The sequence below is a fragment of the Oerskovia turbata genome (assembly GCF_000718325.1).
Lineage (GTDB): Bacteria > Actinomycetota > Actinomycetes > Actinomycetales > Cellulomonadaceae > Oerskovia > Oerskovia turbata.
The window spans coordinates 1-92,000 of record NZ_JOFV01000014.1; the positions used below are offsets into that span (position 1 = coordinate 1).

A 92,000-nucleotide genomic window follows, 5' to 3' on the forward strand; every position below is an offset into this window, starting at 1 on the left:
CTACTACCGGGCGAACGTGGAGTTCTTCGATGATCTGGGGTCGCCGGGTGGTGCGGCGAAGATGGGCATGATCGACAAGGACGACCCGATGATCGCGGCACTGGCCCCGCAGGCCTGAGAGCGGCCGTTCTCGACAGGTGTCAGCCCTGCGGCTCGACCGGCCCGCCCGGGTCCGCGCCGCCCGCGACGAGGTCGCCGCAGCTCGTCTCCTGCGCGGTGACGACGACGGGATCGGTCGCCGCAGCGCCTTCGGCGACGGTCTCCGCCTGACCGTTCGTGGCGTTCCGTGCTTCCGCGTCGAGGTCGACGAACGTCCGCTCGACGGTGTAGGTCGAGCCGTCGGCCGAGGTCGCGTTCAGCCCGGCCAGGCGCAGGACGCCGTCCGCGGACGTGCAGCCGACTCCTGTACCGAAGCCGCTGAACCCCTTGTCGAACGTGTACGGCTGGCCCTGGGCGTTCTGCGTCACGGTCACGGCGCAGTCCGCGACGGAGAACAGCAGGACCTCGCGTCCCACGTCGACGAGCGCGATCGGCGCCTCGCTGTCACCCGCCGCGACGAGGTTGACGATCGCGCTCGCCGGGACGGGGCTCGCGGACGCGACGGGAGCGGAGAACGTCGCTCCCGACGCGGTGGTGATGCCGAACGTCCGGTCGGCGCCTCCGGTGAGCCAGGCGGTGTCGGGGCGCCCGTCGCCGTCGACGTCGAGGATCTGGTGCGTGCTCGCGCCCGCGGGCGTGCCGGCGTCGGTCGCGGTGCAGCCCGCGGCGGGCGGGGGCGTGGTGGTCGTGGGCTCGGGGGTCGGCTCGTCGGACGGGCTCGGTGAGCTCACGGTGGCCGACGGCGTCGGGGCGGGCGAGGCGGCGGCGTCACCGTCCGCGTCACCGCGGGTCGCGAGCCAGATGCCGACCGCCACGATCCCGAGGAGAACCAGGCCGCCCAGCGCCCACCACCACGCGCGGTTGCTCGGCGGCTCGGCCGGGCCCCCTGGTGGTGGCTCGCCGGGCCCGCCGGGCGGCGTCGAGGCTCCCGTCGCGGAGAACGGGTCCGCCGCGTTCGGGATGGGCTCGGCGGGCGGGACGCTCCCCCCGGTGATGCCGCCTGGCGCCGGGAAGTCGGGCCGGATCGGTTCCGTGGGGTCCTGGTCGCCGGACGGGCCTGGTCGCTCCTTGTCGTCGGTCATGCCTCCAGCGAAACATCTCGTGACGGACGGGGCATCCCGGACGTCACGAGCCCTGTCCCAGGCCAGGTTCAGCGCAGGGCGCGCCCGAGTGCGCGAGCGAGCGCCCCGCCGTCGGGCCCGCCTGCCGTGGGGACGCCGTGTGCCGGGCGCCGGGTGCGGCGCGACCCCGGTGCGGCGACCGTCCCGAGGAAGGTCCCGCCGTTCTTGCCCGACGACGGCGCGGGAGGTTCGTGGGCGAGGATTCTCTGCGCGGGACTGAGCTGGCGGATGCCGATCGCGGCGACGTGCGTCGGGTGGCGTGTCGCGGCGGCGGCGTAGATCGCGGGGTCGTGCTGACCGTCGTCGCCGAGGAGCAGCCAGCCGACGTCGGGCAGCTCGCGCACGAGCCGGTCGATCGCGTTGCCCTTGTGCTCCTGCCCGCTGCGGAACCAGCCCGTGGCGGTGGGCCCCCAGTCGGTCAGGAGGAGGGCGCCGGGCGGGAAGCCGTTGTGGTCGAGGAATCGCTCCAGGTTGCCCGCAGAGTTCCACGCGCCGTTGGAAAGGTACACGAAGGGTGCGTCCGGATGTACAGAGGCGATGCCCTGGTAGAGGTCGGCCATGCCGGGCACCGGGCGACGCTCGCTCGCGTGCAGCCCGAACGTGTTCCACACCGCACGCAGCAGGCTGGGGACCATCGTGATCATGACGGTGTCGTCGATGTCGCTGATGACGCCCAGGCGCCGCCCCGGCCCGACCACGAAGACCCGCGCCGTCGCGACCGCGCCGCTCGCCGTGGCGAGCTGGACGTCGTGCCACCCCGGGGCGAGCGCGACGTCCAGCATCCCGTCCACGTACCCGTCGCGGTCGGCGGGCAGGTCCGTCACCAGGCGCTCCTCCTGGCCCGACCCGTCGGTCCGCGTGACCGACGCGCGCACCACCTCGCCCGGCGCGGAGACCGTGAGGTAGTTGCGCCACCCACGTCGGTTCCAGACCAGGTCGGACCGGCGGTGCGGGCGGCTCAGCAGCACCCGTGCCAGCACGCGCACCGACCCCTCGTTGCCGTACCCGACGTACGCCTCGATGCGCGGGGTCCAGCCCCGCGACCGCAGGAACCTCACCGCAGCCGCACGGACACGGTCCTCGAGGCGGGCCGAGAGGTGCAGCCGCTGCACGGGAGGAGTCGGGGACGGGAGATGCGTCTGGTGCATGGGATCCGCTCGTCGAAGGTGCTGGTCTCCCACCTTGGCACACGGACACGTCGTTCATCGGCTGAACCAGGGAGAGCCCGCCGGTCAGGACGTGCGGCGGCCGCAGACGCAGATCCCCCGGCTGCTCTCAGCACTCGATGACGTTGACCGCGAGGCCACCCGTCGACGTCTCCTTGTACTTGGTCGACATGTCGAGGCCCGTCTGGCGCATCGTCTCGATCACGGTGTCGAGCGAGACGACGTGCGCGCCGTCGCCCTGGAGGGCGAGCTTGGCGGCCGAGACCGCGGTGCACGCCGCGATCGCGTTGCGCTCGATGCAGGGGACCTGGACCAGACCGCCGACCGGGTCGCACGTGAGCCCGAGGTTGTGCTCCATCGCGATCTCCGCGGCGTTCTCGACCTGCGCCGGGGTGCCGCCGAGCACCGCGCAGATGGCGCCCGCGGCCATGGAGCACGCCGAGCCGACCTCCCCCTGGCACCCGGCCTCCGCGCCGGAGATCGAGGCGTTGCGCTTGTACAGCGCACCGATCGCGCCCGCGGTGAGCAGGTAGGTGCGCATGGCCTGGCGCGTGGCTTCCTCGTCGGCCGCGAGGTCCGGGTGGATGCGCAGGAAGTGCCGACCGACGGCCGGGATGATCCCGGCCGCCCCGTTGGTGGGGGCCGTGACGACGCGGCGGGCGTCGGCGTTCTCCTCGTTGACCGCCATGGCGTACGCCTGGAGCCACTCGATCGAGAGGTCGGAGGCACCGTCTGCTTCTGCCGCCTCGAGCCTCTCGCGCTGCGCGCTCGCCCGGCGCCGGACCTTGAGCCGTCCCGGAAGCATGCCCTGGCGTTCGAGGCCCGCATCGACGCACTCGCTCATGGTGCGCCAGATCCGGTCGAGCCCCGCCCCGACCTGCGCGGCAGGGCGCAGCGACACCTCGTTCTCCCACGCGGTCTCGGCGATGCTCCGGCCGTCGAGCGTGCACGACGCGAGGAGCTCGGCCGCGTTGGCGAACGGGTGCGGGACGTCCGAGGGCTCGGTCGCTGGGTCGATCGGTGCACCCGCGAGCTCGGCGGCGTGCTGGGCCTCCTCGTTCGCGGCGGCGGCCTCGAGCTCCTGCTCGGTGAGGACGAAGCCCCCGCCGACCGAGTAGTACACCTGCTCGGCGACCACGTCACCGGCCGCGTCGAAGGCCGTGAAACGCATTCCGTTGGGGTGGCCGGGCAACCGGGTGAGCGGTGCGAGGCGGACGTCGGCGGTCGCCATGGTCACGACCCGGCGGCCGAGCAGCCGGACCTCGTGGCCGTCGCCCAGGCGCTCCCAGCTCCCCGGGACGTCGTCGGGGTCGCACGTCTCCGGGTCGAGTCCGCGCAGGCCTGCGACGACCGCGTCCGGTGTCCCGTGCCCGATCCCCGTCGCGCCGAGCGAGCCGCACAGCACGACCTTGACCGCCGTGACCTGGTCGAGGGCCCCCTGCTCGTCGAGCGAGCGCGCGAACGTGGTGCCCGCTCGCATGGGGCCGACGGTGTGGGAGCTCGAGGGTCCGATGCCGACCGAGAAGAGGTCGAGGACGCTGACGTACGAGGACATGGTCCTCATGATCGCATCCTGTCTCAGAAGATGGAACCGTTCTGCTATAGCAAATGCTCGTCGGTCACGACCGGGCACGTCGCCAGGTGGTCGTCCACGAGCCCGCACGCCTGCATCGCCGCGTAGGCCGTCGTCGGGCCGATGAAGCGGAAACCCTCCTTCTTGAGCGCCTTGGCCAGGGCGACCGACTCGGGAGTGCTGGCCGCGAGGTCCGCGAAGGTCGCGGGACGTGGGCGACCGAGGGGAGTGCCGCCGTCGGGCGCGCGCGAACCGCCCGGGGCGAACGACCAGACGAGCTCGTCGAGCGTCCTGCCCTGCTCGTGCAGCGCCAGCAGGGCGCGCGCGTTGGAGACGGTCGCCTCGATCTTCATCCGGTTGCGGATGATCGAGGCGTCCTGGAGCAGGCGCTCGACGTCCTCCTCGGAGAACTGCGCGACGACCTCCGGGTCGAAGCCCGCGAACGCTTCGCGGAACGCGGGGCGCTTGCGCAGCACCGTGATCCACGCGAGGCCGGACTGGAAGGCCTCGAGCGCCAGCCGCTCGAACAGAGCCTCGTCCCCGTGGACGGGGAGCCCCCACTCGGTGTCGTGGTACGCCTCGTAGAGCGGATCACCGTCGCCGAAGCAGCGGGCGCCAGCGGGAGGACTCGCGGGGGCGTCGGCCGGCGCGGCGAGCGGCGCGGTGGGCTCGGGGACGTGCTGGCCGGTGGCCTCGGTCGTGGTCATGGCTCCCACTCTTCCGCACGGCACCCACGCATGACCCGCCGCGCGGTCGTCCTGTGGGGGCGGGTCCCGGTGGACCGCCTGTGCACGGCTCGCATCCACAGCCTCCTGGCCCGGCGGAGCCCGGCGCCGAGCCGCGTCGCGGCAAGGCGGCCGCAGAGCGAGGGCGGCGGGAGCCGCGTCCAGGTCATGGACGCGGCCCCGCCACCCTCGAGAAGCGCGGCGTCACCGTCGACTGTGAGGCGCCGCGCGGGATCACGCAGGTCAGCCGGTCAGATGGTGAGCCGGCGGCGCAACCCCAGTCCGACCCCGACGACACCGGCGAGCAGGCTCCCGCCCGCGATCGCCGACATGCCGAGCGAGAGCTTTCCGGCCGGGCTGTTCTCGACGTCCGACCTCATCTTGGTCGTACCGTCCGAGATCTCGACCGTGCCGTCCGCGAGCGTGCCCGCACCGTCGGCGAGCGTCGAGCTGCCCTCCGCGAGCTCGCCCGCGCCGTCCGCGAGGGTCGTCGTGCCGGCGTGCAGGGTGCCCGCCCCCTCGGCGAGTGCGGTGTTGCCCGCGGCGAGCGTCGCCGCACCGCTCGACAGGGCGTTGATGCCCGTGTGGAGGTCGAGCGACCCGTCCTCGAGCTTCGTGGTGCCCGCGAACAGGTCCTTGGCGCCCGTGGCGAGCTGGGCGTTGCCCGCGGCGAGGTCCTTGGCGCCCGTCGAGAGGGTTCCCGAACCCTCCGCCGCCGCCAGCGCACCGACCGAGACCTTCGCCGCGCCGGGGGCGAGCTCGCCGAGCTTGACGTTGAGGGTGGTGGCGCCGGTGGCTGCGGCGGCTGCGCCGTCGGAGACCCGCTGCGATCCCGCGTTCACCCGCGCTGCCCCGCTCGAGAGGTCGCTCAACCCGGTGGACAGCAGAGCGGAGCCGTCCGCGACCTGCTGGGCTCCGACCTTGAGCGACTGGGCTCCCTCGTCCAGGTCCGCGCTCCCCGACCGCAGCCCGGCAGCACCTGTGCTCAGTGCGCGAGCGCTGTTCACGAGCCCCTTCTCGGCCGTGAACCCGCCGTGGAGGTCAGCAGTTCCCTGGGCCACTGCCGCCGCCCCGCCCTTCAGCGTCGACGTCCCTGCGGAGAGGTCTCCTGCGGCGCCGACGAGGCGGTCGAGCTGAGCCTTGAGGGGCGAGTCGGCGGGCACCGATGCGGCGAGAGCCGTCAGGTTCTCTGCGAGCGACGCGGCCCCGGCCTGGACGCCGTCGGCCCCCGCGGAGACACCAGCGGCCCCGGCCCGCAGGGACTCTGCGGCGCCCGCAGCCTTGTCGATCCCCGCCGACAGTGCGCCGGCACCGGCCTGAACCTGCGATGCCCCGGCAGCGACCGCAGCCGATCCGGTCGCGAGGGCGGTTGCGCCGTCCGAGACGTCACGTGCTCCGGAGGCGAGCGCTCCGCTCTTCGTGGACGCGGCGGCCGCACCGGCAGAGACGTTCGACGCGCCCTGTGCGAGGTCCGCTGCGCCGGGTGCGAGCTCGGTCGCGAGCTTGCCGCTGAGCTCGCCGGAACCGGCATGGAGCTGGGCTGCGCCGTCGGCGACCTTGGCCGCACCGGGTGCGAGCTCCGCGGCCAGCTTGCCGTTGAGCGTCCGTGCGCCGGCGGCCAGCTTGTTCGCGCCGGTCGAGGCGTCGGCCGCCCCCGGTGCGAGCCTGGCCGCTCCGGCGTTGAGCTCGTCGGCCCCGGCAGCGAGCTGGGCGGCGCCGTCGAGCGCAGTCATGCTGCCTGTGGCGAGCTGGGTCGCTCCGGTGGACGCCTGGGTCGCTCCGGCCGAGAGGGTCTCGGCACCGTCCTCGAGGTCCTTCGAGCCGTCGGCGAGCCTGCCTGCGCCCTCCTGGGCGCGTGCGGCGCCGTCGGCGAGCTCGGCCGCGCCCGCTTCGAGACGGGTGGCTCCGTCGTCGAGGCGCGTGGCGCCGTCGGCGACCTTGCCGTTGAAGATCAACAGGTAGGCGACGAGCGCGACGACGGCGAGCGTCAGCACGACGAGGGCGCCGATGGTCAGGGCTGAGTGCGCGCGCGAAGGGCGCGGGAAGGCGTGGTTCGTCATGTGCGAGGGTCCTCTCGTGGCCGGCGTCGTTGCCGGTCTGACCCCGGAGCGCCCATCACCTTGGTGCAACTCCGAGTATCAGATAAATCACCGTCGACGCTAGCAACGGCCGCGAGGGGGAGGAAAGCAAGTATCTGATACTTCGAAAATCACAAGTTGGTAAAGACCCGCCGCGGCTCGCGGCTCGTGGCACGCAGAAGGCGGCCCGACGACGTCACGCGCGTGACGCCGTCGGGCCGCCTCCTCGAGGTGAGCCGGTCAGGTCACCAGACCTTGTCGCCCCGGATGACCACGTCCGAACCGCCGTCTACGAAGACGACCTGTCCGCACATGTGGCTGTTCTCCGGGGAGACGAGGAAACGCAGGAGGTTCGCGGGAACCTCGGGACCCATGATCCCGCCGAGCGGCATGGGGACGTGGGACTCGACGGCCTTGGTCGACTCCTCGGTCGCGAGCATCTCGGCCGTCATGCCGGTCTGGACGATGCCCGGGCCGATCGCGTTGAGGGGGATGCCGGCCCCGGCCCAGTCCGCGCTCGGCGCGACGCGGCGCAGCCAGTGCGCGACCGCGGCCTTGCTGCTGCCGTAGATGATGTCGCCCGTCCCGGCCGCAGCGAGCTCGGCCGCGCGTGCCAGTGCCGCGGCCTCGTCGCCCGCGACGGTCAGCTCGACGAGCTGGTCGTCGACGGGCAGGAGGCTCGCCATGGAGCACGTCACGGCGGCGCGCGGGGCGTCCGAGCCCGCGAGCAGCGGGCGCAGGCCCTCAAGCGTCGCGAGGGCGCCGAAGTAGTTGACCGCGAGCGTCGCCGGGCTGCCGTTCGACAGGCCCGCGTTGGCGACGACCGCGTCGATCGTGCCGCCGCTGAGTGCGGTGACCTGGTCGACGAGCGCGGCGCGACCCGCAGCGGTCGTGAGGTCGACCGTGACGTCGGCGTCACGCAGGTCGACGCCGATGACACGCTGGCCGTCGGCCTCCAGCATCCCCTTGAGGGCCTTGCCGATGCCCGAGGCGGTTCCGGTGACGACGACGGTGCGCATGATGCCCTCCAGAGCAACAGGTGCGGCCAGCGATCCCTGGCCGTCCCCTTCAGGTTAGGTGGCAGAACCGCGGAAAACGGGCACCTGGGACCTCCGCCGCGGGGATCGTGACGAAGGTCCCGCGCTCGGCCCGGCGCGGTCCACCTGCCGGGCGACCGCCTACCAGCCGCCCGGCGCGAGCACCTTCCGGATGCGCTTCTCGCTCACGGGCCCATCGGTCCCGAGCTGCTGCGCGAACAGCGACACCCGGAGCTCCTCGATGAGCCACCGGGCCTCGTCGAGCTCGGCGAGGCGAGCCGGGTCTGCGGGGCCGGCCGCGTAGGACGCACGTGCCTTGGCGTACGCCTCCTCGACGTCGTGCACGCGCCACGCGAGCTCGGCGTCGCGGTGCGGGTTGGTCGCGGCCTTCTCGATCCGGTACGACGCGGCTCGCAGGTAGCGGGTCAGGTGCGGCAGCCTGTGGGCCGGGGTGCGGGACACGAAGCCCACGCCCACGAGCCCGGCGACCTGGTCGCGCACGTCCTGGAGCGTGTTGAGCAGCGCGAGGCTGTTGGCCGACCGGATCTCGCCGTCCAGGTTCCGTGCGGCCGTGAGCGCGGCGACGACGTGCCCGACGATCTGGTGCACCTCGCTCTCGAGGTGCCGCTTCACGAGGTCCCGCGTAGCGACGTACGAATCGGCGCTCCGGATCTGTACAGCATCAGGCAGCGGCCCGTACTGCGAGGCCTTGGCCCCCGACGTGAGTGCGATGATGGCCGCGAGCTGCAGGTCGGCGACCAGCGCCTCGGTGTTCCGGTACGGGCTCGCGGCCATGGTCAGGGACTGCGTCCCGGTCCAGCGGCTCGTGACCCGCGCGCTCTGCAGGGCCGTCTCGCCGAGCAGCAGCCGCCGGACGCCGCGCGCGTGCTCACGGTCCTGCGTCGAGCGGTCGGCGAGCACCCGTAACGCGACCGACGGCTTGCCCTTGGCGTCGACCTCCTCGACGAGCGCGGGGTACCCGCGCACGACCATGCCGGCCCCGGCGGGCGTCGACACGACCTCGGGCAGCACCCCGTCGGGGAGCCCCGTGGGCCATGTGGTGAGCCCGGTCGCCTCGGCGACGACCACGGACGGCGCGCCGCCGTCGGGCGCCCGCGACGCACCAGCACCCCCTGAGCCACCACCGGGTCGCCCTGCGGACGGCGAGCCGGAAGCGGACGCGGGGAGGGGGGCGGCGGCGCCGGAGGGCGTGGCGGGGCTGGCGGGAGCGTCGCGAGGAACGAGCGACGCGGATGGTAGACCTCGAGCCGGCGCCCCCCTCCCCGCGTCCCCCGACCCAGCCCCAGCCTCAGCAGCCTCAGCAGCCACAGCAGCCTCACGCAACGCCGCACCGACCGCCCCCTTGACCGCCGCCCGCACCGCGGCCTGCGCCTGGGGCGCGAGGCGTCGTTGGAGCGAGACGAGGTCCTTGGACTCGTCGAGCACGACCTCGCCGCCGCGGCGTTCCTCGATGACGCGGAACGTCATGCGCAGGTGGGCGGGGAGGCGTTCGGTACGGGCGTCGTCCCAGGCGTCGTCGGGGATGATCACGTCGCGCAGGGCGCGGACGGCGCGCGTGAACGCGACGTGGAAGGGCTCTGCCATGTCGCCCGCGCGGGTGACGTCCTCCCAGGCGGGCGTGTTGTCGCGGAGCCAGCCGACGACGTCGCGCGCGACGTCGGGGGCGGGGACGAGCTGGACGCGCACGGGCTTGGGCAGCGAGCGGATGGTCGCGGTCGCGAGCTCGTCGAGGAGCCCGGGGACCATCCAGTCGAAGCCGTCGGGGACGACGCGGTTCAGCACGCTGATGGGTATGTGTACGGTCACGCCATCGGCATCTGTACCGGGCTGGAACTGGTAGGTCAGGGGGAGTGTGAGGTCGCCCTGGGCCCACGTCTCGGGGAACAGCGAGGTGTCGACGGACTCGGCGTCGGGCACGAGCTGTTCGAGCGTGAACGTGAGCAGGTCGGGGTCGCGGCGCTTGGCGGACTTCCACCAGGTGTCGAAGTGGCGGGCCGAGACGACGTCCTCGGGGATGCGCTCGTCGTAGAACGCGAACAGCACGTCGTCGTCGACCACGAGGCCGCGCTGTCGGGAGCGCGCCTCGAGCTCCTCGGCCTCTTCGAGCAGGCGACGGTTCTCGTGGAAGAACTGGTGGTGAGTGGTCCACTCGCCCTGGACGAGGGCGTGGCGGACGAACATCTCGCGCGCGGCCTCGGGATCGACCTTGCCGTAGAGCACGGTGCGGTCGGCCACGATGGGCACGCCGTAGAGCAGGACCTTCTCCTTGGCCTGCGCGGCGCCCTGCTTGGTGGACCAGTGCGGCTCGGAGTAGGTGCGCTTGACGAGGTGCCCGGCGAGCTCCTCGGCCCACTCGGGCTGGATCTTCGCGACGTCACGGCCCCACAGGCGGCTGGTCTCGACGAGCTCGCCCGCCATGACCCATACGGGGGGCTTCTTGGACAGGGGAGAGCCGGGGAAGATCGCGAAGCGTGCGCCGCGCGCGCCGAGGTACTCGTTGCGGGCCTGCTTCTTGGCCCGCTTCATGGCGAGCTCCTTCTGCGGGCCGCGCAGGTGCGCGACGGACGACGCCTTGACCTCGGTCGCCTCCTGCATGCCGATCTGCGACAGCAGCCCGGCGAGGAGCGACTGGTGGATGGTGTCGTCGTCCCAGGTGAGGCGGCGCTCGACGGGCTGGTCGGTCGCCTCGGCGATCGTGGTGCCCGACGGCGTCGCTCCCCTCCCGGAGGTCGCGTCGCCGCGGGTGCGGGGCGTGTACGACATGTCGATGCCGAGGGGCTTGCTCATCTCACGGAGCTGCGCGACGACGTCCTGCCACTCGCGCACGCGCAGGAAGTTGATGTACTCGGCCTTGCACTGGCGCCGGAACGCCGACGACGACAGCTCGTGCTGCTGCTCGCGCACGTACTCCCACAGGTTGAGGTACGTGAGGAAGTCGGAGCGGGGGTCGGCGAAGCGGGCGTGGAGCTGGTCCGCCTGGGCGCGATACTCGGCGGGGCGCTCGCGTGGGTCCTGGATGGACATGACGGCCGCGATGATCGCGACCTCGCGCGCGACGCCACGGCGCGAGCCCTCCCAGATCATGCGGGCCAGGCGCGGGTCCATGGGCAGCTGGGCAAGAACCCGACCGACCTCGGTGAGCCGCGTCGTCGACGTGTCAGAACGAGCGTGGTCTCCAGACCTCGCTCGTTCTGACACGTCGCCGGTCACGGTCTCGAGCGCACCGAGCTCGGTCAGGAGCTGCACGCCGTCCCGGATCGAGCGCGTGTCCGGGGGCTCGACGAACGGGAAGCGCGCGACGTCGTCGGGCGAGGAGACCACGCCCACCGAGATCATCTGCAGCAGGACCGACGCGAGCGACGTGCGCAGGATCTCCGGCTCGGTGAACTCCGGGCGGGAGAGGAAGTCCTCCTCGGAGTACAGGCGGATCGCGATGCCGTCCGCGACACGGCCCGAGCGCCCCGAGCGCTGGTTGGCGCTGGCCTGCGCGATGGGCTCGATCGGCAGGCGCTGCACCTTGGTCGCCTTGGAGTAGCGCGAGATGCGGGCCGTGCCCGGGTCGACGACGTAGTGGATGCCCGGGACCGTCAGCGACGTCTCGGCGACGTTGGTCGCGAGCACCACGCGGCGCGAGGAGTGCGCCTGGAACACGCGGTGCTGCTCGGCCGAGGACAGGCGCGCGTAGAGCGGCAGGATCTCGACGAAGTCGGGGCGCTTGGCGTCGCGTGTGCGCTCGCCCAGGCGGGACTCGAGGGCGTCGGCCGCGTCGTGGATCTCGCGCTCGCCCGACAGGAACACCAGGACGTCGCCCGGGCCCTCGGCCATGAGCTCGGTGACCGCGTCGACGATGCCCGTGACGAGGTCCTTCTCCTGGGTGCCCTTCGCGGGGGCGCGCTTGGCCTTGCCCGACTCCGGGTCGACGTCGGGCGACAGCGGTCGGTACCGGATCTCGACGGGGAACGTACGACCCGTGACCTCGATGACGGGCGCCGTCGGCGGAAGGTGCGTGGCGTCGTCGGGCCCCACGGTGGTGTCAGAACCAGCGTGGGCCATGGCGCTCGCTGGTTCTGACAGCTCAGCCGCGGCCAGCTCGTCGGCCGTGAGCGGCGGCAGGGGACCGCCCGGCGCGAAGTGCCGCGCGAACCGCTGCGAGTCGATCGTCGCCGACGTGATGACGACCTTGAGGTCGGGACGCTGCGGCAGGAGCCGCGTGAGATACCCGAGCAGGAAGTCGATGTTGAGCGAGCGCTCGTGCGCCTCGTCGATGATGAGCGTGTCGTACGCGAGGAGCTGCGGGTCGCGCTGGATCTGCGCGAGCAGGATCCCGTCGGTCATGACCTTGACGAGCGTCTGGTCGCTCGACTGGTCCGTGAAGCGCACCTGGTAGCCGACGATCTCACCCAGCGGCGTCCCAATTTCTTCGGCGATGCGCTCCGCGACCGTGCGCGCCGCGATCCGGCGCGGCTGCGTGTGCCCGATCTGGCCCTTGCGGCCACGCCCCAGCTCCAGCGCGATCTTGGGGAGCTGCGTCGTCTTGCCCGAGCCCGTCTCGCCCGCGACGATCACGACCTGGTTCTCCGCGATGGCCCTCGCGATGTCCTCGCGCCGCGCCGAGACGGGCAGCTGCTCGGGATAGGTGATGGGCGGCACGACGACCTGCGCGCGCCGCTCGGCGGCCTTCGTGAGCTGGGCGAGGCTCACCTGCTGGCGGCGGGCGCCGCGCTGGTTGCCACGCTTCGAGGTGCCCGACGTCGGACGCTCGCCCCGGTCTCTCTTCTCACCTTCGGGAGTTCTCTCACCGCGGGCCCGGTCGGTCCTGCTGCGGCGGGCCGAGTCCTGGCCGCCGGCGGCCTGCTCGGGGGAGGGGTTCTGCTCGCTGACCTGGGGCTTCGCCCGTCCGCGTCCTCCGCGTCGGCGGCGTGGGCTCGCGCCCGTGCGCGGCTCGCGTCCCGCCTCGCCCGTGGGGGCGCTCGCAGGGCTGTCCACGGCGGGCCGTGCGGGGCCGTGCGGTTCGGTGCTCACGACCAACCATTCTCTCAAGCGGTCGCAACTTCAATTGCCCGGACATGACACGGCTGCGCGAAACGTGGGAGCGGGCGGCAGCGCGGCGGTCTACGGTGACGATGTGAACTCCATGGCCGAGGTCGTCGGCGCAGCACTTCCCCTCGCAGTGGCTGTCGCGCTGAGCCCGCTGCCGATCATCGCCCTCGCGCTGCTCCTGACCTCGGACCGGGGGCGCGCCTCGGGCGTGACCTTCGTCGTGGGCCGGCTGCTCGCGCTCGCGGCCCTGCTCGGCGTCGTCGTCGCGGCGTCGGACGTCGTCGAGCATCTCCTGGGGTCGAGCGAGCTCCCGGTCTGGGTACGGATCGTCCTGGGAGCCGCGCTCATGCTGCTCGGTCTCACGCAGTGGCGCCCCAAGCCCGAGGACGAGTCGGCGAGCCTCCCCGGCTGGTTGGCCTCGATCGCGGACGCGTCACCTGCGCGCGGTCTCGTCCTCGGTGCGTTGATCACGGTCGCCAACCCCAAGGAGCTCGCGTTCGTGGTCGCCGCGGGCGTCTCGGTGGGTGGCGCGGCGCTCGGGTTCGTGCAGGAGGTCGTGGTCGTGCTGGCGTTCGTACTGGTGGGCGGGCTGTCGGTCCTGGTTCCCCTCGTCGCGACGCTCGTGGCCCCCGCCCGCGTCGCGCCGTGGCTCGACCGCCTGCGGGAGTGGCTGACGGCCAACACGTCGCTCGTCATGGGCGTACTGCTGCTCGTGATCGGGGCGACGGTCCTGGGGAACGCGATCGGAGAGCTGTAGGGCCTGGTTTGGGGTTGCGTGCCCCTAGGGGCCTCGAGCGCCGTTCCCGTGCCTGGTGTCTCACAGACCTTCATGTACTGAACGAAGCCCACGCTGAAACGGCGACCTGACAGTGCGACGTGGGCCCTGCGCCGAGAGTGCAAGGGCACATCGGACATGGCGAGTGAAGCAAGCAACAAGCAATCTGAGTCGCCTTGGTGGTGCATTAGTGCAGGTCAGGGCCCTGCGCCGCGGCCCAAGTTGCGACGAAGGGAGCTGTGAGTGAAGCAACGGTCAAACAACGGCGTCGTCGGCTGCCCAGAGGGGGATGTAGCGGCGAGCCCGGTACCCGGCACTGGGGTCGAAGACCGCGATGAGCCCGTCTGAGACGGCGTCGTTGAGGAGCTTGGACGCCTGCGCTGAACTCTGGTCAGGGATGCTGAACCGCTCGCGAACGCTGGCGTTGGTAGTGCTTTCGTCCGAGACCTGGCGGAGACAGGCATGGAGATAGACCGCGCGGGTCTTGTCCTCGCGGTCCCGGGGACCGAGATGTGGTTCGAGGGCACGGAAAGGCGCCGAGGACGGCGCGACCGCCCCGTTCTTCCGAGCCGACGACGAGGACCTCGCCGGCTACGTCGCCGTCGACTTCCAGGCATTCGACTGGTTCGCCGAGGAGCAACCTCTGGCCGCTCACCCGCGTGACCCCTTCAAACGGGTCGACGTCGTGCCCAGCGCGCGCCACGTCGTCGTCTCCCTGGGCGGCGTGGTGCTCGCCGACAGCGACCGGGCCATGGCGCTCACCGAGACGTACCTGCCGCTGCGCTGGTACGTCCCCCCCGAGGACGTGCGCTGGGAGGTCCTGACGCCGAGCCCGACGACGAGCGACTGCGCCTACAAGGGGCAGGCGCGCTACTGGTCGCTCGCGTCGGGCGACCCCGACGGCGCCGACATCGGCTGGAGCTACGAGGACCCGCTGTCGGACGGCGAGAGGGTGCGCGGGTACGTCGCGTTCTGGTGCGAGCGGACCGACCTCATGCTCGACGGCGCCCGGATGCCGCGTCCCGAGAGCCTGTTCTTCCCCCGCGGACGCCGCTGACCAGCGTCCGCCCGGTACCTCCCAGCCCGGTACCTCCCAGCCCGGTACTTCCCCGCCTGGTGCCGAGCATGCGGTTGCCGTCGCAGATACCCCGGATACGGACGCCAACCGCATGCTCGGCGGACGCCAACCGCATGTTCGGCGAGCCGTGGTCGCGGGCGGGCCGGTGGGGCCCGCCCGACCTCAGCCGACCCGGACGCTCAGGACGAGCTGCTCGCCGACGTCGAGCCGGACGTCCGAGAGCGTCACGCCGGGCGGCAGCGACGACGCGAGGTCGATGCGCTTGCCGTCGACCTCCTCGAGCTTTCCGCGCACGGCCAGCAGGAGGGCGGCGACGACGGGGTTGCGGCTCGAAGCCCCCACGTCGCTCAGCGTGAGGACCATGGCCTGGTCGATCGACGCGGTCGCGTTGATCTGGGCGCTCGCTGACAGGAAGCCCTTGCGGATCTTCGCCGAGGCCACGATCGACGCGGCGCGCGGGCCGCGGGACGCGATGTCCACATCGAGGGCCGTGAGCGTGAAGCCCTGGTCGGCGAGGGCCTGGGTCGCGAGCTCGCGGACGGTGCTGACGAGGGCGTCGCGGCTCGCTGCGGCGCGCAGGTGACCGCTCACAGGGTGCTCGGTGCTCTGGCCGGACTCCTCGATCGAGAGGGACCCGTCGGTTCCTTCGACCCAGGTGAAGCGCAGGTCGCGGATCTCGGCATCGAGGTCGACGGCGACACCGGCGAGCGTGACCGGGTGCCCCTGGGCGCGGATGGTCCGGGCCACCGCGGGTTCGCGGCCGGTGACGTGCTCGACGTTCTCGGCCGGGTCGGGGGCGTCGGCGGCACCCATGGCGCGGACGACGAGCCCGGTCACGTCGACGTCGAGGCTCTGGACGTCCGGGCTGTCGGGGACGGTCGCGGCGTCGATGCGAGCACGGTCGAGGCCCGTGGCGTGGTCGCCCAGGTTCCTGGTCATGACCTCGCGCAGCCGGTCGGCGAGCGCGGGGCCGGTGTCCGGGCGCGGGGCACGGCCGAACGGGAGGACGTCGTGGGCGGGGCTCAGGTCGGCGGACATGCGCCGAGCCTACGACGAGGGTGACGGACCGGACCGCCGAGGGTGACCATGTCGGATGCCGAGGGTGACGCCATCCCCCGTCGAGGGTGACCGTGCGGTCACCGTCGGCGGGCAACCCCGTCACCGTCGGCCTGCCAGTCGGTCACCCTCGGCATCCGACGTGGTCACCTTCGGCGGGCAGCACCGTCACCCTCGGCAGCGGGCCCCGGGAAGACGCAGCGAGGCCGCCGCCCGGGAAGGGCGACGGCCTCGTGGGAGACCGGGGGTCAGTACGAGCTGAGCTCGCCCGACGCGGCCAGCGCGACGATCAGGACGAAGTAGAGGATCGCGCCGACGAAGCCGATCACCGTGAAGACGATGCTCAGGACGAGGCCCCACTTGGCGAGCTGGTTGTCGAAGCCGGCCTCGCGAGACTTCTTCTTCGCGATGGCGCTGACGACGATGCCCGCGACCGCGCACACGAACGCCAGGATGAAGCCGACGATGCCGAGCGTCTTGCCCGGGTCCTCGACGGGGGCGCCGTAGTACTGCGGTGCGGGAGCGGACTGCGGGGCCTGCGGGGCGCCGTAGGGGGTGGTCATGGGGGTTTCTCGTTTCTGTCGCGCACCCGATCCTTGTCGGGTGCGTGGAGGCCGTGACGCTGGGCGCCACGAAGTGCGGTGCTCATTCTGAAGGAGAACGGCACCGCTGCACAGGGGGATTTCTCCCCATGCGGGTGAAAAACGAGAGAGAGGCCCCCACCGGGCCCGGAGAGCCGGGGCTGGGGCGGGCGGTCAGGACGCCGCGCGGCTCGTCTCGCCGCGCAGGTGGTCGATGGTGTTCTGCACGTCGCGCAGCGTGGATCCGACGTCGGCTCCCTGGGCCACGGTCTTGTCGGCGACGTACCGGAGCTGGGCGGAGGCGGCGTCGAGCGCGACCTGGGCGTCGGTGAGTGCGAGGACTGCGCGGCCGTCGCCGAACGGGTCGGCGGCCGCCTGGGCGAGCGCGGCGTTGGCCTCGTCGGTCGCGGCCTGGGCGTTCCCGACGGCGTCCTCGACCTCGCTGCGCAGGTCGGCCGGGAGGGTGGAGAGCTGGGTCGTGGCCTTCTCGAGGTCTTCGCCGATCGAGTCGACCTGGCACTGGGTGTCCTCGAGGAACTGGGTGACCTCGGCGGCCGATGCGGTCGCGCTCAGCGGCAGCATCATCGCGAGGGCGAGGAAGCTGGCGGCGGCGAGCCGGGCGGCTGGTCCTGATGTCTTCGGCGACGTCATGTGGAGAAGTGTGCACGGCGAACCTGGGAAAAGACAGGGAGGACATGGACAGGTGGTGGAGATTTCGCCCACAGTCGTGGGTGAGGGGCGCACGGGGCGCGTCGGCCGTGGTGGCCCGCCCGCGCGGGTAGCGTTGCCGTCGTGCCCCGCCTCGTAGCTCTCGCCCCGCCCGGCCTTGCCGGCGTCCCCGCCCGATGATCCGCCGCGCCCTGGCGCGCGCCTACTGGGCCGTGAGCAGGTGGACGCTGCGCACCGAGCAGCCTCCGACGGACCGGCCGGGCATCCTCATCGGGGCCCCGCACACGTCCAACTGGGACTTCGTGCTCATGCTCGCGATCTCGACGAGCGTGGGCGTCAGGGTCCGCTGGCTCGGCAAGCACACCTTGTTCAAGGGCGTCATGGGGCCGTTCGCGCGGGCGCTCGGCGGGATTCCCGTGGACCGGACGGACCCGAGCGGCGTCGTCGACGACATCGTGTCGCGTGTGCGCAGGGGTGAGGTGTTCTCGCTCGTCATCACGCCCGAGGGCACGCGCAGCAAGGGCGAGTACTGGAAGTCGGGCTTCTACCGGATCGCGCGCGAGACGGGCATGCCAGTGACGCTCGGCTACGTGGACCGCACGACCATGACCGCGGGCCTCGGCCCCACGCTCGAGCTCACGGGTCACGTGCGCGCCGACATGGACCTGGTGCGTGCGTTCTACGCGGACAAGGCCGGGTTCGACCCGTCGCGTCGCACGGAGCCGCGCCTGCGCGAGGAGGACCGGCCGGCGCCGGACGCGGCCACGGGCGAGGCTGCGCCGACGGTCTGAGGTGGGCGACGCCGTCGGGCGTGCTGGTCGCCTGCCCGACGGCGCAGCGCACGTCTCGCGGCCCGGCACCCTCGTTCTGACGCAACTCCGATAAGTTCTCCCTATGGGCACCACCCCCGACCCGATCCGGGTCTTCCTGCTCGACGACCACGAGGTCGTCCGCCGCGGCGTCGCCGCCCTCCTCGAGGCCGAGGACGACATCACGGTCGTCGGCGAGGCCGGCACCGCCGCCTCAGCGCTGACGCGCATCCGCGCCGTCCGGCCGGACGTGGCCGTGCTCGACGTGCGCCTGCCCGACGGCTCGGGCGTCGAGGTCTGCCGCGACGTGCGTTCCGAGATGCCGGAGATCGGCTGCCTCATGCTCACGTCCTTCGCGGACGACGAGGCGCTGTTCCAGGCCGTCCTCGCGGGCGCCTCGGGCTACGTCCTCAAGCAGATCCACGGCTCGGACCTCGTGGGTGCCGTGCGGACCATCGCGGGCGGCGGTTCGCTGCTCGACCCGGTCAGCACCGCTCGCATCCTCGACCGGCTGCGCACGCCGCAGGCCCAGGAGGTCGACCGCCTCGAGGGGCTGTCGCCGCAGGAGCGTCAGATCGTCGACCTGATCGGCGAGGGCATGACGAACCGGCAGATCGGCGAGCGCCTGTTCCTCGCGGAGAAGACCGTCAAGAACTACGTGTCGCACATCCTCGCGACGCTCGGGCTGCAGCGTCGCACGCAGGTCGCGGTCCTCGCGACCGAGCTGCGCACGGAGGACCGCCCGCGCGGCTGAGCGGTGTGATGTCCGACGGCGGAGCGCACGGGGGTGCGTCGGTCGCGCAGTGCTTGTGGGTGTTCGACAGATGTTCAACACGCCCCTAGGGTGGGAACATGTCGCAGAGCACCGTCGGCTTCCGACCGACCGCCGAGGAACGCCGGCTCCTGGAGGAGATCGCACGCAAGGGCATGTCCACGAGCGATGCCCTGCGCCGCGGCCTGCACCTCGTGGCCCACGAGCAGTGGCTCGACCAGGCGCGTGCCGATGCCGAGATGCTGCGTGAGGAGAACCTGAACGACGAGCCGGACGCCTGGTGATCCGCGGCGCCGTCTACCGGGTCGACCTCGGTGCCCCGCGGGGGCACGAACAGGGCGGGCGTCGGTACGGGCTCGTCCTCTCGCCCTCGGAGATGAACTGGTCGGTGGCGACCGTCGTGCCCACCTCGACCAGCGCCCGACCGGCGACGTTCAGGCCCGAGCTGGTGATCGACGGGCAGCAGACCGTGCTGCTGGTCGACCAGATCCGGACCGTGGACACCGCCTACCTCGTGGGAGACCCCGTCGACTACCTCAACCACGACGAGCTCACCACGGTGGAGCAGGCCGTCATCCACTACCTCGGGCTGGTGTGATCGAGCTCCGCAGCCGGGCGGGCGCTCCTGGCTGACCGTCAGGCGTTCGGGATCCGCCACACGAGCGCGGTACCGCGGCCCGTGGGGACGACACCCGTCGACCCGTCCGCCCTCGACGCGTCCCCCGGCCCGCCGGCGGCGCCCGCGAGCTCGCGCGCCGCAGCCTCGGCCGGTCCGACGGACAGGGTCCCGCGCAGCGCCTCGGCGCGCGTCGCGAGGTTGTGCAGGCCGCCGCGGTGGTCGCCCGCGTCGACGCCGGTGCAGCCGATCCCGTCGTCGACCACGGACAGCGTGATGGCGTCGTCGGTCACGCGCAGCCGCACGTCGACCCGCGACGCGCGCGCGTGGCGGGCCACGTTGGTCAGGGCCTCTCCGACGACGACCACGAGCTGGTCCGCGACCTCGGCGGGCACGAGCGAGGAGTCGTCGCTCTCGATGATGATCGAGGGAGCGAACCCGAGCGCGGACGTCACGGCGCCGGCCGCCGCGGTGAGCCGCTCCTGGAGGCTCGCCTCGGGGGGAGTGGTGGCCTGGAGCGCGAAGATCGTGGAGCGGATCTCGCGGATCGTGTCGTCGAGGTCGTTGACCGCTTCCTCGACGCGCGAGCGCACGAGCTCGTTCTCGATGTGCTTGGTCGTGCTCATGAGGGTCATCGCGGACGCGAAGATGCGCTGGATGACGACGTCGTGCAGGTCGCGTGCGATGCGCTCGCGGTCCTCGAGCACGGCGACGCGGCGCCCGTCCTCGTACAGGCGCGCGTTGTCGACGGCCACGCCCGCGGCGGCGGCCAGGGCCCGGACGGCGGCCTCGTCGTCGCGCGTGAAGGGCGACCCGTCGCGCTTGTCGGTCAGGTACAGGTTGCCGTAGACGGAGTCGCGGACCTGGATGGGGACCCCGAGGAACGTGTGCATGGGCGGGTGCCCGGCGGGGTAGCCGGATGCGGCCGGGTAGCCCTCGATCTTGTCGACGCGCAGCGGGTGCGGGTTGCGGATGACCTCGCCCAGCAGGCCGTGCCCGTGGGGCCAGTGGCTGATCGCCTCGACCTCGGAGTCGTTCATGCCGACGGGCACGAACCGGCCGAGGCGCTCGCCGTCGCGGACGCCGAGCGCCCCGTACCGTGCTCCGGTGAGGTCCATCGCTGCTTCGACGATGCGGCGCAGCACCGTGTCGAGGTCGAGGTTGCTCGTGATGGCGACGACGGCGTCGAGCACGCGGTGCGCGACGGCAGAAGGAAGAGACTCGGTCACCCACGTGAGTCTGTCAGACGTTCGGACCGGAACCGGCCTCGGCAGGACCGGGACGGCGCTCTGGTGTGCGTGGTAGGTCTTCAGGTAATCCATCACTACCCCCTCGTCTCTCCGTGAGCCCCGACGGTGTGTCCCCGGCCGGTCGGCGGGTGGCCGGCCGGCCGGGGAAAGAGCGACGGCCCTCCGGGAGGTGACCGGGAGGGCCGTCGGGCGGGGCAGGGTCTCGCGTTCCCTGGTGTTCCCCGCGTCTTCCTGGGTGTATCGCCGTGGCGAGCGGATCGCGTCGCCGAACCGGGGATCAGACCAACCAGGAGTTCTTGCGGACGAGCGGCAGGCTCTTCCACTGTCGGCCGAGGCCGAGGGTGTCACCGGCGCCGATCATGGCCAGCGAGATGATCGCGAGGGCCTCGACGACGTGGCTGTCGATGATCGGGTTGGTGGTCAGGGGCAGGGACGCCAGGTACATGAAGCCGAGGAGGACGGTCCCGGCGATGGCCGCGATCCGCATCCCGATCCCGAGCGTCAGGGCGAGCCCGATGCCGAGGAGGCCTGCCATGAAGAGCCAGTCGGCCCAGGCAGCACCGGCCATCCCGTTGAAGAAGCTCGCGAACGGACCCTGGACGCCTCCGAGGAAGCCGGACGTGGGGCTGCCTCCGTTGATCCAGGCACGCTCCGCGGGGGTCGAGAACCCGAGCCCGAACGTCTTGTCGAGGAATGCCCACACGAAGTAGAAGCCCATGACGATCCGGAAGATCCCCAGGACGACCTGCGTCGGGAGGGTTCCGCGGACCGCGAGGCTCGCGGTCGTGGTGGCCCCCGAGACCTCGTGAGGGACGGCACGTACTGCTCGGGCCGAGCGGGCCGAGCCGGCCTGACGTTCGATCGTTGCACTCATGTCGTCTGTCTTCCTCTCCAGGACCGGATCCCCATCCGGTGCGTTGACTCCATTCCACCGGAGCGGGAGGGGCCGGACCTGGGGCGAAGGTCGAGGAACGTCGGGGACCTAGGTCCTCTCGTGCCGGGACCAGCGGTGCGTCAGGAGAACGCGGGATACCCGCCCGACGGCGTGGGGCCCCACTCGCGCTCGGCCCACGCGACGGCGTCGGACAGGACGGTCGCGATGCTCGGGGTGACGTCGCGCAGGTGCTCGGCCCCCCAGCGCCAGCGGGACGTCATGAGCTGCCGGTACGACGGCGACCTCCCCTCGGGTCCGACGCTCGGGCGGTCCTCGACCGCGCCGTCGAGGAGCCAGCCCGTCATGGCGAGTATCCAGCCGGCGCATGCGAGCAGGACGTCGCGGGTCCAGGCGGGCTCGACGACGGCGTCGGGCCGGTGCCTGCCCAGGCCCGTGGTGAACGCGGCGAGGAGGCTGTCGGTCAGGCCGGGCGGCGGGTCGAACACGCACCAGCAGGTGGAGAACGGCATGAGCGTGTACGCGGCGTCGAGCGCGGGGTGGTGGACGTTCGTGTCCTCCAGGTCGAGGAACACCCACCCGGTGGGGGTGCGGACGGCGTTGTCGGGGCACGTGTCGCCGGGGGAGACGACGGCGGAGCTCGCCGCGGCGCGCAGGCTCGCGACCGCCTCGAGGTCGTCGTGCACGAACGCGAGCATCGCGTCGAGCGGTTCGCGCGTGAGGTCCGTCGGGGTGGGCAGGGCCTCGACGAGCCGGTGCACCCCGGCGCGGGCGTCCGCGTCGAGGTCCCACCCCTTGACGATGCCGCGCGCCGCGAGCTCGGCCGAGAACCGTTCGACGTGCCGCCCGGAGGCGCCCGCGAGCTCGCCGAGGGCGCTCGCCCAGTCGTGCGCGCCCTGCCAGGCGGCGTCGCGGTCGGTGCCGAGCAGGAGGTCGGCGAGCGTGGGGCCGTCGCCGACGTCGCTCATGACGACGAGGCGGTGCGCCTCGTCGACGGCCAGCAGGACAGGGGTGTGGTCGAGGGTCACGAGCCCCGCGACCTCGTGCTCGAACGGCAGGCCGTGCACGCCCGGACGGTCCAGGAAGCGCTTGACCACGACCGTGCTGCCCGGTGCGTGCGCGACGGCGCGGGTCGTGTCGAGGCGGTCGTCCGTGAACCCGGCGACGACGCGGGCGCGGACGACCAGCGACCGCGTCGACCCGCCGAGCGCCTCGGGTTCGGCGAGCGCGGCGCCGAGGGCGATGCCGGCGAGCGCGAGGGTCTCGTCGAGGTCGGGTACCGGTGTCCTGGCGGGCTCTGGCGTCGGAGCGGCGGAAGGCATGGCCCAGTGTGGCGGGGGCGCGTCGGACGGTCAACGGGGACGTGCCCGCGTGCCCGCGTGGCCGGGGCCGGGGCCGGGGCCGGGGCCGGTACCGGGGCCCGTGACGCGCCGGACGTTCCTCGTTCGTCACGCGCGGAGCCGCTAGGTTCGGCGGATGAGCATCGACAGGTTGTCGGAGGCGTACGTCCGGTGGGCGGACCTCGAGGTGCGCGCGTCCTCCCCTCTGTACACCGAATGGGCGCTGTCGATCGCGGCCGACGAGGAGGTCCTCGGGCTCGTGCTGCGCCTGCCGGAGCTCAAGCGGCAGCCGAACCTCGTGTTCGCAGCGGCACGGGCGGCCGGTGCGCCTCTCGGCGCGTTCGAGGGGGTGCGGCCGTGGCTGCTCGGGCACTGGCCCGAGGTCGAGGCGGTCGCGCTGGCCCGTTCGACGCAGACGAACGAGGCGGCGCGCTGCGCGGTGCTGCTGCCCGTGCTTTCACGGCTCGACGGGCCGCTCGCGCTCCTGGAGGTCGGGGCGTCCGCGGGGCTGTGCCTGTACCCCGACCGGTACTCGTACCGCTACGCGACGCCCGACGGCCCCGTCGTGCTGGACCCTGTGGACGGTCCGTCGTCGGTCCTGATCGACTGCGCGGTCGACGACTCGGCGCTGGTCCCGTCGTCGCTGCCTCAGGTGGCGTGGCGCGCGGGGATCGACCTCAACCCGCTCGACGTGACCGATCCCGACGACGTCGCGTGGTTGCGCACGCTCGTCTGGCCCGAGCACGACGAGCGCCGCGCACGCCTCGACGCCGCGTGCGCCCTGGTCGCGGAGGACCCGCCGCACGTCGTCCGGGGCGACCTCCTCGACGACCTCGACGACCTGGTCAGTCAGGCACCCCGCGACGCGCACCTCGTGGTCCTCCACGGACACGTCCTGGTCTATCTCGACCCGGCGGACCGGCAGCGGTTCGTCGACCGCATGGGCGCGCTCGACGGCACGTGGGTCGCCAACGAGGGAGTCCGCGTCCTGCAGTCCTCGACCGGCCTGCCCGACGACGGGCGGACCGTCCTCAGTGTGGACGGCGTGCCCGTCGCCAGGACGCACCCGCACGGCGCGGCGATCATGCGCCTGTAGCGCACCTGGCGCTCAGGGCACGGGCCCCGGCGCCTGTGACGACGCGGGACGTCGTCAGGACGTCGCGCCCTCGACGTCCTGCGAGAACTTCTCGACCTCGCCGCGCAGGTCGTCGAGCGAGCTGCTCACGGCCTCGTCGGCCGACCTCACGGCCTCGGATGCCGACTGGAGCTGCGCAGACGCCTCGTCGAGCCTCGCGCGGGCGTCCGCGACGCGCTGCTCGGCCTGCGCCTTGGTGTCCTCGGTCGCGGTGGCCGCCTCGTCGAGGGCCGTCTGGAGGTCCTCCGACGCGGTCCTGGCCGCGGTCACGGCCTCCTCGACCTGCGCTCGCTGGTCTGCGGGCAGCGAGCCGAGCGAGTCGACGAGCGACTGGACGTCGCCGCCGATGGTCTCGGCCTGCGCCTTGGCGTCGTCGAGGAGCTGGTCGAGCTGGTCGCTCGAGATGGTGATCTCGGGGATCGTGATGCTGCCGTCCTCGCCGCACGCGCCCAGCACGGACGTGGACAGGACGAGCGCGAGCCCGACGGCGACGCTCCGGCGGGTGCGCCGGGTGCCGGTGGTGTGCTGCGTTGCGTGGGTGTCCATCCCTCCATTGTGCAGTCACCGGACGAGAAGTCACCCATGGAGTTCCCAGGCAAGGGGTGGCGCGCACGCCCAAACTCCCTCAGGCTGGAGTCTGGTCGTGTTCGCGGATACTCTCGCACGGTCGAACGTCGCAGAACGGACATGGGAGTCTCGTGGTGACCTTGCCGACGCACCGGGTGCGTTCCAGCGGCCCAGGGGGCCGGCCTGGCGCGTCTCGCGCCGAGCCCGCCGCCAGCGCGCCTGCCGCCGTCCGTGCCGACGTCGCCGTCGCGCCCACCGGGCCGGACCGGCCGCACCCTCCCGTCCACGTCCGTCAGTCGCGACGCCCCGCGCGGGCCGTCCCCCTGATCCTCTCGTCGACCCTCGTCCTCGGATCGGCCATGACGGTCGGGTTCGTCGGGTCCTCGATCACGCACCGGGAGCCGTGGTCGGTGCAGTACGCGGCCGACGAGCCAGCCTCGGGTGCCGCGTTCGGCGTGCAGCCGGCGGCCTACGAGCCGCCCAGCGAGGACGTCCAGCTCGACCGCGTGGTCAAGATGCTCGACCGGTCGGACGAGGCGCTCGGTGCCGACGCCGTCGTCTCGGAGACCGTCCTGCAGGCGCGCTCGGAGCTCGGGATGCTGCTCGCGACCTACCAGGCCCAGCAGGCTGCTTCCGGCGGGGGCCCGCGGGGTTCGGTCGACGCCCCCGGGCCCGTCGCGCCCGGAGCCCTGCCCGGCGAGGGGCTCGCGACGCCGCCCGCTGCCCCGGCCCCCCTCACCCCGACGACGCCCGACGCCCCCGACACCTCGGGCGGCCCCGGCGTTCCGGGAGCCGTCGAGGGGCAGACGCCGACCGAGCCGCCGACGGCCGGTACGCCGTCGACCGTCGTGCCGGCCGGGGCCGCGGCCGCCGCGAACCCGGTGGCCCCGCCCCAGACCACGCCCGACGAGGGGGCCGGGGCCGCGGACTCCCTGGCGACCGATGGTGAACCTGGCAGCGCCGCGGAGGGGACGACGACCGTACCCACGGTGCCTGCCGCTCCGGCGGGCGAGGCAGCCGACGGTGTCGACCCTGAGACGGGCCTTCCGGCGGAGCCGGCGCCCGACCCGGTGGACCCGCTGGACGACGAGTCGCCGTCGCACGAGGGACTGGTGACGATCGACGACGTCGTCGCCGCTGCGACCCAGCTCGCCGAGCTCATGGGCCCCGCGTACGCGCTCGCGGCGGTGGGCGTCGTCCCGGCGGACGGCGCGGCTCCCGCCGGCGGCACCCTGGCGGACCAGCTCGCCGCCGCCGTCGCGAAGTACGCAGACAGCACGTCCCAGTACGCCAACGGACAGCTTCCGGACTCGGTGCTGTGCCCGCTCGCCTTCGCGCCCGGGCAGAGCCTGCGCTGCGACGCCGCCGAGCAGCTCGAGGCGCTCGCTGCCGAGTACCAGAAGGCGTTCGGCAAGCCGCTGCGGATCACCGACTCGTACCGCAGCTACGAGGACCAGGTCGCCGTCAAGGCCGCGAAGCCGTTCCTGGCAGCCGTCCCCGGTACCTCTCAGCACGGGTGGGGCCTCGCGATCGACGTCGGCTCCCCGGTCTCGACCGGGGCGAGCGCCGAGTACCGGTGGATGCGCCTGCACGCCCCGGACTACGGCTGGGACAACCCCACGTGGGCACGTCCTGACGGGCGCAAGCCCGAGCCGTGGCACTTCGAGTTCTACGCGGCCGGGGCCATGCCTGACCGGTACACGCCGGGCGCCGAGGGGACGCCGACGGGGCCTCCCTCGCCGACGGCCCCCACCTCGCCGACGACTCCTCCGCCATCGCCTGCGCCGACGACCCCGGTCCCGACGCCGACCCCGACCACTCCCGTCCCGACGGAACCGGTGCCGACCCCGACGCCGACGGAACCGGTGCCGACCCCGACGCCGACGCCGACGGAACCGGTACCGACCCCGACCCCGACGCCGACGGAACCTACGCCGTCGCCGACCGAACCGACCCCGACGCCGACGCCGACGGACCCGCCGACCACCCCGGCTCCGTCGCCGACGCCCCCGGAGCCGACCGAGTCGGTGGCCCCGTCGACCTCACCGACGAACATCCCGGCGCCGACCGAGGAGTCCTAGACCGGTGACCGTCCCGCCCCTCGAACCTCCTCGACCCCGCGACCAGGTGTTCCTGCGGGTGTGCGTCGACCTCGCACGGGAGGCGCTCGATGTGGGCGACGAGCCATTCGGCTCGGTGCTCGTCGATGCCGCGGGGGAGATCCTGCGTCGGGGGCGCAACGGGGTCGGGGGCGGCGACGCGACCCAGCACCCAGAGCTCGCTCTCGCCCGCTGGGCTTCCGAGAGCCTCGACGTCGAGCAGCGTCGCACGAGCACGGTCTACACGTCGGGAGAGCACTGCCCGATGTGCAGCGCGGCTCATGCGTGGGTCGGGCGGGGGCGGATCGTGTACGCCGCGTAGACCGCCGACCGGGATCGTGGCGTCCGGGGGGCAATCGGCTCGCGGCCCGTCGGCGCGACCCCGTAGGGTGGCTCTCATGTGGATCTGAGCCTGCCCGCGAGACCCCCTTCCTCTCGCGCCCCGACGTCGCCCCGCGACACGACGTTCCCGTCGTGCCCCGGTCGGGTTCGACGTCGGCAGGCAGCCTCCGTGCCGCCGCGGCGCCCTCTTCGTCAGGTGATTCCGTGCCTCAGCCCTCTTCTGCTCTTCTCACTGCCGTCGACCTCACCCGGTCCTACGGCGACCGCACCGTCCTCGCGGGGGTGAGCCTCGCCGTCGACCCGGGTCACCGGACCGGGCTGGTGGGTGAGAACGGCGTCGGCAAGTCGACGCTCCTGCGCCTGCTCGCGGGGGTCGAGGACCCCGACTCGGGCACGGTCACGCGGCCGCCGGACCTCGGCTACCTGCACCAGGAGCTCCCGTACGGCCCGACGACGTCGGTCGGCCAGGTCGTCGAGGAGGCTCTCGCGGGGGTCCGGGAGGTCGAGCGTGACCTCGAGGCGGCGGCGCTGGCCCTCGCCGGCCCCTCCTCCGCCGACGTGTCAGAACGAGCGAGCGCCATAGGTCACGCTCGTTCTGACAACCCGCACGACGTCGACGCTCTCACCGCGGCCTACGACCTGGCCCTCGCGCGCGCCGAGCAGTCGGACGTGTGGGGGGCCGACGCCCGTGCAGCCCGTGCCCTCGCAGGCCTGGGCCTCGACGTGATCCACCGCGACCGCCTGGTCTCGCGGCTCTCGGGCGGGCAGCGCACGCGGCTGGGCCTCGCGGCGCTCCTCATCCGCCAGCCGGGCGCGCTCCTGCTCGACGAGCCGACCAACCACCTGGACGACGAGGCCGCGGAGTTCCTCGCCTCGGCCCTGCGCGCCCTGCCCGGGGCCGTGCTGCTCGCGAGCCACGACCGCGTGTTCCTCGACGAGGTCTGCACCGAGATCCTCGACCTCGACCCGTCGCAGGAGGCCAGCTCGGCGGGCCGTTCGGGCGGCACCCTGTACGCGGGCAGCTACCGCGACTACCTGCGGGCCAAGCGCGTCGAGCGCGCCCGGTGGGAGCAGCGGTTCGCGGCCGAGCAGGACGAGCTCAAGGCGCTGCGCCGGTCGGTCGCGACGACGGCCCGCAACGTCTCGCACGACCGTGAGCGCGGCAACCAGTCGAAGCTGCTCTACGACGCCAAGGGTGAGCGCGTGCAGTCGCAGGTCTCTCGGCGCGTGCGCAACGCGCAGCAGCGCCTCGACACGCTCCAGGCCGAGCAGGTGCGCAGGCCGCCCGAGCCCCTGCGGTTCGCGCCGCCGCACCTCGTGCGTGAGCGTGCGACGGGCTCGTCGCCGGGTCGCTCGGGCGGCCGGCGCGGCTCCCAGGGTGCGTCGAACGGGACCGGCGGCCTGGTGCTGTGGGCGCGTGACGTCGTCGTGCAGGGTGGGGCGACCGAGCCGGGTCCCGCCGCCCCTGGGCGCCCCCGGCTCGACCTGCGGGCGGCCGGTGTGCCGTCGATCGATCTCGCGCCGGGCGCCAAGCTGCTCGTGACGGGCGCCAACGGGTCCGGGAAGTCGACGCTGCTGCACGTGCTCGCGGGCGACCTCGCGCCGTCGTCGGGCACGGTGGGGCGCGCGCGAGGCGTCGAGGTCGCGCTGCTGGAGCAGGACGTCCGCCTGCACGACGACGCGCGCACCCCGCGCGACCTGCTCGCCCTCGTCACGGGGCAGGACCCGGCGGACCGCCCGCACGTGAACGCCCACGGCCTCGTGGCGCCCCGGGACCTGGACCGGCCGCTCGGGGTGCTGAGCGTCGGCCAGCGGCGACGGGTCGTCCTCGCGATGCTCGTGACGCAGGCCCCCGACGTGCTGCTGCTCGACGAACCGACCAACCACGTGTCGCTCACGCTCGCGGAGGAGCTCATGGCCGCGGTCGAGACGTGGCCTGGCGCCGTGGTCGTCGCCTCGCACGACCGGTGGCTGCGGCGGACCTGGAAGGGCGACGTGGTGCACCTCGGCTGAGGCGACGCGGGGTCGGTCGGCGGCGCCGTCGGCGCCCCTCAGACGGGCAGGGTGAGCTGCGCGCGGATCTCCCGCACGACCTCCTTCTGGACCTCCACGGGGGGAGCCCCGTCGGGATGCAGTCCCAGAAGCGTCGCGAGCCGGAGCTGGGCCTCCTGCAGGTCGGCCAGCCGTCGGCTCTCCGCGCGCCCGCCCGCGCGCCGGGCCGCCTTGCGCGCTGCACGGCGTCCGTGGACGGTCCGCAGGGCCTCCCTCTCGCCAGGGGTCACGACGTCGTCGGGCTGGTCGGCGAGCGCCGCCTCGAACCAGCGGTGGTCGACGTGCCGCGCGTACCGGACCACGAGCACGAACGCGAGGATCAGGACGACGTACTTGAGGACGACCGACGCGAACGCGCCGGCCTCCGACGACGGGAAGAAGACCTCGGGGGCGTTCCACGCGAAGTGCAGCACCCAGGCGAGCGCGTAGGCCACGACGGCCACGGTGACGCGCCGCACCGTGGAGACGTGGAACGCCACGAGGGCGTAGGCGATGCCGAAGCCCGCGATCGCGGTGAACATCGCGTGCCCGCCCAGGCCGACGAGCACGCGGCTCAGGCCGACCTGGAGAGCCCCCACGGCGTCGGCGTTCGGGTCCGTGATCGCGCCCTGCACGATGTAGCTGATGTTCTCGCTGACCTCGAACCCCAGGCCGACCATCGCCCCGTAGACCAGGCCGTTGAGCGGGCGGGTCACGTGCGCGCGGCCCGCGTACAGGACCAGGACCACGCCGAGGAGCTTGATGAGCTCCTCGTCGGTCGGCCCGACGACGGCGGCGGCCCAGGAGGCGAGGCCCACCCGCTCGAACACGGAGATGAGGTGGTCGTTCGCGACCACGACGAGCGTCGGCGCGACGACGAAGCCCCACGCGTAGGCCGCGACGAGCATGCCGCCCGGCTCGTCCTCGAACAGGTCGAGCCGCCGGATGATCGCCGTGAGGAGCAGCGTGACGACGGCCGCGAGCAGGATCCCGATCCCCAGGCCCTCGGGCGTGAGGAACACGTCCTGGACGGCGACCCGGAGCATCCCGACGCCGGCGACGACGAGGCACACCCCGTACAGCCACGTCGCCCACTGGTAGGGGGGGAAGAGGCCGCGCCGCCGCCGCCCGGGGGCCCTCGTGGGGAGGACCACGGGGACGTTGCGCGGGCCCTGCTCGGTCATGAGATCGTCACCGCCTCCACCAGGTCCGCCACGGCCCCGGCCTGCGCCTGGAGGTCCGACGCCGTCCCGTACGCCAGGATCGACACCCCGCCCTGGGCGTGCTGCGCCGTGACCTTGACCGAGAGCGTGGCAGCCTCGGGGCCGCCCGACCGGAAGACGCCCGAGACCTCGGCCGGGTCGCCCTCGGACACGATCTGCGCGTCGTACAGGGTCGTGCCTGTCGCCAGCTCGGCGAGCCGGGCCCGCCGCGTGAAGAACACGTTCGGGTTCTCGACGCCGGAGACGACCTCGATCTGGACCTCGACGCCCCGGCGGTCGACCGTGAGGCTGCCGCCCTCGAACGTCGACTCGCTCGCGTCGCCGGACGCGCTGATGTCGGCCGTGGTGGACCATCCCGCGGGGAACCGGATCGTCGCGGTCGAGACGCCGTCGGACACCGTGACGACCCTGCCCGCGGGGATCTCCGTCTCGGTGGGCGGGGTGCCTTCGTCGACCGCGGTCGGGACGAGCCACAGGGCGATCATCGCGAGCAGCACGACGGCCGTCGCGACGGACCCCACGCGGTCCATGCCGAAGCGCCCGCGGCGCTCGGGCCGCAGCAGCGGGGGAGGTTCGGGGCGCATCTGCTCTCCTTCGGCTCGTCCGGGTCGGACGTCACCTGATGCAAGCATCGGGACGTCAGGTCCGCGACCGGGGCGCCCGCGGACGCCGCGGGGAGGTGACGTGGACGACACGTGCTGATCCGCCCCTCACGTGGTGGGTGTGGGCGGCGATGCCTAGGGTCGAGGCATGAGCGAAGAGCGGGCACGCGCCGCACTGGAAGCGTCCGGGATCGACGTCACGATCACCCGTCACGGCCCGGTGAACTCTCTCGAGGAGGCGGCGGCGGCGCGGGGGATCGACCCGGCGAACATCGTCAAGACGCTCGTGGTGCGCCGCGGGGACGACGACTACCTGTTCGTCCTCGTCCCGGGCGACCGGACCATCTCGTGGCCCAAGCTGCGGACCTTCCTGGGCGTCTCGCGCCTGTCCATGCCGGACAAGGAGGTCGCCCGCGAGGTCACGGGGTACGAGCGAGGGACGATCACCCCGTTCGGCGCGACGACGGCCTGGCCCGTCGTCGCCGACTCCCGCGTCGTCGACCGGGAGGGGACGTCCCCGCTCGTGTCGATCGGCGGGGGTGCTTTCGGCGTCGCGGCGAGCGTCGACGGCGCGAGCCTCGCGGCGACGTTGGGCGCGCAGGTCGCGGACGTGACCGAGCCGGTCTAACCTCTCAGAGTTTGACCTTCACGGATCCCGACCGCGGGAACACCGTTCATTGCCCGATCGTTGACCAGGAGGACGGTCCGCGAGGCCACCCTCACCGACTGACGGAGCACGAGAAGAGCATGACCATCCCCAGTACGTACGACTCAGGCATCAGCTACGAGGCGACCCCCGAGGGGTCGCTCATCTCCCTGTGGGGAGAGATCGACGCAGCGCTGCGGGACCGCGCGAGCGACGCCATGGCGCAGGTGCTCACGCACCCGGGACCGGTGACGATCGACGTCGGGCGCGTGACGTTCATCGACTCGTCGGGCATCGCCTTCATCCTCCAGGTCTACATGCTGGGTTCCGAGGACGGGCGCCCCGTGGTCCTGCAGGACCCGACGACCTCGCTCGAGGACCTGCTCGACATGATCGGCATGGGCGGGACCATCCCCGTCGTGCGGACCGCGACCGCAGGGTCGTAGCCCGCAGGGCCCTCACGGCCTGCACGGGGTGACGACGAGGTCGCCCCCGGGCCTGGGGCTCCGTCGCAGGGCTGTGGGTGGCGCCCGCTACCGTTCGGGTCATGCGCATCCTGCACACCTCGGACTGGCACCTCGGTCGCACGCTGCACGGCGTCGACCTGCTGGACCACCAGGCTGCGTACCTGGACCACCTCGTGGACGTCGTCCGCTCGGAGGGGGTCGGGGCGGTCCTGGTCGCGGGCGACGTGTACGACCGCGCCATCCCGCCCGTGGACGCCGTGAACCTCCTCTCGGACACGGTCGCACGGCTCGCCGAGCACGCGGACGTCGTGCTCACGCCGGGCAACCACGACTCGGCGATCCGGCTGGGGTTCGGGGCGTCGCTCATGCGTGCGGGCGTCCACTTCCGGACGCGCGTGCCCGACGTCGGCACGCCCGTCGTCCTGGACCCCGCCTCGCGCGGTGGCTCGGGCGGGCGTGTCGCGGTGTACGCGATGCCCTACCTCGACCCGGACGCCGTGCGGTGGGAGCTCGCGGACGGGTGCGGCTGTGGTGGAGACGGCGAGGTGCCGGGCGAGCCCGGGCGAGAGCACGGGCGTGCACCCTTGCCGCGCTCGCACGAGGCTGTGACCGCGGCGGCCATGCGACGGGTCAGGACGGACGTCGCGCGCCGCCGTGAGGGTGGCGGCGCCCCGCTGCGGAACGTGGTCGTGGCGCACGCGTTCGTCGTCGGTGGGCAGGCTTCGGAGTCCGAGCGGGACATCCGGGTGGGCGGTGTCGACTCGGTCCCTGCCGGGGTGTTCGGGGGAGCGGGCGTGGACTACGTGGCACTGGGTCACCTGCATGGCCCGCAGACCGTCACGTTGCCCGGTGTTTCACGTGAAACCACAGGTCACGATCGCGACGGGACGACCACGGCCCGCTACTCCGGGTCGCCGCTCGCGTACTCGTTCTCGGAGATGCACCAGAAGAAGTCGACCGTCCTGCTGGACCTCGACGCGACCGGGGACGCCCGGACGGAGCTGCTCCCGGCGCCGGTCCCGCGCCGTCTCGCCGAGGTCACCGGGACGCTCGACGACCTCCTCGGGGCTTCCGGTGACCCGCACACCGACGACTGGCTGCGCGTGTTCGTCACTGATCCCGCCCGGCCCACCGAGATGTACGCGCGCGTCCGCGCACGGTTCCCGCACGCGCTCCAGGTCCAGCACCGCCCACCGGTGACGGCCGAGCGCGAGGTGATCTCCGTCGTCGGGCAGGGGCGCGACCCGCTCGAGGTGACCCACGAGTTCGTCCAGCACGTCACGGGGACGGGCCCCGACCAGGCCGAGAGGGCCGCGCTGCGCACCGCGCTCGAACGTGCCCTCGCGAGCGAGCGGAGCGCCTGATGCACCTGCACACCCTGACCCTCCAGGCGATCGGGCCGTTCGCCGGGCGCCACGTCATCGACTTCGCCGAGCTCGCGACCTCGGGCATCTTCCTGCTCGAGGGCCCCACGGGCGCCGGGAAGTCGACCATCATCGACGCCGTCGTCTTCGCGCTGTACGGCAAGGTCGCGTCCGAGGCCGCGAGCGAGGACCGGCTGCGCTCGGCGTACGCCGCCCCCGACGTGGAGTCGTTCGTGGACCTCGTCTTCGAGACCGGGTCCGGGGTCTACCGCGTGCGACGGACCCCCGAGTTCCAGCGCGCCAAGAAGCGCGGCACCGGGACCACGACCCAGCAGGCCGGAGTGAAGCTCTGGCGGCTCGCGGGCGCGGACCAGGCCGTCGCGGCGCCGGGGGCCGACGCCGACGACGTGCCCGGCGAGCTGCTCTCGACGCGGCTCGACGAGGCCGGGCTGGAGATCCAGCGAGCCGTCGGGCTCGACCGCCGACAGTTCGTCCAGACCATCGTCCTGCCGCAGGGCGAGTTCGCGAACTTCCTGCGTGCGGACCCCGAGCACCGTCGCAGCCTGCTCCAGAAGGTCTTCGGCACCGAGATCTACGACCGCGTCCAGACCGAGCTCGCAGCCCTGAACCGCGAGGCGCAGGGGTCCGTGTCCGCCGCGAAGGGGGCAGCGACCGGAGCCGTCGAGAACTTCGTCGGCGCTGCGGGGCTCACGAGCGAGGCCGCGGCGACCCTGCGCGAGGCCGCGCGCGACGAGACGCGCCTCGCGGGGCCGCTCGACACGGCCGAGGAGCCCGTGGGCGAGAGTGACGGTGAGGGGGACGGACACAGCGGCGGGGCTGGTGGAGCGGGCGAGGCCGGCCAGGCCGGCGCCGACACCGCCCACGTCGCGGCCGTCGCCGCCCAGGACGAGTCCGTCGCGGCTGCTGCCGCACTGCCCTCGGTCCGGACCCTCGTCCACCGGCACGTCGCGGCCATGCAGCGGACGGCCGACGAGCTCGGCGCGCGCGAGATCTCGGCCAACAGCGCGCTCGTCGCGGCCCGTGACGCCTTCGAGGCGGCGCGCACGCTCAGCGCAGCGGTCGTGCGCCGCGACGCCCTGCTCGCCGAGCAGGCGGCGCTCGACGCCGCCGCCGACCAGGTGGCCACCGACCGGGAGGTCCTCGCCGCCGCGCGGCGGGCCGCCGTCGTGGAGCCCGTGCTCGCGGGTGCGCGCCGCGCCGCGACGGAGCACGCCGCCGCGCGCGAGCGGCTCCTGCTCGCCCGCACAGGGGTGCCGGAGTCGCTAGCGACGGCCGACGTCACGGCCCTCGACGTCCTGCGATCGAGCCTCGCGGCGGCGAGCACGCGCCTCGCCCGGCTGCTGCCCGTCGGGGAGTCGTTGCCGATCCGGGAGCGCGACCTCGTCGACGGCCGCAAGGAGGTCGAGCGCGACCGCGAGGAACGCGCACGGGTCCTCGCCGACCTCGCCGCGCGCCCCGCGGGACGGGCCGAGCGGGAGTCGCGTCGCGACGAGCTCGCCGACGTCGCCGGACGGCTCGGTGAACGGCAGGAGAAGGTCCTCACGGCCGAGTCCGTGCTGCGCGCGGCCCGCCAGGCCGTCGAGACAGGTACCGCCCTCGACGCCGCCCGGGTGGGTCAGGAGCAAGCGGTCGCCGCTGCCCGCGCCGCGTCCGATGCCGAGCACGCGCTGCGCACGGCCTGGCTCGGCGGGATCGCGGGGGAGCTCGCGGAAGGCCTGGAGCCCGGGGACGCATGCCCGGTGTGCGGCGCGCACGAGCACCCCGCGCCCGCCCGGACGAGCGACGAGCACGTGAGCCGGGACGACGTCGAGACCGCGGAGGCCGCGCGCCGGAACGCGGAGGAGGTCGTCGCGGCCGCGTCCGCCGAGGTCGCCACCCTCGCCGAGCGCCTCGACGGGTTCCAGCGGGCGGCCGGAGGCGTGGGCGTCGGCCAGGCGCAGGCTGCGCTCGCCGCGGCCAAGGAGCTCGTGTCGGCATCCGCTGCGGCCGCCACCGCACGGGCCGAGGCGACCGCGGCTCTCGCGGCCTTCGACGCCGAGACCGCGCAGCTGACGACCCTGGCCTCGACCCTCGCCGAGCGGATCGCGGGCGAGAGCGCACGCCTCGACGCCCTCGCCGCGGGGATCGCGCAGGACCGCCACGACATCGTCACCGAGCTCGACGCGACCGGACCGCTCCTCGCCGACGCCGACCTCCCGGACCCGTGGGCCGACCAGGGCGCGTCCGCCAACCCCGTCGCGGTGCTCGCGGCAGCGCTGCGCGACCGCGACCTCGCCGTGAGCACCCTGCTCGACGCCGAGGCCGCCGTCGCGCGCACGTCGGCCGCGGTCGAGGCACGAGCCGCCGAGGTCGCTGCGGTCCTCGCCGAGGCCGGGTTCGACGACGAGCAGCAGGTGGTCGACGCGCTCGTGCCGGCCGAGCGACGAGAGGAGCTCGAACGCAGCCTCCGCATGGTCGACGCGGACACCGAGCGCATCAGGCGGGGCCTCGCCGAGGAGGCGATCGTCGCCCTGCCCGCGGACGTGGACGTCGACCTCGACGGGGCGCGCGACGCCGTCGGGCAGGCAGAGGACGCCGAGCGGATGGCCGCCCTCCAGGCGAACGGCGCGTCCCGGCGGGCGACCGCCGCGGCGACCGCCGCGACGGAGATCGAGTCGACCGTGGCGGCCTGGGGCCGTGCCCGCGAGGACGCGGCACCCGTCGCCCGCATGGCCGCGCTCGCCGCCGGATCCGGCGCCGACAACGCCAAGGCACTGTCCCTCGCGACGTTCGTGCTGGTCAGGCGCTTCGAGGACGTCGTCGCGGCCGCCAACGAACGGCTCCGTGAGATGTCCGACGGCCGGTACGAGCTCGAACGGTCCGACGAGAAGGAGGACGTCCGCACGCGCCGGACCGGCCTCGCGATGAAGGTCCTCGACCACCGCACCGAGCAGGCGCGCGACCCTCGCACGCTCTCGGGCGGCGAGACCTTCTACGTGTCGCTGTGCCTCGCGCTCGGCATGGCCGACGTCGTGACCGCCGAGGTCGGCGGCGTGGACCTCGGGACGCTGTTCGTCGACGAGGGCTTCGGGACGCTCGACCCCGAGACCCTCGAAGCGGTGCTCGGTGAGCTCGGCAAGCTCCGCGCGGGGGGCCGCGTCGTCGGCGTCGTGTCCCACGTCGACGCGCTCAAGGCGTCCATCGCGGAACGCGTCGAGGTGCGGCGGCTCGCGAACGGGTCGAGCACGCTCACGGTGCGGGCGTAGCACCGGCCTCCTGCTCGTCGGCGCAGGGCGTCAGCGGGCGAGTTCTCGTGCCCTCAGCAGCACCGCGTCGAGCATCTCGGGCGTCAGCCGACCCGTGAACGTGTTCTGCTGGCTCACGTGGAAGCAGCCCAACAGGGTCAGGCTGCGCCCGTCGGGGTGCGCGAGGCGCACCTCGGCCCCGTGACCGAACACCGGCCGCGGCCGCGGCACCGCCCACCCCTGGTCGGTCAGCGTCGCGAGCAGCGCCTGCCAGCCGAACGCCCCGAGCACCACCGCGACGCGTGGGCCGACGAGCTCGAGCTCGCGCCCCAGGTACGGCGCGCACGTGCGACGCTCGGTCGGGGTCGGCTTGTTCGCGGGTGGGGCGCAGCGCACCGGAGCCGTGACGCGGATACCGGTCAGCACGAGCCCGTCGTCCGCGCCCACCGACGTCGGCTGGTTCGCGAACCCCGTGCGGGACATCGACGCGAACAGGAAGTCCCCCGACCGGTCGCCCGTGAACATGCGTCCCGTGCGGTTCGCGCCGTGCGCGGCAGGCGCCAGCCCGACGACCAGGACCGCGGCCCGCTCGTCGCCGAACCCCGGCACGGGCCGCGCCCAGTAGGTCTCGTCACGGAACGAGGCCCGCTTCTCCGCCGCGACCCGTTCGCGCCACGCGACCAGGCGCGGGCAGGCCCTGCACCCGACGAGCACCTCGTCGAGCGCCGCGACGCTCCCGGCGGGACGGACCTGGAGGGGGTACGTGGCGTCGTCGGGCCCGACGACGGCGCTCACCTCACGCGGCACGTCACCTCCCGAGAACCTCGCCCGACCGTTGCCGTCACGCCTGCGGGACGATCTGCTGCAACGCCCACGTGTTGCCGTCGGGGTCCGCGAAGTACGTGAACCGGCCCCACGGCAGGTCCTCGACGGGAGGGGCGTCGACGCCGCGGTCGAGGAGGTGCTGACGGGCCTCGTCGGCGTCGGGCACGACGATCTGCAGGCCGCGCTGCGCGCCCGACGGCATGTCGGTCATGTTGACGTCGAGCACGATCGAGCAGGCGGAACCCGGTGGGGTGAGCTGCACGAACCGCAGCTCGTCGTTGACGGGGATGTCGTGGTCGGCGTCAAACCCGACCTGGTCGACGTAGAACGCCTTGGCCCGGTCGATGTCCGACACGGGCACGGGGATGAGCTCGAGCTTCCAGTCCATGGTCGTCGCTCCTGCTGATCGGCTGGTGACCTGCACGGCCCGCCGGGGGGGCGGGCAGATCTCCACCGTACGAAGAGAAGCGGCCAACCGCTGACCGGGACTCCCCGCGGCACCCCCGTCGGTGCCGAACATGCGGTGGGTGTCGGAATCCGGGGGAATCCGGACGCCGACCGCATGCTCGGCAGACGCCGACCGCATGCTCGGCGAGCCATGATCGGGACGACCAACCCCGCAGGTCACAGATGTGCAACGGCCAGGCATCGTCCAGATTCGGCACCTAGTGTGGGCGGATGAAGCGATGGTGGTGGGTGGTCGGTGGGCTCGTCGCCCTGGTGCTCTTGCTCGTGGTGGTCGACCGGGTCACGGTGCGCATCGCCGAGGCGACCGCGGTGCGGTCCATGGAGCAGGGGGACGTCGAGCTGACCGACGCGAACCTCGACATCCGGGGCTTCCCGTTCCTGACCCAGGTCTCAGGTGGCGAGCTGGACCACGTCACGGGGTCCGCCGCGACGGCGACGTTCGGCGGGTACACCGTGACCGACCTGCATCTCGACGCCCACGGCGTCTCCACGAGCGACCCCTACGTCGTGCGGTCGGGAACCGCGACGGGCCTTCTCGCGCCCTCGTCGCTCGACGCGGTCGTGAGCGAGGCGGCCGGCGACCAGGTCACGTTCAGCACCGCGGGGGACCTGCTCGTCGCGAGCATGGACGTCCTGGGGGTGCCGCTTTCCGCGAGGCTCGCGCCGCGCGTCGACGGGAGCGCGATCGCGGTCGACGTCTCCGCGCTCACCCTGGGCCCCGCGACCATCACGATCTCGGACCTCCCGGCGCCCATCGCGATGCTCGTGACGAACCTGACGGTCCCGCTCGACCTCCCGCCCGGGGTGAGCCTGACGTCGGTCGGGGTGACCGACGGGGCGATCCGGGTCGAGCTGTCCGGGAAGGACGTCGCGCTCGCGGACCTCGCGGTGTCGTGAGCGGGCGCCGGACCGAGGCGGGCCGGGCGGCTCTACCGACCCGCCCGACCCACCTCGGGTGCGACCCCCTACGCGTACGCGCCCGCCTGGAGGCCGAACAGCTCCGCGTACAGGTCGCCGCGCGCCATGAGGGCCGCGTGGTCGCCGTGCTCGCGGACCTTCCCGGCGTCGAGCACCACGATCTGGTCCGCGTCCCGCACGGTCGAGAACCGGTGCGACACGAAGCACGTGATCGCGCCCCCGGCCCGCCCGGCCTCGTCGGCCGTCGCGACGAACCGCTCGAACAGCGCGTGCTCGGCCGCGGCGTCGAGCGCTGCGGCGGGCTCGTCGAGGACGAGCAGCAGCGGCTCGCGGCGCAGGAGCGTGCGCCCGAGCCCGAGGGTCTGCCACTGGCCGCCCGACAGCTCGACACCGTTCCCGTACCCGTGCCCCAGGAGCTGGTCGAGACCGCCCGGCTGCTTCTCGACGATGCTGCGACCGCGCGCCCGGTCGAGCGCGGCCCACAGGTCCTCGTCGACGTCGAGCGACGCGAGCCGCCCCACGCCCACGTTCTCGCGGATCGTGAGCTCGAACCGTGCGAAGTCCTGGAACAGGGTCGCGGTGCGCGCCTGCCACTCGGCGTCGTCGAGGTCGCGCAGGTCGACGCCGTCGACGAGGATCCGCCCCGACGTCGGCCGGTAGAGCCCGCACAGCAGCTTGACGAGCGTGCTCTTGCCCGCGCCGTTGTCGCCCACGACCGCGAGGGTCGACCCCGCGGGCACGTCGAGGCTCACGCCGTCGAGGATGACGCGGTCCGTGTCGGGGTACGTGAACGTCACGTCCTCGAACCGGATGCCGCGCGTGAGCCTCGCCGGGACACCGCCCGAGCCCGCGGGTTCACCCACGGGCACGGTCACGGTGCCCGACGACGCGGTCACCGGGTCCTCGCCGACCAGGGCGCCGGACGCACCCTGGTGCGCGGCGCCGTCGGGCACGGGCTGTCCAGGTCCCGCCGCCGAGGCAGGTCGCGCGACCGCCGCACGCAGCTCCTCGACGTGCGTCACCGTGCGCCCGACCCCCTGCAAGGTACCGAGCAGTGCGAGCGCGCCCGAGACCTGGACGCTCACCTGGACCGCGAGCGTGATGACCAGGACGACCTGACCCACGTTCGCGGACCCCGTGACGGCCTGGCGCACGACGAGGAACACCGCGACGCCGTACGCGCACGCGAACCACGCCTGCCCGGCCGCGCGCAGCAGGGCGCTGCGACGGTGCGCCGACCACACGCGGGCCGTCGTCGCCGACCACGCCGCACGCTGGCGCGCGACGATCGGGGCCTGCGCGCCGAACAGGCGCACCTCCTTGGCGGAGCTGCCCGTGGTCGCGAGCGAGACGAGGTGCGTCGAGAGCTGGATCTCGTGCGCGGACGCGTCGCGTGCGGAGTCGAGCACCTTCTGCGCCGTGTTGTTGAGGAGGACGGGCGGCAGCGCGGCGAGCGGCAGCAGCAGCAGCCACGGCTCGACCATCGCCAGGATGACGGTCGTGATCGTGACCTGGAGCAGGAGCCCGCTGAGCTGGAGCGTCGCCTCGAGCGCGGACCGCACCCGCTGCAGCCCCTCGGTGACCAGGGTCAGGAGCTCGGCGAACCGCGGCCGGTCGAACTGGTCGATCTGCGGGTTGCCGTGCGCGAGCCTCGTGACCTCGTCGGTCAGCTCGAGCTGCTGCAGGTCCGCGAGCTCGAAGTAGTACAGGTGCGCGAAGTGGCCCATCATGAGCTCGAAGATCAGCAGGACCGCGACGCACACGCCCAGGCTGACCGCGAGGCTCGTCCGCTGGTCGAGCGCGGCGTTGGTCAGCGCGCCGAGCGCGACGCCCACGAGCGGCCCGGCGAGGTAGCCGATCGTCATGAGGATCGCCGCCGTGAGCAGGCGGCGCCTGTCCGTGCGGTAGCCCAGGACGAGGAAGAAGCGTGCGGCTCCGAGCATGGTCCTCACGATGCGGTCTCCTTCTCTGCGGTGGAGCGGCTGGGGTCGTCGGTCTCGGCCGACGTGGTCGCGCCCACGGACGCCGTGTCGCGGAACCGTTGCGCCTGGAGCTCGAACAGGTCGGCGTACCGGCCTCCGAGGGCGACGAGCTCGACGTGGTCGCCGCACTCGACGACGCGGCCGTGCTCGATGACCGCGATCCGGTCCGCGTGGCGGACCGTCGAGAAGCGGTGCGAGATGACGACGCTCGTGATGTCCTCCGCGGTCGCGAGGAAGCGGTCGAAGAACTCCGCCTCGGCACGCACGTCGAGCTGCGCCGTCGGCTCGTCGAGGACCAGGACGGACGAGCCGCCCTGGATCGCGAGGAGCGCCCGGGCGAGCGCGACCCGCTGCCACTGCCCGCCCGACAGGTCGCGCCCGCCGGGGTAGCGGCGCGACAGCGTGGTGTTGAGCCCCTCCGGCAGGCCGCTCAGGGCGTCGAGCGCCCCGGCCCGGCGGGCCGCGGCCGTGATGGCGTCACGGTCGTCGAGCAGCGCAGGCGCACCCAGGCCGATGTTCTCCGCGGCCGTGAGCTCGTAGCGCACGTAGTCCTGGAAGATCAGCGCGAGCTGCCGCTGCCAGTCCTGCGTGTCGAGGTCGCGCAGGTCGACGCCGTCGACCAGGATCCGGCCCTCGACCGGTGCGTAGAGCCCGGCGAGGAGCTTGACGAGCGTGGTCTTGCCTGCGCCGTTGAGCCCCACGATCGCGGTGGAGCGCCCGGCACCGAGCTCGAGGTCGAGACCGTCGAGCACCCACGGGGCGTCGTCGGCGTAGCGGAAGCGCACGCCTTCGAAGCGGATGCCCTGCTCGGGGCGCCGCACGGCGACGGGGGCCGCCGGGCGCACCGGGCGTGCCGACGCGATCTGCTGCTCGAACGTCCGCAGTGCGTGGAACGAGTGCAGGCCGAACTGGGTCTGCACGTCGGCCTCGGGGAAGTACACGCCGAACCGCATGGGGATCAGCACGGCCTGGATCGCGACCCCGAGCTGGAACAGGTTCAGCCGGCCGGCCGCGGCGGCGTCGGCCAGGAGCGCGAGGACCACGGCACCACCCACGAGGCCCACGCACGAGAGCCCGATGATCGGCCAGAACTGGAGCTTGCGGCTCCCCGCCCAGGCGGGCTCGTAGGCGGCCATGGTGTCCGCACGCAGGCGGGCCCGCACCCACGGGAGCAGTCCCAGCAGGCGGATCTCCTTGGCCGCCCGGGCGCTCGTGGCGAGGTCCCGCAGGTAGAAGACCCTGCGGCGCGATCCCGACAGCGCGTCCCACATGTCGGCGAACTTCCCGAGGGTCCCGCGCACCCCGAACCGCATCGAGAGCCCGGTCGCCAGGATCACGACCCCTGCGAGGGGAGAGATGACGACGCCCACCAGCACGATCGCGCCGAGCAGCTGGACGTAGCGCGACAGGAGGGAGAGCAGCGCGGCGGCCGCGTCGCCCGGCGGGCGGGCCTGACGCGCGAACGCGGCACGCGCCTCGGCCAGCAGGTCGAGGGCCTCGGGGCTCTCGAGCGCGTCCAGCGGTGCGTCGTGCAGCGCGGCGCTCATGAGCCGGTCGATGCAGTGCTCGTCGACGCGGCGCGCGATGACCTCGGTGACGCCCGCCTGGAAGGGCGCGAGGACCTGCTGGACCACGAACACGCCGACCGCGAGGGCGAGCGTCGTGAGCAGGTCGGACCATCCGGGAGACGCTCCTGCGGAGGCCGAGCCGGCGGAGGCCGCGACCTGCGGGACGAGGTACAGGACGTAGCCGATGAGGACGATGAACGCGAGCGGCAGCAGCCCCAGGAGGACGTTGAGCAGCGCGGCCGCGGCGACGAGCGGCCTGCCGGCCTGCGGCAGGAGCTGCGCGAGGTCGATCCAGCGCGAGGCACGGGCGGCGAGCACGGCCTTCAGCGAGCTCGTGCGGGGGAGGGGCGCTGCGGCGTCGGGATCGTGCGCGGGCGGGTCGTCGGTCATCGGTGCCTCCGGTCGGTGGGACGTGTCGATGCGAAGGAAGGGGCGCGGGCTGCGCGGGGCGCGGACGGCCACCGCCGGTGGCGGCCGTCTGTCGGGTGCGCGCCGACAGTAGCGCAGGTGGTTGGTGAGGGGCGCTTCCTTTTCGGAGCGCGGTCTGCTGAGGGGCCTGGGCGGGCGAGGTGCCGAACCGAAACCCCTCCGTGACGCGAGCGAGACGTATCACCCCTAGAGTGGCGCGCCTCGACGTACCCACCCGATCGGAGCTCTCATGCGCAAGATGCCACTCCTCGTCGCGGTCACGGCCGCGGCGGCCCTGGCCCTCACGGCCTGCACGGACGCCTCGCAGCCTGCCGACTCCTCGCCTGCCGCAGGATCGGGCGCGACGGCTGCGGTGACCCCCTTCGATCTCACGTCGGTGCAGAAGGACGACGCCGCGGCGGCGTTGCTGCCGGCCGAGATCGCGAGCGCGGGCAGGCTCGTCGTCGCGTCGAACACCGAGTACGCGCCGGCGGAGTTCATCGCGGCCGACGGCTCGACGCCGGTCGGGTACGACATCGACATCATCTCGGCCGTGGGCGCGGTCCTGGGGCTCGAGGTCGTCGTCGAGTCGGCGGACTTCCCCGGCATCATCCCGGCGCTGGGGACCAAGTACGACGTCGGGATCTCGTCGTTCACGATCACGGCCGAGCGCATGGCCGAGGCCAACATGATCAGCTACTTCAACGCGGGCGAGGCGTTCTCGGTGCAGAAGGGCAACCCGAAGGACGTCGACCCGACGAACATCTGCGGGCTGACCGTCGCGGTCCAGACGGGCACGGTCGAGGACGAGGGCGCAGCCGAGATCAGCACGACCTGCGAGGAGGACGGCGAGGCGCCGCTCCAGATCCTGCGCTACGACAACCAGGCCGACGCGACGACCAACCTCGTCGGCGGCAAGGCCGACATCATGTACGCGGACTCGCCCATCGTGTCGTACGCGATCGAGCAGACGAAGGGCCAGATCGAGCAGATCGGCGAGGTCTTCGACTCGGCGCCCCAGGGCATCGTGACCGCCAAGGCCGACACCGAGCTCGCGGCCGCGATCCAGGCGGCCCTCACGGTCCTCATGGAGGACGGCACGTTCACCGACATCCTGGCCTCGTGGGGCAACGAGGAGGGCGCTCTCGACGAGGCCGTGGTCAACCCGCCGGCATCCTGACACGGGGCAGGACGGCGGCCCGCGGCGGACGGCGGGGGCCGCCGTTTTGCCAGTCCGGCCGCCCGCGCGGGAAACTGGGAGGGCAACGGTGCGGCGCCGCTCCGTGCTGCCCGCGTTGCGCGGTGCACGACCCACCCCCCTGAGGCCGGCGCCGGAGATCACCACCACGAAACGAGAGACCCCCCATGCGCAGGCTGCCCGTCCTCACCGCCCTCACCGCCGTCGCCGCGACCCTCGCGCTCACGGCGTGCACCGACGCCTCCTCGGGCTCCGGTGCCTCGCCCACCGAGGGCGGCTCGTCCGCCGAGGCGTTCGACCCGTCGACCATCGCCAAGGACGAGACGATCGCCGCGATGCTCCCGGCCGACGTGGCCGAGGCCGGCACCCTGACGGTCGGCACCAACGCGACGTACGCCCCGGCCGAGTTCATCGGCGACGACGGCAAGACCATCGTCGGGTACGACGTCGACCTCGCCACGGCGATCGGGGCGGTCCTGGGCCTCGACGTCGAGGTCGCCAACGCCGACTTCGCGTCGATCATCCCGGCGATCGGCAGCAAGTACGACATCGGCGTCTCGGGCTTCACGATCACCCCGGAGCGCATGGCCGAGGTCAACATGGTCAGCTACTTCCGCGCGGGCGAGGCGTTCGCCGTGGCCAAGGGCAACCCGAAGGACGTCGACCCGTCCGACGTGTGCGGCCTGAGCGTCGCCGTCCAGACCGGCACGGTCCAGGACGACGCGCTCGACGGGCTGATGGCGGACTGCGAGGCCGCGGGCAAGGCGGACATCACGCCGCTGCGCTACGCGGGCCAGGCCGACGTCACGACGAACCTGGTCGGCGGCAAGGCCGACGTCATGTACGCGGACTCGCAGGTCGTCGCGTACGCCGTGACGCAGACCGGCGGCCAGATCGAGCAGCTCGGCGACATCTTCGCCGACTCGCTGCACGGCATCGCGATCGCCAAGGACGACACCGCGCTCGCGCAGGCCGTCCAGGCCGCGGTGCAGAAGCTCATCGACGACAGCGACTACACGACCATCCTCGACGCCTGGGGCAACACCTCCGGTGCGGTGACCACGGCCGAGCTCAACCCCGTGGTCTCCTGAGCTGATCCCCTGACAGAACAGAGGTAGCCATGGCCCCGCCGCCCAGCACCCCGACTCCCGACGGTTCCCCGAGCGGTGGCTCTGCGAGCCACCGCTCGGCGACCAAGCCCGCAGACCGGATACCGGACCGCATCCACGCGGTCCCGGTGCCGCGGCCGGGGCGATGGGCGGCGGCCGTGGTCCTCCTGGTCCTCGCGGCCATGGCCGTGCACGGCCTGGTCACGAACGAGAAGTTCCGGTGGGACGTCGTCTGGCTCTACCTGCGGGACGTGCAGATCATGCGCGGCGTCGGGTGGACGCTCATCCTGACGTTCTCCTCGATGGCGATCGCGGTCGTGCTCGCGGTGATCCTGGCGATCATGCGACGCTCGGACAACCCGGTCATGCGCGCGACGAGCTGGTTCTACATCTGGTTCTTCCGCGGCACCCCGATCTACACGCAGCTCGTGTTCTGGGGCCTCATCTCGGTCCTGTACCCCAAGCTCAGCCTGGGGATCCCGTTCGGTCCCGAGTGGTTCGTGTTCGACACCGCGGACCTCTTCACGGCCGCGCGCGCCGCGATCCTGGGCCTGGCGCTCAACGAGGCCGCGTACCTCGCGGAGATCGTCCGCGCGGGCCTCGGCTCGGTGGACCCGGGCCAGGCCGAGGCCGCCAAGGCCCTGGGCATGAAGGACGGCAAGATCCTGCGGCGCATCATCCTGCCGCAGGCCATGCGCGTGATCGTGCCGCCGACGGGCAACGAGACGATCTCCATGCTCAAGACCACGTCGCTGGTCCTCGCGGTGCCGTTCAGCCTGGACCTGACGTTCGCGTCCAACGCGATCGCAAACCGCATCTTCCTCCCGATCCCGCTGCTCATGGTCGCGGCGATCTGGTACCTGCTGATCACGAGCATCCTCATGGTCGGCCAGCACTTCATCGAGCAGTACTACGGGCGCGGTTTCGGCACGTCGACGGGCTCGTCGCGTCGTCGCAAGCCGGGCAAGGGCCCGAAGAAGCCGAGCAAGCAGGAGGCGATAGCGGCGTCGGGCACGACCGCGAACGCCGACCCCTTCCTGGAGGTGACCCCGTGACCGCGGACGCACTCGACCGCCCGTCCGGCGCTGCAGCCGGGGCGGCAGGCCCGACGGCGCCGCTCGCCGACGCGTCCGTCGCGCCCATGGTGGAGATCGCCGGGGTGCACAAGGCCTTCGGGGACGTGCACGTCCTCAAGGGCGTCGACCTCGAGGTGCCGCGCGGCTCGGTGTGCGTCGTGCTGGGCCCGTCGGGCTCGGGCAAGTCGACGCTGCTGCGCTGCGTCAACGAGCTCGAGGACCTCACGGCGGGGCGCATCTACGTCGACGGCGACCTCATCGGCTATCGCGAGATCGAGAAGAACGGCAAGAAGCGGCTGCACCGGCTGCACCCCAAGGTCGTCGCGGAGCAGCGGTCGCGCATCGGCATGGTGTTCCAGCGCTTCAACCTGTTCCCGCACATGACGGCGCTGCAGAACGTCATGGAGGCGCCGGTCCAGGTCCGGGGGCTGTCGCGGGCGCAGGCCCGGGCACGAGCCGTGGAGCTGCTCGAACGGGTCGGCCTCGCGGACCGCATGGACCACTACCCGGCCCAGCTCTCGGGCGGCCAGCAGCAGCGCGTCGCGATCGCGCGGGCGCTCGCGATGGACCCCGAGCTCATGCTGTTCGACGAGCCCACGTCGGCGCTCGACCCCGAGCTCGTGGGCGAGGTCCTCGCAGTCATGCGCGACCTCGCCGAGAGCGGCATGACGATGATCGTCGTGACCCACGAGATCGGCTTCGCGCGCGAGGTCGGCGACCACGTCGTGTTCATGGACGACGGCGTGATCGTCGAGCAGGGCGACCCCCGCGAGGTGCTCACGAACCCGCGCGAGGAGCGGACCCGGGAGTTCCTGGCGCACGTGCTGTAGGCGCGACGGCGCGTGCGCGTGCCGCTCGTTCTGAGACGACTGCGGCCCCTGGATCTCCGGATCCAGGGGCCGCGGCTCGTTTCTCGGGGTGCGCGGCACCTTCGGGGGTGTGGGGCGACACCGTCGGCGGGTCCGGACGTCACCCTCGGCGGGGCGGGACGTCACCCTCGGCGGGGCGGGACGTCACCCTCGGCGGGTCGGGGCGTCACCGTCGGCGTCAGCGTTCGCAGGCGACGCCGTTGCCGTCCCAGTCGAGCGCCGGGTTGAAGCCGGCGTCGCCCTGCTTGAGCGGGGCCTTGCCGTCGCGCTTCGCGGCCTCGCACGTCAGGTAGATGCCGTTGACCTTGCCGTCCTGCCAGCCGCCGCCGTCGTTCCCCGCCTCGGACTCCTTCTCCGCGATCGCCGCCTCGCGCTCGTCGAGGGCGATCTGCCGCTCGTCGAGCTCGGTCTCGCGCGCGGAGACCGCGGTCTCCCGGGCGGCGACCGCCTCGGTCGAGGCCGCGATGCCTGCGAGCTGGGTGTCGAGGTCGGCGCGCTCGGCGTCGAGCTTGGCCCGTTCGGCCGCCATCTGCTCGGTCGTCTGCGCTGCGGCTGCGGTGGCGTCGCCGGCCTCCGACTGCGCCTTGAGCGTCACGCCAAGCCCCAGGATGAGCCCGACGGCGACACCACCGACACCGATGCCCAGCGGCAGGAGCCAGCGCAGGTACGAGCGCTCCTCCCGGGGCTCGTCGTCCGCCGAGAAGATCGCGAGCGGGCCGTGCGCCGACGCGGCAGGGCCGGCCGAGGGCGCGGGGAGCGGGACGGCGGGACCGGTCGCGTGCCCGGCGGTGCCGGTGCCCCCAGCCGCCCCGGGGGCACCGCTGACGACCGGCAGGACCATGGTCGACGACGGCGACTCGGCCGGTGCGCCGCCGTCGCTGCCCACGTCGCGCAGCGAGCGGCGCGTCGGCCCGGACGGTGGGCCCGCCGGTGACGGTTCCGAGGGGGGCGCGGCCCCGTGCCCCGACGTCACCGGGACGATCGCGGTCGGGAAGTGGAGAGGGATGCCGCCGCCCGGCGTCTGCCGCGACCACGCTTCGGCCCCTGCGGTGGGCGGTGAGGGGGCGGGTGCGGGCGGGGGCGTCGGTGCCGCCTCGACCCAGAAGACCCAGCCCGCGGGTGCGGCCGGCCAGGCCGGGTCCGGGTGCCAGTCCGACGACGGGGAGAAGCCGGGAGGTACCAACCAGCCGGGCGGCGGATTGAACTGTACGGCCATGGGAGCTCTCCTTCGACGGTTCCTGCGCGCTCACTATGCTGCAGAACCGCCCGGATGTGCCAATTCCGGCGCGTTGAGCCGTCCCGTCGCCGTGGGCCTCCGCGCCGCCCGGGCGCGGCCCCGGTCCACGTGTGGGCGGCGCCCGGTAGAAAGGAACCGGGTCGGACGAGCGTCACGGCTCTCGATCGGCCGCGGTCGGCGTCGTCCGACGGTGATCGCCGCAGGAGGTACGAGGAGTCGCCGTGTTCCTGATGGACCAGCAGGACCCGTCCACCGAGCCTCTGCTCGTGTTCTCGGCGAGCGACCTCGTCGCGGCGAGCGAGTGCGAGTACCGCTTGCTGCGCACGCTCGACGAGAAGGTGGGGCGTGCCGCGCACGCCGCGGTCGAGGTCGACGACATGCTCGAACGCACCGCGACCCTCGGGGACGTGCACGAGCAGCAGGTGCTCGCGGGCTTCGTCGACCTCGTGGGGGCCGACGCGATCCGTGAGGTCCCGGTGCCGCGCACGGTGCGGCGCGCGGACCTGGAGGCCGCGCACGCCGCGACGCTCGACGCTCTGCACGACGGCGTCGACGTGGTCTACCAGGGCTCGTTCTTCGACGGACGCTTCCACGGGCGCGCGGACTTCCTGATCCGCACCGACAGCCGGGCGGCCCACGCCTGGCCCCGCGCGGCCGGCCCGACGGCGTCGGGCACCCTGGGAGTGCCGGGCACCGGCGGGCCGGAGTACGCCGTGTACGACGCCAAGCTCGCGCGCCGCGCGAAGGTGCCCGCGCTGCTCCAGCTCGCCGCGTACGCCGACCAGCTCCTCGCGGCCGGGGTCGAGACGTCACCGGTGCTGCACCTCATCCTCGGGACGAGGGCCGTGACCGACCACCGGCTCGCGGACGTCCTGCCCGTCTTCCGCGAGCGGCGCACCGAGCTGTTGCGGCTCCTGGACGCGCACCGGGCGAGCGGCGAGCCCGTGGCCTGGGACGCGCCCGGCCTGCGACAGTGCGGCACGTGCGCGTACTGCGCGCAGCAGGTCACCGAGCACGACGACGTGCTGCGCGTCGCGGGTCTGCGCAGCACCCAGCGCGTGCGGCTCCGCGCGGCCGGCATCACGACCATGACCCAGCTCGCGACCGCCACGTCGGCACCCCAGGGGCTCGCGGCGCGCACGTTCGAGACGCTGCGCGTCCAGGCCAGGCTCCAGGCCGGGCTCGTCGACGTGCCGACGGGCGGGGGAGGGGTGCCCGACGTCGGGCCCGGCCCCAGCGGGTCGGTCACGTGGAGCACGCCCGCGGTCGGAGGCGAGGCGGGCAGGGGTGACGGAGACGCTGCCGGTCCCGAGGGCACGGCCGAGCCCGAGCAGCACACGCTGTCCTACGTCGTCGTCGACCCCGCCCCGCTGCGCGACCTGCCGCGACCGGACCCGGGCGACGTGTTCTTCGACTTCGAGGGCGACCCCCTGTGGTCCGTCACGGACCCCGCCACGCGCGACATCACATGGAACATCGACTACCTGTTCGGGCTCGTCGAACGACCGGGCAGCCCCGGCGAGAAGCCGCCCTTCACCGCGTTCTGGGCGCACGACCTCGACCAGGAGAAGCAGGCGCTCGTCGACTTCGTCGACTACCTCGCCAAGCGCCGCGCCCAGTACCCGGGGCTGCACGTCTACCACTACGCGTCGTACGAGAAGACGCACCTGCTCTCGATCGCGGCCCGGCACGGCGTGTACGAGCAGGAGGTCGACGACCTCCTGCGCCAAGGCGTCCTCGTGGACCTCTACGCGACCGTGCGCCACTCGCTCAAGGTCTCGGCGCCGTCGTACTCGATCAAGAAGCTCGAACCCCTCTACATGGGCGACCAGCTCCGTGGCGGGGACGTCACGGACGCGGCGGCGTCCGTCGTCGCGTACGCGACGTACTGCGCGGCGCGCGACGCAGGCCGAGCCGAGGAGGCCGAGCGCCTGCTGCACGGCATCGCCGACTACAACGAGTACGACTGCCTCTCGACCCTGCGCCTGCACGAGTTCCTCCTGGGGCTCGCGGGGCGTGCCGCTCCCGCGACCTCCGCCCCGGGCCTGCTCGCGACACCCCTCGGCAACGGCTGGGAGGACGACCTGCCGCCCGCGCTCGAGCTCTCCGACGCGGAGGTCGCGCGGCGCGCCAAGCGTGCCGAGGCCGAGCAGGTCGAGCTCGACGTCAGGGCGCTCGCGGGCGGCGTGGACGGTCGCTCGGGGGACGGACGGAGCGACGACGAGGAGGCCGTCGCGCTCCTGGGCGCGGGCGTCGGGTACTACTGGCGCGAGGCCAAGCCGTTCTGGCAGGAGTTCTTCGCGCGTCTCAAGGAGCCGGTCGACCAGTGGCAGACGCCGCGCGCGTACTTCCTGGTGGAGCGCGCCGAGGTGATCGAGGACTGGGCGAGGGCCACGCCGCGCAGCAACCCGTCGCGGCGCCTGCGCCTGTACGGCGAGCTGCCGGACGGCTCGGAGCTCAAGGCCGGGTACGACGGCGCCACGGCGCTCTTCGACGGACCGGCACCCGACGGGATCGAGCCTGCCCGCGGCGCGGTGCGCTGGTCGACGGGGAGCGTGCGCGTCCACGGTGTCGAGCGGGGCCGTCTCGGGAACGGGCGCGAGGTCGACGTCCTCGACGTGCGCCTGCCCGTGCCCAAGGGGGTCTCACCGCACGACGCGCTGCCCATGGCGCTCGCGGTCGGGCAGGTGCTGCCGACGCCGCAGCAGGAGGCGTCGATCCGGGCGCTGGCCATGGCGGTGCAGGCGCAGAACCCCGGCGGCCCGCAGGCGCCCCTGGTGCTCCCGGACCACCCCGCGCTCGACCTGCTCCGTCGTCGTCCGCCGCGCACGGTGTCGGGTGCCCCGCTGCCCGTCCTGGGCGACGGCCCCGAGCGGTACATCGACGCCGTGACCGATGCGGTCAGGGACCTCGACGGCTCCTACCTGGGTGTCCAGGGGCCGCCCGGCACGGGCAAGACGCACCTCGCGTCGAAGGTCGTCGGTCGCCTCGTCGCCGAGGGGTGGCGCGTGGGCGTCGTCGCGCAGTCGCACGACGTCGTCGAGAACGTCCTCGCCGGGGTCATCAGCAAGGGGGGCGTGCCCGCGGACCGCGTGGGCAAGAAGGCCTCGGGTCCCAAGGGCCGCGACGTGTCGGCCGTCGGTCGCGACGAGGGTACGGGCCTGCCCGACGACGTCGCGGCCGCCGCCCTGCCCGACGGCTCGCGGCTCGTTCCCTGGCGCCTCGTCGACTCCCCGCAGACCGCGGCCTTCGTCGCCGAGGGGCCCTGCGTCGTCGGGGGGACCGCGTGGGACTTCGCGCACGCCGAACGGTTCGGCGACGGCGAGCTCGACCTGCTCGTGATCGACGAGGCCGGGCAGTTCTCGCTCGCCAACACCGTCGCGGTCTCCCGGGCCGCGCAACGTCTCCTGCTGCTCGGCGACCCGCAACAGCTCCCGCAGGTCTCGCAGGGGCAGCACCCCGAGCCCGTCGACCAGTCGGCGCTCGGGTGGCTGACCCGAGCGGGCGGCGGCCACGACGTGCTGCCGCCCGAGTTCGGCTACTTCCTGGCCCGCTCGTGGCGCATGCACCCCGCGCTGTGCGACGCCGTGTCCGAGCTCGCGTACGAGGGCCTGCTGCACGCCGAGGCCGCCGCAGGCGAGCGGCTCCTCGTGGGCGTCGAGCCCGGAGTGCACGTCGCCCTGGTCGAGCACGCGGGCAACGCGGTGTCCTCGGTCGAGGAGGCCCAGGAGATCGTGCGGCAGGTCAAGGCCCTGCTCGGGACGACGTGGTACCCGGGAGGGCCCGCGGCCGGGGCGCGTCCACTGGACCAGGACGACTTCGTCGTCGTGGCCCCCTACAACGCGCAGGTGTGGACCGTGCGCCACGCGCTCCAGGCCGCGGGCCTGGGGGACGTGCGGGTGGGCACGGTCGACAAGTTCCAGGGCAAGGAGGCGCCCGTCGCGATCGTCTCGATGACGGCCTCGGCCCGCGAGGACGTGCCGCGCGGCATGGAGTTCCTGCTCTCGCGCAACCGGGTCAACGTCGCGGTCTCGCGCGGCCAGTGGTGCGCCGTCGTGGTCCGTTCGCCCCGGCTCACGGACTACCTCCCGAACCATCCCGAGGAGCTCGCCGAGCTGGGGGCGTTCATCGGGCTGTGCCGGTCGGGCGTGGAGCCCCTCCGCTGAGTGCGGAGTACTTGTCGTCGTTCGGGGCTCTCGGCGACAAGTACTCCGCACTCAGGCGTTGGACTCAGAAGTCCCCGAAGCCGCCGAAGTCCCCGCCACCGAAGTCACCGAAGCCGCCGAAGTCGCCGCCGGCTTCGGTGAAGTCGCCGCCGCCCGCGTCGCCCGCTCCCGGGTCGGTCTCGCCGCCGGCCTCGGTCGCACCGGGGTCCCCCTCGCCGCCCGTCCCGCCGTCGCCCGCGAGGTCCGCGGTCGGGTCGCCGAACATCGGACCGAACATCATGTTGGCGACCGCGGAGCCGATCACGACGCCCGCGATGGTGCCGAGCATGCTCGAGCCGATCATCGAGCCCATGCCAGGGCCGCCAGGGCCGCCAGGGCCGCCGACCCCCTGCCTGCCGCCGAACGACCGCTCGAGCGTGCCGGGGTTGCGCATCTCGGCGCGGGTCGCCATGCGGGCGAGCGACCGCGGGTCGTCGGCGGTCGCTCGCTCGGCGGGCGGCAGGTTCTCGCCGAGGTCGGTCAGCACGCGGCGCCGCTGCTCGGGCGTGAGCCGCTCGAACGCCTCGGCGTGCGCCTGCTCGACGGCCTCGGGCGGAGCCGTGCGCAGCAGGTAGCGGTAGCGGTCGATCGCGACGTCGTCCTCGCTGCGTCCCGGACCCGTGGGGGCGGGGGGCGGGGTGCCGTACACGGGGGACTCGTGGCCGGCGTAGGTCGCGTGGCGGCGCGGCGTCCCCTCGTCCTGCGGGGTGCGGCCGAGGAGGCGGTCGAGGAATCCCATGAGCGTGTCCTTCTGGTCGAACCGTCGAGGGCGGGCGCCCTCACCGGTTCAACGCGGTGAGCCGCCCCTCCGTTCCGTCGAGTGCATGGTTCGGCAGCGACACGCCCGGCGAGTCGCCGCAGAACCATGCACTCAGCGCTGAGCGCGCACCGGTTCCGGCGCCGGGCCGACCCCGCCGAGCAGCCGCACGTTGAACCCTTGGCCCTCGACCTCGAGCGCGTGGTACTGCTCGTGCACCCGCACCGGGGTCCCGGTGCCGAGGGCGAGCGCCGTGTGGTGCCACACCCGGCACGCTCCCTCGCCCGTCGCGTACTCGACGACGACCTCGACGCCGCCGTCGCGCGCCCGCACCGCGAGCACGACGCCCTCGCGCCAGCCCCAGGGCCGGTTGCGGAGCATGCGCTCGTGGACGGGGTGCAGGAGGTGCCCGGTGCCGTACCGGTCGCACGCGGCGGGAGGGGGGCAGGCGACGACCGTCGCCAGGTGTTCCATGACGCGCTCGGCGGCCATGGGGGCTCCTTCTCTCCGTGCCCGACGGCGGAGCTCGCCCCCGTGCGCACGCTCACCCGGGAGGGTCCCCGGGTGAGGGGCGCGAGGAGGCGCCCTACGACGTCGGGCCTCGCTCTTCCCCCACGGTCGTGGGGGCGGGTCTTCCTCCGGGAGCACCGTGCGCGTCGCGCGGTTGCCGGACCAGCACGCCGGAGGGCGGATCGCTGGTCCTCTGGACCGTTCTCAGTTCTACCACGGCGTCACCGACCGGGCACAGGGGCTCGTGGTCGTGGACGCACGAGTGCCCCCGACCGAGACGGTCGGGGGCACTCGTTCAATGATCAGCTACGCCCGGAGGCGAGTGAGATCAGAGCGGGCGGATGTTCTCCGCCTGCGGGCCCTTGGGGCCCTGCGTCACGTCGAACTCGACGCGCTGGTTCTCCTCGAGCGAGCGGAAGCCCTGCGTCTGGATGGCGGAGTAGTGCGCGAACACGTCGGCGCTGCCGTCCTCAGGTGCGATGAAGCCGTAGCCCTTTTCGCCGTTGAACCACTTCACGGTTCCCAATGCCATGGGGATCTCCTTCTAGAGTTTCAAACAGCTCCATGATCTGGAGCCGAACATCACGGTGTTCGTCGTCAACTCTTGGGTAACAAGGTTCGCGGTGGCATGGGGCCGTTGCGCAAGGACAAGCGAGGCACTGCAATCTCACCGGCTACGGTACAGGGGTTACTCCGACTGTGCTAGCCCTGATGCTAACGATTGAAGTACGTCTGCCCGCCAACCAGGTCAGGGCCGAGCAAATCGGGCACCGTCACCAGCGTGTACCCGGCGGCCCGCAGCCCGTCCACGATGCCCGGGACGGCGTCCACGGTCGAGCCGTGGATGTCGTGCATCAGGAGGATCGCCCCAGGTCGGGCGCCTGCGAGGGCCCGCTCGGTCGTGGTGGCCGTGTCCTTGTCCTTCCAGTCCTCGGTGTCGACGTTCCACAGGATCGACGGCTCGTTCCGCTGGGAGAGGACGCTCGTCACAGTGTCGCTGGTCGCGCCGTACGGAGGACGCACGAGCGTCGGCCGGACGCCCGACGCCGCCTCGATCGCGTCGGCCGTCGAGCCGAGCTCGTCGGTGATCTGGTCCGTGCCGAGCTTCGAGAGGTCCGGGTGGGACCAGGTGTGGTTCCCCACCGCGTGCCCCTCGGCGACCAGGCGACGGACCAGGTCCGGGTGGGACTCGACGGAACGGCCGACGAGGAAGAACGTCGCGCCGACCTGCTTCTCGGCGAGCGTGTCGAGCAGTCGCGACGTGTGCTTGCCCGGGCCGTCGTCGAAGGTCAGGGCCACGCACCGCAGCACCGAGCAGTCGGGGGCGCCGGACGGGTCGGGCACGGCCGGCGGGGTCACGGGCGGCGGCTCGACGGGCGGCGGAGCGATCCCCACGAACGGGGTGCCGCTCGCCGCGGCGTCCGCGACCTGCTTCCCGACGGCGGACAGGACGGTCCGCGTCGCGTCCGGCTCGACGCGCACGGCCAGCTCGCCGTCCGAGCGTGCCGAGACCAGGCCGGGCGAGAAGACCAGGGTCGCGGCGCCGTCGGGCCCGAGACGCACGTCCCGGAACGTGTCCTGCGACGACGGCACCGGCTCGTCGAACCCCAGACCGGCCGAGCCGAGCGCCGCGTCGACCCACTGCGCGGCCTGCGTGCGGCCGTCGGCCGTGAAGAGGTCCGACGACCACGTCGTGGTCGCACGGGCGAGGTCGGTGTAGAACGTCTGGGCGCCGACCTCGCCGTTCGCCCCGCCCGTGAAGGCGTACGTCGTGGCGCGCACACCCAGCACGTCGCCCTGGGCGAGCACCAGGTCCCACCCGACGTTGAGCTCGTTGCCCACCGCGTCCGGGTCGATCGCGGCGTCGTACGCCCTCTCCGTCGCGTCGACGAACCGGCCGAAGGCACGCGCGAGCGAGCGCTCGCCCGGGATCGAGACCGTCGAGATCGAACGCGCGTCACCGGCGTCCGCGGTCGACTCCTGGTCCACCGCGAGATTCTCGACCGACGCAGGGTCCAGGACCTCAGGCGGGTCGACCCGCTCGGCAGGCGCCAGGGTCTGCGCGGGCGACGGCGCGCTCGTGGGGGAGGGCGTCCCCGACGGCTGCGCCGACGCACGCGTCAGGTAGAACATGACCCCCGCGGCGACGACCAGGAGCGGCACGATCACGGCGAGGACCCAGACGGCACGGTTCCGCGGGCGCGCCGGAGCGGAGCCGCCCGGCGTCTGGTCGCGGGTCGGAGGAAGGGGCTGGGGCACCGGACCACCGTGCCACCCGCACCCGGTGCGCGTCGCGACCGGCGCGGCCGATGAGAGCAGCGCCACAGCCGTCCTCGCCGACGAGGCCGTCCGTCGCCGGGACAGGTGGTGCGCACCGCAGGCGCCGGGGTAGAAAGGGGTGATGGTCTCTCCCACGCAGGTTCCCGACGTCGTGCTCAACAACGGCGTCACCGTCCCGCAGGTCGGGCTCGGCGTCTTCAAGGTGCCCGACGACGCGACCCAGCAGAACGTCGAGCAGGCGCTCGAGGCCGGCTACCGGCACATCGACACCGCGGCCGGCTACTACAACGAGGCCGGAGTGGGAGCCGCGCTGCGCGCGAGCGGCCTGCGCCGCGACGAGATCTTCGTGACGACCAAGCTCCGCAACGGCGACCAGGGGTACGAGTCGGCGCTGCAGGCGTTCGAGGACTCGCGCGAGGAGCTCGACGTCGAGTTCGTCGACCTGTACCTCGTCCACTGGCCCGTCCCCAGCAAGGACCTCTACGTCGAGACCTGGCGGGCGTTCGAGAAGCTCTACGCCGACGGCGCGGCCCGCGCGATCGGCGTCTCCAACTTCCTGCCCGAGCACCTCGCGCGCCTGCTCGCCGAGACCGACGTGGTGCCGGCCGTCAACCAGATCGAGGTCCACCCGACCTACCAGCAGCGCGCGACCCAGGCCGCGACCCGGGCCGCCGGGATCGCGGTCGAGGCGTACTCGCCGCTCGGCCGCGGAGCGGACCTCGGCCACCCTGCGGTCGCCGCGGTCGCCGACGCCCACGGCGTCACGCCCGCCCAGACGATCCTTCGCTGGCACGTCCAGAGCGACCGGATCGTGATCCCCAAGTCCGTGGACCCCGAACGCCTCGCGAGCAACATCGACCTGTTCGGCTTCGCGCTCTCGCCCGACGAGGTCGCGGCGATCGACGCGCTCGACTCCGACGCGCGGCTCGGCTCCGACCCCGCGACGGCCGCGTTCTCCCAGTACCCGGCCTGACCACCCGGCCTGACCACCCGGCCTGACCACCCGGCCTGACCACCGGGCCTGACCCGGCGGCCCGTCCGCCGCTCCCGTACCGGATCGAGACGGTCTCGTGACGGCCCCGTCACGAGGGACGGAGTCTCGCGTAACACGGCCCGCGTACGTTCCAGGAACTCAGGTCGCCGGACCCGGGGTCCAGGACCACAGGGGCCCCGTCCGGTTCGCCGCGTATGAGCCCGTGGTTGCGATTGTGCATCTGGGGTTTCGCGCTGGTCCGACCTGTGCCATCGTCAGCACGTTATTCAGTGCTGAATATCAGGTGATCCACCGCGGGTGCGAGGTCTCCGAGCGCCCGGGTGCGATCTGGCGCACGGAGGTTCGGAATGCAACGCACAGCACGTCGAACGACGGGTGGTCTGGCTCTCGCGCTGGCAGCCGCCCTCGCCATCACCGCATGCGGTACCCAGTCTCAGGGGGACGACGGAGGATCGACGGAGTCGTCGAGCGAGTCAGGGTCGGCCGATCTCAGGATCGTGCCGTCCGTCCAGATCGACATCGACGGTGCCGAGGTCCCGGTCGAGGCCTCGGGAGACCCCGTCGACCCGGCCGGTGACGGTGCGGCCGAGTGTGCCGAGGGCACCTCGATCGCCATGGCCGGTGCTCTGACCGGCCCCAACGCCGCGCTCGGGCAGAACATCCTCTACGGTGCCAAGGTCGCGGTGGACGCGTTCAACGCGGCGAACGCGGGCTGCCAGGTCACGATCAAGGAGTTCGACACCGAGGGCGACCCGCAGAAGGCGACGCAGGTCGCACCGCAGATCGTCGGTGACGCGAGCATCGTCGCGCTCCTCGGCCCGGCGTTCTCCGGGGAGACGTCCGCGACGGGCGACGTCTTCAGCCAGGCGGGCCTCCCGTCGGTGTCGGCGTCGGCCACCAACCCCGACCTCACCACGAACGGCTGGAAGACGTTCTTCCGCGGTCTCGCGAACGACGCCGTCCAGGGTCCGGCCGTCGCCAAGTACATGGTGGACACGCTCGGGTACGAGAAGATCTGCGTGGTCCAGGACAACTCGGACTACGGCGTCGGGCTCGCCAACGAGATCACGGCAGGCCTCGGTGACGCGGCGGACGACTCGTGCTCGGCCGAGGTCAAGGTCGGCGACAAGGACTTCGCGGCCGCGGTGCAGCTCATCTCGAGCTCCGAGGCCGATGCCGTCTTCTACGCCGGCTACTACGCCGAGGCCGCGCCGTTCGCGCAGCAGCTGCGCGACGCGGGCGTCGACATCCCGTTCGTGTCCGCGGACGGTACGAACGACCCGCAGTTCGTCACGCAGGCGGGGGCTGCGTCCGAGGGTGCGATCCTGTCCTGCCCGTGCGGTCCGGCGCCCGACGAGTTCGCGGCGACGTACGAGGCGCTCAACGGTCAGGCTCCGGGCGTGTACTCGGTCGAGGGCTACGACCTGGCGACGATCATGCTCACGGGCATCGCGTCGGGCGTCACGGACCGTGCCGGGATGCTCGACTACGTGGCGGGCTACGACGGCGAGGGCCTGGCCCGCACGTACCAGTGGGACGACACGGGCGAGCTCTCGTCCGCGCTGATCTGGATCTACGAGGTCCAGTAGCCGCCGAGCGGACCGCGGTGCGCCCGCCTCCTCGGGGGGCGGGCGCACCGCGGTCGGCCGACCGCCCGCCCACCGGCTCGAAGGAGCAGCATGTCGATGCTCGTCCACGACGTCCTCGCCGCAGACCCACTCATCGGATTCGACCTCGCGGCGCTGGGCCGCAACTTCTGGGCCCTCACCGTCGACGGCCTGACCTACGGCGCCGTCTACGCGCTCGTCGCGGTCGGCTACACGCTCGTCTACGGCGTGCTGCGCCTCATCAACTTCGCCCACTCCGAGATCTTCATGCTCGGCATGTTCGGGCAGTACGCCACGCTCCTCGCCCTGGGCTTCTACCCGAGCGGCGACGCGTTCGACAAGGGCATCCTGCTCACGGTCCTGTACCTGGGGATCGCGATGATCGGTGGCATGGTGGTCGCGGGAGGGGCCGCCGTCGGGCTCGAACGTGTGGCCTACAGACCGCTGCGCAAGCGCGGGGCCCCGTCGCTCGTCTTCCTCATCACCGCGATCGGGGCGTCGTTCGTCATCCAGGAGTTCGTGCACTTCGTGCTCCCGGCCCTGACGGGTGGTGAGCTGGGCGGCGTGAACGCCGAGCAGCCGATCAGGCTGGTCGAGCCCGAGGTCCAGTTCACGCTCTTCGGCGCCAACGTCACCAACGTGACCCTCATCATCGTGCTCTCGGCGCTGATCCTGGCGCTCGCGACCGACATGTTCATCAACCGGACCAAGTTCGGCCGCGGCATCCGGGCGGTCGCGCAGGATCCCGTGACGGCGACCCTCATGGGGGTCTCGCGCGAGCGCATCATCATGCTGACCTTCCTCATCGGCGGCATCCTCGCCGGGGCCGCGGCGCTGCTGTACACGCTGCGCGTCCCCAACGGGATCATCTACTCGGGCGGCTTCATCCTCGGGATCAAGGCGTTCTCCGCGGCGGTCCTCGGCGGCATCGGCAACCTGCGAGGCGCGCTGCTCGGCGGTCTGCTGCTGGGCGTCATGGAGAACTACGGTCAGGTCGTGTTCGGCACCGAGTGGCGCGACGTGGTCGCGTTCGTCCTGCTGATCGTGGTCCTGATGTTCCGCCCGACCGGCATCCTCGGCGAGTCCTTGGGGAGGGCACGAGCATGAGCACCAGCACTCCTGCGGGGAACGACGGCACGACCCAGCCCGCGCGCCCTCGCCCCGAGCTCCCGCCCGCGGGGCAGACGCCCGTCTCCCAGCGCCCTCACGGTGGGGTGGGGGACCGGTTCCGGCTGTGGTGGGACGCGCTCGCGCGGCCCGCGCAGTGGGGGATCGGTGTCCCGTTCATCCTGCTCGTGGCCCTGCTGCCGATCCTGAACATCCCGGTGCTGACCACGGTCGGCACCAACTTCGGGGCCGTGATGGCGCAGTTCGGGATGTACGCGCTCATCGCGATCGGCCTGAACGTCGTCGTGGGGCAGGCGGGCCTGCTCGACCTCGGCTACGTGGGCTTCTACGCGATCGGTGCGTACACGCTCGCGATCCTCACGAGCCCCGACAGCCCGTGGAACGTGACCCAGCCCGAGGGGTGGCTGTCGGACGACTGGGCGTGGCTCGCGATCCTGCCGGTCGCGGTCGCGATCACGGCCATGTCGGGCCTGGTCCTGGGGTCGCCCACGCTGCGTCTGCGCGGCGACTACCTGGCGATCGTGACGCTCGGCTTCGGTGAGATCGTGCGCCTGCTCGCGGACAACCTCGACGAGATCACGGGCGGCGGCCAGGGGCTCAAGTCCGTCGCCTACCCGCGGCTCGGTGTGACCGAGGAGCTGCCCAACGGCGTGTTCTCGGCGGGCAACGTCGGGACGACGCTCAACTCGGGCGTGTGGTGGTTCTGGCTGTCGCTCGTCTTCATCATCATCTCGCTCCTGCTCGTGGGGAACCTCGAGCGCTCGCGCGTGGGCAGGGCGTGGGTCGCGATCCGCGAGGACGAGGACGCCGCCGAGATCATGGGAGTGCCGACGTTCCGGTTCAAGCTGTGGGCGTTCGTGATCGGGGCGACGATCGGGGGCGTCTCGGGCGCGGTCTACGCGGGCCAGGTGCAGTTCGTCATCCCGACGAACTTCAACATCATCAACTCGGTCCTGTTCCTGTGCGCGGTCGTCCTGGGCGGACAGGGCAACAAGCTGGGCGTGATCCTGGGGGCGTTCATCATCGTGTACCTGCCGAACTTCTTCCTGGGGCGCACGTCCCTGTTCGGCATCCCGATCGACGGCAACGAGATCGCGAACTACAAGTACCTGTTCTTCGGGGTCGCGCTCATGGTGCTCATGATCTTCCGGCCGCAGGGGCTCATACCCGTCCGGCAGAAGCTCCTCACGTACGGGCGCGAGCTGTACGTCGCGGCGCGTCGCACGCTCGCCAGGATGCCCGACGGCGGCCCGCAGGCCGCGTACGCGACGTCCGCTCCGGCGTCGGGCACGGGGGGCGGGACCGGGCCCGGCTCGACGGGGAGCGGGACCGACGGTCCCGCCGGGAGCGGTGCGGGCGAGCACGACGAGACCACCGACGGGGGGAACCGATGAGCAACGATCCTGGCGGCATGGGGGCCGGCGGCGAGGTCGGCGACGCGCACCTGTCGTTGTCCGCGGACGCGGGCGAGCCCATGGCCGAGAAGTACCTGCCCGGTGCCGGTCTCGCCGAGCCCGCGCTGGTCGACGTGACCGAGGTGCGGCCCGAGCTCGCGGACTCCGCGCTGGTCGACGCGATCGTCGCGGCCGACCGCACGGTCCGCACCGAGGTGGGCGAGCCGCTGCTGCGCATGGAGGACGTGTCGGTCGTGTTCGGCGGCCTGACCGCGCTGGACTCGGTCACGTTCGACATCCGTCGCGGGGAGATCCTGGGGCTGATCGGGCCCAACGGGGCCGGGAAGACCACGGCCTTCAACGCGATGACGGGCGTCTACCGGCCCACCACGGGCCTCGTGCGGTTCGACGGGCAGGTCCTCGGCAAGGCCAAGCGCAACCAGATCACGCGCCTCGGCATCGCCCGGACCTTCCAGAACATCCGCCTCTTCAACGAGATGACTGCCCTGGAGAACGTCGTCGTCGGGACCGACGCACGGCACCGGACCTCGGTACCGGGCGCGCTGCTGCGCACCAGGAGGCACCGGCAGGAGGAGCGCGACGCGATCGACCGGTCCATGGCGATCCTCGAGTTCGTCGGGGTCGGGGCGCGCGCCACGGAGAAGGCGCGCAACCTGTCCTACGGCGAGCAGCGGCGCCTGGAGATCGCGCGGGCGCTCGCGACCGAGCCCAAGCTGCTGTGCCTCGACGAGCCCGCGGCCGGCTTCAACCCGGCGGAGAAGGAGGCCCTCATGGACCTCATCCGCCACATCCGCGACGACGGGTACACGGTCCTGCTCATCGAGCACGACATGCGCCTCGTGCGGGGCGTGACGGACCGCATCGTGGTGCTCGAGTTCGGCAAGGTCATCGCCGAGGGCACCCCCGAGGACGTCACGTCCGACCCCGAGGTCATCGCCGCCTACCTGGGCGTACCCGACGAAGAGCTGCCCGAGGGAGACGCAGATGCCCCTGCTTGAGATCACGGACATGACGGTCGCGTACGGGCGGATCGAGGCCGTGCGCGGCGTGTCGATCACGGTCGAGGAGGGCGAGCTCGTGACCCTCATCGGGGCCAACGGTGCCGGGAAGACGACGACCATGCGCGCGGTCTCGGGGATCCGGCCGCTGTCGCGCGGGAAGATCGTGTTCGACGGCAAGGACATCACGCGCATGAAGCCGCACCTGCGGGTCCTGGAGGGGATCGTGCAGGCGCCCGAGGGGCGCGGGATCTTCCCCGGCATGACGGTCCTGGAGAACCTCGAGATGGGGGCCTACGGGCGCGCGTTCGAGAACAGGGCCGTGCACGACGAGACGCTGGCCCGGGTCTTCGAGCTGTTCCCGCGGCTCGAGGACCGTACGTCGCAGGTGGGCGGGACCATGTCCGGGGGCGAGCAGCAGATGCTCGCGATCGGGCGCGCGCTCATGGCCAGGCCGCGGCTCATGCTGCTCGACGAGCCGTCGATGGGCCTGGCGCCCATGGTCATCCAGCAGATCTTCCGGATCGTCTCGGAGATCAACGCGCAGGGCACCACGGTCCTGCTCGTGGAGCAGAACGCGCGGCAGGCGCTCTCGCGCTCGCACCGCGCGTACGTGCTCGAGACGGGGGAGGTCGTGCGTTCCGGGGGCGGTCGGGAGCTGCTCGCGGACCCGAGCATCAAGGAGGCATACCTCGGGGTCGCGTGACCTCGTCACCCGGGTGACTGTCCCCAGACCTGTGGATAACTTTGTGGACAGTTCTGGGGACAAGGTGTGGAGCACGGTGTGGACAGGTGCGACCGGCGGTCCTTCATGACCCCAGGCGCTCCTTGGCCGCCAGCACCCGCAGCACCGCGGCGTCGACCTTGCCGGCGAAGGCGGGGTCGGCCTGCGCGCGCTCGACGAGGGCGGTCGCCATCTGGGGGATCACGGTCGGGTCGGCCGAGGCGAGCACCAGGTCGCCCCCTGCCGCGATCGTCAGGACCGCCCGCTCGCCGGGCGACCACGCCTGCACCTGCTCGGCCGCCGAGACGTCGTCGGTGACGACGACGCCCCCGAAGCCGAGGTCGCCGCGCAGCAGCCCGTCCACGACCACGGGCGAGAACGCCGCGGGGAGGCTGCCGTCGATCTGGTCGTAGATCGCCGTCGACGTCATGACGAACGCCGCGCCCGCCTCGATCCCGGACCGGAAGGCCGCGACCGACGGGTCGTCGCGCGTCGTCACGGTGTCGCGCACGTCCGCGGTCGTGTCGGTGTTGCCTCCGACGCGTCCCAGCCCCGGGAAGTGCTTGATCGCGACGTCGACGCCGCTCGCCTCCATGCCCGCGCTGAACGCGTTCGCGTGCGACGTCACGCTCTCGACCTCGAACCCGTAGTTCCGTTCGAAGTACCCGATCGGCGCGTTGGTCGCCGCCGTCCCGGGGCTCGTCACGACGTCCATGACGGGTGCGAGGTTGAGGCCGATCCCCGCGTCGGCGAGCTCTCGGCCCCACGTGGTCGCCTGGCCCTGGAGGTCCGCGGGGGCGAGCGCGGACTGCTCCATGGCGCTCGGCACGTCGGAGAAGCCGGGTCCGCGGAGCACCTGGACCCTGCCGCCCTCCTGGTCGGTCGCTACGAGCATCGGCGTCCCGTGCGTCGTCTCGTCGGTCACCAGGGCCGTGAACGAGTCGACGAGGTTCTTGACCGGTGCCACGCCGGCCTGGGTGCGCCCCGCGAGGAACACGTTGCCCACGTGGTGCTGGTGGACCGCGTCGTAGCTCGCCTGGTCGATCTTCCCCACGTCGACCCCGACCATGAGGAGCTGGCCCACCTTCTGCTCCAGGCTCCACCCGGCGAGAGGGTCCGGGGCGTCGGTGGTCGGGTCGGGTGCGGGGGCGGGCGTCTCGGTCGCGGTGGGAAGGGTCGTGCCCGACGGCGGAGCGCTCGTCGGGGAGGGCGTCCCACCTCCCGGCGAGCACGCGGCGAGCAGCAGGACGGTGGTGAGCAGGGTGGCGCTCGTGGCGCCTCGACGGGACGGCCTCATGCTTCGACCCTAGGACGGTACCCGGGTGCACCGCGTCGCAGGTCGGCGCCAGGGGCGTGTTCTTCGCGTCACGTGCTGGTTGCGGGGGGCTCCGCTGCCGAGCATGCGGTTGGCGTCGGCCGAGCATGCGGTTGGCGTCCGAGATCGGCCGAAAAGCGACGTCAACCGCATGCTCGGCACCGAGAGGGGGCGCAAGATCACCCTCCCGCTCCCTCGCGGGCGCGCGCCCGCGGGTCTAGCGTCGACAACAGGTACGCCCGTCGATCGACCGGGGGGATCTCATGTGGGCGATCCGTGGACGCGTCGTCGCACTCTCGGACGACCGGTCGGTCGCGCCGTCCGAGTCCGCGGCCTTCACGGGCCGCGTGTGGATCGACGACGACGGCCGCGTCGCCGACGTCACCCGGAGCACGGCGAAGGGCCCCGCACGCTTCGACGGCTGCCCGGTCGTCGACGTCGGCACCTCGCTCGTCCTGCCGGGCCTGATCGACCTCCACAACCACCTGGCCTACGACACGCTGCCCCTGTGGACCGAGCCGTCCCAGGCCGTCCCGTTCGCGCACCACGACTCGTGGCCCCGTGCCAAGACCTACGCCGCGAGCACCACGTGGCCCGCGTACGCGTTCATCACCGCGAGCCCGCACGAGCTCCTCGCGTACGTCGAGACCAAGGCGATCGTGGGCGGCACGACCTCGATCCAGGGCTCGCCGCCCATGAACCGTCCGCGCGACGGGTGGCTCGTGCGCGAGATCGACGACGAGAGCTTCGGGACGGGCAACCGCAACATGGTCCTCGCGTCGGTCCTCACGGCCAAGCCCGCCGACCTCGCGGACCGCGCCAACCGTATGCGCGCCGGCTCGCTGTTCGTCTACCACTGCGCCGAGGGGCAGCCCGGCAGCCTCGTCGCGCGGGAGTACACCGACGCCGAGTCGGCCGGCTGCCTCCAGCCCCGGTTCGTCGCGGTCCACGCGACCGCGGTCGACGCGACCGGCTTCGCCCGGTGGACGGACCCCGGCGCCGTCGTCTGGTCGCCCTTCTCCAACCTCTGGCTCTACGGCGTCACCACCGACGTCCCCGCGGCGAGGGCAGCGGGACTCGACGTGTGCCTCGGGGCCGACTGGGCGCCGTCGGGCTCGAAGAACGTCCTGGGCGAGCTCAAGGCCGCGCGCCTCACCGCCGACCACGCCGGGTGGAACCTCACCGACGAGGACCTCGTGCGCATGGTCACGTGCGTGCCAGGCGACGTCCTCGCACGCGGCTGGGGGCGGCAGACCGGGCGCCTGCAGCCCGGGGCGCTCGCGGACGTCCTCGTGCTGCGCGCCGAGCGACGCGCCGACCCGTTCCGCACGGTCGTCGCCGCGACCGAGGACGACGTGGACCTCGTCGTGATCGACGGCGTCGCCCGCTACGGGACGCCCGCGCTCATGGCAGCGGCCGGCGCGCCCGACCGCACGCCGCTGACGGTCGGCTCGCGCGACATGCGCCTGAGCCTCACTCACCCCGACGACGGCACGACACCCTGGGAGTGGGGCGACGTCGTCGACCGGCTCGAGGCCGTCCGCGCCGACCCGCAGGCCGAGATCACCACGGCCCAGGCGCACGCCGCGGCATGGGCCGGGAGCATGAGCGACGAGGGCGCGCCCCTGCGCCTCGCGCTCGACATGCCCACGGGCGTCGGCCCGGTCGGCGGGCTCCCGCGCGACCTCGGGACGATCACCGTCCCGCCGCTCGAGTCCCTGATGCCCGACGACGCCTGGCTCGCCCAGGTCGTCGGGCGCGGCTTCCACGCGGGCGTGCTCGACGGCCTGCGCGCCTACTACTGAGGGCAGCCACCACCGCAGGACCCACCGACCGGGGGAGGGAGCACGATGACCGGGAGCGAGAGCCCCGACCCGCGCGACGCCCGCGTCCGGCGCCTCCTCGCCGAGGCCGTCACGGCCACGACCCTCGCCGACGTCCCCGCGGCCGCGCACCTCGACGGCGGCGAGCGGCTCCAGGTCCTCGACACGTTCGTCACCGTCCTGGGCGGCCTCTACTCCCACCTGCCCGCCAAGCGCGCGGCCTACGCGAGCGACCCCGTGCAGGCCCTCGTCCTGCTGCGCCGCCGCGCCGTCGACCTGACCGACGCCGAGTTCCACCTCGCCCTCACGGGCATCCTCACCGGGCTGCGCGACGCACACACCCGGTACGTCGGGCCCGTCGCCGCACGCGGACAGGTCGCGACGCTGCCGTTCCTCGTCGAGGCCCACGGCTCCGACCGCGACCCGCACTTCCTCGTGACCAAGGTCGGCCCCCGCGCCACGACCGACAGGTCGTTCGTCCCGGGCATCGACGTCCTCGCCTGGAACGGCGTGCCCATCGCCCGCGCGGTCGAGGTCCACGCCGACCGCGAGACCGGCGGCCGGCCCGACGCTCGGCGCTCGCGGGCGCTCGAGTCCCTGACGTTCCGTGCCCTCGACTACGGCCCGCCGCCCGACGAGCACTGGGTCGTCGTCGAGTACCGGACGCGCCGCGGGGCGACCCGGGAGACACGTTTCGACTGGACCGTCGTCGCGCCCGGGCGGGCCGGGACCGCCGTCGCCCGGGCCACGCGGGCCGCGCTCAAGATCGCGGTCGACCCTGCTGCCGACGCCGTGCGCCGCGCCAAGAAGCTCACGTTCGCGCCCGAGCTGTGGGCCACCGAGGACGAGCCGGAACCCCCGGCGACCCCGCCCGCACAGGCCGCTCGGCCACTCGACGTGCCCCACCGCGCGACCCGGTCCGCCACGGCCCTCACCGGGGTCGCGGACGAGGGGCGCGCCGCGCCGTCGGGCCGCAGGAACGGCACGGACGTGGACACGGCCTGGATCCCCACGCCGCTCCAGGACCTCCTCGCCGCGCGGGCGCTCGACGCCGAGCACGGCCTGCTGCGCCTGTGGTCGTTCGACGTGGGCGACGACGCCGCCTACCTCGACGAGATGACCCGGCTCCTGGGGCTGCTGCCCACGGGCGGGGTCGTCGTGGACCTGCGTGGCAACCCCGGCGGGCTCGTCTGGGCCGCCGAGCGCGCGCTGCAGCTCTTCACGGACCACCCCGTCGTGCCCACGCGCTTCAGCCTCGTCGCCACGCCGCTCACCCGGCTCATGGCCGCGAGCCCGTTCAACCGGCTCGAGCTCGAAGCCTGGAACGGTTCCCTCCAGGACGCCGTGTCCACCGGCGAGCAGTACGCCCAGCCCCTGCCGCTGACCGAGCCCGCGTGGTGCAACGACCGCGGGCGCGCCTACCCGGGGCCCGCGGTCGCGGTCGTCGACCCGACCACGTACTCGTCGGGCGACCTGTTCGCCGCCGGGTGGGTCGACAACGACGTGGGGCCGCTCGTCGCCGTCGGGCAGGCCACCGGGGGCGGCGGGGCCAACGTCTGGACGCTGTCCCAGGTGCGCGACGCGCTCGCGGGCACCGAGCGCGCGCTGCCGCCCATGCCCGCCGGGACGTCGCTGACCGTCGCGGTGCGGCGGACCATCCGCTCGGGCCGGGGCGACGGCATCCCGATCGAGGACCTCGGGATCGGCGGCGTCCCCTACGACATGACGCGGGACGACCTGCTCCAGGGCAACGTCGACCTCCAGGCGTTCTGCCTGGGCCTGCTCCGTGGCAGCTGATCCCGGACGACAGGAGAAGTGACATGAGCACCGACCACGACCCCGGACCGCCGCCCCGGATCGCCGAGATCTTCGAGCGCCTCCCGGGCTACGGCGAGCACGCCGCGCTGTTCTGGCACGACTGGGGGCCTGTGTTCTACCGGGGCCGCCTCGACGGGTCCGCGCGCCTGCTCGTCATCGCGTCCGACCCCGGCCCCACCGAACGCATCGCGGGCCGCTCGCTCGTGGGCAACGCGGGCCAGCGCGTCCAGGGCTTCCTCACCAAGCTCGGGCTGACGCGCAGCTACGTGTGCCTCAACGCCTACGCGTACGCAACGCTGCCCTCGCGCGCGGACGAGGCCGCGCGCGAGATCCTGCGCGCCCCCGAGCACACGCGTTGGCGCAACGAGCTGTTCGACGCCGTCACAGGGCCCGACCTTCAAGCGATCGTGGCGTTCGGGGCCCAGGCGCGCGATGCCCTGCGCCGCTGGGAGAACGCGCCCAACGTGCCCGTCCACAAGGTCCCGCACCCCTCGAGCCGCGACCCGCAGGCGCTGCTCGACGCGTGGCGCGACGCGGTCGGCGACCTGCGCGGCGTCGTGACCCCGGACGCCGACGGCGACGCGACCGTCCCGACCTACGGTGCGACCTTCGAGGAGAGCGACTACGCGCCGATCCCGCGCGGCGACCTGCCCTACGGCATGCCCGCCTTCTTCGGGGACGACGCGTGGATCCGGGCGCTCGGCGAGAACGGCGCCGTGCAGCGGCCGCGCAGCGACCCCCGGCACACGCTGGAGTGGAGGGCGCCGGGCGGGGACGGCTGACGAGGCGGACGATATGACTGTCCTCCAGGGCCCTTCACTATGACGAGATCTGTCGCCACAACGGCTCGATCTGAATGCTGAGCTCGTCATAGGTGAACGGAGCATCCATGAGCGGCTACAGGATCGACCGACAACGCGGCTGGTCGCCATCGAACTTGAAGAACATGCGTCGCATCGCGGAGGTCTGGCCGACTCCCGATGAGTTCGGCCAACAACCTGTTGGCCGATTGCCCTGGGGGCATGTCGTCGTCCTCTTGGAGCGGCTCCAGTCGCGCGGGGAGCGCGATTGGTATGCGGCTCGCGCTGCCCAGGACGGCTGGTCACGCGCCGTGCTTGAGCACCAGATCAAGGCCAACGTGCGCTCGGCGCTCGGTGGGGCGCCGACGAACTCTCACCGATACATCTGATGTTTATCCGATGTAGGCTGGCGCCATGACGACCGCAACCCTGACCGAGTTCCTGCGTACCCCGAACGCGGTGATCGCGAAGACCGACGAAGGTGCCGTGCGGATCACGCGCCGCGACGCGGCAGACCTGGTGGTTCTGCGCGCCGATGACCTGGAACATCAGCAGGAGGGCATCGGCCTCTCGAGTCGGCTCATGCGCGCGGTCTTGGCCGCCGAGGGCGACATGCGTGTTGCAGTGAGCAGCGTGTGCGCCTGGTCCTCGCTGCTCTCGGCCACCGAGCTCGACGCGTTCGCCGCCGCCATGGACAAGCATCTATGGAGCTCAACCGAGCTTGGTCACTATGAGGCGCTGCTGCTCGAATTTGGACGCTGGCGTGAGACGGCCGAAGCCTATGCCGCAGGCCTGCCCCGCGGGTCCGGTGAAGATCTGACCTGGCTCGACGAAGCAGCCGACGTCCAGGAGCCGTGAACGTGGCTAAGGATGCCTCTGGCGACATCGAGCGACCCCTCAAGATCACCGAGTACCGGCTGCGGTTCGCTACCCGCGAGGCTGAGAAGGGGTGGCGCGACCTGCGCGCGACGGCGCGCAACGCAACCGTCGACGCCTGGGACTTCTTGACCAAGACCCCGCACGAGGAAGGCGGGGGCTGCTACCGCCTCCTGGGTGACCTCGCCGTCGTTCGCATCGACGGCACCGACTTCGACCGGTGGCAATACAAGCCCACCGGCGGCGGACGCATCTGGTACGCCATCCTCCCGCCCACCAAAGGCAGCAAGGAACCCGGACTCGTACTCCTTGAACGCGTCACAACCGGGCACCCCAACCAGACCCTCAAGAACCACAGGTAGCCGACGATGACTCGTTCCATCCACGCGCTACTGCGGGACGCGCTCGCGTTTAACCCCGACTTGCCGTTGCGCGATGGGCTGTCTCAGGACGCGACCGGTCTTGCTCGAGGGTGGATCGAGAATGTGCGGGCTAGTGCCCGTGCCGCGGCACTTCTCCATCGCAAGGGTCTTACTGCTGCAGCGGCACCGATCCGTCGATCGATACTTGAGCACGCGCTGGCCCTTGCCTACCTGGCCCACGACCCAGAAGGTGCGGCACGGGCCTACGTTCGCAAGAGCAAGGAAACTCTGGAGAAGAAACTCTTGCCGGGGCTGGTGGCAGGGGACTGGAGCGCGCGTGATGTTGCTGCTGTCGCACTGGAAGCCCTGACGGCTGCTGACGCCGCGAACGAGTTACAAGGCGCGGTCCACACTCACAAGGTCGCCTTCGCCCATGCGCTCAAGGCCTACGGTGATGGCGACAACCTCGCCGTCGTCTACGCCTATGAGTCCAACCTGTCCCACCCGTCACTCACCAGCGCCAAGGCCAGACAGCGCGGTGACGACGAGAGCATGGTGCTGGCATTGCTGATGATCGCCTACGAAGGCTTCAGCCCGCTGCTGGCCCAGGACGCATGGCGCACGCAGATCGACAAACTGGTAGAGGACTTCGCTGCAACCATCAACACGAAGTGACGCCGAGCCCAGCAGCGCGGCCATGGTTCGCCATAGCCTCTGGCCGGATGCACATTGTGAAAGCAGGCAACCAGCCACCGGGCACCAGCCCTAGACGGAGAACCTTAACGAAACTACCGGGAGTCAAACAGGTCAGGCGCTACGTCGCGGACGAAGTTGCCTCGCGCCGGACTGGTTCACTCGTCGACGCCTACCGGTGGTAGTGCGCGGTGGGGCGGCCGTCGATGTGGTGCACGGTGCAGGGGGTGTCGAAGATCGACGTCAGCACGTCGTCGCGCATGATCTCCTCGACGGTCCCGGCCGCGGCGATCCGACCGTCGCGCAGCGCGACGATGCGGTCGGAGTACGCGGCCGCGAAGTTGATGTCGTGGATGATGAGCACGATCGTCTTGCCCAGCTCGTCCGCGGCGCGCCGGAGCTGGCGCATCATGAGCACCGAGTGCTTCATGTCGAGGTTGTTGAGCGGCTCGTCGAGCAGGACGTAGTCCGTGTCCTGCGCGAGGACCATCGCGACGTACGCGCGCTGCTTCTGACCGCCCGAGAGCTCGTCGAGGAACCGGCCCTGGAACTCCTCCAGGTTCAGGAACGCGACGGCCTCGTCGATCTTGACCTGGTCCTCGGGGCCGAGGCGCCCTTTCGAGTACGGGAAGCGCCCGAAACCCACGAGGTCCCGGACCGTGAGCCGCGCCGTGAAGTGGTTCTCCTGCCGCAGGATCGACAGCCTCTTCGCGAGGACGTCGGACTTCGTGGTGTGCACGTCGAGGCCCGCGACCGAGATCTCGCCCGACGACGGCTGGAGCAGGCGGCCGATGATCGTCAGGAGCGTCGACTTCCCGGCGCCGTTGGGCCCGACGAGCGACGTGATGCCGCCCTCGGCGATCGTGCCGGAGACAGGACCCAGGACACGCTGGTCGAGGTAGTCCTTGGTGACGTTGGCGAACTCGATCACAGAGCGCCCCTTCGCAGGAGGAGGAACAGGAAGACGATGCCGCCGACGAACTCGATGATGACCGTCAGCAGGCCCGCGGCGTAGAACACGTGCTGCATGACGAACTGACCGACGACGAGCGTCGCGAGCCCCAGCAGGAAAGCCATGGGCAGCACGAACTGGTGCTGGTGGCTGCCCGTGAGGCGGTACGCGAGCGTCGCGACCACGAACCCGAAGAACGTCATGGGGCCCACGAGCGCGGTCGACATCGAGATGAGGAGCGCGACGAGGATGAGCACGATCGTCAGCTCGCGCTTGTGGTCGATCCCGAGGTTCGTCGCGGTGTCCCGGCCCAGCATGAGCGCGTCGAGCCGGAAGCGCCGGCGCCACACCACGACCCCGACGCCGACGCACACGAGCACCGCGAACGGCAGGTGGTCGGCGTCCACGTTGCTCATCCGGCCGAACAGCCGCGTCGAGAGCAGGTCGTAGTCCGTGGGGGACAGCAGGCGTTGCAGGAAGGTCGAGACGCTGCTGAAGGCCATGCTGAGCACGACCCCGACGAGCAGCAGCACGTACAGGTTCCCGAAGCGCCCCGAGAACAGCCACCGGTACAGCAGCGTCGCGAACGCGACCATGAGCAGGGTCTGTGCGATCACCTTGGGCAGGCCCTCGGTGCGTGCGAGGACCTCGCCGCCGAACACCACGACCATGAGGGTCTGCATGAGCGTGTAGAGCGAGTCGAAGCCCATGATCGACGGCGTGAGGATGCGGTTGTTCGTCACCGTGTGGAACAGGACGGTCGCGACGCCCTGCGTGAACGCCGCGATCACCATCGCGCCCAGCATCGTGGCCCGGCGCTCGATCACGAACTCGAACCCGCCCCGGATGAACAGCAGCAGGAAGCAGGCCGTCGCGACCACGACCACGGCCGAGACCAGGGCGAGGCGGACGCCCGGGGTGAGCGGGCGTCGTCGGGCGCGCTGCTTCGTCCCGCCCGACGGCGCCAGGTCGCCCCGCGTCCCCGGCTCGGCGGACGCCGTGGTCGGCACGGCCGGTGAGACTTCAGTACGTGACATGACGACGCTGCCTGAGGACGAGGACGATGAAGCCCACGGCGCCCACGGTGCCGAGCACCACCGAGACCGGGAGCTCCAGGGGGGCGATGACGACGCGACCGATCAGGTCGCAGACCAGGATGAGTGCGACCGACACGAGCGCGACCCACGGGAGGTTCTTGCGCACGTCGTCGCCGCGGACCATCGAGACCATGTTCGGGACGATGAGCCCCAGGAACGGCAGGAACCCGACGACGACGCTCGTGACGCCCGTCGCGACCGCGACCACGAGCGTCCCCAGGAGCACGACGCGCTCGTACCGCAGGCCCACGTTGGTCGCGAGGTCCCGGCCGAGGCCCGCGACAGTGAGGCGGTCGGCCAGGAAGAACGTCGCGACGGTCGTGCCCGCGACGATCCACAGCGGCTCGTAGGCACCGCGCACGATGCTGCTGAACCCGCCCGAGCGCCACGTGTCCATCGCCTGGAGCAGGTCGAACGTCGCGGCCAGGTACGTCGTCACCGCGCTCACGACCGCGCCCAGCATGATGCCGATGAGCGGGACGACGATCGAGGACTGGAGCGAGACCCTGCGCACGATCGCCATGAACGCGAGCGTGCCCGCGAACGCGAACACCGTCGCGACCGTCATGCGGAGCATCATCGACGCGCCGGGCACGAGGATGAGCATCACGAGGATGCCGAAGCCCGCCCACTGGCTCGTGCCGATCGTGGTCGGCTCGACGAAGCGGTTCTGCGTCAGGACCTGCATGATGACGCCCGCGACGGCCATCGCGACGCCCGCGAGGACGAGCGCGAGGGTCCGGGGCACGCGGGAGATGAGGAACATGTTCCACGCGTCGGCCGTGAAGAGGTTCGCGAACGTGATGTCGTACCCGCCGACCATGAGCGACGTCACGAGCAGGGCGAGCACGAGGAGGGCCGTCGCGGGCAGGGCCAGGCGGCGCACGGCGGCGCGAGCGCCAGGACGGGGCCCGACGGCGGAGCGGGGGGTGAGGTTCATGGGACGTGCCGCCCGGTGCCTCTCGCAAGGGGTCGCGGCGAGGTGCACCGGGCGAGCAGCCGTGCGATCAGGCCGCGAACTTCGCGCTGATCTGGTCGAACGCCTGGGTGTAGGCGTGGATGCCCTCGGTGATGTAGAAGTTCGGCTCGAGGTAGATGACCTGGTCGTTCGTGGTGAACGTGGTCTCGGCCCAGGCGGCCTGCGAGGCGAAGATCTCCTGGGCGGGCGTGAACTCCTCGTCCGAGGTCGCCGCGTCGCGGTCGAAGACGATGACCCAGTCCGGGTTGGCCTGCGCGACCGTCTCCGGGGCCAGGCCCTGGTCGGTGTGGTGCGAGCCGTCGTCGAGCTTCTCGGAGTCGACCGCGAACACGTCGGTGAGGTCGAGCGGCTCGATGATGCGGGCCAGGCGCCCGGCGGCGTTGTCGACCCGGCCCACCGAGGTCGACGCGAGGAACACGGACTCGCCGTTGGTGGCTCCGGCGGCCGCAGCGGTGGACTTCTCGAGGTCGGCGACCAGCTTCTCGGCCTCCTCCTCCTTGTCGAAGATCTTGCCGAGCGTGAGCGTCTGGGCCTTGAGCGCCTCGACGTAGCCGCCCTCGGAGTCGTCGGCCGGTGCGATGTCGATCGTCGTCGCGATCTTGCTCAGGTCCTCGGTGTAGTCCGCGAAGCGGTACCCGCCGATGATGAGGTCGGGAGCGGCCTCGCTCACGGCCTCGAGGTCCGGCTCGCGGTGGCTGCCGGCGTCGAGGACGTCCGCGTCGTCGACCCAGGCCTCGAAGCCCGTCGAGGGCAGCAGCGGCTTGGGAGCGACCACGGGCTCGATGCCGAAGGCCAGCAGCGTCTCGAACGCCGTGCTGTCGAGGGCCGCGACGCGCACGGGCTCGACGGGGACCTCGACGTCGCCGTTGTTGGTCTCGACCGTGATCGTGGTGGCGGCGGGCGCCTCCTCGGCCTCGGCGCTGGACGAGCAGCCGGTCAGCGCGATCGCTGCGGCGATGCCGGCGCCCGTGAGGGCGGTCCACCTGCGGGGGCTGGTCGTGAGCTTCAAGGCGTGTCTCCTGGTCGGTCGTCCGGCACGGTGCTGTGCTGTCGGTGGCGCAGCGGAGGGTGCCTCCGGCCGCGCCTGGATCAGGTTAGCCTAACCTGACTCAGGAAAGTGCACGCGTGTCTCAGGTGGACGCCTCACGTGCCGGAGGTCCGGGTGAGCCGGGCCGTTCGTCCCGTCAGAGGTTGAGGAGCGCGCCCGCGCCGATGCCCGCGAGGACGCCGAGGGCCATGGTCGCGGACGTGAGCGCGACCGGGTGCGACGGGCTGCTGTGCAGGCGCTGCCAGAGGCTCGGGGCAGGGGCGGAGGTCTGGGCGTGGTGGATCTCGCGGCGCGAGAGCCCGGCCGTGACGGGGGCGGGCTCGGTGACCTGCTGCGTGCTCATGGTGCGTACCTCCGGGGTTGTGCGTTCACCACGGTAGACACGGTTGCGGGGCCCACGTGACGCGAGATGCGCGTGAAGAGAGTCACGTGGCCCCCGGTGGCGAGGCGTGCGGGGCTGGGGTATCGGCGCACCGCCAGGGCCCCGCCGGCCCGCCTCAGAGCCCCGGCGACTCGATCGGGTCGAGGCGCATCGTCGCCGCGGGCTGCGGCTCCTCGAGGGTCTCGACGTCCGCGGCCTGCGGGGCCAGGAGGCGCTCGACCGCGCCGTCCAGGTTCGCGGTGATCGCGGCGACCAGGCCGTCGGCGTCGCGGGCCTCGAGGCGGTCGACGATGTCCTCGTGGTACTCGGCCGAGTCCTTGCGCACGGCGTACTCGCCGCTCACCGTGAAGCTCGCGACGCGGACCTCGACGATCAGGGTCGTCATGTACCGCAGGAGCCACGGGTTCCCGCTCGCGGCGACGAGGGTCCAGTGCACGTTGAGGTCGGCGTCGCCGATGCGGCGGGCGTCCTCGCTGCGGCCGGCGGCCACGAGGTCGTCGTGCGCGGCGCGCACGGCTGCGACCTCGGTGTCGCTCGCGTGGGCCACGGCGAGCCGCGCGGCGGCCGTCTCGACGGTCCGGCGCGCCTCGTAGAGCGCGGGGACGCGGTCGAGCCCGATGCGGACGACGCTGAGGCCGCGCCCGGGGGTCGCGGTGAGCAGGCCTTCCTGGACGAGGCGTTGTGCTGCCTCGCGGAGCGGTCCGCGGCTCACGCCGAGCTGTCCGGCGATCTCGATCTCGCGCAGGGGTGACCCGACGCGCAGGACGCCCGAGTAGATGGCGTTGCGGAGCTCGACGGTGATCAGGTCGACGGTGGACGGACGGGTCACCGGGGACATGAGGGGGGCGGTGCCGAGTGGTGCCCGTGACGTCGGGGCCATCGACTCTCCTTTCGATTCGGTCACGATCTGGTCTCTCATCATCCTCGGTTCCGGGCCGGGAGGCACCACCGTGACGGGTGCGTCAGGTGCGGGATCCTGCGGTTGTTCCTCGATGACCACCTCAGTGTAGACAATCCGACAGTCGGATCTGCCGATTGTTCAATGGTCCGACACGCGCTAGCGTGGCCGACCATTCAGCCGTTACGCCCCGGGGCCCGGTCCAGCCCGAGCCCCGGAACCCGAAGGGAACCATGTCCTCCTCGCACCACGCCCCCACCCGCCGCCCCGCCTCCTCGGCCCCCCGCGCACGCCGGTCGCGCTCGCTGGCCGTCACGGCGACGGTCCTCGCGCTCGGTCTCACGTCGGCGTGCACGAGCACCTCGTCGGAGACCGGGAGCAGCAGCGCGCTCGACCGGCTGCGCGAGTCCGGGACCGTGACCGTGGGCTTCGCGGGCGAGGCGCCCTACAGCTACGAGGACGGCGGTGAGCTCACCGGCGCCACCGTCGCGCTGCACCGCGAGATCTTCGCCGAGCTCGGGATCGAGACCGTCGAAGGCGTCAACACCGAGTTCGGTTCCCTGATCCCGGGCCTGACCGCGAGCCGCTTCGACGCCGTGAGCGCGGGGATGTCGATCCTCCCCGACCGTTGCGAGCAGGCCGCGTTCAGCGAGCCCGAGTTCATGTACACGACCGCCCTGCTCGTGCCCGAGGGCAACCCCGCCGGCCTCACCGACATGCAGTCGGTCCAGGACGCGGGGATCAAGCTGGCCACCATGAGCGGCGCGATCGAGGGGGACTACGCCCGGGCGCTCGGTCTCGACCACCTCGAGGTCGGGACCCCCCAGGACGGCCTCGACGCGGTCGTCGCGGGTCGCGCCGACGCGTTCGCCCTGACCGGCATCTCGCTCAACAACCTGGCCGAGGGCACGTCCGCCCCGGTCGAGGTCACGGAGTCCTTCGTGGCTGAGATCGACGGCGTGCCGCAGATCGGCGCCGGTGGCACGGTGTTCCGGACGAACGACACCGAGCTGCTCGAGGCCTACAACGAGAAGCTCGCGGAGATCGTCGCCGACGAGGAGCGCTACCTGGGGATCGTCGGCGAGTACGGGTTCACGGCGGCCGAGCGTCCCGTCGACGGCCTGACGACCGAGGCGCTGTGCGGCGGCGACCTGGACAAGGTCGCGCAGGACCTCGCGGCGGAGCTCGGGCTGGAAGGCTGAGAGGCCGCTGCGGATGTCTGACGATCTCCAGACCCTGGTCGACGCGCTCCCGAGGCTGGGCGACGCGATCCTGGTCACCCTCCAGCTCACGGTCGGCGGTGCGGCGCTCGCGTTCGTCGTCGCGCTGCTCCTGGGGCTCGGGTCGCGGACCAGCTCCCTGCTCGTCCGTGGCCCGTCGCGCGTCGTCGTCGAGCTCCTGCGCGGCACCTCGCTCGTGGTGCAGCTCTTCTGGCTCTTCTACGTCCTGCCGGTCTTCGGGTTCCGGCTCGAGTCGCTCGTGTGCGGGATCCTCGCGCTCGGGCTCAACTTCGGGGCGTACGGCGCGGAGGTCGTGCGGGGCTCGCTCGCGGCGGTCCCGACCGGCCAGTGGGAGGCCGCGGTCGCGCTCGACCTCGGTCCGGTGCACCGCATGCGGCGGGTCATCTTTCCGCAGGCCTGGCCGCTCATGATCCCGATGTTCACGAACCTCCTCATCCAGCTCGTCAAGGGCTCCGCCCTCGCGACCTACATCCTGCTGCACGACCTCAACTACTTCATCGAGCAGCTGCGCCGCAGCACGCAGGACACGGTCTTCTCCTACGGCGTGGGCCTCGTGCTGTACTTCGCGCTCGCCTACGCGCTGACGCTCCTGATGAACGCGCTCGAGGTCCGGGCCAAGCACCGGGTCGGTGCGGGCCCGTCGCTGCGGCAGGTGCTCTCGTTCGCACCTCGTCCGCGGCTGGCGAAGGCAGGTGTCGCATGAGCGACGTCTGGAGCTGGCAGCGGGCGGCCGACGTCCTGCCGTTCATCCTCGAGGGCTTCAGGATCACGCTCCTCGCGACGCTCGTCGGCACGGCGATCGCCGCGGTGCTGGGCCTCGTGGTCGCTCTCGCCCGACGCTCGTCGAGGCGTTGGCTGACCGTGCCGCTGGGCATCGCGGTCGAGTTCGTGCGTTCGACCCCGTTGCTCGTGCAGCTCGTCTTCGCGTACCTGCTGCTCACGGACCTGTCGGCCATGACGATCGGGTTCGCCGTCCTGGGGATCCACTACGCGACGTACATGTCCGAGGTCTACCGGGCGGGGATCGACGCGGTGCCTCGCGGCCAGTGGGAGGCAGCCAAGGCGCTCAACCTCCCGCGTGCCCGGACGTGGCGTGCGGTGGTCCTCCCGCAGGCGATCCGCAAGACGCTCCCGGGGCTCGGCAACTATGCGATCTCCATGTTCAAGGAGACGCCGTTCCTCTTCGCGATCGGTGTGGTCGAGATGTTCACGGCGGCCGAGCAGTACGGCAGCCGCACGTTCGTCTACACCGAGGCGCTCACGCTCGTCGGGATCCTGTTCCTGGTCGCGAGCTATCCGACGTCCCTGCTGGTGCGCAGATTGGAGACCCGCCTTGCGTAGCACGCCCCCTTTCCCGATCCCTCCGGCCGACGCCCCGGTGGCTCCCGCCGTGAGTCCTTCCCGTCCGACGGCGCCGCTCGCCCCGCGCCCTCCCGTGTCCGGGGCGGTGGTCGCCCCGGACGGGGCGGTGTCGTCGTCCGGGGTCGTGGCACCTCCGGCGATCGAGATGCGCGGGATCGTCAAGCGCTTCGGTGCGAACACGGTGCTCGACGGGCTCGACTTCTCGGTCGCGAAGGGGGACCGGGTCACGCTCATCGGCCCGTCGGGCTCGGGCAAGACGACGATCCTGCGGCTCCTCATGACGCTCGAGGAGTCGGACGCGGGTCTGATGCTGGTGGACGGTGACCCCTACACGCACGAGATGAGGGGGCGTCGTCGGGTCGCGTTGAGCGAGCGGCGCCGCAGCCAGGTCCGCAAGCGGGTCGGGATGGTGTTCCAGCAGTTCAACCTGTTCCCCAACATGACGGTCCTGGAGAACATCGTCGAGGCGCCCGTGCACGTGCTGGGCATCTCGAAGGAGCAGGCCGTGCACCGTGCGAAGGAGCTGCTGGACCAGGTGGGCCTGGCGGACAAGGCCGACGCCCGGTGCACGCAGCTCTCGGGCGGGCAGCAGCAGCGGGTCGCGATCGCGCGGGCGCTCGCGATGGACCCGGAGATCCTGCTGCTCGACGAGGTGACGAGCGCGCTCGACCCCGAGCTGGTCGCGGACGTGCTGGGTGTGCTGCGGGAGGTCGCGGAGACCACGGACATCACGATGCTCATCGTGACGCACGAGATGCAGTTCGCTCGTGACGTGTCGAACCGTGTGCTGATGTTCGACCACGGGCGCATCGTCGAGGAGGCGGACCCCGAGACGATGTTCAGCTCTCCCCGCGAGGAGCGCACGCAGGAGTTCCTCAAGGCGGTCCTGGCGGGCTGAGCCGCCTGCACCGTTCCCGGCCCGTCGCGCGGCGTCAGCCCGCGGCGGGCCTTCCTGTGCTCCCACGCACCACGAGGCTCGTCGCGAGGTCCATGCGCGTGTTCGTGACGTCGCCGTCGCGCGCCTTGAGGACGAGTCGCGCGGCGGCCTGGCCCATCTCCTGGAGCGGCTGGTGGACCGTGGTCAGCGCGGGGCTGGACCAGCGGGCCACGGGGACGTCGTCGTACCCGACGATCGAGAGGTCCTCGGGGACGCGCAGCCCGTGGCGCCGGGCGGCCTCGAGCACGCCGAGGGCCTGGAGGTCGGAGCCCGCGAAGATCGCGGTGGGTGGCTCGGGCAGGCTCAGGAGCTCCTCGGCGCGGTCGGTGCCGCCCTGCGGGTGGAAGTCGCCGAACCGCACCAGGTCGGGGTCCGCCGCGATGCCTGCCGTGCCGAGCGCCGACCGGTAGCCGTCGAGCCGGGCGAGCGAGCACATCATGTCCTCGGGGCCCGTGATGACGCCGATGCGGCGGTGGCCGAGCTCGATGAGGTGGCGCGTGGCCATGAGCCCGCCCTGCCAGTTCGCGGAGCCGACCGACGGCACGTCGGGTTCGGGGTCCCCCGCGGGGTCGATGACCGCGAACGGTATGGCCCGTGAGCGGAGCTGTTCCTTGACGGCTGCGGGCAGCGTCGAGAAGACGAGCACGACGCCGAGCGGCCGGCGGGCGAGGACGCCCTCGATCCACTCGGGACCGGGGGCGTGCCGGGTGCCCGACTCGGTGAGGACGACGCTCGCCCCGTGCTCGCGCGCGACGTCCTCGACGCCGCGGATGAGCTCCATGGCCCAGATGCTCTCGAGCTCGTGGAACACGATCTCGATGAGCGGCGCGGAGGCGGTGGGGCTCTTGCGGCGCCGGTAGCCGTGCTGGACGAGCAGCGCCTCGACCCGGTCGCGGGTCCCTGCGGACACGTCGGTGCGCCCGTTGAGCACCTTGGACACGGTCGAGAGGGACACCTGGGCCTCGGCCGCCACGGCGGCGAGAGTGACCCGGCCGGGAAGAACGTCGTCGGTCATGCGGGTCAGCGTAGCGCCTCGGGCGGAAAGTTTCGATGGGTGCTCCGCGGGGTCTCGGACGGAGGTTCCCAGGCTTCTCGCAGCAGATAACAGTTCGGCCTCAGTGTTGACCGCGAGGAATTCGCGTCTTAGAGTCCAGGGCAACCGAGTACTTTCGGCGTAGACGCCGAAACTTTCGAAAGGGTTCGATGATGAACACAAGAACGCGGAAGTCGCTCACGGCCGCGGCCGTGGCGTCGGCACTGGTCCTCCCGCTCGCAGCGTGCGCGAGCGGCGACTCCGGTGGGTCGAGCCGCCCCGAGAACGAGATCCACGTGATGGTCTACGGGGACGCGACCAACAAGGTCGAGCAGCAGATGGTCGACACGTTCAACGCGACCTCGGACGTCAAGGTCGTCCTCGACACCATCCCCGGCGCCGACTACCAGCAGAAGCTCCAGACGATCATCGACACCAACGCGGCGCCGGACGTCTTCTTCAACTGGGGCGGAGGCTCGATCGAGCCCTTCGTCGACGCCGACCTGCTGCTGCCCCTCGACGACTTCATCGCCGAGGACCCCCAGCTCGAGGACGCGTTCCTGCCCGCGGTGTTCAACTCGGCCGTGATCGACGGCAAGCCCTACGGCATCCCCATGCGCGGCACCCAGCCCGTCATGCTGTTCCACAACAAGCAGGTCCTCGCGGACGCAGGGCTGGAGGCCCCCGAGACCTGGGACGAGCTCCTCGCAGCGGTCGAGACCCTCAAGGCCCAGGGCGTGACCCCGATCGCCCTCGGCGGCGCCGACCAGTGGCCGACCCTCATGTGGTACCAGTACGCGTTCGACCGCGTCGCGGGCCCCGAGCTCTTCGAGAAGGCCCTCGCGGGCGAGAGCGACGTGTGGGACTCGGCCGAGAGCCACGAGGCGCTCGACAAGCTGTCCGAGCTCATCGACGCCGGCGCGTTCGGCACCAACTTCGACTCGGTCAAGTTCACCGACGGCGGCTCGCCCGCGCTCCTGCGCACGGGCAAGGCCGCGTTCGAGCTCATGGGCTCGTGGAACTACTCGACGCACTACGACGTCGAGCCCGAGTGGACCGACGCCAACCTCGGCTACACGGCCTTCCCCGCGATCGACGGCGGCAAGGGCGACGCGGCGAACATCACGGGCAACACCAACAACTTCTACTCGGTGCTCGCCAAGACCCGCTACCCGGACGCCGTGCGTGACTTCCTCAAGCTCATGTACTCGGACGAGTTCGTCGAGGCGCAGCTCGCGATCGGCAACCTGCCGACCACGACCAACACCGAGCAGTTCCTGGACCAGGCCGCGAGCCCCGAGTACGCCGCCTTCCAGTTCGACCTCGTGAAGAACGCGCCGCACTTCCAGATGTCCTGGGACCAGGCCTTCCCCCCGGCTGCCGGCACCCCGCTCAAGATCGCGGTCCAGCAGTTCTTCAGCGGCCAGATCGACGCCGACGGCTTCATCGCTGCGATGAAGTCCCTGCCGGCCTCGCGCTGACCCGGTCCCCCGGACGGAGATCGTCATGACCACCCGCGCACCCCAGGGGCGCACGCGCCCGGGCGCCGCCGACCTCCAGGTCGGACGCCCGGGCGTGGTCTGGGCCCTGCCCGCCGCCCTGTTCTTCGGGCTCTTCGCCCTCCTGCCCATGGTCCTCGTGCTCGTGCTGTCGTTCACGCAGTGGAGCGGCCTGGGCAGCCCCGAGCTCGTCGGGACCGAGAACTGGTCCCGCCTCATCGACGACCCCGTGATGCTCAAGAGCATCGGTCTCTCGCTCGTGCTGACGGCGCTGGGCGTCGTGACCCAGACCCCGGTCGCGATGCTGCTGGGCGTGTGGGCCGCAGGGCACCAGTGGAACCGTGCGGTGCTCTCGGCGATCTTCTTCGTGCCGCTGCTGCTGTCCGCGGCCGCGGTGTCGGTCCTGTGGCGCGCGGTGCTCGACCCGAACTTCGGCGTCCCGGCCCAGATGGAGTGGCTGTTCGGCGACGGCAACCTGTTCGGCAACCAGTCGACCGCGATCGCGGTGCTGGTGTTCGTGAGCCTGTGGCAGTTCACGCCGCTGCACGCCCTGATCTACCAGGGCGCCGCGAAGGCTGTGCCGCCCATGCTCTACGAGGCGGCCGAGATCGACGGCGCCGGGCGCGTGCGCTCGTTCTTCGCGATCACGCTCCCGCAGCTGCGCAACACCATGATCACCTCGGTGATCCTCATGGTCGTCGGCGGCCTGACGACGTTCGACACCGTCCTCATCCTGACCAACGGCGGGCCCGGCACGGACACGACCATCACGGCCTTCTACATGTACCAGAAGGCGTTCCGCGGCTTCGACTTCGGGCTCGCGTCGGCGATCGCCGTGGTCCTGGTCGTCGCGGCGACCGCGATCTCCCTGGTCATGGTCCGCCTGTCCGGTTACGACAAGATGCGCAGCGAGCTGGAGGGCGTGTGATGAGCAACGACCTGAGCGTCACCCCCGCGGAGCAGGTCTCCGGCCCGACGACGTCACCCGCCTCGGGTGGTGCGACCCGCCCGGGTGGGACGCAGGACGGCGGCGCGCGGCGCCGTCGGGCAGGTGGCCGGGCAGGGAAGGGCAGCCGCAACCGGCCCAACTGGGGCGCGGGCGTCGCGGTCACGATCTGGCTCCTGATCGTCGCGATCCCCCTCTACGTGCTCGTCACCGCGTCGTTCCAGACGCAGGCCGGGTACGCGCAGGGCGGCCCCCTGTCCCTGCCGACCACGTTCACGCTCGACAACTTCACCAACGCGTTCGACCAGGGCTTCGGCCGCTACTTCCTCAACACGCTCGTCGTGACGGTCGCCGTGGTCGGGATCGTGGTACTGCTCGTGCCGCCGCTGTCGTACGCGATCGTGCGCAACCGCTCGCGGGCCACCACGGGCATCTTCCGGATGTTCCTCCTGGGCCTCGCGGTCCCCGCGAGCGCCGTGATCGTCCCGATCTTCTACGTGATCTCGGTCGTGGGCCTGTACGACAACCTGATCGGCGTGATCCTGCCGACCGCGGCGTTCTGCCTGCCGATCTGCACCATCATCCTCAGCGGCTCGATGCGTGACATCACCAACGAGCTCTACGAGGCCATGGCCCTCGACGGCGCGTCGCCCAGGCGGGTGTTCCTGAGGCTCGTGCTGCCGCTGTCCAAGGGCGGCGTCGCGACGATCGTCGTCTACTCGGCGCTGCAGGCGTGGAACGGGTTCCTGTTCCCGCTGATCCTCACGCAGTCCGAGGCGACCAAGGTCATCACCCTCGGCCTCTTCAACTTCCAGACGCAGTACGGCGTCAACATCCCCGGCCTCCTCGCGGCGGTCGTCATGTCGATGATCCCCATCCTGCTCGTGTACCTGTTCGCCCGGCGTGCCCTGGTCCAGGGCCTCATGGGCGTCGGCGGAAAGTAGCTCCACCATGACTCTTCAGACGAACCAGACCGACCTGCCCGTGTGGTCCGACCCGACGGTCGGAACCGCCACCCGCGTCAAGGCCCTCATGTCCGAGATGACGCTGCGCGAGAAGGTCGCCCAGCTCTTCGGCGTGTGGGTCGGCGCGTCGGCCGAGGGCGGCGAGGTCGCCCCGCACCAGCACGACATGGAGGACGGCGTCGACCTCGACACGATCCTGCCCGACGGGCTGGGGCAGCTCACGCGGCCCTTCGGGACCAACCCGGTCGACCCGGCCCTGGGGGCGCTGTCGCTGCTGCGCACGCAGGAGCGCGTGCGCTCGGCGAACCGCTTCGGCATCCCGGCGCTCGCGCACGAGGAGTGCCTCGCGGGCTTCTCGGCGTGGGGCGCGACGGCCTACCCCGTGCCCCTGTCGTGGGGTGCGACGTTCGACCCCGCGCTCGTGCGCCGCATGGCGACGCGGATCGGGCAGGACATGCGCTCGGTCGGCGTGCACCAGGGCCTGGCGCCCGTGCTCGACGTCGTGCGCGACGCCCGCTGGGGCCGCGTCGAGGAGACCATCGGCGAGGACCCCTACCTCGTCGGGACCGTCGCCACGGCCTACGTCCAGGGCCTGGAGTCTGCCGGGATCGTCGCGACGCTCAAGCACTTCGCCGGGTACTCGGCCTCGCGCGGCGGACGTAACCACGCGCCCGTCTCGATGGGCTCGCGCGAGCGCGCCGACGTGATCCTTCCGCCGTTCGAGATGGCCGTCCGCGAGGGCGGCGTGCGCTCGGTCATGCACGCCTACACCGACACCGACGGCATCCCCTCGGCCGCCGACCGCGAGCTCCTGACCGGGCTGCTGCGCGACACGTGGGGCTTCGACGGGACCGTCGTCGCCGACTACTTCGGGATCGCGTTCCTCAAGATCATGCACGGCGTGGCCGGGGACTGGGCCGAGGCCGCCGCGACGGCGCTCGCGGCCGGGGTCGACGTCGAGCTCCCGACCGTCAAGACGTTCGGCGAGCCGCTCGTCGCGGCCCTCGAGGCCGGGGAGGTCGACGTCGCGCTCGTGGACCGCGCGCTGGAGCGCGTGCTGCGCCAGAAGGTCGAGCTCGGCCTGCTCGACGCCGGCTGGGACCCCGTCCCGGCCGTGCTGCGGGACGTGCCCGCGGACGTGCTCGCCGCCGTGTCCGGGGCGGGGTCCGCCGCGCAGGACATCGATCACGCCGCGCTGCGCGGGACCGTCGACCTCGACGGACACGCCAACCGGGCCCTGGCCCGCGAGGTCGCCGAGCAGGCCGTGGTCCTGCTCGCGAACGACGGCGTGCTCCCGCTCGGTCCGGACGTGCGCCGGATCGCGCTCGTCGGCCCGACGGCCGAGGACCCCATGGCCGTGCTCGGCTGCTACTCGTTCCCCGCGCACGTGGGACTGGCCCACCCCGAGATCCCGCTCGGGATCTCGCTGCCCACGCTCGCCGAGTCCCTGCGTGCCGAGCTGCCGGGCGTCACGGTCGACGTGCTGCCCGCGATCACGCTCGACGGCACGAGCGACCCGTCCTCGACCGGGGCCGTGAGCACGGCCGAGGTCGCGGCCGCCGACGCCGCGGGTATCACCGCGGCGGTGAACCTCGCCCGCGAGGCCGACGTCGTCGTGGTCGCCCTGGGCGACCGGGCCGGGCTGTTCGGCCGCGGCACGAGCGGTGAGGGCTGCGACGTCGAGTCGCTGCGCCTGCCCGGCGCCCAGCAGGACCTGCTCGACGCGCTGCTCGCCACGGGTCGCCCCGTGGTCGCGACGATCCTCTCGGGTCGACCCTACGCGCTCGGCGCGGCCGCGACCCCGGCGCCCGGTGAGCCCGGCGCCGCGGCGATCGTCCAGGCGTTCTTCGCGGGCGAGGAGGGGACCCGCGCGGTCGCGGGCGTCCTGTCGGGGCGCGTGGCGCCGTCGGGCCGGCTGCCCGTGAGCGTGCCCGGGACCGAGGGCGCCCAGCCGACCTCCTACCTGGCCGCGACGCTCGCGCAGGCGACCGACGTGTCGAACATCGACCCGACCGCGGCCTTCGCGTTCGGCCACGGGCTCACCTACACGAGCTTCGACTGGTCGGACCTCGTGGTGGGCGCGGCCGAGGCCGCGCCCGACGGGGCCTTCGAGGCGTCGTTCGTCGTGCGGAACACGGGCGGGCGCGACGGCGTCGAGGTCGTGCAGGTCTACGCGCACGACCCCGTGGCGTCGGTCGTGCGGCCAGTGCAGCGGCTCGTCGGGTACGTGCGCGTGCCGCTCGCCGCGGGCGCGTCGGCGCGCGTGAGCGCGACCGTGCCCGCCGACGTGCTCTCGTTCACGGGGCGCGACGGCCGCCGGATCGTCGAGCCGGGCGCGATCGAGCTGCGGTTCGGGGCGTCGAGCGCCGACGTGCGGCTCGTGGCCCAGGTGTCGCTCGTGGGCGACGTGCGCGTGGTCGACCACACGCGCGAGCTGCACGCACCGCTCGTGGTGGGCAAGGTCTGAGGTGACCTTCACGAACCCCGTCCTGCCCGGGACGCACCCCGACCCCAGCATCTGCCGGGTCCCCGGGGTCACCCGGGCGGACGGGACCGTCGCACCCGACGACTACTACCTCGTGACCTCGACGTTCGAGTACTTCCCGGGCCTGCCGGTCTTCCACAGCCGCGACCTGGTCACGTGGACGCAGGTGGGCCACGCGATCCACCGCACCGACCAGGTGGACCTGTCGACCGTGCCGTCGTCGGGCGGGCTGTACGCCGCGACGATCCGGCACCACGCCGGGACGTTCTCCGTCGTCACGACGCTCGTCCACACCCAGGGCCAGGGAGGGCACCTCCTCGTGACCGCGACCGACCCCGCCGGACCCTGGTCCGACCCGGTGTGGCTCGAGGGCGACGGGATCGACCCGTCGCTGTTCTTCGACGACTCGACCGGGCGCGTGTGGCTCACCGCGACCCGCCTCGCCGACCCGGGGGAGTGGGACGGCCAGACCGAGGTGTGGCTGCGCGAGCTCGACCTCGCCGCGGGCGCGCTCGTCGGCCCCGAGCACGTCCTGTGGCGCGGCGCGCTGCGCGGCGCGGTCTGGGCCGAGGGCCCGCACCTGTACCGGGTCGGCGACCACTACTACCTGCTCGCCTCCGAGGGCGGCACCGAGCACCACCACGCGGTCTCGGTCGCACGCGCCGACACCGTCACCGGCCCGTACACGGGCAACCCCGCGAACCCGATCCTCACGCACCGCCACCTCGGCAAGGACTTCCCCGTCGTCGGCGTCGGGCACGGGGACCTCGTGGAGACCGCTGCCGGCGAGTGGTGGACGGTCCTGCTCGGCAGCCGCCCCTACGGCGGCTACTTCCCCAACCTGGGGCGCGAGACGTTCCTCGCGCCCGTCGTCTGGGAGGACGGGTGGCCCGTGGTCGCCCCGGCCGTGGGCCACGTCGCGGGGGACTTTCCCCTGCCCGACGTCGGAGCGCGGCGTCCGGGGAGCGGCTCACCGGCTGAGGCGGGCCAGCCTGCCGGGGTGGGCTCCGTCGTCGTGCACGAGACGTTCGACGGTCCTGACCTCGACCTCGCGTGGAACCAGGTGCGGACCGGGGAGCGCTTCTGGTCGCTCACGGAGAGGCCCCGGCACCTGCGGCTCCCGCTGCTGCCCGCGACGCTGTCCGACGTCGCGACCCCCGCGTTCCTGGGGCGCCGCCAGCAGCACCGGGACATGGACCTCACGGTGCGCGTCGACGTCGACCCGGCCGGGCCCGACGAGTGGGCCGGGCTCGCGGTGCGCCAGTCCGAGGAGGCGTGGATCGCGGCGGTCGTGACGCGGGCGGTGCCTGCTGCTCCTGGTGGGCTCGGCAGGCGCGAGGTGCTCGTGGTCGAGCGCTTCGGCGGCGAGGAGGTCGTCGTGGGGCGCGCGGCGCTCGGGCCGCTGGGGCTGGCCGAGGGGCCTGTGGACGTGGTGCTGCACGCCACCGGTCAGGAGTACGCGCTCGGGGTCCGGACGTTGCGTGGCTTCCACGCCGTCGCGACCGTGCACGGCGGGCGGCTCAGCTCACCCGAGGCGGGCGGGTTCCTGGGCGTGTGGCTCGGCCCGTACGCGACGGGCCGCGGGACGACGACCGCGACGGTCGCGGACGTCGAGTGCGTGGAGTACCGAGGGCGCTGAGACTTGCTTCGTGGTGGCGCGAATGTCCTCTGGCTACCGGAAGCGCCAGTCCGGTGCGCTCGAAGCGCCCTGTTCCCATTGCCTGCCGTCTGGCGGGGGGCCGCCTGGTGGCTGCATGCCAGCGTAGAACCAGTGCGCGGACGGATCGGACCGCGCTCCAATGCCGAGCACCAGTCCGCTTGGTGTGCGCCGCCATGCGTGCCAAGACCTGCCACCTTTGGTGACGGTCATCTGGATCCCGTGATCTGGGGGTAGGCCCTTCTGGGGGAAGTCCCCGAGCACATGCAGAAGGTCCGCTCGATAACGCCCACGGTTGCGATGATGCCCCATGTGGCACAGGGCGAGCCACTGCAAGGCTTCGCGAGTCTCACCTAGCTCGCGTTGGTCGAGTTGACGCCCATCCAGATCGACGCCCCTCACGCCGGCAAATCGGCGCAGGCGTTGCGCGGCGAGCGCAGGCTGGGCACGCCGACGATCTCGCTGCCTGCGGTAGACGCGCACAGCATCCCATGTCTCGCGCCAAGTCCCGGTACGGGCGATGACCTGCAGGTCGTCGTGACGGTTCGACAGGTCATGAGCGGTTCGCAGATCCGGACCTAGTGCCACAACCGTAGCGACGCGGGTCTTCAGGGGGGCCGGAACCCCGAAGATTGGCATACGCAGGCGGCGGAGGAGCGTGTCGTATGACAGGTAGAGAGCCAGAAGCCACACGAATGGCAAGATCCCGAGCGGCAGCCAAATTGACAGCGCGAGCCCCAGGAGCGTCTGACGCACGTCAAGCGTCTCCAAGTTCGCCGTGAGTTGGCGGACGGTTAGGGTGATCAAGGTGAGGCCGACGAGCACATTGAGCGTGACTAGAAGTCGCCTCGCTGACATGTGGCGAGGGTCGCGTTCAGAGAAGGCGATGAGCGCGACGAGAAGGATGAGGCCGAGTTGAAGCATCACCTCAACGAGGTAGTTGAACGTGCGTAGGTTCATCGCATACTGGATGAATACAGCCATCCCGACCGCTTGTTTGATCGCCGTTGCAAAGTACCGGTCGCGCTTCGCGGCGCTCAGTGCGGCGAAGATCGTCCCGAAACCTGATACGACGAACCAGACGACCGTGTCCTTGACTAGTCCAGAATTCCAGAGACCGAGGTGCGAGGCGCCTATGACGAGTGCGGCCACCCACACGGTAAGCGCAACGAGTGGGATGACGATGGCCCCACTCGAAGCCCCTCGCAGAAGTTGCGGGACGTGCTTGCGAGTACTTGGGATCGAGAGCACGACGACGGCGAAGATGATTAAAAGGGTGAGAATTGCCCACTCGCGTGAGTTCAGCACGCCCGACGCCGATCAGGCCGCAGTCGCGGAGAAAGTGAGCAGTTCGGCACTCAGAGGAGGTGTCCGCGCCAGTGCCTCCACGGCTGCGCCGTCAACGACTGGAATCGCAGAGAGCCCGGCGTGCACGAGCGCCTCGGCGAGTTCACGCTGAATGCTCGGAGATGCGGGCGGTTCGACGGGCAATCTCCGTGTCTCTGACATGAGAGCAGGTAACCATGCCCCACCGACAGCACGTGTCGTGACAACAGTGTGAGGTTGGAGGGGACAAGACGAAGTAGGTGTGTGGAGTACCGAGGGTGCTGAGGTCCCGCTACGTCCTCAGGAAAGGTGTCACCCGCGCTGCGCCGCGTCGACCTCGGCTCCGCGGACCTCGACCTCGTGCCAGCGGAACCGGTCGACGACGGCGCTGACGGACGGGACCTTCACGAGCGCCGAGAACACCGCGAAGCCGACCGCCCCACCGGTGATGTTGAAGATCAGGTCGTTCACGTCCGCGATGTGCCCCCCACCGAGCAGGTGCGCCGTCACGAGCTGGGTGGCCTCGATCGTCAGGCTGAGGACCGCTGCTGCTGCCACGGCCCGTCGCCACGAGGCCCGGGGCACGAGCAGCGGCACGAGGACGCCGACCGGGACGAAGACCAGCACGTTCATGACCGCATCGGCGACCTCGTAGTCCGCGAACGGCACGACGGCGAGATGGCTGGCCCAGGGGGCGCTGCTGACGGGCTTGTCGAGGAAGACCGGGAAGACGGTGTTCGCGACGATCCCGGCGACGTAGACGCCGAGCGCGAGGGCGACCGCGGCTCGCGGCACGGAGAAGCGCCTGCTGCGGATCAGCGACCACATCAACCCCGCGAACACCGCCGCGGCCAGAGGGACGACGACCGGGAGGACCGGGACCTGGTGGAACACGGGTGATCTGCACCTTTCTCCGAGACGTGTGCTGTGGCTGGTGCCGCGGCTCCACGCCACAGTGCCCGTCGTGCCAGGAGCTCGGCATCCGTCCGTGGTCGGACCCGAGGAGACAGCGAGTACGACCGTCGCCGTCACCCGGGCGTGCTCGCGCGGCCCCCGGATCAGGCGGACGGGGCGTCGGGCCGGTCGAGCAGGCGGCGAAGGCGGGTCTTCTTCTCGTTCTCGCGCACGATCCACGCCACGTCCGGGTCGTCTGAGCCGCGCAGCGCGGCGAAGCGCGGCAGACCGGCTGCCGGGTCGCCCGCGACGGCGACGCTCCAGCAGTACCCGAGGGCCTGGCGCAGCGACCCGACGCCCGTGTCGCGGCGGGTGTCGGGCGCGAGCGCACGGATCGAGGCGGTGGCGACCTCGCAGGCGTCCAGGGCGGCCGTCGCGGTGGCGGGGGTGCGCAGGAGGCGCGGCTCGCAGATCCCGGCGACCGCGGCGCGGCGGACCAGCGGGTCCTGGTCGTCGACCCAGGAAGCCACGAGCGAGCGGAGGGTGGCGGGCTCGGCGTCACCGATGCGCTGCAGCCCCATCGCGACGGCCTCGCGGACGCGCCACGACCCGTCGGCCGCGCGGACGCGCAGCAGGTCGGTCAGGTCGGTGCGTGCACCGCTGGGGACGTCGACGACGAGCCGGCCCAGGCCGACCGTCCCGCAGCAGCGCAGGTACTCGTCGGGGGGAGTCGGCCAGGGCGAGCACGAGGCCCGCCGGCGCGACGTCGGCGAACGCGCCGATCAGCTCGAGGTTCGCCCGAGGCCCGGGCAGCCCTGAGCGGGTCGAGAGGTACACGCGCACGGCGGCCGCATCGCCGTCGAGCGCGCGCAAGGCGGCCCGGTGCTCTTCACGCACGCTCATGACCAGCACGCTATGGCTCCCGTCCCGGCTGGGGTAGGGCCGAAAGGCCTCCTCGGGCCCGAGGCTCAGGCGCGTGCCGCCTCGTCGGAGGATTCTGGCTCGTGCGACGGCCACCGTCGTACGGCCCAGATCGCGGCACCGGCCAGGACGGCGCCGATCGCGGCCCCGATCGAGTTGGTGAGCCAGTCGTTCGTGTCGCACGACCGTCCGAGGGCGGGGAGGAGTGCCTGGACCAGCTCGACCGCGGCGGAGCCCCCGACGCCGCCGAGGAACGCGACGAACGGGCGACGGCTCGCGATCGCCGCGAGCAGGACGGGCGGCACGAAGAGGATCACGTTGGCCATGAGCTCGACGCGGCCGAACGTCGGCAGAGCCCAGGCGACGGTGCACCGCTCGACGATCTCCCGGCTGGAGGGGACGAGCGTGAGCAGCGCGATCGGCACGAGCGAGATCCCGCACAGCGTCCAGGCGATCCGTGGGCGCCCGTACAGCCACCTTCCCGCGACCGGGCCGACGATCACGAGCAGAGCGAGGACCGCCGGGGAGAACCACGGGTACTGGACCAGGAGGGTAGAGATCACGGTGCGAGGACGCTCCAGCTCGATCGGGCACGGGCGCCCCACCGTAGCCGTATGCGCAACCTGGACGCGCAGGGGCCTCCGTCCCCAGCGCGGCGAGTGAGACCGGGCGCCTTGGAAGGGACTAGGTGTACCCGGTCACGAGGTTGGTGTCAGTTCGGGTTGTGGAAGGGAGGACCTCCGGGCTTAGTGGAGATGTCGAAGTCTTCACAACCCGGAGGTCCTCATGTCCCACGCTAATGCCCGCCTGACCGTTCGCGGCAGGAAGCTGATCATCGAACGCCGCCGTGATGGCTGGAAGCAGGCCCACATCGCTGCCGCGATCGACGGGCCTAGCTGTACTGACTCGTTGCGTTGTTGACTCGGTCGATGGGTCGTAGGCCGCCGATGCCGAGGTGGGGTCGTTCTAGGTTGTAGTGCTGGAGCCAGGTAGGCA

At 72.2% G+C, this 92,000-nt stretch carries 78 protein-coding genes, 2 pseudogenes and 1 riboswitch; of the genes and pseudogenes, 43 read left to right on the top strand and 37 right to left on the bottom strand.

The window, feature by feature from the left end:
* Positions 1-118, top strand: a pseudogene (locus IE95_RS0114565) (ferredoxin); the annotation flags it as partial.
* Between the two features lie 22 nt (positions 119-140).
* Here the strand turns inward: IE95_RS0114565 and IE95_RS0114570 are convergent.
* The 7 genes from IE95_RS0114570 to IE95_RS0114600 form a co-directional block, all read right to left on the bottom strand.
* A complete protein-coding gene (locus tag IE95_RS0114570; RefSeq protein WP_030152349.1) occupies positions 141-1,181 on the bottom strand; it encodes a hypothetical protein in 1,041 nt (346 codons plus the stop codon).
* Positions 1,182-1,249: 68 nt separating this feature from the next.
* The gene (locus tag IE95_RS0114575; protein ID WP_036572187.1) at positions 1,250-2,368 is read right to left on the bottom strand and encodes an App1 family protein phosphatidate phosphatase; all 1,119 of its coding nucleotides are present in this window, start codon (positions 2,366-2,368) and stop codon (positions 1,250-1,252) included.
* Positions 2,369-2,495: 127 nt separating this feature from the next.
* Positions 2,496-3,941, bottom strand: a complete 1,446-nt coding sequence (locus tag IE95_RS0114580) for an L-serine ammonia-lyase (protein ID WP_030152351.1) — start codon at positions 3,939-3,941, stop codon at positions 2,496-2,498.
* 44 nt (positions 3,942-3,985) lie between these two features.
* Positions 3,986-4,666 carry a DNA-3-methyladenine glycosylase I gene (locus tag IE95_RS0114585; RefSeq protein WP_030152352.1) on the bottom strand — a complete coding sequence of 227 codons (681 nt, stop codon included), beginning with the start codon at positions 4,664-4,666 and terminating at the stop codon, positions 3,986-3,988.
* 269 nt (positions 4,667-4,935) lie between these two features.
* Positions 4,936-6,744: a YhgE/Pip domain-containing protein gene (locus IE95_RS19080; protein ID WP_036572190.1), complete on the bottom strand. Its 1,809-nt coding sequence runs from the start codon at positions 6,742-6,744 to the stop codon at positions 4,936-4,938.
* A gap of 263 nt (positions 6,745-7,007) precedes the next feature.
* Positions 7,008-7,781, bottom strand: a complete 774-nt coding sequence (locus tag IE95_RS0114595; protein WP_030152353.1) for an SDR family oxidoreductase — start codon at positions 7,779-7,781, stop codon at positions 7,008-7,010.
* 159 nt (positions 7,782-7,940) lie between these two features.
* Complete coding sequence (locus tag IE95_RS0114600) at positions 7,941-12,842, bottom strand: DUF3418 domain-containing protein (RefSeq protein ID WP_051703168.1); 4,902 nt, start codon at positions 12,840-12,842, stop codon at positions 7,941-7,943.
* Positions 12,843-12,954: 112 nt separating this feature from the next.
* On the opposite strand from IE95_RS0114600, the gene IE95_RS0114605 reads away from it, so the two are divergent.
* Together IE95_RS0114605 and IE95_RS0114610 are read left to right on the top strand one after the other, a co-directional pair.
* Positions 12,955-13,617: a GAP family protein gene (locus tag IE95_RS0114605; protein WP_030152355.1), complete on the top strand. Its 663-nt coding sequence runs from the start codon at positions 12,955-12,957 to the stop codon at positions 13,615-13,617.
* 502 nt (positions 13,618-14,119) lie between these two features.
* Positions 14,120-14,692 carry a DUF427 domain-containing protein gene (locus IE95_RS0114610; protein ID WP_051703160.1) on the top strand — a complete coding sequence of 191 codons (573 nt, stop codon included), beginning with the start codon at positions 14,120-14,122 and terminating at the stop codon, positions 14,690-14,692.
* Between the two features lie 183 nt (positions 14,693-14,875).
* On the opposite strand, the gene IE95_RS19085 is transcribed toward IE95_RS0114610, so the two are convergent.
* The 3 genes from IE95_RS19085 to IE95_RS0114625 all read right to left on the bottom strand — a co-directional run bounded on the left by IE95_RS19085 (position 14,876) and on the right by IE95_RS0114625 (position 17,001).
* Positions 14,876-15,751 carry a hypothetical protein gene (locus tag IE95_RS19085; RefSeq protein ID WP_036572194.1) on the bottom strand — a complete coding sequence of 292 codons (876 nt, stop codon included), beginning with the start codon at positions 15,749-15,751 and terminating at the stop codon, positions 14,876-14,878.
* A gap of 266 nt (positions 15,752-16,017) precedes the next feature.
* The gene (locus IE95_RS0114620; RefSeq protein ID WP_051703161.1) at positions 16,018-16,332 is read right to left on the bottom strand and encodes a hypothetical protein; all 315 of its coding nucleotides are present in this window, start codon (positions 16,330-16,332) and stop codon (positions 16,018-16,020) included.
* Positions 16,333-16,524: 192 nt separating this feature from the next.
* On the bottom strand, positions 16,525-17,001 hold the full coding sequence (locus IE95_RS0114625; RefSeq protein WP_030152358.1) for a hypothetical protein: 477 nt from the start codon (positions 16,999-17,001) through the stop codon (positions 16,525-16,527).
* A gap of 194 nt (positions 17,002-17,195) precedes the next feature.
* Between IE95_RS0114625 and IE95_RS0114630 the strand changes: the two genes are divergently transcribed.
* The 4 genes from IE95_RS0114630 to IE95_RS0114645 all read left to right on the top strand — a co-directional run bounded on the left by IE95_RS0114630 (position 17,196) and on the right by IE95_RS0114645 (position 19,198).
* On the top strand, positions 17,196-17,810 hold the full coding sequence (locus IE95_RS0114630; RefSeq protein WP_036572196.1) for a 1-acyl-sn-glycerol-3-phosphate acyltransferase: 615 nt from the start codon (positions 17,196-17,198) through the stop codon (positions 17,808-17,810).
* A 103-nt stretch (positions 17,811-17,913) separates the two neighbouring features.
* On the top strand, positions 17,914-18,582 hold the full coding sequence (locus IE95_RS0114635) for a response regulator (RefSeq protein WP_030152360.1): 669 nt from the start codon (positions 17,914-17,916) through the stop codon (positions 18,580-18,582).
* Positions 18,583-18,680: 98 nt separating this feature from the next.
* Positions 18,681-18,884 carry a hypothetical protein gene (locus IE95_RS0114640; protein WP_030152361.1) on the top strand — a complete coding sequence of 68 codons (204 nt, stop codon included), beginning with the start codon at positions 18,681-18,683 and terminating at the stop codon, positions 18,882-18,884.
* Positions 18,881-19,198 carry a type II toxin-antitoxin system PemK/MazF family toxin gene (locus IE95_RS0114645; RefSeq protein ID WP_129429622.1) on the top strand — a complete coding sequence of 106 codons (318 nt, stop codon included), beginning with the start codon at positions 18,881-18,883 and terminating at the stop codon, positions 19,196-19,198. Before IE95_RS0114640 ends, IE95_RS0114645 begins: the two co-directional genes overlap by 4 nt.
* 38 nt (positions 19,199-19,236) lie before the next feature.
* On the opposite strand, the gene IE95_RS0114650 is transcribed toward IE95_RS0114645, so the two are convergent.
* The 3 genes from IE95_RS0114650 to IE95_RS0114660 form a co-directional block, all read right to left on the bottom strand.
* Positions 19,237-20,445: a GAF domain-containing sensor histidine kinase gene (locus IE95_RS0114650; RefSeq protein ID WP_206053346.1), complete on the bottom strand. Its 1,209-nt coding sequence runs from the start codon at positions 20,443-20,445 to the stop codon at positions 19,237-19,239.
* A 298-nt stretch (positions 20,446-20,743) separates the two neighbouring features.
* Positions 20,744-21,340, bottom strand: coding sequence for a hypothetical protein (locus IE95_RS0114655; RefSeq protein WP_030152364.1), 597 nt, complete (start codon positions 21,338-21,340; stop codon positions 20,744-20,746).
* Between the two features lie 140 nt (positions 21,341-21,480).
* Positions 21,481-22,680: a hypothetical protein gene (locus IE95_RS0114660; RefSeq protein WP_030152365.1), complete on the bottom strand. Its 1,200-nt coding sequence runs from the start codon at positions 22,678-22,680 to the stop codon at positions 21,481-21,483.
* A gap of 154 nt (positions 22,681-22,834) precedes the next feature.
* Between IE95_RS0114660 and IE95_RS0114665 the strand changes: the two genes are divergently transcribed.
* A complete protein-coding gene (locus IE95_RS0114665) occupies positions 22,835-23,794 on the top strand; it encodes a DUF2332 domain-containing protein (protein WP_030152366.1) in 960 nt (319 codons plus the stop codon).
* A 54-nt stretch (positions 23,795-23,848) separates the two neighbouring features.
* Here the strand turns inward: IE95_RS0114665 and IE95_RS0114670 are convergent, their stop codons facing one another.
* Positions 23,849-24,379, bottom strand: a complete 531-nt coding sequence (locus tag IE95_RS0114670) for an Mce/MlaD family protein (protein WP_030152367.1) — start codon at positions 24,377-24,379, stop codon at positions 23,849-23,851.
* Between the two features lie 380 nt (positions 24,380-24,759).
* Here IE95_RS0114670 and IE95_RS20890 point away from each other — a divergent pair, with 380 nt between their 5' ends.
* The 3 genes and pseudogenes from IE95_RS20890 (at position 24,760) to IE95_RS0114685 (ending at position 28,854) form a co-directional block, all read left to right on the top strand.
* Positions 24,760-26,481, top strand: coding sequence for a D-alanyl-D-alanine carboxypeptidase family protein (locus IE95_RS20890; protein WP_206053345.1), 1,722 nt, complete (start codon positions 24,760-24,762; stop codon positions 26,479-26,481).
* Positions 26,482-26,485: 4 nt separating this feature from the next.
* Positions 26,486-26,818 (top strand): annotated as a pseudogene (locus IE95_RS0114680) (nucleoside deaminase); the annotation flags it as partial.
* 227 nt (positions 26,819-27,045) lie between these two features.
* Positions 27,046-28,854, top strand: a complete 1,809-nt coding sequence (locus tag IE95_RS0114685) for an ABC-F family ATP-binding cassette domain-containing protein (protein ID WP_030152370.1) — start codon at positions 27,046-27,048, stop codon at positions 28,852-28,854.
* Positions 28,855-28,892: 38 nt separating this feature from the next.
* Here IE95_RS0114685 and IE95_RS0114690 read toward each other — a convergent pair whose 3' ends face one another.
* Both IE95_RS0114690 and IE95_RS20500 read right to left on the bottom strand, forming a co-directional pair.
* A complete protein-coding gene (locus tag IE95_RS0114690) occupies positions 28,893-30,056 on the bottom strand; it encodes a PrsW family intramembrane metalloprotease (protein ID WP_030152371.1) in 1,164 nt (387 codons plus the stop codon).
* Complete coding sequence (locus IE95_RS20500; RefSeq protein WP_030152372.1) at positions 30,053-30,679, bottom strand: hypothetical protein; 627 nt, start codon at positions 30,677-30,679, stop codon at positions 30,053-30,055. The genes IE95_RS0114690 and IE95_RS20500 overlap by 4 nt, the downstream gene beginning before the upstream one ends.
* Before the next feature lie 166 nt (positions 30,680-30,845).
* Between IE95_RS20500 and IE95_RS0114700 the strand changes: the two genes are divergently transcribed.
* The 4 genes from IE95_RS0114700 to IE95_RS0114715 all read left to right on the top strand — a co-directional run bounded on the left by IE95_RS0114700 (position 30,846) and on the right by IE95_RS0114715 (position 36,440).
* Positions 30,846-31,325 carry an aminoacyl-tRNA deacylase gene (locus tag IE95_RS0114700; RefSeq protein ID WP_030152373.1) on the top strand — a complete coding sequence of 160 codons (480 nt, stop codon included), beginning with the start codon at positions 30,846-30,848 and terminating at the stop codon, positions 31,323-31,325.
* A gap of 119 nt (positions 31,326-31,444) precedes the next feature.
* Complete coding sequence (locus IE95_RS0114705) at positions 31,445-31,789, top strand: STAS domain-containing protein (protein WP_030152374.1); 345 nt, start codon at positions 31,445-31,447, stop codon at positions 31,787-31,789.
* Between the two features lie 101 nt (positions 31,790-31,890).
* Positions 31,891-33,174, top strand: coding sequence for an exonuclease SbcCD subunit D (locus IE95_RS0114710; protein ID WP_030152375.1), 1,284 nt, complete (start codon positions 31,891-31,893; stop codon positions 33,172-33,174).
* On the top strand, positions 33,174-36,440 hold the full coding sequence (locus IE95_RS0114715) for an AAA family ATPase (RefSeq protein WP_030152376.1): 3,267 nt from the start codon (positions 33,174-33,176) through the stop codon (positions 36,438-36,440). Before IE95_RS0114710 ends, IE95_RS0114715 begins: the two co-directional genes overlap by 1 nt.
* A 30-nt stretch (positions 36,441-36,470) precedes the next feature.
* On the opposite strand, the gene IE95_RS0114720 is transcribed toward IE95_RS0114715, so the two are convergent.
* Positions 36,471-37,226, bottom strand: a complete 756-nt coding sequence (locus tag IE95_RS0114720) for a uracil-DNA glycosylase (RefSeq protein ID WP_206053344.1) — start codon at positions 37,224-37,226, stop codon at positions 36,471-36,473.
* Positions 37,227-37,260: 34 nt separating this feature from the next.
* Positions 37,261-37,632: a VOC family protein gene (locus IE95_RS0114725; RefSeq protein WP_030152378.1), complete on the bottom strand. Its 372-nt coding sequence runs from the start codon at positions 37,630-37,632 to the stop codon at positions 37,261-37,263.
* 290 nt (positions 37,633-37,922) lie between these two features.
* Between IE95_RS0114725 and IE95_RS0114730 the strand changes: the two genes are divergently transcribed.
* Positions 37,923-38,609, top strand: coding sequence for an LmeA family phospholipid-binding protein (locus IE95_RS0114730; RefSeq protein ID WP_030152379.1), 687 nt, complete (start codon positions 37,923-37,925; stop codon positions 38,607-38,609).
* A gap of 68 nt (positions 38,610-38,677) precedes the next feature.
* Here IE95_RS0114730 and IE95_RS0114735 read toward each other — a convergent pair whose 3' ends face one another.
* A complete protein-coding gene (locus IE95_RS0114735) occupies positions 38,678-40,573 on the bottom strand; it encodes an ABC transporter ATP-binding protein (protein WP_051703169.1) in 1,896 nt (631 codons plus the stop codon).
* A gap of 5 nt (positions 40,574-40,578) precedes the next feature.
* Positions 40,579-42,570, bottom strand: coding sequence for an ABC transporter ATP-binding protein (locus IE95_RS0114740; protein WP_084690312.1), 1,992 nt, complete (start codon positions 42,568-42,570; stop codon positions 40,579-40,581).
* Positions 42,571-42,838: 268 nt separating this feature from the next.
* Here IE95_RS0114740 and IE95_RS0114745 point away from each other — a divergent pair, with 268 nt between their 5' ends.
* The 4 genes from IE95_RS0114745 (at position 42,839) to IE95_RS0114760 (ending at position 46,801) form a co-directional block, all read left to right on the top strand.
* Positions 42,839-43,768, top strand: coding sequence for an ABC transporter substrate-binding protein (locus IE95_RS0114745; protein WP_030152382.1), 930 nt, complete (start codon positions 42,839-42,841; stop codon positions 43,766-43,768).
* Positions 43,769-43,953: 185 nt separating this feature from the next.
* Complete coding sequence (locus tag IE95_RS0114750) at positions 43,954-44,877, top strand: ABC transporter substrate-binding protein (protein WP_030152383.1); 924 nt, start codon at positions 43,954-43,956, stop codon at positions 44,875-44,877.
* A 29-nt stretch (positions 44,878-44,906) separates the two neighbouring features.
* Positions 44,907-45,950 (top strand): amino acid ABC transporter permease, encoded by a 1,044-nt coding sequence (locus IE95_RS0114755; RefSeq protein ID WP_084690313.1) that lies wholly within the window; start codon positions 44,907-44,909, stop codon positions 45,948-45,950.
* An 86-nt stretch (positions 45,951-46,036) separates the two neighbouring features.
* Positions 46,037-46,801, top strand: coding sequence for an amino acid ABC transporter ATP-binding protein (locus IE95_RS0114760; protein WP_030152385.1), 765 nt, complete (start codon positions 46,037-46,039; stop codon positions 46,799-46,801).
* A 217-nt stretch (positions 46,802-47,018) separates the two neighbouring features.
* On the opposite strand, the gene IE95_RS21130 is transcribed toward IE95_RS0114760, so the two are convergent.
* Entirely contained in the window at positions 47,019-48,056 is a 1,038-nt protein-coding gene (locus IE95_RS21130; protein ID WP_030152386.1) for an excalibur calcium-binding domain-containing protein, read from the bottom strand.
* Between the two features lie 251 nt (positions 48,057-48,307).
* Here IE95_RS21130 and IE95_RS0114770 point away from each other — a divergent pair, with 251 nt between their 5' ends.
* Entirely contained in the window at positions 48,308-52,243 is a 3,936-nt protein-coding gene (locus IE95_RS0114770; RefSeq protein WP_051703170.1) for a TM0106 family RecB-like putative nuclease, read from the top strand.
* Between the two features lie 64 nt (positions 52,244-52,307).
* Here IE95_RS0114770 and IE95_RS0114775 read toward each other — a convergent pair whose 3' ends face one another.
* The 4 genes from IE95_RS0114775 to IE95_RS19735 all read right to left on the bottom strand — a co-directional run bounded on the left by IE95_RS0114775 (position 52,308) and on the right by IE95_RS19735 (position 55,808).
* The gene (locus tag IE95_RS0114775; protein WP_030152388.1) at positions 52,308-53,021 is read right to left on the bottom strand and encodes a hypothetical protein; all 714 of its coding nucleotides are present in this window, start codon (positions 53,019-53,021) and stop codon (positions 52,308-52,310) included.
* A gap of 132 nt (positions 53,022-53,153) precedes the next feature.
* Entirely contained in the window at positions 53,154-53,531 is a 378-nt protein-coding gene (locus tag IE95_RS0114780; protein WP_030152389.1) for a hypothetical protein, read from the bottom strand.
* A 106-nt stretch (positions 53,532-53,637) separates the two neighbouring features.
* Positions 53,638-53,749, bottom strand: a riboswitch (SAM riboswitch).
* Positions 53,750-53,877: 128 nt separating this feature from the next.
* The gene (locus tag IE95_RS0114785; RefSeq protein WP_030152390.1) at positions 53,878-54,081 is read right to left on the bottom strand and encodes a cold-shock protein; all 204 of its coding nucleotides are present in this window, start codon (positions 54,079-54,081) and stop codon (positions 53,878-53,880) included.
* Between the two features lie 182 nt (positions 54,082-54,263).
* Positions 54,264-55,808, bottom strand: coding sequence for a polysaccharide deacetylase family protein (locus IE95_RS19735; RefSeq protein WP_129429621.1), 1,545 nt, complete (start codon positions 55,806-55,808; stop codon positions 54,264-54,266).
* A 142-nt stretch (positions 55,809-55,950) separates the two neighbouring features.
* On the opposite strand from IE95_RS19735, the gene IE95_RS0114795 reads away from it, so the two are divergent.
* From IE95_RS0114795 to IE95_RS0114820, 6 genes are all read left to right on the top strand, one after another.
* Positions 55,951-56,802, top strand: a complete 852-nt coding sequence (locus IE95_RS0114795) for an aldo/keto reductase (RefSeq protein ID WP_030152392.1) — start codon at positions 55,951-55,953, stop codon at positions 56,800-56,802.
* A gap of 518 nt (positions 56,803-57,320) precedes the next feature.
* Positions 57,321-58,412 carry a branched-chain amino acid ABC transporter substrate-binding protein gene (locus IE95_RS0114800; RefSeq protein ID WP_240666405.1) on the top strand — a complete coding sequence of 364 codons (1,092 nt, stop codon included), beginning with the start codon at positions 57,321-57,323 and terminating at the stop codon, positions 58,410-58,412.
* Positions 58,413-58,502: 90 nt separating this feature from the next.
* Complete coding sequence (locus IE95_RS0114805) at positions 58,503-59,537, top strand: branched-chain amino acid ABC transporter permease (protein ID WP_129429620.1); 1,035 nt, start codon at positions 58,503-58,505, stop codon at positions 59,535-59,537.
* Entirely contained in the window at positions 59,534-60,952 is a 1,419-nt protein-coding gene (locus IE95_RS0114810) for a branched-chain amino acid ABC transporter permease (RefSeq protein ID WP_084690314.1), read from the top strand. The genes IE95_RS0114805 and IE95_RS0114810 overlap by 4 nt, the downstream gene beginning before the upstream one ends.
* Positions 60,949-61,971: an ABC transporter ATP-binding protein gene (locus tag IE95_RS0114815; protein WP_084690315.1), complete on the top strand. Its 1,023-nt coding sequence runs from the start codon at positions 60,949-60,951 to the stop codon at positions 61,969-61,971. The genes IE95_RS0114810 and IE95_RS0114815 overlap by 4 nt, the downstream gene beginning before the upstream one ends.
* On the top strand, positions 61,958-62,677 hold the full coding sequence (locus IE95_RS0114820) for an ABC transporter ATP-binding protein (RefSeq protein ID WP_030152397.1): 720 nt from the start codon (positions 61,958-61,960) through the stop codon (positions 62,675-62,677). The genes IE95_RS0114815 and IE95_RS0114820 overlap by 14 nt, the downstream gene beginning before the upstream one ends.
* Before the next feature lie 103 nt (positions 62,678-62,780).
* Here the strand turns inward: IE95_RS0114820 and IE95_RS0114825 are convergent, their stop codons facing one another.
* Positions 62,781-63,992, bottom strand: coding sequence for a glycoside hydrolase family 3 N-terminal domain-containing protein (locus IE95_RS0114825; protein ID WP_036572200.1), 1,212 nt, complete (start codon positions 63,990-63,992; stop codon positions 62,781-62,783).
* A 281-nt stretch (positions 63,993-64,273) separates the two neighbouring features.
* On the opposite strand from IE95_RS0114825, the gene IE95_RS0114830 reads away from it, so the two are divergent.
* The 7 genes from IE95_RS0114830 (at position 64,274) to IE95_RS20505 (ending at position 70,364) form a co-directional block, all read left to right on the top strand.
* Positions 64,274-65,815 (top strand): amidohydrolase family protein, encoded by a 1,542-nt coding sequence (locus tag IE95_RS0114830; RefSeq protein ID WP_030152399.1) that lies wholly within the window; start codon positions 64,274-64,276, stop codon positions 65,813-65,815.
* Positions 65,816-65,860: 45 nt separating this feature from the next.
* Positions 65,861-67,630: a S41 family peptidase gene (locus tag IE95_RS20900; RefSeq protein ID WP_051703164.1), complete on the top strand. Its 1,770-nt coding sequence runs from the start codon at positions 65,861-65,863 to the stop codon at positions 67,628-67,630.
* Between the two features lie 23 nt (positions 67,631-67,653).
* Complete coding sequence (locus IE95_RS19740) at positions 67,654-68,433, top strand: uracil-DNA glycosylase family protein (RefSeq protein WP_051703165.1); 780 nt, start codon at positions 67,654-67,656, stop codon at positions 68,431-68,433.
* A gap of 107 nt (positions 68,434-68,540) precedes the next feature.
* Complete coding sequence (locus IE95_RS0114845; protein ID WP_084690316.1) at positions 68,541-68,840, top strand: DUF1016 N-terminal domain-containing protein; 300 nt, start codon at positions 68,541-68,543, stop codon at positions 68,838-68,840.
* A 25-nt stretch (positions 68,841-68,865) separates the two neighbouring features.
* Positions 68,866-69,309, top strand: coding sequence for a type II toxin-antitoxin system Phd/YefM family antitoxin (locus IE95_RS0114850; RefSeq protein WP_030152403.1), 444 nt, complete (start codon positions 68,866-68,868; stop codon positions 69,307-69,309).
* 2 nt (positions 69,310-69,311) lie between these two features.
* Positions 69,312-69,689, top strand: coding sequence for a hypothetical protein (locus IE95_RS0114855; protein WP_030152404.1), 378 nt, complete (start codon positions 69,312-69,314; stop codon positions 69,687-69,689).
* 6 nt (positions 69,690-69,695) lie between these two features.
* Complete coding sequence (locus IE95_RS20505; protein WP_129429619.1) at positions 69,696-70,364, top strand: DUF5677 domain-containing protein; 669 nt, start codon at positions 69,696-69,698, stop codon at positions 70,362-70,364.
* A 190-nt stretch (positions 70,365-70,554) separates the two neighbouring features.
* Here IE95_RS20505 and IE95_RS0114865 read toward each other — a convergent pair whose 3' ends face one another.
* The 6 genes from IE95_RS0114865 to IE95_RS0114890 form a co-directional block, all read right to left on the bottom strand.
* A complete protein-coding gene (locus tag IE95_RS0114865; RefSeq protein ID WP_030152406.1) occupies positions 70,555-71,313 on the bottom strand; it encodes an iron ABC transporter ATP-binding protein in 759 nt (252 codons plus the stop codon).
* Positions 71,310-72,371 carry an iron chelate uptake ABC transporter family permease subunit gene (locus IE95_RS0114870; RefSeq protein ID WP_084690317.1) on the bottom strand — a complete coding sequence of 354 codons (1,062 nt, stop codon included), beginning with the start codon at positions 72,369-72,371 and terminating at the stop codon, positions 71,310-71,312. Before IE95_RS0114870 ends, IE95_RS0114865 begins: the two co-directional genes overlap by 4 nt.
* On the bottom strand, positions 72,358-73,371 hold the full coding sequence (locus IE95_RS0114875) for an ABC transporter permease (RefSeq protein WP_129429618.1): 1,014 nt from the start codon (positions 73,369-73,371) through the stop codon (positions 72,358-72,360). Before IE95_RS0114875 ends, IE95_RS0114870 begins: the two co-directional genes overlap by 14 nt.
* Positions 73,372-73,438: 67 nt before the next feature.
* On the bottom strand, positions 73,439-74,419 hold the full coding sequence (locus IE95_RS0114880; RefSeq protein WP_030152409.1) for an ABC transporter substrate-binding protein: 981 nt from the start codon (positions 74,417-74,419) through the stop codon (positions 73,439-73,441).
* A 175-nt stretch (positions 74,420-74,594) separates the two neighbouring features.
* Positions 74,595-74,801, bottom strand: a complete 207-nt coding sequence (locus IE95_RS0114885) for a hypothetical protein (RefSeq protein WP_030152410.1) — start codon at positions 74,799-74,801, stop codon at positions 74,595-74,597.
* A 154-nt stretch (positions 74,802-74,955) separates the two neighbouring features.
* Positions 74,956-75,720 (bottom strand): GntR family transcriptional regulator, encoded by a 765-nt coding sequence (locus IE95_RS0114890; protein ID WP_164984155.1) that lies wholly within the window; start codon positions 75,718-75,720, stop codon positions 74,956-74,958.
* Between the two features lie 251 nt (positions 75,721-75,971).
* Here IE95_RS0114890 and ehuB point away from each other — a divergent pair, with 251 nt between their 5' ends.
* From ehuB to ehuA, 4 genes are all read left to right on the top strand, one after another.
* On the top strand, positions 75,972-76,940 hold the full coding sequence (gene ehuB, locus IE95_RS0114895) for an ectoine/hydroxyectoine ABC transporter substrate-binding protein EhuB (protein WP_084690319.1): 969 nt from the start codon (positions 75,972-75,974) through the stop codon (positions 76,938-76,940).
* 13 nt (positions 76,941-76,953) lie between these two features.
* Positions 76,954-77,682 (top strand): ectoine/hydroxyectoine ABC transporter permease subunit EhuC, encoded by a 729-nt coding sequence (gene ehuC, locus IE95_RS0114900; protein ID WP_030152413.1) that lies wholly within the window; start codon positions 76,954-76,956, stop codon positions 77,680-77,682.
* Positions 77,679-78,320 (top strand): ectoine/hydroxyectoine ABC transporter permease subunit EhuD, encoded by a 642-nt coding sequence (ehuD, locus tag IE95_RS0114905; protein ID WP_030152414.1) that lies wholly within the window; start codon positions 77,679-77,681, stop codon positions 78,318-78,320. Before ehuC ends, ehuD begins: the two co-directional genes overlap by 4 nt.
* 166 nt (positions 78,321-78,486) lie before the next feature.
* Positions 78,487-79,239: an ectoine/hydroxyectoine ABC transporter ATP-binding protein EhuA gene (ehuA, locus tag IE95_RS0114910; RefSeq protein ID WP_030152415.1), complete on the top strand. Its 753-nt coding sequence runs from the start codon at positions 78,487-78,489 to the stop codon at positions 79,237-79,239.
* A gap of 34 nt (positions 79,240-79,273) precedes the next feature.
* Here the strand turns inward: ehuA and IE95_RS0114915 are convergent, their stop codons facing one another.
* Positions 79,274-80,293, bottom strand: coding sequence for a LacI family DNA-binding transcriptional regulator (locus IE95_RS0114915; protein WP_030152416.1), 1,020 nt, complete (start codon positions 80,291-80,293; stop codon positions 79,274-79,276).
* Between the two features lie 191 nt (positions 80,294-80,484).
* Here IE95_RS0114915 and IE95_RS0114920 point away from each other — a divergent pair, with 191 nt between their 5' ends.
* Genes IE95_RS0114920 through IE95_RS0114940 form a run of 5 tightly spaced genes read left to right on the top strand, consistent with a single transcriptional unit; the run spans position 80,485 to position 87,845 of the window.
* Positions 80,485-81,792, top strand: coding sequence for an ABC transporter substrate-binding protein (locus tag IE95_RS0114920; protein ID WP_030152417.1), 1,308 nt, complete (start codon positions 80,485-80,487; stop codon positions 81,790-81,792).
* 25 nt (positions 81,793-81,817) lie between these two features.
* The gene (locus tag IE95_RS0114925) at positions 81,818-82,738 is read left to right on the top strand and encodes a carbohydrate ABC transporter permease (RefSeq protein WP_030152418.1); all 921 of its coding nucleotides are present in this window, start codon (positions 81,818-81,820) and stop codon (positions 82,736-82,738) included.
* Positions 82,738-83,700 carry a carbohydrate ABC transporter permease gene (locus IE95_RS21135; RefSeq protein WP_084690320.1) on the top strand — a complete coding sequence of 321 codons (963 nt, stop codon included), beginning with the start codon at positions 82,738-82,740 and terminating at the stop codon, positions 83,698-83,700. The genes IE95_RS0114925 and IE95_RS21135 overlap by 1 nt, the downstream gene beginning before the upstream one ends.
* A gap of 7 nt (positions 83,701-83,707) precedes the next feature.
* Entirely contained in the window at positions 83,708-86,188 is a 2,481-nt protein-coding gene (locus IE95_RS0114935; protein WP_030152420.1) for a beta-xylosidase/alpha-l-arabinosidase, read from the top strand.
* A 1-nt stretch (position 86,189) separates the two neighbouring features.
* Entirely contained in the window at positions 86,190-87,845 is a 1,656-nt protein-coding gene (locus IE95_RS0114940) for a glycoside hydrolase family 43 protein (RefSeq protein WP_030152421.1), read from the top strand.
* Between the two features lie 33 nt (positions 87,846-87,878).
* Here IE95_RS0114940 and IE95_RS0114945 read toward each other — a convergent pair whose 3' ends face one another.
* The 4 genes from IE95_RS0114945 to IE95_RS0114960 form a co-directional block, all read right to left on the bottom strand.
* Positions 87,879-89,171, bottom strand: coding sequence for a hypothetical protein (locus IE95_RS0114945; protein WP_030152422.1), 1,293 nt, complete (start codon positions 89,169-89,171; stop codon positions 87,879-87,881).
* 330 nt (positions 89,172-89,501) lie between these two features.
* A complete protein-coding gene (locus tag IE95_RS0114950; protein WP_051703167.1) occupies positions 89,502-90,083 on the bottom strand; it encodes a VanZ family protein in 582 nt (193 codons plus the stop codon).
* A gap of 164 nt (positions 90,084-90,247) precedes the next feature.
* The gene (locus IE95_RS21140) at positions 90,248-90,796 is read right to left on the bottom strand and encodes a HEAT repeat domain-containing protein (RefSeq protein WP_345968947.1); all 549 of its coding nucleotides are present in this window, start codon (positions 90,794-90,796) and stop codon (positions 90,248-90,250) included.
* Between the two features lie 255 nt (positions 90,797-91,051).
* Entirely contained in the window at positions 91,052-91,567 is a 516-nt protein-coding gene (locus IE95_RS0114960) for a VanZ family protein (RefSeq protein ID WP_051703174.1), read from the bottom strand.
* Between the last annotated feature and the right edge of the window lie 433 nt (positions 91,568-92,000).

Excerpts from the sequence above, each read along its gene's own strand:
- IE95_RS0114725 (WP_030152378.1), bottom strand. The coding sequence starts at position 37,632 with ATGGACTGGAAGCTCGAGCTCATCCCCGTGCCCGTGTCGGACATCGAC.
- IE95_RS0114820 (WP_030152397.1), top strand. The coding sequence starts at position 61,958 with ATGCCCCTGCTTGAGATCACGGACATGACGGTCGCGTACGGGCGGATC.
- IE95_RS19085 (WP_036572194.1), bottom strand. The coding sequence starts at position 15,751 with ATGTCCGCCGACCTGAGCCCCGCCCACGACGTCCTCCCGTTCGGCCGT.
- IE95_RS0114735 (WP_051703169.1), bottom strand. The coding sequence starts at position 40,573 with ATGCTCGGAGCCGCACGCTTCTTCCTCGTCCTGGGCTACCGCACGGAC.
- IE95_RS0114580 (WP_030152351.1), bottom strand. The coding sequence starts at position 3,941 with ATGTCCTCGTACGTCAGCGTCCTCGACCTCTTCTCGGTCGGCATCGGA.
- IE95_RS0114630 (WP_036572196.1), top strand. The coding sequence starts at position 17,196 with ATGATCCGCCGCGCCCTGGCGCGCGCCTACTGGGCCGTGAGCAGGTGG.
- IE95_RS0114810 (WP_084690314.1), top strand. The coding sequence starts at position 59,534 with ATGAGCACCAGCACTCCTGCGGGGAACGACGGCACGACCCAGCCCGCG.
- IE95_RS0114845 (WP_084690316.1), top strand. The coding sequence starts at position 68,541 with ATGAGCGGCTACAGGATCGACCGACAACGCGGCTGGTCGCCATCGAAC.
- IE95_RS0114745 (WP_030152382.1), top strand. The coding sequence starts at position 42,839 with ATGCGCAAGATGCCACTCCTCGTCGCGGTCACGGCCGCGGCGGCCCTG.
- IE95_RS20900 (WP_051703164.1), top strand. The coding sequence starts at position 65,861 with ATGACCGGGAGCGAGAGCCCCGACCCGCGCGACGCCCGCGTCCGGCGC.
- IE95_RS0114710 (WP_030152375.1), top strand. The coding sequence starts at position 31,891 with ATGCGCATCCTGCACACCTCGGACTGGCACCTCGGTCGCACGCTGCAC.
- IE95_RS0114780 (WP_030152389.1), bottom strand. The coding sequence starts at position 53,531 with ATGGCCGCCGAGCGCGTCATGGAACACCTGGCGACGGTCGTCGCCTGC.
- IE95_RS0114750 (WP_030152383.1), top strand. The coding sequence starts at position 43,954 with ATGCGCAGGCTGCCCGTCCTCACCGCCCTCACCGCCGTCGCCGCGACC.
- IE95_RS0114785 (WP_030152390.1), bottom strand. The coding sequence starts at position 54,081 with ATGGCATTGGGAACCGTGAAGTGGTTCAACGGCGAAAAGGGCTACGGC.
- IE95_RS19740 (WP_051703165.1), top strand. The coding sequence starts at position 67,654 with ATGAGCACCGACCACGACCCCGGACCGCCGCCCCGGATCGCCGAGATC.
- IE95_RS0114795 (WP_030152392.1), top strand. The coding sequence starts at position 55,951 with ATGGTCTCTCCCACGCAGGTTCCCGACGTCGTGCTCAACAACGGCGTC.
- IE95_RS0114805 (WP_129429620.1), top strand. The coding sequence starts at position 58,503 with ATGTCGATGCTCGTCCACGACGTCCTCGCCGCAGACCCACTCATCGGA.
- IE95_RS0114620 (WP_051703161.1), bottom strand. The coding sequence starts at position 16,332 with ATGACCACCCCCTACGGCGCCCCGCAGGCCCCGCAGTCCGCTCCCGCA.
- IE95_RS0114815 (WP_084690315.1), top strand. The coding sequence starts at position 60,949 with ATGAGCAACGATCCTGGCGGCATGGGGGCCGGCGGCGAGGTCGGCGAC.
- IE95_RS0114890 (WP_164984155.1), bottom strand. The coding sequence starts at position 75,720 with ATGGCCCCGACGTCACGGGCACCACTCGGCACCGCCCCCCTCATGTCC.
- IE95_RS0114885 (WP_030152410.1), bottom strand. The coding sequence starts at position 74,801 with ATGAGCACGCAGCAGGTCACCGAGCCCGCCCCCGTCACGGCCGGGCTC.
- IE95_RS0114870 (WP_084690317.1), bottom strand. The coding sequence starts at position 72,371 with ATGTCACGTACTGAAGTCTCACCGGCCGTGCCGACCACGGCGTCCGCC.
- IE95_RS0114830 (WP_030152399.1), top strand. The coding sequence starts at position 64,274 with ATGTGGGCGATCCGTGGACGCGTCGTCGCACTCTCGGACGACCGGTCG.
- IE95_RS0114635 (WP_030152360.1), top strand. The coding sequence starts at position 17,914 with ATGGGCACCACCCCCGACCCGATCCGGGTCTTCCTGCTCGACGACCAC.
- IE95_RS0114920 (WP_030152417.1), top strand. The coding sequence starts at position 80,485 with ATGAACACAAGAACGCGGAAGTCGCTCACGGCCGCGGCCGTGGCGTCG.
- IE95_RS0114760 (WP_030152385.1), top strand. The coding sequence starts at position 46,037 with ATGGTGGAGATCGCCGGGGTGCACAAGGCCTTCGGGGACGTGCACGTC.
- IE95_RS0114655 (WP_030152364.1), bottom strand. The coding sequence starts at position 21,340 with ATGAGTGCAACGATCGAACGTCAGGCCGGCTCGGCCCGCTCGGCCCGA.
- IE95_RS0114730 (WP_030152379.1), top strand. The coding sequence starts at position 37,923 with ATGAAGCGATGGTGGTGGGTGGTCGGTGGGCTCGTCGCCCTGGTGCTC.
- IE95_RS19080 (WP_036572190.1), bottom strand. The coding sequence starts at position 6,744 with ATGACGAACCACGCCTTCCCGCGCCCTTCGCGCGCGCACTCAGCCCTG.
- IE95_RS0114715 (WP_030152376.1), top strand. The coding sequence starts at position 33,174 with ATGCACCTGCACACCCTGACCCTCCAGGCGATCGGGCCGTTCGCCGGG.
- IE95_RS0114770 (WP_051703170.1), top strand. The coding sequence starts at position 48,308 with ATGGACCAGCAGGACCCGTCCACCGAGCCTCTGCTCGTGTTCTCGGCG.
- IE95_RS21135 (WP_084690320.1), top strand. The coding sequence starts at position 82,738 with ATGAGCAACGACCTGAGCGTCACCCCCGCGGAGCAGGTCTCCGGCCCG.
- IE95_RS0114700 (WP_030152373.1), top strand. The coding sequence starts at position 30,846 with ATGAGCGAAGAGCGGGCACGCGCCGCACTGGAAGCGTCCGGGATCGAC.
- IE95_RS0114585 (WP_030152352.1), bottom strand. The coding sequence starts at position 4,666 with ATGACCACGACCGAGGCCACCGGCCAGCACGTCCCCGAGCCCACCGCG.
- IE95_RS0114690 (WP_030152371.1), bottom strand. The coding sequence starts at position 30,056 with ATGACCGAGCAGGGCCCGCGCAACGTCCCCGTGGTCCTCCCCACGAGG.
- IE95_RS20500 (WP_030152372.1), bottom strand. The coding sequence starts at position 30,679 with ATGCGCCCCGAACCTCCCCCGCTGCTGCGGCCCGAGCGCCGCGGGCGC.
- IE95_RS0114775 (WP_030152388.1), bottom strand. The coding sequence starts at position 53,021 with ATGGGATTCCTCGACCGCCTCCTCGGCCGCACCCCGCAGGACGAGGGG.
- ehuA (WP_030152415.1), top strand. The coding sequence starts at position 78,487 with ATGCGCGGGATCGTCAAGCGCTTCGGTGCGAACACGGTGCTCGACGGG.
- IE95_RS0114705 (WP_030152374.1), top strand. The coding sequence starts at position 31,445 with ATGACCATCCCCAGTACGTACGACTCAGGCATCAGCTACGAGGCGACC.
- ehuC (WP_030152413.1), top strand. The coding sequence starts at position 76,954 with ATGTCTGACGATCTCCAGACCCTGGTCGACGCGCTCCCGAGGCTGGGC.
- IE95_RS20890 (WP_206053345.1), top strand. The coding sequence starts at position 24,760 with ATGACGGTCGGGTTCGTCGGGTCCTCGATCACGCACCGGGAGCCGTGG.
- IE95_RS0114575 (WP_036572187.1), bottom strand. The coding sequence starts at position 2,368 with ATGCACCAGACGCATCTCCCGTCCCCGACTCCTCCCGTGCAGCGGCTG.
- IE95_RS20505 (WP_129429619.1), top strand. The coding sequence starts at position 69,696 with ATGACTCGTTCCATCCACGCGCTACTGCGGGACGCGCTCGCGTTTAAC.
- IE95_RS0114665 (WP_030152366.1), top strand. The coding sequence starts at position 22,835 with ATGAGCATCGACAGGTTGTCGGAGGCGTACGTCCGGTGGGCGGACCTC.
- IE95_RS0114595 (WP_030152353.1), bottom strand. The coding sequence starts at position 7,781 with ATGCGCACCGTCGTCGTCACCGGAACCGCCTCGGGCATCGGCAAGGCC.
- IE95_RS0114825 (WP_036572200.1), bottom strand. The coding sequence starts at position 63,992 with ATGAGGCCGTCCCGTCGAGGCGCCACGAGCGCCACCCTGCTCACCACC.
- IE95_RS0114570 (WP_030152349.1), bottom strand. The coding sequence starts at position 1,181 with ATGACCGACGACAAGGAGCGACCAGGCCCGTCCGGCGACCAGGACCCC.
- IE95_RS0114640 (WP_030152361.1), top strand. The coding sequence starts at position 18,681 with ATGTCGCAGAGCACCGTCGGCTTCCGACCGACCGCCGAGGAACGCCGG.
- IE95_RS0114625 (WP_030152358.1), bottom strand. The coding sequence starts at position 17,001 with ATGACGTCGCCGAAGACATCAGGACCAGCCGCCCGGCTCGCCGCCGCC.
- IE95_RS0114755 (WP_084690313.1), top strand. The coding sequence starts at position 44,907 with ATGGCCCCGCCGCCCAGCACCCCGACTCCCGACGGTTCCCCGAGCGGT.
- IE95_RS0114850 (WP_030152403.1), top strand. The coding sequence starts at position 68,866 with ATGACGACCGCAACCCTGACCGAGTTCCTGCGTACCCCGAACGCGGTG.
- IE95_RS0114605 (WP_030152355.1), top strand. The coding sequence starts at position 12,955 with ATGGCCGAGGTCGTCGGCGCAGCACTTCCCCTCGCAGTGGCTGTCGCG.
- IE95_RS0114875 (WP_129429618.1), bottom strand. The coding sequence starts at position 73,371 with ATGAACCTCACCCCCCGCTCCGCCGTCGGGCCCCGTCCTGGCGCTCGC.
- IE95_RS0114740 (WP_084690312.1), bottom strand. The coding sequence starts at position 42,570 with ATGACCGACGACCCGCCCGCGCACGATCCCGACGCCGCAGCGCCCCTC.
- ehuD (WP_030152414.1), top strand. The coding sequence starts at position 77,679 with ATGAGCGACGTCTGGAGCTGGCAGCGGGCGGCCGACGTCCTGCCGTTC.
- IE95_RS21130 (WP_030152386.1), bottom strand. The coding sequence starts at position 48,056 with ATGGCCGTACAGTTCAATCCGCCGCCCGGCTGGTTGGTACCTCCCGGC.
- IE95_RS0114670 (WP_030152367.1), bottom strand. The coding sequence starts at position 24,379 with ATGGACACCCACGCAACGCAGCACACCACCGGCACCCGGCGCACCCGC.
- IE95_RS0114925 (WP_030152418.1), top strand. The coding sequence starts at position 81,818 with ATGACCACCCGCGCACCCCAGGGGCGCACGCGCCCGGGCGCCGCCGAC.
- ehuB (WP_084690319.1), top strand. The coding sequence starts at position 75,972 with ATGTCCTCCTCGCACCACGCCCCCACCCGCCGCCCCGCCTCCTCGGCC.
- IE95_RS0114660 (WP_030152365.1), bottom strand. The coding sequence starts at position 22,680 with ATGCCTTCCGCCGCTCCGACGCCAGAGCCCGCCAGGACACCGGTACCC.
- IE95_RS0114935 (WP_030152420.1), top strand. The coding sequence starts at position 83,708 with ATGACTCTTCAGACGAACCAGACCGACCTGCCCGTGTGGTCCGACCCG.
- IE95_RS0114915 (WP_030152416.1), bottom strand. The coding sequence starts at position 80,293 with ATGACCGACGACGTTCTTCCCGGCCGGGTCACTCTCGCCGCCGTGGCG.